Origin of the sequence: Lachnospira hominis (ex Liu et al. 2021), from assembly GCF_014287955.1 — a bacterium.
GTDB lineage: Bacteria > Bacillota > Clostridia > Lachnospirales > Lachnospiraceae > Lachnospira > Lachnospira hominis.
In genome coordinates, this window is the sequence record NZ_JACOPD010000004.1 from 57,672 (window position 1) to 173,014 (window position 115,343).

Annotated in this window: 106 protein-coding genes, 5 pseudogenes and 2 CRISPR repeat arrays (1 of these 113 only partly in view); of the genes and pseudogenes, 105 read left to right on the plus strand and 6 right to left on the minus strand. The window is 35.5% G+C overall.

What is annotated here, in order from left to right:
• The 49 genes and pseudogenes from H8S01_RS06350 to H8S01_RS06585 form a co-directional block, all read left to right on the plus strand.
• Positions 1-814 carry the 3' portion of an MFS transporter gene (locus H8S01_RS06350; RefSeq protein WP_186836584.1) on the plus strand. 557 nt of this gene lie to the left of the window's left edge, so only the last 814 of its 1,371 coding nucleotides appear in the window; its start codon lies beyond the left edge, outside the window; its stop codon occupies positions 812-814.
• 64 nt (positions 815-878) lie between these two features.
• On the plus strand, positions 879-2,780 hold the full coding sequence (locus H8S01_RS06355) for a glycoside hydrolase family 2 TIM barrel-domain containing protein (protein WP_186836585.1): 1,902 nt from the start codon (positions 879-881) through the stop codon (positions 2,778-2,780).
• The gene (locus H8S01_RS06360; RefSeq protein ID WP_186836586.1) at positions 2,764-3,717 is read left to right on the plus strand and encodes a beta-galactosidase small subunit; all 954 of its coding nucleotides are present in this window, start codon (positions 2,764-2,766) and stop codon (positions 3,715-3,717) included. The genes H8S01_RS06355 and H8S01_RS06360 overlap by 17 nt, the downstream gene beginning before the upstream one ends.
• A gap of 26 nt (positions 3,718-3,743) precedes the next feature.
• A complete protein-coding gene (locus H8S01_RS06365) occupies positions 3,744-5,021 on the plus strand; it encodes a galactokinase (protein ID WP_186836587.1) in 1,278 nt (425 codons plus the stop codon).
• Between the two features lie 190 nt (positions 5,022-5,211).
• Complete coding sequence (locus H8S01_RS06370; RefSeq protein ID WP_186836588.1) at positions 5,212-6,012, plus strand: AraC family transcriptional regulator; 801 nt, start codon at positions 5,212-5,214, stop codon at positions 6,010-6,012.
• A gap of 7 nt (positions 6,013-6,019) precedes the next feature.
• Positions 6,020-6,271: a hypothetical protein gene (locus tag H8S01_RS06375; protein WP_186836589.1), complete on the plus strand. Its 252-nt coding sequence runs from the start codon at positions 6,020-6,022 to the stop codon at positions 6,269-6,271.
• 288 nt (positions 6,272-6,559) lie between these two features.
• Positions 6,560-6,769: a helix-turn-helix domain-containing protein gene (locus H8S01_RS06380; RefSeq protein ID WP_022262498.1), complete on the plus strand. Its 210-nt coding sequence runs from the start codon at positions 6,560-6,562 to the stop codon at positions 6,767-6,769.
• 20 nt (positions 6,770-6,789) lie between these two features.
• Positions 6,790-6,933 carry a hypothetical protein gene (locus H8S01_RS06385; protein ID WP_186836590.1) on the plus strand — a complete coding sequence of 48 codons (144 nt, stop codon included), beginning with the start codon at positions 6,790-6,792 and terminating at the stop codon, positions 6,931-6,933.
• Positions 6,934-7,033: 100 nt separating this feature from the next.
• Positions 7,034-7,168 (plus strand): hypothetical protein, encoded by a 135-nt coding sequence (locus H8S01_RS14225; protein WP_279287868.1) that lies wholly within the window; start codon positions 7,034-7,036, stop codon positions 7,166-7,168.
• A 99-nt stretch (positions 7,169-7,267) separates the two neighbouring features.
• Positions 7,268-8,584 (plus strand): AAA family ATPase, encoded by a 1,317-nt coding sequence (locus tag H8S01_RS06390; RefSeq protein ID WP_186836591.1) that lies wholly within the window; start codon positions 7,268-7,270, stop codon positions 8,582-8,584.
• Between the two features lie 3 nt (positions 8,585-8,587).
• The gene (locus H8S01_RS06395; protein ID WP_186836592.1) at positions 8,588-9,265 is read left to right on the plus strand and encodes a hypothetical protein; all 678 of its coding nucleotides are present in this window, start codon (positions 8,588-8,590) and stop codon (positions 9,263-9,265) included.
• Positions 9,266-9,753: 488 nt separating this feature from the next.
• Entirely contained in the window at positions 9,754-10,125 is a 372-nt protein-coding gene (locus tag H8S01_RS06400; RefSeq protein ID WP_186836593.1) for a helix-turn-helix domain-containing protein, read from the plus strand.
• 31 nt (positions 10,126-10,156) lie between these two features.
• Positions 10,157-10,999 (plus strand): hypothetical protein, encoded by an 843-nt coding sequence (locus H8S01_RS06405; protein ID WP_186836594.1) that lies wholly within the window; start codon positions 10,157-10,159, stop codon positions 10,997-10,999.
• Between the two features lie 25 nt (positions 11,000-11,024).
• A complete protein-coding gene (locus H8S01_RS06410) occupies positions 11,025-13,337 on the plus strand; it encodes a hypothetical protein (protein ID WP_186836595.1) in 2,313 nt (770 codons plus the stop codon).
• A gap of 76 nt (positions 13,338-13,413) precedes the next feature.
• A complete protein-coding gene (locus H8S01_RS06415) occupies positions 13,414-14,670 on the plus strand; it encodes a hypothetical protein (RefSeq protein ID WP_186836596.1) in 1,257 nt (418 codons plus the stop codon).
• A 39-nt stretch (positions 14,671-14,709) separates the two neighbouring features.
• On the plus strand, positions 14,710-15,354 hold the full coding sequence (locus H8S01_RS06420; protein ID WP_186836597.1) for a hypothetical protein: 645 nt from the start codon (positions 14,710-14,712) through the stop codon (positions 15,352-15,354).
• A 132-nt stretch (positions 15,355-15,486) separates the two neighbouring features.
• Positions 15,487-15,987 carry a hypothetical protein gene (locus tag H8S01_RS06425; RefSeq protein ID WP_186836598.1) on the plus strand — a complete coding sequence of 167 codons (501 nt, stop codon included), beginning with the start codon at positions 15,487-15,489 and terminating at the stop codon, positions 15,985-15,987.
• 31 nt (positions 15,988-16,018) lie between these two features.
• Positions 16,019-16,576: a hypothetical protein gene (locus H8S01_RS06430; protein WP_186836599.1), complete on the plus strand. Its 558-nt coding sequence runs from the start codon at positions 16,019-16,021 to the stop codon at positions 16,574-16,576.
• Between the two features lie 21 nt (positions 16,577-16,597).
• The gene (locus H8S01_RS06435) at positions 16,598-16,972 is read left to right on the plus strand and encodes a hypothetical protein (protein ID WP_186836600.1); all 375 of its coding nucleotides are present in this window, start codon (positions 16,598-16,600) and stop codon (positions 16,970-16,972) included.
• 5 nt (positions 16,973-16,977) lie between these two features.
• On the plus strand, positions 16,978-17,151 hold the full coding sequence (locus H8S01_RS06440; protein WP_186836601.1) for a hypothetical protein: 174 nt from the start codon (positions 16,978-16,980) through the stop codon (positions 17,149-17,151).
• A 16-nt stretch (positions 17,152-17,167) separates the two neighbouring features.
• Positions 17,168-17,851 (plus strand): metallophosphoesterase, encoded by a 684-nt coding sequence (locus H8S01_RS06445; RefSeq protein WP_186836602.1) that lies wholly within the window; start codon positions 17,168-17,170, stop codon positions 17,849-17,851.
• An 86-nt stretch (positions 17,852-17,937) separates the two neighbouring features.
• Positions 17,938-19,143 carry a WYL domain-containing protein gene (locus tag H8S01_RS06450; protein ID WP_186836603.1) on the plus strand — a complete coding sequence of 402 codons (1,206 nt, stop codon included), beginning with the start codon at positions 17,938-17,940 and terminating at the stop codon, positions 19,141-19,143.
• A 35-nt stretch (positions 19,144-19,178) separates the two neighbouring features.
• Positions 19,179-20,087 carry an AAA family ATPase gene (locus tag H8S01_RS06455; RefSeq protein ID WP_186836604.1) on the plus strand — a complete coding sequence of 303 codons (909 nt, stop codon included), beginning with the start codon at positions 19,179-19,181 and terminating at the stop codon, positions 20,085-20,087.
• 36 nt (positions 20,088-20,123) lie between these two features.
• Positions 20,124-21,149, plus strand: coding sequence for a hypothetical protein (locus H8S01_RS06460; RefSeq protein WP_186836605.1), 1,026 nt, complete (start codon positions 20,124-20,126; stop codon positions 21,147-21,149).
• Positions 21,150-21,174: 25 nt separating this feature from the next.
• Entirely contained in the window at positions 21,175-22,026 is an 852-nt protein-coding gene (locus H8S01_RS06465) for a KOW motif-containing protein (protein WP_186836606.1), read from the plus strand.
• Between the two features lie 24 nt (positions 22,027-22,050).
• Positions 22,051-22,203: a hypothetical protein gene (locus H8S01_RS06470; protein WP_022098859.1), complete on the plus strand. Its 153-nt coding sequence runs from the start codon at positions 22,051-22,053 to the stop codon at positions 22,201-22,203.
• Positions 22,204-22,212: 9 nt separating this feature from the next.
• The gene (locus H8S01_RS06475; RefSeq protein ID WP_186836607.1) at positions 22,213-23,238 is read left to right on the plus strand and encodes a WYL domain-containing protein; all 1,026 of its coding nucleotides are present in this window, start codon (positions 22,213-22,215) and stop codon (positions 23,236-23,238) included.
• A gap of 17 nt (positions 23,239-23,255) precedes the next feature.
• Entirely contained in the window at positions 23,256-23,846 is a 591-nt protein-coding gene (locus H8S01_RS06480; RefSeq protein ID WP_186836608.1) for a metallophosphoesterase, read from the plus strand.
• Positions 23,847-23,878: 32 nt separating this feature from the next.
• Positions 23,879-24,616: a metallophosphoesterase gene (locus tag H8S01_RS06485; protein WP_186836609.1), complete on the plus strand. Its 738-nt coding sequence runs from the start codon at positions 23,879-23,881 to the stop codon at positions 24,614-24,616.
• Between the two features lie 230 nt (positions 24,617-24,846).
• Positions 24,847-25,839 carry a helix-turn-helix transcriptional regulator gene (locus tag H8S01_RS06490; RefSeq protein WP_186836610.1) on the plus strand — a complete coding sequence of 331 codons (993 nt, stop codon included), beginning with the start codon at positions 24,847-24,849 and terminating at the stop codon, positions 25,837-25,839.
• A 244-nt stretch (positions 25,840-26,083) separates the two neighbouring features.
• Positions 26,084-27,376, plus strand: coding sequence for a hypothetical protein (locus H8S01_RS14065; protein WP_243204250.1), 1,293 nt, complete (start codon positions 26,084-26,086; stop codon positions 27,374-27,376).
• 212 nt (positions 27,377-27,588) lie between these two features.
• Positions 27,589-27,858 carry a hypothetical protein gene (locus H8S01_RS06500; protein ID WP_186836771.1) on the plus strand — a complete coding sequence of 90 codons (270 nt, stop codon included), beginning with the start codon at positions 27,589-27,591 and terminating at the stop codon, positions 27,856-27,858.
• Between the two features lie 26 nt (positions 27,859-27,884).
• The gene (locus H8S01_RS06505) at positions 27,885-28,346 is read left to right on the plus strand and encodes a hypothetical protein (RefSeq protein WP_243204252.1); all 462 of its coding nucleotides are present in this window, start codon (positions 27,885-27,887) and stop codon (positions 28,344-28,346) included.
• 90 nt (positions 28,347-28,436) lie between these two features.
• Positions 28,437-28,637, plus strand: coding sequence for a hypothetical protein (locus H8S01_RS06510; protein ID WP_186836611.1), 201 nt, complete (start codon positions 28,437-28,439; stop codon positions 28,635-28,637).
• 331 nt (positions 28,638-28,968) lie between these two features.
• Positions 28,969-29,691 carry a CRISPR-associated endoribonuclease Cas6 gene (gene cas6, locus H8S01_RS06515; RefSeq protein ID WP_186836612.1) on the plus strand — a complete coding sequence of 241 codons (723 nt, stop codon included), beginning with the start codon at positions 28,969-28,971 and terminating at the stop codon, positions 29,689-29,691.
• Positions 29,692-29,779: 88 nt separating this feature from the next.
• On the plus strand, positions 29,780-31,558 hold the full coding sequence (locus tag H8S01_RS06520) for a Cas8a1 family CRISPR/Cas system-associated protein (RefSeq protein WP_186836613.1): 1,779 nt from the start codon (positions 29,780-29,782) through the stop codon (positions 31,556-31,558).
• Positions 31,559-32,437, plus strand: coding sequence for a type I-B CRISPR-associated protein Cas7/Cst2/DevR (cas7i, locus tag H8S01_RS06525; RefSeq protein ID WP_186836614.1), 879 nt, complete (start codon positions 31,559-31,561; stop codon positions 32,435-32,437).
• Positions 32,421-33,146 (plus strand): CRISPR-associated protein Cas5, encoded by a 726-nt coding sequence (gene cas5, locus H8S01_RS06530; protein WP_186836615.1) that lies wholly within the window; start codon positions 32,421-32,423, stop codon positions 33,144-33,146. The genes cas7i and cas5 overlap by 17 nt, the downstream gene beginning before the upstream one ends.
• Before the next feature lie 78 nt (positions 33,147-33,224).
• Positions 33,225-35,645: a CRISPR-associated helicase Cas3' gene (cas3, locus tag H8S01_RS06535; RefSeq protein WP_186836616.1), complete on the plus strand. Its 2,421-nt coding sequence runs from the start codon at positions 33,225-33,227 to the stop codon at positions 35,643-35,645.
• A 76-nt stretch (positions 35,646-35,721) separates the two neighbouring features.
• Positions 35,722-36,191, plus strand: a pseudogene (cas4, locus tag H8S01_RS14445) (CRISPR-associated protein Cas4).
• 26 nt (positions 36,192-36,217) lie between these two features.
• Positions 36,218-37,210 (plus strand): type I-B CRISPR-associated endonuclease Cas1b, encoded by a 993-nt coding sequence (gene cas1b / locus H8S01_RS06545; RefSeq protein ID WP_186836617.1) that lies wholly within the window; start codon positions 36,218-36,220, stop codon positions 37,208-37,210.
• An 83-nt stretch (positions 37,211-37,293) separates the two neighbouring features.
• Complete coding sequence (gene cas2, locus H8S01_RS06550; protein WP_186836618.1) at positions 37,294-37,572, plus strand: CRISPR-associated endonuclease Cas2; 279 nt, start codon at positions 37,294-37,296, stop codon at positions 37,570-37,572.
• A 193-nt stretch (positions 37,573-37,765) separates the two neighbouring features.
• A CRISPR array of direct repeats spans positions 37,766-39,107; the repeat unit is 30 nt; unit sequence GATTTAATAGAAACATAGTGGAATGTAAAT.
• A gap of 113 nt (positions 39,108-39,220) precedes the next feature.
• A complete protein-coding gene (locus H8S01_RS06555) occupies positions 39,221-39,421 on the plus strand; it encodes a hypothetical protein (RefSeq protein ID WP_186836619.1) in 201 nt (66 codons plus the stop codon).
• Positions 39,422-39,440: 19 nt separating this feature from the next.
• Positions 39,441-39,833 carry a pyridoxamine 5'-phosphate oxidase family protein gene (locus tag H8S01_RS06560; protein ID WP_186836620.1) on the plus strand — a complete coding sequence of 131 codons (393 nt, stop codon included), beginning with the start codon at positions 39,441-39,443 and terminating at the stop codon, positions 39,831-39,833.
• Positions 39,833-40,213 carry a DUF4186 domain-containing protein gene (locus tag H8S01_RS06565; protein WP_186836621.1) on the plus strand — a complete coding sequence of 127 codons (381 nt, stop codon included), beginning with the start codon at positions 39,833-39,835 and terminating at the stop codon, positions 40,211-40,213. The genes H8S01_RS06560 and H8S01_RS06565 overlap by 1 nt, the downstream gene beginning before the upstream one ends.
• Positions 40,210-40,581, plus strand: a complete 372-nt coding sequence (locus H8S01_RS06570) for a VOC family protein (protein ID WP_186836622.1) — start codon at positions 40,210-40,212, stop codon at positions 40,579-40,581. The genes H8S01_RS06565 and H8S01_RS06570 overlap by 4 nt, the downstream gene beginning before the upstream one ends.
• Before the next feature lie 23 nt (positions 40,582-40,604).
• Positions 40,605-41,078: a YaiI/YqxD family protein gene (locus H8S01_RS06575; protein WP_186836623.1), complete on the plus strand. Its 474-nt coding sequence runs from the start codon at positions 40,605-40,607 to the stop codon at positions 41,076-41,078.
• Positions 41,065-41,283, plus strand: a complete 219-nt coding sequence (locus H8S01_RS06580) for an aspartate dehydrogenase (RefSeq protein WP_186836624.1) — start codon at positions 41,065-41,067, stop codon at positions 41,281-41,283. Before H8S01_RS06575 ends, H8S01_RS06580 begins: the two co-directional genes overlap by 14 nt.
• Positions 41,284-41,286: 3 nt before the next feature.
• Positions 41,287-41,814 carry an O-acetyl-ADP-ribose deacetylase gene (locus H8S01_RS06585; protein WP_186836625.1) on the plus strand — a complete coding sequence of 176 codons (528 nt, stop codon included), beginning with the start codon at positions 41,287-41,289 and terminating at the stop codon, positions 41,812-41,814.
• A gap of 39 nt (positions 41,815-41,853) precedes the next feature.
• Here H8S01_RS06585 and H8S01_RS06590 read toward each other — a convergent pair.
• Positions 41,854-42,036: pseudogene (locus H8S01_RS06590) on the minus strand (IS4 family transposase); the annotation flags it as partial.
• Positions 42,037-42,231: 195 nt separating this feature from the next.
• Between H8S01_RS06590 and H8S01_RS06595 the strand changes: the two are divergent.
• The 3 genes and pseudogenes from H8S01_RS06595 to H8S01_RS06605 all read left to right on the plus strand — a co-directional run.
• Positions 42,232-42,495 (plus strand): annotated as a pseudogene (locus H8S01_RS06595) (GGDEF domain-containing protein); the annotation flags it as partial.
• Between the two features lie 234 nt (positions 42,496-42,729).
• Positions 42,730-44,448, plus strand: a complete 1,719-nt coding sequence (locus H8S01_RS06600) for a methyl-accepting chemotaxis protein (protein WP_186836627.1) — start codon at positions 42,730-42,732, stop codon at positions 44,446-44,448.
• Between the two features lie 46 nt (positions 44,449-44,494).
• Positions 44,495-46,186 (plus strand): EAL domain-containing protein, encoded by a 1,692-nt coding sequence (locus tag H8S01_RS06605; protein WP_186836628.1) that lies wholly within the window; start codon positions 44,495-44,497, stop codon positions 46,184-46,186.
• A gap of 163 nt (positions 46,187-46,349) precedes the next feature.
• Here the strand turns inward: H8S01_RS06605 and H8S01_RS06615 are convergent, their stop codons facing one another.
• On the minus strand, positions 46,350-46,652 hold the full coding sequence (locus H8S01_RS06615; RefSeq protein ID WP_186836629.1) for a hypothetical protein: 303 nt from the start codon (positions 46,650-46,652) through the stop codon (positions 46,350-46,352).
• A 141-nt stretch (positions 46,653-46,793) separates the two neighbouring features.
• On the opposite strand from H8S01_RS06615, the pseudogene H8S01_RS14530 reads away from it, so the two are divergent.
• The 23 genes and pseudogenes from H8S01_RS14530 to H8S01_RS06730 all read left to right on the plus strand — a co-directional run.
• Positions 46,794-46,853: pseudogene (locus tag H8S01_RS14530) on the plus strand (zinc ribbon domain-containing protein); the annotation flags it as partial.
• Positions 46,854-47,083: 230 nt separating this feature from the next.
• Positions 47,084-50,812 (plus strand): MucBP domain-containing protein, encoded by a 3,729-nt coding sequence (locus H8S01_RS06625; RefSeq protein ID WP_186836630.1) that lies wholly within the window; start codon positions 47,084-47,086, stop codon positions 50,810-50,812.
• A gap of 194 nt (positions 50,813-51,006) precedes the next feature.
• Positions 51,007-52,914, plus strand: a complete 1,908-nt coding sequence (locus H8S01_RS06630) for an OPT family oligopeptide transporter (RefSeq protein WP_186836631.1) — start codon at positions 51,007-51,009, stop codon at positions 52,912-52,914.
• 104 nt (positions 52,915-53,018) lie between these two features.
• Positions 53,019-53,375, plus strand: a complete 357-nt coding sequence (locus tag H8S01_RS06635) for a PqqD family protein (RefSeq protein ID WP_021866336.1) — start codon at positions 53,019-53,021, stop codon at positions 53,373-53,375.
• Positions 53,376-53,406: 31 nt separating this feature from the next.
• Positions 53,407-54,852 (plus strand): aminoacyl-histidine dipeptidase, encoded by a 1,446-nt coding sequence (locus H8S01_RS06640; RefSeq protein ID WP_186836632.1) that lies wholly within the window; start codon positions 53,407-53,409, stop codon positions 54,850-54,852.
• Between the two features lie 46 nt (positions 54,853-54,898).
• Positions 54,899-55,363 carry a YhcH/YjgK/YiaL family protein gene (locus tag H8S01_RS06645; protein ID WP_021866334.1) on the plus strand — a complete coding sequence of 155 codons (465 nt, stop codon included), beginning with the start codon at positions 54,899-54,901 and terminating at the stop codon, positions 55,361-55,363.
• 121 nt (positions 55,364-55,484) lie between these two features.
• Positions 55,485-56,042 (plus strand): NUDIX hydrolase, encoded by a 558-nt coding sequence (locus tag H8S01_RS06650; protein ID WP_021866333.1) that lies wholly within the window; start codon positions 55,485-55,487, stop codon positions 56,040-56,042.
• A complete protein-coding gene (locus tag H8S01_RS06655; RefSeq protein WP_186836758.1) occupies positions 56,032-57,048 on the plus strand; it encodes a DUF3878 family protein in 1,017 nt (338 codons plus the stop codon). Before H8S01_RS06650 ends, H8S01_RS06655 begins: the two co-directional genes overlap by 11 nt.
• Before the next feature lie 89 nt (positions 57,049-57,137).
• Positions 57,138-59,255: an ATP-dependent helicase gene (locus H8S01_RS06660; protein WP_186836633.1), complete on the plus strand. Its 2,118-nt coding sequence runs from the start codon at positions 57,138-57,140 to the stop codon at positions 59,253-59,255.
• 44 nt (positions 59,256-59,299) lie between these two features.
• Positions 59,300-59,866 carry a 2'-5' RNA ligase family protein gene (locus H8S01_RS06665; RefSeq protein ID WP_243204258.1) on the plus strand — a complete coding sequence of 189 codons (567 nt, stop codon included), beginning with the start codon at positions 59,300-59,302 and terminating at the stop codon, positions 59,864-59,866.
• Positions 59,867-59,944: 78 nt separating this feature from the next.
• Positions 59,945-60,664: a phosphatase gene (locus tag H8S01_RS06670; protein WP_186836634.1), complete on the plus strand. Its 720-nt coding sequence runs from the start codon at positions 59,945-59,947 to the stop codon at positions 60,662-60,664.
• Positions 60,665-60,716: 52 nt separating this feature from the next.
• The gene (locus H8S01_RS06675) at positions 60,717-61,127 is read left to right on the plus strand and encodes a peptide deformylase (protein WP_186836635.1); all 411 of its coding nucleotides are present in this window, start codon (positions 60,717-60,719) and stop codon (positions 61,125-61,127) included.
• Between the two features lie 337 nt (positions 61,128-61,464).
• Complete coding sequence (locus H8S01_RS06680; protein ID WP_021866312.1) at positions 61,465-62,004, plus strand: nitroreductase family protein; 540 nt, start codon at positions 61,465-61,467, stop codon at positions 62,002-62,004.
• 129 nt (positions 62,005-62,133) lie between these two features.
• Positions 62,134-62,766 carry a methylated-DNA--[protein]-cysteine S-methyltransferase gene (locus H8S01_RS06685; protein ID WP_186836636.1) on the plus strand — a complete coding sequence of 211 codons (633 nt, stop codon included), beginning with the start codon at positions 62,134-62,136 and terminating at the stop codon, positions 62,764-62,766.
• Positions 62,767-62,856: 90 nt separating this feature from the next.
• A complete protein-coding gene (locus H8S01_RS06690; RefSeq protein ID WP_186836637.1) occupies positions 62,857-66,474 on the plus strand; it encodes an HD domain-containing phosphohydrolase in 3,618 nt (1,205 codons plus the stop codon).
• Positions 66,461-67,702 (plus strand): BMP family ABC transporter substrate-binding protein, encoded by a 1,242-nt coding sequence (locus H8S01_RS06695; RefSeq protein ID WP_186836638.1) that lies wholly within the window; start codon positions 66,461-66,463, stop codon positions 67,700-67,702. The genes H8S01_RS06690 and H8S01_RS06695 overlap by 14 nt, the downstream gene beginning before the upstream one ends.
• Positions 67,703-67,993: 291 nt before the next feature.
• Positions 67,994-68,293 carry a type II toxin-antitoxin system RelB/DinJ family antitoxin gene (locus H8S01_RS06700; RefSeq protein WP_186836639.1) on the plus strand — a complete coding sequence of 100 codons (300 nt, stop codon included), beginning with the start codon at positions 67,994-67,996 and terminating at the stop codon, positions 68,291-68,293.
• 3 nt (positions 68,294-68,296) lie between these two features.
• Complete coding sequence (locus H8S01_RS06705; RefSeq protein WP_021866317.1) at positions 68,297-68,632, plus strand: type II toxin-antitoxin system RelE/ParE family toxin; 336 nt, start codon at positions 68,297-68,299, stop codon at positions 68,630-68,632.
• Between the two features lie 167 nt (positions 68,633-68,799).
• Positions 68,800-69,153 carry a class I SAM-dependent methyltransferase gene (locus tag H8S01_RS06710; RefSeq protein ID WP_243204260.1) on the plus strand — a complete coding sequence of 118 codons (354 nt, stop codon included), beginning with the start codon at positions 68,800-68,802 and terminating at the stop codon, positions 69,151-69,153.
• Between the two features lie 104 nt (positions 69,154-69,257).
• Positions 69,258-70,244: a diaminopimelate dehydrogenase gene (locus tag H8S01_RS06715; protein WP_186836760.1), complete on the plus strand. Its 987-nt coding sequence runs from the start codon at positions 69,258-69,260 to the stop codon at positions 70,242-70,244.
• 35 nt (positions 70,245-70,279) lie between these two features.
• The gene (locus tag H8S01_RS06720) at positions 70,280-70,879 is read left to right on the plus strand and encodes an HD domain-containing protein (protein WP_186836640.1); all 600 of its coding nucleotides are present in this window, start codon (positions 70,280-70,282) and stop codon (positions 70,877-70,879) included.
• Positions 70,866-71,495, plus strand: coding sequence for an MBL fold metallo-hydrolase (locus tag H8S01_RS06725; protein ID WP_243204262.1), 630 nt, complete (start codon positions 70,866-70,868; stop codon positions 71,493-71,495). Before H8S01_RS06720 ends, H8S01_RS06725 begins: the two co-directional genes overlap by 14 nt.
• Before the next feature lie 123 nt (positions 71,496-71,618).
• Positions 71,619-72,899, plus strand: coding sequence for an O-acetylhomoserine aminocarboxypropyltransferase/cysteine synthase family protein (locus H8S01_RS06730; protein WP_186836642.1), 1,281 nt, complete (start codon positions 71,619-71,621; stop codon positions 72,897-72,899).
• Positions 72,900-73,011: 112 nt separating this feature from the next.
• Here the strand turns inward: H8S01_RS06730 and H8S01_RS06735 are convergent, their stop codons facing one another.
• Positions 73,012-74,046: an FUSC family protein gene (locus tag H8S01_RS06735; RefSeq protein ID WP_186836643.1), complete on the minus strand. Its 1,035-nt coding sequence runs from the start codon at positions 74,044-74,046 to the stop codon at positions 73,012-73,014.
• Positions 74,047-74,429: 383 nt separating this feature from the next.
• Here H8S01_RS06735 and H8S01_RS06740 point away from each other — a divergent pair, with 383 nt between their 5' ends.
• On the plus strand, positions 74,430-75,578 hold the full coding sequence (locus H8S01_RS06740) for a Gfo/Idh/MocA family protein (RefSeq protein WP_186836644.1): 1,149 nt from the start codon (positions 74,430-74,432) through the stop codon (positions 75,576-75,578).
• Between the two features lie 22 nt (positions 75,579-75,600).
• Here the strand turns inward: H8S01_RS06740 and H8S01_RS06745 are convergent, their stop codons facing one another.
• Together H8S01_RS06745 and H8S01_RS06750 are read right to left on the minus strand one after the other, a co-directional pair.
• Entirely contained in the window at positions 75,601-76,995 is a 1,395-nt protein-coding gene (locus tag H8S01_RS06745) for an MATE family efflux transporter (RefSeq protein ID WP_021866325.1), read from the minus strand.
• Between the two features lie 31 nt (positions 76,996-77,026).
• On the minus strand, positions 77,027-78,436 hold the full coding sequence (locus tag H8S01_RS06750; RefSeq protein WP_186836645.1) for a methyl-accepting chemotaxis protein: 1,410 nt from the start codon (positions 78,434-78,436) through the stop codon (positions 77,027-77,029).
• A 248-nt stretch (positions 78,437-78,684) separates the two neighbouring features.
• On the opposite strand from H8S01_RS06750, the gene H8S01_RS06755 reads away from it, so the two are divergent.
• The 19 genes and pseudogenes from H8S01_RS06755 to H8S01_RS06845 all read left to right on the plus strand — a co-directional run bounded on the left by H8S01_RS06755 (position 78,685) and on the right by H8S01_RS06845 (position 98,017).
• Positions 78,685-79,446: a formate/nitrite transporter family protein gene (locus tag H8S01_RS06755; protein ID WP_186836646.1), complete on the plus strand. Its 762-nt coding sequence runs from the start codon at positions 78,685-78,687 to the stop codon at positions 79,444-79,446.
• A 397-nt stretch (positions 79,447-79,843) separates the two neighbouring features.
• Positions 79,844-81,211 carry an MATE family efflux transporter gene (locus tag H8S01_RS06760; protein WP_186836647.1) on the plus strand — a complete coding sequence of 456 codons (1,368 nt, stop codon included), beginning with the start codon at positions 79,844-79,846 and terminating at the stop codon, positions 81,209-81,211.
• A 13-nt stretch (positions 81,212-81,224) separates the two neighbouring features.
• Positions 81,225-81,809: an AAA family ATPase gene (locus H8S01_RS06765; protein ID WP_186836648.1), complete on the plus strand. Its 585-nt coding sequence runs from the start codon at positions 81,225-81,227 to the stop codon at positions 81,807-81,809.
• Between the two features lie 41 nt (positions 81,810-81,850).
• Positions 81,851-81,910, plus strand: a complete 60-nt coding sequence (locus H8S01_RS14455) for a glycosyl hydrolase (RefSeq protein ID WP_334299468.1) — start codon at positions 81,851-81,853, stop codon at positions 81,908-81,910.
• 145 nt (positions 81,911-82,055) lie between these two features.
• A complete protein-coding gene (locus H8S01_RS06775; RefSeq protein WP_055040513.1) occupies positions 82,056-82,769 on the plus strand; it encodes a LytR/AlgR family response regulator transcription factor in 714 nt (237 codons plus the stop codon).
• Entirely contained in the window at positions 82,766-84,136 is a 1,371-nt protein-coding gene (locus H8S01_RS06780) for a GHKL domain-containing protein (RefSeq protein WP_186836650.1), read from the plus strand. The genes H8S01_RS06775 and H8S01_RS06780 overlap by 4 nt, the downstream gene beginning before the upstream one ends.
• A gap of 251 nt (positions 84,137-84,387) precedes the next feature.
• Positions 84,388-85,188, plus strand: a complete 801-nt coding sequence (locus tag H8S01_RS06785; RefSeq protein WP_186836651.1) for a FlxA-like family protein — start codon at positions 84,388-84,390, stop codon at positions 85,186-85,188.
• A 21-nt stretch (positions 85,189-85,209) separates the two neighbouring features.
• The gene (locus H8S01_RS06790; RefSeq protein WP_243204267.1) at positions 85,210-85,965 is read left to right on the plus strand and encodes a flagellar filament capping protein FliD; all 756 of its coding nucleotides are present in this window, start codon (positions 85,210-85,212) and stop codon (positions 85,963-85,965) included.
• A gap of 59 nt (positions 85,966-86,024) precedes the next feature.
• Positions 86,025-86,252 carry a hypothetical protein gene (locus H8S01_RS06795; protein ID WP_186836653.1) on the plus strand — a complete coding sequence of 76 codons (228 nt, stop codon included), beginning with the start codon at positions 86,025-86,027 and terminating at the stop codon, positions 86,250-86,252.
• Between the two features lie 319 nt (positions 86,253-86,571).
• Positions 86,572-88,101, plus strand: coding sequence for a GH25 family lysozyme (locus tag H8S01_RS06800; protein WP_186836654.1), 1,530 nt, complete (start codon positions 86,572-86,574; stop codon positions 88,099-88,101).
• 83 nt (positions 88,102-88,184) lie between these two features.
• Positions 88,185-88,487, plus strand: coding sequence for a Dabb family protein (locus tag H8S01_RS06805; protein WP_021865140.1), 303 nt, complete (start codon positions 88,185-88,187; stop codon positions 88,485-88,487).
• 4 nt (positions 88,488-88,491) lie between these two features.
• Entirely contained in the window at positions 88,492-89,658 is a 1,167-nt protein-coding gene (locus H8S01_RS06810; protein WP_186836655.1) for a VanZ family protein, read from the plus strand.
• Between the two features lie 32 nt (positions 89,659-89,690).
• Positions 89,691-89,962 (plus strand): annotated as a pseudogene (locus H8S01_RS06815) (DNA cytosine methyltransferase).
• A gap of 26 nt (positions 89,963-89,988) precedes the next feature.
• Positions 89,989-91,245, plus strand: a complete 1,257-nt coding sequence (locus H8S01_RS06820) for an extracellular solute-binding protein (RefSeq protein ID WP_186836656.1) — start codon at positions 89,989-89,991, stop codon at positions 91,243-91,245.
• 54 nt (positions 91,246-91,299) lie between these two features.
• Entirely contained in the window at positions 91,300-93,033 is a 1,734-nt protein-coding gene (locus tag H8S01_RS06825; protein ID WP_186836657.1) for a methyl-accepting chemotaxis protein, read from the plus strand.
• Positions 93,034-93,123: 90 nt separating this feature from the next.
• Complete coding sequence (locus H8S01_RS06830) at positions 93,124-94,530, plus strand: uracil-xanthine permease family protein (RefSeq protein WP_186836658.1); 1,407 nt, start codon at positions 93,124-93,126, stop codon at positions 94,528-94,530.
• Positions 94,531-94,583: 53 nt separating this feature from the next.
• On the plus strand, positions 94,584-95,228 hold the full coding sequence (gene upp, locus H8S01_RS06835; protein ID WP_186836659.1) for a uracil phosphoribosyltransferase: 645 nt from the start codon (positions 94,584-94,586) through the stop codon (positions 95,226-95,228).
• A gap of 143 nt (positions 95,229-95,371) precedes the next feature.
• Positions 95,372-97,432, plus strand: coding sequence for a putative bifunctional diguanylate cyclase/phosphodiesterase (locus H8S01_RS06840; RefSeq protein ID WP_186836660.1), 2,061 nt, complete (start codon positions 95,372-95,374; stop codon positions 97,430-97,432).
• A 177-nt stretch (positions 97,433-97,609) separates the two neighbouring features.
• Positions 97,610-98,017, plus strand: a complete 408-nt coding sequence (locus H8S01_RS06845) for a YbaN family protein (RefSeq protein WP_207723031.1) — start codon at positions 97,610-97,612, stop codon at positions 98,015-98,017.
• Here the strand turns inward: H8S01_RS06845 and H8S01_RS06850 are convergent.
• Positions 97,968-98,555 (minus strand): iron-containing alcohol dehydrogenase, encoded by a 588-nt coding sequence (locus H8S01_RS06850; protein ID WP_243204268.1) that lies wholly within the window; start codon positions 98,553-98,555, stop codon positions 97,968-97,970. The two genes, H8S01_RS06845 and H8S01_RS06850, sit on opposite strands and share 50 nt — an antisense overlap.
• A 386-nt stretch (positions 98,556-98,941) precedes the next feature.
• Between H8S01_RS06850 and H8S01_RS06855 the strand changes: the two genes are divergently transcribed.
• From H8S01_RS06855 to H8S01_RS13915, 10 genes are all read left to right on the plus strand, one after another.
• Positions 98,942-100,117 carry a BMP family ABC transporter substrate-binding protein gene (locus H8S01_RS06855; RefSeq protein ID WP_186836661.1) on the plus strand — a complete coding sequence of 392 codons (1,176 nt, stop codon included), beginning with the start codon at positions 98,942-98,944 and terminating at the stop codon, positions 100,115-100,117.
• 23 nt (positions 100,118-100,140) lie between these two features.
• Positions 100,141-101,841, plus strand: coding sequence for a methyl-accepting chemotaxis protein (locus H8S01_RS06860; protein WP_186836662.1), 1,701 nt, complete (start codon positions 100,141-100,143; stop codon positions 101,839-101,841).
• A 222-nt stretch (positions 101,842-102,063) separates the two neighbouring features.
• Positions 102,064-103,434 (plus strand): MATE family efflux transporter, encoded by a 1,371-nt coding sequence (locus H8S01_RS06865; protein ID WP_243204269.1) that lies wholly within the window; start codon positions 102,064-102,066, stop codon positions 103,432-103,434.
• 251 nt (positions 103,435-103,685) lie between these two features.
• Positions 103,686-107,105, plus strand: a complete 3,420-nt coding sequence (locus H8S01_RS06870; protein ID WP_186836664.1) for a pectinesterase family protein — start codon at positions 103,686-103,688, stop codon at positions 107,103-107,105.
• Positions 107,106-107,585: 480 nt separating this feature from the next.
• Positions 107,586-111,902, plus strand: a complete 4,317-nt coding sequence (cas9, locus tag H8S01_RS06875; protein WP_186836665.1) for a type II CRISPR RNA-guided endonuclease Cas9 — start codon at positions 107,586-107,588, stop codon at positions 111,900-111,902.
• Positions 111,903-111,924: 22 nt separating this feature from the next.
• Entirely contained in the window at positions 111,925-112,734 is an 810-nt protein-coding gene (gene cas1, locus H8S01_RS06880; protein WP_243204280.1) for a type II CRISPR-associated endonuclease Cas1, read from the plus strand.
• A gap of 11 nt (positions 112,735-112,745) precedes the next feature.
• Positions 112,746-113,051, plus strand: a complete 306-nt coding sequence (gene cas2, locus H8S01_RS06885) for a CRISPR-associated endonuclease Cas2 (RefSeq protein WP_186836667.1) — start codon at positions 112,746-112,748, stop codon at positions 113,049-113,051.
• A complete protein-coding gene (gene csn2 / locus H8S01_RS06890; protein ID WP_186836668.1) occupies positions 113,048-113,755 on the plus strand; it encodes a type II-A CRISPR-associated protein Csn2 in 708 nt (235 codons plus the stop codon). Before cas2 (H8S01_RS06885) ends, csn2 begins: the two co-directional genes overlap by 4 nt.
• Positions 113,756-113,837: 82 nt before the next feature.
• A CRISPR array of direct repeats spans positions 113,838-114,467; the repeat unit is 36 nt; unit sequence ATTTTAGGAGTATGTTATTTTGAATGGTAACAAAAC.
• Between the two features lie 171 nt (positions 114,468-114,638).
• On the plus strand, positions 114,639-114,938 hold the full coding sequence (locus tag H8S01_RS13910) for a hypothetical protein (protein WP_207723032.1): 300 nt from the start codon (positions 114,639-114,641) through the stop codon (positions 114,936-114,938).
• 15 nt (positions 114,939-114,953) lie between these two features.
• Positions 114,954-115,334 carry a hypothetical protein gene (locus H8S01_RS13915; protein WP_207723033.1) on the plus strand — a complete coding sequence of 127 codons (381 nt, stop codon included), beginning with the start codon at positions 114,954-114,956 and terminating at the stop codon, positions 115,332-115,334.
• Positions 115,335-115,343 lie beyond the last annotated feature (9 nt).

Below are 115,343 nucleotides of genomic sequence, written 5' to 3' on the forward strand. Positions count from 1 at the left end.
CGCATTTATTTACTGTATTATAGGTATTATTACCAATACACTTGCTGTATTTTCAGTAAAAGAACTGTCAGATGAAGAATTAAAAGATGATAGTGTGGCAGGAGAGGAAGATGACAAACTTTCTTTTAAGCAGATAATAAAACTTCTCTTTAGTAATAAATATTTTTCAATGATTTGCGTGATTTACATTCTTCAGCAGCTTCGTGCTTCTATGGTGAATGTAGGAATCTTTTTTATGACATATGTATTACTGAATACGAATTTGTTTGGTGTATTTTCATGGGCGAATAATATTCCATTGATCATTGCACTTGCCATTACACCTACACTTGTTTCAAAAATGAAAGGAATGTATAAGTTAAACAAGTATAGTTATATGCTTGCTACAGTATGTCGTCTGATGGTTGCAGTGGCAGGTTATCTGGGAAGTGTTCCGTTGATGCTGTTATTTACAGTTCTTACATCCCTTGGAGAAGGACCTTGGCAGGGAGACATGAGTGCAGTAATTGCACAATGTTCAGAACATACTTATTTAAAGAGTGGAAAGCGAATTGACGGTTCCATGTTCTCTTGTACTTCATTAGGCGTAAAACTCGGTGGAGGTATTGGTGTTGCACTTTCAGGCTGGATGCTCGATATAAGTGGATATATTAACATTGACAACGCGGTTCAGCCAGATAGCTGTATTAATATGATGTATTTTATGTATTTGTGGCTTCCGTTCATATTTGACATAATTATTACAGTTATTCTTTCATTCCTTAATGTAGAGAGTGCAAATATGAAATTAAAAGAAAATATGCAGAATCAGTAATGAAAATAGCCCCTGAAGTTTGTCTTTAGGGGCTGTATAGAAAAAAGAAAAAAGGAGAATTATTATGAATGCTGATATGAAATGGTTAGACGATCCGGAAGTGTTCCGTGTAAACCAGTTGGACGCACACAGCGATCATTGCTACTATATAGATTATGCAGATATGGAAAAATCGGAGAATCCATTGATGCAGTCATTAAATGGACAATGGGAGTTTGCTTTTAGCAAAAATGTAATGGATAGACCGGAAAATTTTTATGAGGAAAATTTTGATGCATCTTCATTTGCTAAGATTATGGTTCCGGGGCATATCGAACTGGCAGGCTATGACAAAATACGCTATATCAATACGATGTATCCGTGGGAGGGAAAAGAATATCACAGGGGTGCGTATAGTATGGAGAGTACCGGGGACGAGGCAGGAATGTTTTCCGAGGCAGAGTATAATCCTGTCGGATCTTATATCAAACGATTTGATTTGAGTGAGCAAATGCGTGAAAAGAAAATCTGTATCTGTTTTGAAGGTGTGGAAGAAGCAATGTATCTGTGGCTGAATGGTCAATTTGTAGGATATGCGGAGGATAGTTTTACACCGTCAGAATTTGACCTGACACCATTTATCAGAGAAAAAGGAAATGTGCTGGCAGTTCAGGTCCACAAAATGAGTACGGCAGCATTTTTGGAGGATCAGGATTTTTTCCGCTTTTTTGGAATTTTCAGAAATGTAACTTTAAAAGCAGTGCCAGAGGTGCATTTGGAAGATGTATGGTTACAGCCGACACTAAACAAGGATAATGTAAGCGGCAGGGTATTGGTAAAGATGAAAGTAACTGCTCCAGAAGGAAAGAAAGTAGCTGCCCATTTTGTTTTAAAAGACCGAGAAAATAATCAGGTGGCAGAGGACAATATCACCTTAGAGGAAAAGGATGGAAGTCGTGTAGGAGTGATTGATACTGAGGTTGGAAGTGTTAAGGCATGGGATAATCACTGCCCATATTTGTATCACGCATATGTAGAGCTTAGAAGCGAAGATGGAGAAATATTAGAGATAATTCCATATGACATAGGTTTTAGAAGACTTGAAATGATTGACAAGGTGATCTATTTAAATGGTAAACGTCTTGTCATTACGGGAGTGAACCGTCATGAGTGGAGTGCAAAGACAGGAAGAAGCATTAGTATGGATGAAATGACAGCAGACATTGATTGTATGATTAGAAATAATATCAATGCAGTACGCACCTGTCATTATCCGGATCAGATACCGTGGTATTACCTGTGTGATAAAGCTGGCATTTATGTAATGGCAGAAACGAATATGGAAAGTCATGGAACATTCCAGAAACTTGGTGCGATTGAACCATCGTGCAGCGTACCTTGTTCTATTCCGCAATGGCGGGAGGCTGTTGTTGACAGGGCTAGGAGTAATTTTGAAACTTTTAAAAACCATACAGCAATTCTTTTCTGGTCTTTAGGAAATGAATCTTATGCGGGTGATGATATAGAAGCAATGAATACTTACTTCAAGGAAAAGCAGGATGGCAGATTTGTTCATTATGAAAGCTCTTTCTATGACCGTAATTATGAGGAAACCATATCAGATGTAGAGAGCAGAATGTATGCAAAGCCTTATGAAGTGGAGAAATATTTAAATAACAATCCAAAGAAACCTTATATTTTGTGTGAGTATATGCATGATATGGGTAATTCGATGGGAGGACTTGGTACTTATATGAAGTTAATAGATAAGTATGAGATGTACCACGGTGGATTTATCTGGGATTTCATTGATCAGGCACTTCTCGTGAAAGATGAAGTGACAGGAAAAGAAGTTTTGCGTTATGGCGGAGACTTTGATGATAAGCCTTCTGATTATGAGTTTTCAGGAAATGGAATCGTATTTGCAGACCGTAAGGAAAAACCAGCTATGCAGGAAGTGAGGTATTACTATGGCTTATACAGATAAGAATAAATTGAGAGTCGTATATGGAGATTATACACTTGGTGTACATGGAGAAGGGTTTGACTATATATTCTCTTATTCACAGGGTGGTCTGGAGTCTATAGTAAAAAAAGGTTATGAATGGCTGTATCGTTGTCCAAAGCCTACTTTTTGGAGAGCATTAACAGATAATGACAGAGGCAGCAGGTTTCATATTAAAAGTGGAAGCTGGCTCGCATCGGATATGTTCATTGACTGTAAAAAAACGGAAGTTATTATGGACGGTGAACTGCAAAAGCAGTATGCTCCGGACAATAACAGCTATGGCGGTGATGTGGCTGCCGGGGAAATAATTGTGAAATATACTTATGAGACTGTCGGCAATCCAATAACAACAGTCGTTGTATCTTATACAATTGATGTAATTGGAAATATCAAGGTGGATGTGGATTACACAGGAGTAAAGGGACTGCCAGAACTTCCGGTATTCGGAATGAGGTTTATTATGCCAACACTTGCAGATAAATATATGTACAAGGGATTATCGGGGGAAACCTATCCGGACAGAAAGGCAGGGGCAGAAAAAGGAGTTTATGAGGTATCAGATTTGAGACTGACACCATATCTGGTTCCACAGGAATGTGGTATGAGAATGGATACAGAGTGGCTGGAGATTACAAGACATACAAGTCTTGATAATAGCAGAACGGATAGTTCAGCACAGACATTAAGAATAGAGAAAAACGACAAGGCATTTGCTTTTTCATGCCTACCTTATACAGCATCAGAGATTGAAAACGCAACACACCATGAGGAACTGCCACCAGCAAGAAGAACAGTCCTTTGTGTCTATGGTGCAGTAAGAGGAGTTGGTGGAATTGATAGCTGGGGAAGTGATGTGGAAGATGATTATCGGATTAATGCAGAAAAAGACATTCACTATTCTTTCATTATCCGCTAAGTTTTGTTTGAAGTGAGGTGTTTGAGATGCAGATAGAGATATTGATTCGTAGTTTTCTGGATGGTGCATATGATGAAAGACTCTTAGACATTTATGCTGATGAGACAAAGATTTCTTACCAGAGGGAACGCTATATCAATGCAATAAAGAAATTTGAGCAGTGCTATAAGCCGGGAGATGTGGAATTGTTCAGTGCTCCGGGAAGAAGTGAGATTGGCGGCAACCATACGGATCATCAGAACGGAGAGGTTTTGGCAGCCTCAGTTAATCTTGATACTATTGGGATCGTAAAAAAGACGGATGATAATGTAATCAGATTAGTTTCTGATAACTATGATGAAATCATTATCCGGCTTGATGATGTATCTGTAAAGGAAAAAGAAAAGGAAACAACAAAGGCTTTGATAAAAGGTGTGGTTTCTGGATTCCTTGAGAGAAAATATGCAGTTGGAGGTTTTCAGGCATATATAACAAGTGATGTGCTGATTGGTGCGGGGCTTTCATCTTCGGCAGCATTTGAAACACTGATAGGAACGATTTTGTCTGGACTTTATAATTGTGGAAAAGTTTCAGCGACAGAGATAGCCATTATTGGACAGTATGCTGAAAATGTTTATTTCGGAAAGCCTTGTGGTCTGATGGATCAGATGGCAAGTTCTACGGGAAATCTTGTTCATATTGATTTTGCTAACCCGGAAAATCCACAGGTTGAAAAAATTGATTTTGATATGGAAAAGTATGGTTATAGACTATGTATTACGGATACAAAAGGCTCTCATGCTGATTTGACAGATGAATATGCGGCAGTTCCGAAGGAAATGAAACTTGTTGCAAAATATTTTGGAAAAGAAGTGCTGCGTGATGTATCTGCAAATGATGTACTGGAAAACATTCATAATTTAAGAGAAAGACTTGGGGATAGATGTGTCCTTCGTGCACTACACTTTATTTGTGAGAATGAAAGAGTACAGAAAGAAGTAAGAGCATTGAAGTCAGGAAAGATAGGAGCATTTTTGGAGAATGTGAAAGATTCTGGTAATTCTTCTTTTAAATATTTGCAGAATGTTTATTCAAATCAAGATATAAAAAATCAGAATGTATCCGTTGCACTGCTTGTAAGTGAAATGCTTTTAGGAGAAAACGGTGTATGCAGGGTGCATGGCGGTGGTTTTGCTGGAACAATACAGGCATTTGTGAAGAATGAATATGTAGAGTCTTATAAATCCGGAATGGATAATGTATTTGGTAACGGTTCCTGTAAAGATTTGAGAATAAGAAAATATGGCGGCATAAAAGTGTTATGAAATAGAAAGAAGGTTTTATTATGAGGATTTTGGTTTTAGGAGGGGCTGGCTATATTGGTTCACATACAGTATACAGATATTGAGACCATTATTTCAACAGCTTGGAATTGGCATATAAATCATCCTAAAGGTAACAAGTTAATGCCGGATTAGACAACTGACATTATAAATTAAAAGGAGTTGCTTGCGAGTGTTATTGGTATATGAGAACAAAACTGATGGAATAGCGGTTGAGTGGAAGAAAACAGTGCATTTTCCACCACATTTACACGAAGCAATAGAGGTAGTGTATGTAACTAATGGGAATATTGAGCTTGGAGTTGGACAAGAATTGTATCACATGGACGAGGGTGATTTTGCAATCGTGTTCCCAAATGTAATACATCATTATCAGGTGTTTGGGAAAAAAGAAAATAAGGTAATATACCTGTATCTTGATCCGACCCTGTTTCCTTCCTATTATAAAGAGTTGCAGATATACAGCCCGAGGAACCCGGTTGTAAAAAAAGAGCGAGTGCATCCTGATGTAGTAAATGCCATAAAATATCTGGCAGGAATAACAGAGGGGAATTCCATGCTGATACAGGCATATGTACAGATGATTCTTGCCCATGTTTTCGCAGAAATGCCAATGGTTGATAAAAGTACAGTAGGGAGTGATGACTTGATTTATAATGCGGTAGAATATGTAGCCCAAAATTTTAGAGAGAAAGTCAGTCTTGAAAAAATGGCATACGATTTGTGTGTAAGCAAATATGTGTTATCAAGAATGTTTGCAAAAACCTTTCACTGTAATTTTAGTAAATATGTGAATGGAGTCCGGTTAAATTATGCAGCTGCGGCACTAGAAAATACAATGGATTCCATTACAAATATATGTCTTGATTGTGGGTTTGAAAGTCAAAGAACTTTTAACCGTGTTTTTAAGGATAGATACAAGATTACACCAAGAGAGTACAGAAAAAGAATGGAACACAATAATAAATGCTAATCGTATTATGTCTGTGAGAATGACTATTGAAGATAATCAGGATACAGTCAATGCATTGATGAAAAAATTGAAAAATCCACCAGATGAATACAAGGATGCATACGATGCCGTATCAGATTTATATGATGCATACATATCGCTTACTAACTGTGCAACAGATCCGTCGGGCAGTTTGCAGACATATTCAAGTACTTTTAATGATGCGGATACGAATACATTAAATGCATATAAGACAATGGAACTGTATCTGGACGATTAAAGAATGGGCAGAGTGCAGGATAGGCACTCTGCCTTTTAACTATACATTTTGGCATTATGCAATGCCTAGATTAATGCAAAAATATTGACAGAAATACTCAAAAGCAAGGTTATGAATTTCTTTCTCACAAAAACCAATGACTTTTAAATGAAAATAATTAAAGCTCGCAAGAAAATGCGATTATTTTAATTGCAAGAATAAGCGTTTTGTACTATAATTTAAAAAGTGAGTTTTTACTCAATTGTGACAAATATAACATGTCTATAGAAGAAGCCACGAGGTGTGAGAATGAGAGTAAGTTACAATAAATTATGGAAGTTATTGGTAGACAAAAAGATGAGTAAAGCCGATTTGAGAAAGGCTGTAGATATTGCTCCGAATACTCTTACAAAGATGCGTAAGGATGGAGAAGTGTCTATGAGTGTATTACTCAAGATTGCTACATATCTGGATTGCGATATTAGCGATATCTGTGAGTTTGTGAAAGATGAAGAATAAACCTTGTTGGAGAGTGACAAATGGCAGAGTTAGTATATAGTGCAGGACTTACATCAAAATTATTTTGGCTACAGGAGTCCATAAAGACCGCAGGATATATCTTGGCTGGATGGACGGATAAACAGTTCTTTACTAGAAGTGGTATATATTCCGGGAGCTGCTGATATAAGGAACACGATGGAGAGTGGTGAGACAGAGATAATAACAACTATGTCGAAAGAGGACAAAGTACTTGCTTATATCCGGCAAAATGGAAGTATTTCTATGCAAAAAGTAATGGAAACCTGTAACTACAGATCTAGAACTGGGGCAAGAAAACTAATAGATAAAATGATAAATGCGGATTTGATAGAAAAAACTGGAAAAGGAAACAATACAATATATAAAATTAAAGAATAGCTTAGTGGTCACTTTAAATAACAGAGTGACCACCATTACCAATATCAAAAGTGATTTGTGCAGATTATCTGTACAAATGGATTAGAAGGTGAAATATAAATGAAATTGAAAAAAACAAGTATCACAAATTATAGATGCTTCAAAGAAGCAGAGATTGATTTTGATGAGCATACAACATTGATTGTCGGAAAGAATGGAGCTGGAAAGACTGCAATATTAGATGCAGTTGCTGTTGCAATCAGTACATTTTTACTAGGAATTGATGGTGGGGTAAGTAGAAGTATTTCAAAAGATGATGCCAGGTATGAGTTCTATGATCTTGATGGTACAGTTGATCCACAGCATCAGTTTCCTGTAAGTATTGAAAGTACAGGTGATTGCCTGGATAATCATGATGTAAAATGGGTGCGTTCTCTAAATTCTGAAAGTGGAAATACAACAGTCAAAGAAGCAAGAGAATTAACCAATATATCAAAGAACACACAGAAGCGAATTATGACAGGCGATAAGTCATTAATTCTTCCGTTAATATCTTATTATGGTACCGGGCGTTTGTATGCACAGAAGAAAGAAAAGAAAAACATAAAATCACTGACTGAATTTAAACGTCAGGTCGGTTATGTGGATTGTATGGCGGCTGAGTCAAATGAAAAGCTGATGCTTAATTGGTTTCAGATTCAGACTTTAAAAAGCCTTCAGGCACAGCAAAGGACAGGTAAGGTGGAAAAGCCTTTATTGTTAAAAACAGTAGAATCTGCTATTTGCAAGTGTTTTGAAAGAATTAGTGGTTCAAAAAATGCCGATATTGTATTTGAACTAGATACACATAGATTAGTTTTAAATTTTGAGAGTGCAGATGGAAGTTTACAGAAATTCGCAATGGATGAAATGAGTGATGGTTATAAAAATACACTTAGTATGATTGGTGATATTGCATATCGTATGGCTGTATTGAATCCGATGCTGGGTGACAAGGTTTTAGAAGATACATCTGGGGTTGTTGTGATTGATGAGATAGACTTGCATTTACATCCACAGTGGCAGCAGACTATTATAAGCGACTTAAATAATATTTTCCCTAAGATACAATTTATTGTCAGTTCACATGCACCGGCAGTAATTAATTCAGTAGCCAGAGAACAGATTCGCATTTTGGATAATGGAGAAATCTATATGCCGGCGGCACAAACTTATGGAAGAGATGCAAATTCTATATTAAGAGAAGTAATGAAGGTATCTGAACGCCCCACGGATATTAAGCAGCGTATGAATTTATTCTATTCATATATGGATGAAAATAATTACAAAGAAGCAAATAATGTATTGACAGAGATTGAAGCAATTGTTGGAACAACAGATCCTGATATTGCAGCAGCGAGAACATCACTGGACTTAGAAAAGATATTGGGAGAATAGCATATGATAGTTGTGAGAAGAGAAAAAGAACCAAATAGTCTATTACAATTTCGTAAGCAGTATCCTGATGCAGATTATGAGACTGACATACCTACAAATGTGCTTAAAGATATAAGAGAGCAGATGTGGGAGGAGCAAAGGCATCTGTGTGCATATTGTATGAGAAAAATTGACAGCCCAGTTATGGAAAGAATTGAGCATTGCAGACCAAGACATCCGCAAGATGAAGTGGAGCATGATAAGAAGGCAACTTTAGATTTTAAATGGATGCTTGGTGTATGTTATGGCAATAGTCTGACCAAAGGTGTAAATCCAGAGGATACAACTTGCGATGCTCATAGAGGAAACACAGAACTTGCAATAAACCCATTTGATGAATTGTCTGTCAGAAAGATAAAGTATAAAGCAAATGGAAGTATTTATTCAGATGATGAGAGTATTAACAAGGATGTCACAGAAACTTTGAATTTAAACTGTGAATCAGTTTCTCTTCCTGAAACACGTAAAAGAGTTTTGATGGAAGAGAAAAGTAGAATTATGAGAAAATGCAAAGGAAAATCTCAGGATGCATTTATACGTGAATTAGAGCGTACATATGAAAGTCTGGTACAGAAACGGAATTTGACGCCGTATTGTGGAATAATTATTTCATGGCTTGAGACTAAATTGAAGATATCATGATGGAATAATTACATTTTTGATTATCGAACACTTTATTGAACAAATTTTGTCTATCGGATACAAAGTGATCAATAAGCATCCGATAGTGTTCGATTAATATTCAGTAGTGACCGATAGTGTCCGATTAGTATCCATTAGCAACTACTTACCGGATACTATTATCATATTCTGGTTTGATGATAAAGGTGAATACGAGGGAGAAGTGTATTTTGAAGTTTAAAACATTTGCAATGAAGATGATAATGTAATAATTCAAGCGTGGAGAAAAAGAATTCCGAAAGGGATTCTTTTTTTTTAAGAAAAATTTAGAAATGTATTTTATTAACCTCTGAGGGAAATAGCAAATTGTATGATTATGACAAAAGAAACCAGAATACATCAGATACGAAAATCACACGGACAATGTTTGACTATGAGTATTTAAAAATGTTGGCAATTCTTAAATTATTATATAATAATTGGGTACATGATGATAGGGAAAAACAGGAATGAGGACAGATAAGATAGGTATTAATATTTCAAAGTTAAGAAATGAGCGTGGAATTACGCAGGAACAGCTTGGCAGGGATATTGGGCTGACAGCTTCTGCTATTTCAAATATAGAGTGTGGCAGGAGTGTGCCATCAGTGGATACTTTGTGCAGATTTTCTGAGTTGTTTGGAGTTAAGGTGGACGCTATATTATCTGATGAATCAGATTCAGACCTGAATAAGCTTGAAATGGAAGAAAAACTTGTTACTGTTGACAGATATTTATCGGAAATAAAAGAGATGTCGGCTAATTACAGTATAGGTCATAGAAATTATGAGATTAGCAGGAAAGGAGGAGAAATAGTTTATAAAGCGTCATCAAAGGAATAGATAAAATGTTTAATATGAGGAGGAAAACAGAATGCACAGATTTATTGAATGGATAACAGATTTAATTGATGATTATGGGGAGGCATTTATAGAAGCCCCATTAAAGACATTATCTAAAACAGTATCATGGATATTTAGTATAGTAATAGGTGTAATGTCAGTGGTTGCATATATTAAGTTCATAGCAGGTGGCGGATATCCGCATGCAATAGCAACAATCAAGAACTCAGAAGAGGGATTTTTTGCTGGTGTTGGAGATACATTTACAAATGGAACAGTACATATAGTAGCTAATAACGGAGTGTATAAGGCACTTGGGATAATATTTATAGTCCAGATAGTACTTGCACTGATAATGCTTTTCTTTGAAGGAAAGATATGGAAATGGGTACTTGCAATAATAGATTTTATATTAATAGCTGTTTCTGGAATATGGTTCCTTATTAAATACAATCAGTATAACAAATTGTACGCTTCACTTGAGAAATTATATGATAATGAAGAAATAGATGAAGTAGGTTTTTCAAATGCTATTGATAAATGGATTAACAGTATAAGAGATAACATCAAGATTTTTGCAATAATTGCTGCAGTTGCTGTGGTGCTATTTATTGTGGTCATGATGATAAGTGAGGGTAGATGTGCAATATTTTCATTTGCAAAGAGTGCCGCAGTTACATGTGCAGCCATGCCTCTTGCAATTCTGATATTGGAAAATATTATTGGATTGGCAATTGGACTTGTGACAATTATTGTAATAGGAATAATTCTTCTCATAATATGTTCATTTGCTGACGGCGGTTCAGATTCATCAGTAGCTACTGAAGCATTTGACAGAGCGGGAAACTTTATTGGCTGGTTTCATAGAAAATAATGCATAAAACATAAGGGGATACATTGTGAAGAAGAAAATTATAATTGGAGTATCAGCAGCGTTGATAGTTATTGCGGCAATAGCTGCAGGCGTTATAACGGGTGTTTCATCAAAGAAGAAAAGCAGTAATGATATAAATGTTTCGTGTAAGGCAGTGGTGACTAAAAATGATGATATAACATGCTATGACTGGCTTAAGAAGTTATGCAACAAGACGGGGGTTGAAGCAGAGAATTACAGAAAAGCGGCTAAGGAAAATGGTTATATTACAGATAGTGATGAATTTAGTGATGACGACATAGCGTCAGGCGGATTTATAGCACTTACTTCAATGCGTGCAATGGGCGAAGGCAAAATGCAGATCTATCTTGGAACTGATGATGAAATATCAGACAATACCAACATAGAACTTGCAATTGATAAAGACCTGATAGCAGAAGATTCACTTGACAAGGGATTTTCAGACGAAGAGGCTGATGGTATTCTTGATAAATTTGATGATTTGTATTATGGAGAATTCTGGCCTGATAATATTGAAAATGTTTCTTATAAGGAAAATGTATCACAGCTCGAATATTTCGACATTAAAGATTATAAGGAAGATGACAATATTATAACTTTAGATGACAGTGCAGCCAGAAATCTCAAAAAGGGTGACACATTTGTATTCGATTATAAGGGCGACAAGGTTTCAAAGAAAATCGGTGAGGATATGGGTAATGGCACATTTTCATTGGAAGACCCTGAGATTGAAGATGTCTTTGATACTCTGATAGTTTCAGATTCGGCAAGCATAGGCATTGACGATATTATTAGTTACTATGGACTTGATAATGTGGAGGTGTCAGCGGGAAATCCAGTAACTACGCTGGCAGCAAATGTGTCTGGCAATATTCATTCCAAGGGATTTGCAATAGAAGCAGCGGTAAATGATGATAATGAACTGGAAGTTACATTGACAGATAATGACACACATACAAAGTACAAGCTTCCTGTTAAGCAGAAGCTTAATAAAAAATGTGAGAAATTTTCTATAAAATGGGATGTTAATAATATAAATGTAGGTGCACAGGTTAAATACACACTTAAGAACGGATTAAAATATGCCTCTGTCGGTGTTGATATTGATTCAGAGATTTCAGGAAAAATCGGAGTTCAAGGGAATTTTTCAGACGGAATCTTTTTATGTCAGACACCTGCACCGATTGGTAATCATCTTGTTGCAGTAAATGTAGCATTATATATTGTTCCAACAATAAATGGCTCAATTACTCTTAAAGTTGAAGTACCATTTCATGCCGGAGTGTCATATGAAAAAGGCAAAGGCGTGAATGGAACAATGGGGCTTCGCTCGTCTATGCAGACATCAATTGAGGCAGAAGGAAAAATGGGCTTATATTTCAGGACAGCACCAATGCTTGTGACAATGAAATCCATACCGCTGTTAGATGCAGAACTTGATATGGGTGCAGAAGCGGATGCAAAACGAACAGGCAGACCAAATGGACAGATATGTTCTGATGTTAATATCAACGCCCCTGTTTTTAAGCTTGGAACTGGCAATGAGAGTGTCAAATATAAGAATAAGAAGTCACTTCTTTGCACAATGAATATAAGTAAGGATTGTGAATTTGAATCATTTGCAAAAAGTAAATCACTTCATTATGAAATACTTGCTGATGGCACGAAACAGTTTGTGGATGAATGTACATATAATGAGCAGTCAGAAAATGACAAGCCAAAGGAAAGTGAGGCAAGTACAGAAGCACCAACACAGGAGCAGATAATACAGGGAACTGATACAAAAGAATCAGGATCACTTCATACTTATAAGACAAGAATGGCGGAATATTTTCCAGAGCAGACAACGTTTTATTTTGACTATCCGGATAATTGGACTGTGGTATCAGAGAGGGTTAATGCGAATACAGAATTTGTTATAATTCAAAACGATAATGGAGTTCAGATTGAATATAGTGCAAAAGATAATAAATCAGGAATAGATTATGGTGGTAGTACTGTATTAGAAGCTAAAAATGATGTTGTATCAAAGCCAAGGTATAATTCTGGTGAAGAATTGGTAATAGTTAAGACAAAGGATTATAAAGAATATTCAAGAACTTCACCTGATGTAAGGGAATATGATGATGGTCCAGAAAGATATGCATTGATGCCAGCTTCTACATATTTTGCAGGGTGTAGCACGGGAATTTATAGAGGCTGTTATTTTGAAACACCTAAAGAAACAATGTTCTATTCAATACCAAGTAAAAAATTAACAGATAAAGACAGGGAAGAAATAATTGCAATATTAAAGTCATTTAGAGATACTCCTTAAAGACAGTTTGTGGTATAATCAACCTAAATTATCAGGTTGTGAAAACTAAAGAAAAAGACTTGAGGGAAAGGGGATTATGAACGAATTTAATGACAACAGACAGGTGTATTCTGATTCGATAAGGGGAACATATGTAATATTTCCTTTAAAGTATGAAAGCAGTCTTAACCTAACAGAGCTTACTATTGATGGGGCGGAAAATGCGGATTTTTCATCATATGATATGTCAGATATTCTTGCCAGAAGATGTAGGAAAGAAAATGGTTTTGTCAGAAGATACATTTTGAATTCATGCATTGATGATGTACATTTTTCAGATGGTAAAATATTGGCAGTTAATGAGAGCCAGTTATATGTATTTAATAACAAAATAGCATTTTTCACGGTGCTTGTTACATATGACAATGCTGACGCGGGTTACATCGATAAGCTTATTAATCCGGGATATGTACAGAATTACAACCGCAGTTTTGAAGAAAATGTAATTAAAGCTGTAAGTAATATTTCAATAGGCGGTGTCAGTAATATATTCAGATTGTATGTTGATGATATGAAACTGGCGGTGAAGGAGACATATCTTTTTAATGTGGCACTTGTAAGCAGGCGTTTTAATGAGTTGGAGACTATTGAAAGAATTACATTTAACGAACATAAATTAATAGACATTTCGCGTGATTTTTCAGATCCTTCAGAAAAGGATATAGCATATACATACGGAGCGAAGGATATTAATATGTGTTCATACAGATGGGGTGCATGCATTACATCACAGTCAATATCATATGTGTATGCAACAGATGATATGACAGCAGAAAATGTTGTAGGGCAGTCAAGAGATGATGTATTTCTTACAATGCTGGTTTTACACCAGAAAAGTACATGCATGCTGGTTAATGAAGGAATTCAGAATACTCTGATTGACAATAAACGTCAGAGTCTTAAGTATTTCAGAAAAGTGAAAATGCTTAAAAAAGAAGCGTTGGAATTTCGTGCTTCAGGTACGCTTGCACCATCGCAGGTATCACGCTGGAATAATGTCTGCGAAACGTACAGATGTCTGTTAGCCGTTAATGGAATTGATGAAGCACTTGAAGAAATCGAGCAGAAGGTTGAACTCATAAGAGACGAACAGGAGAGAAAATCTTCTGACATGCAGAATTATGTGGCAACTGTCATAGCAGTATTTGGCTTGATTTCGATTGTTGCGTCTGTATTATCAATAGTTGATCTGGTAAATAGCGGTTCGACAGACATAGTAGCAGCTCTTGGAGTTTCGTGCATAGGAGTTGTGTTGTTTGTGTTCTCGTGGTTGATTTTGATGTTGAAGAAATAGGATAAGAGATTTATTGGTTTTGAAAGGGGTTATATAAAAATGGATATTAGTCAAGAGGAATTTAAAGAAATAATAAAAGTAATATTTAATGAAACTGAAGGTAGTGAATGGTATAAAAAATTTGAAGAAAAATTTGATAAGATAACAAAAGAAGACGACAAAATAATAGGTGATTATGGTTGCAGCATAGGTGCAATGGAATTAATGCTCTTTATTAGGAAAAGAATGAGAGATGAGGGATTAGCACCAATCATAAGTTTAATAAGTGATATATCAATAAGAGGCAAGAAACATTATGATTATATAATTGATTGCATGCAGAATTGTTCACCTCAATTTATAGATAAATTTCCTGAAACATATAACATTGATATAAAAAAAAGCGTAAGTGTAAGAAACGGTAAAGAAATAGTAAACTATAATTTGAGTTATGATGTTGACGGGTGGAATTATACAAATATACAGTATAATTGTGAAGACTGGATGAAATATATGCCAGTTAAGCAAGAAGAAAAACCAGTACAAAACTATGTAACACATTTTTACTATAATGAATTAGACCACTATTTAAGTTATTATGTTTCATTAATAAAAAAGCATGTAGAAAAGGCGAAATGTCAAGACCCTGGACTTAAAGAGATAATAAGAGAAATAGCGTTATTAAAAAATATTAGAAAAAATTAAATAACACTCCCCAAAGGCGAAAAAATCCGACCTCTCCGACATTATAATAAATAATAGACGAGAGGTCATCTTGTCTGAACACAAAACACCATATAAAAGAGAGGAGAACAGCCAGACGAAAGGAGCTTATTAATGAAAAGAAGAAATCAATACATAAGCCAGCTTGGAGTATCGAGAAGAATTTATGGCGGTAATTTTGTCACAGAGAAAAAGCTGTACAGAATTCGTCAAAGATATCGATATGGATTTGATTATCGCGACATTTTTAATATGGATATGTCATTTGCAGAATGGTTATACTCACATATGCGAATGTATAAGGATAATGGTGTTCATGATGATACTATGACTACTGTAACATTTGATGGCAAAGAATACACCATACAAGAGGCGGTGGATTGGATTATTGAAAATACCGGGGGATTTATCAGGTATGGTTATTATTTGGATACACATTTTGATTACATAACAAGATATCCTCTTATTGGAAAAATGATGAGTAAATTTAATCCGGCTGTCAGAATGTATTTACAGGAGTATGAATGGCTTGAAGATAATGAAGGTCAAATAACGGATAATTTTATTAAGTCAGGCAGATTATTTATTGAGATAATGCAATATTGCTGGTTATAGGAAATAATGTCTATAGATAAGGAGAATCACAATGGCAATTAAATTTAAAGAGATAAGAAGATTTCTGGCAAGAAACATAAGATTATCAATCTGCTTTTTAGACGGGCATTATCATAATTATCTGTTGGTATCCGATATTCCGTCTTCGGAATATGATGAGTTCTATGTGTACGGAGTAGGTATGACTGATGTGGAATTTTCGCTGGATATTTATTCAGAACCAGATGAAATAAATGGGGAAGAAAATATATATGGTAGGGATTTTACAATACAGCCGGCGATAGAGATAGTATTATCTGATAAACCACGGGATATTGAAAGAAACATTTGTGGTAATCTGACATTTAAAGATCTAAAACCGTATTTACAGGTTATTGATGAGTTCAATATTGTTAATAAGCTGGACTGGTCAGATGAATCATATAAGTGCAGAGAAAACATTCCAGAAAAATATGACAACATGTATGTGTACGGTATAGGAATGGAAGATAACACTGATTTAGAAGAAACATATAGAGAATTAAAACATGACACTCACCTTAAGAAAAGAATGGTGCTGGTGCTTTCGGACAACCCGAGACAGAACTAAATGAAAAAAGAGGCAGATAAATTGAAGTGTAAAAATTGTAAATATAAAACCAATATAGTAAATACAAGTGAAACAGGTTCGGCAATATGCTCATATCCAAGCTCGTGGTTTCCTGTAAATATCGAAGATAACTGTCATTTTATTCCAGAAAAAAAGGAAATTACTTGTAGTGATTGTTCCAGATTGCATGAAGATATGGCGTGTTTTAGCTGTGCTGAAGATGACAGTGCAATATTTAATGGGCAGTTGTGCAGGGGATTTATAGATAAAAGAAAAGAAGAATTGAATCGTATTCTTATGTTTTGGAAAGTACAGGGATTTTATGACCGTAAAAAAATAAATGAATTAATCGACGAATTTGAACGGTTTTATGATAGTTTATTTAAGCAGGAGTAATACATTTGAAGATAGCAGATAAATGTGAAAAAGAGGCAGACATAACTTTATCAGACATAGAAAAGATGAATATGTATGATATAAAAGCTGCACATATCAAAGAAGACAAACAGAGAATTATTGAAATTGAAGGAAAGTTTAGCGGGATTGATACACTGAAGGATTTATTAAAAATGTAATGAGAGGCACATATTTATGGATATTACAATAGATGATAATAGAAATGTATATGTGGTTTCGGATATTCATAATTATGCAGATGGATTTAAAAGGCTGTTAAAGAAGATACAGTTTAATGAGAATGATTTGCTGATTATTGATGGAGATATATTTGACCGTGGAGATAAGCCAGTTGAGCTGTATTTTGAAATATTAAAATATCCCAATATACAGATGATACAGGGCAATCATGATGTCTGGGTTGCAAGGCAGATTATTGAACAATTCGGACATAGAAAAACTGGAGAATATATTTCTTATAATACAGTGGCTATTATGGAGAAGCGGCTGACACCTGTTGATATTCTAAGACTTGCTGAATGGATACAGGAAAAGCCATATTATATTAATCTCACCATTAATGGCAGGAAATATCAGATAGCACATGCACAGACATTTCTGACGCCTGAGCGTATGTTGGATAAAAGAAAGATATATATGGGAGACGGGTATTATGAGTATTTTATCAGAGGTGTGGAGGAACATGAGCAGTTTATATCGGTTGTGGGGCATACTGTAACTGATAACAGGAGAATATGGGTGTCTCCTTCAGGACGGACTATACGCATAGATTGTGGTGCTGGTTATAAATGTTATGGTAAAGAGGGAACACTGGGGGCAATAAGGTTAAATGACATGAAAGAATTTTATATTAATTAATAAATTTTGATAAATGGTGGAAAAAACCGACCAAACTGTTATTATAATAGAGAATACAATATATTATGATTAACACGAGGTGACATATGGCAAAGAGAAAGATTCAGAAACCAACACGTTTTGAGCGTATGTATAAGGTGTGGGATTATCTGAGAAAGAATACAGACAGAAGACACCCTACCAGTATTGCTAAGATGAGGAAAGACGAAAATATAAATGCGTATATTGGTGATAAGGAGACTATTAACAGGCTTTTAAAAGATATGGCAAATATTATGAATCTGGAAGATGGAGGAAGTGATTATAAGCCAGAGGCTGAGTGGCGGCTGTATTTTGATGATTTTAAGAAGTTTTACGGTGATAAGGAACGATATGAGCGGGATGATTCTGATGAAGATGATTCTTATATTGCAAATGTAATGCGAATAAAGAACCTTTACTATAACAGAACATTTTCTGAGAAGGAGGTTGATTCAATTATTGAGGGTATTATGGCAACAAGGACACTGGACTCCAAGTCGGCGCAGGAGCTTGTCAGGAAGGTTGAGGACAATATGACTACGGTATTTTATAAGAGAACGCCGAGACATATATGTAAGGTTCAGGAGCCGGAGCTTGCAGACAGGGAGCTGCTGAAGGACAATCTTGCCATTATACAGAAAGCAATTGATGATAATGTGAGAATACAATTCAGATTCAATGGCTATTCTTATGAGAAAAAGCTGGAGCCGGTCAGGGAAGAGTCAGACGAGCTTAGCCCATACTATATTGTTGCGAGTGGTGGAAAATACTATCTGCTGGCGGCTAAAGAGTATGAGGGTTACAAGCCCAATATGTCTATATGGCGGATTGACCTTATGACGGATATAGAGATTCCGGGAAGAAATGACAGGCTTCATATAAAGGGAATACCGCGTATTCCAAAGAAAAATGTTTCAAATCTTCCAGAAAAATGGTCAGAAGATTTTCAGTTGAAACATCTTAATATGTCGTTTGATAAGCCGGTTCCGGTAACACTAAGGATTAAGAGTGAAAAATGTGAAGACAATCCGAAAAAGAGAGTCCGTCCCGGATATACATTTTTGCATGACTGGTTCGGAGATTCATTTACATACATAAGAACAGAAAAAGAGCCACCATATGACGATATCGTCAGGGTGGAGTGTTCACCTTATGGTATGGCACACTGGGCATTGCAATACAGTGAACTTGTGGAAGTTCTTGAGCCGGAAAGTCTGCGGGAAGATATAAAAATTAAGATAAAGGCGTTGAATGAAAAGTATTCATTGTGAAAAGAAGTTAGATTAATAGGAGGAAAGTGGAGTTTATGTCAAAAGTATCTTTTGTGATTGGAGCGATGGCTTCTGGTAAAACACATTTCATAAAACATTTTTTTGCTTATAAGGATGTTGATGTTTTAAATATTTTTGACTATCAACAAAAGGCATATAAAGAATCTGGATTTGGAGAAATGATGCCTATAGGAGTTCAATTCAGATGTTTGATGAAAGCTAATGATATGCTTCTTAACGATATCATAGAAAAACTGAAATGTGGAAGAGATGTTGTCGTAGAACAGACATTTTTTAAAGCAAAGCGTCGAATTGTTTATGTTGATGCAATACGTGAATCTGTTGATGCAGAAATGGAAATATATGTTATGTGCCCAAGTGATGAGAGATGGCAGAAAAATATTAGAATAAGAAATTTGGAAGAGGGGTGTGGCTCTTTTAAGATGAATACTTCAGAGATAGAATTTCCGAATCCGATTGAAGGATTTGATTCCATTTATGAGGTGTCAGAAGACGGCATCAAATTAAGATTAGATCCGCTTTTGGATGAGCAGTTCCTGATAGATGCAAGAAAACAGATTACAGACGAAAAAGAGAGAATAGAAAAAGAAGATGATAAATCAAGGAAACGTAAAGCTTTATTGGAGAGTATGAAAACACGACCGTTTTGGCACTATTGTGAAGTGTGTGGAAAGAAGGAGTTTTTGACTGACGAAGATGCATTCAATAGAGGATGGGATTACCCGCCTAAAATGGGTTCCTTTGGGCTGCTTGGACCTCGGACATGTGGGGATTGCAAAATGAAGGATACTTTGTATTGGAAGATACAGACATCTGGGAAGCTTCCGATAGTCATAGAAGGAGATTTGAACGATAAAGATCTTATTACTTGGAGACGTATAAAAGGAGAACCGGAGAGCCTCCTTAACGAAGAAAATCAGTAATGGGAGAACTTTACATTAATCAATGGAGGAATGTAAATGATTGATATAACAATGTCAGATGATTATAGGAAGTTTTTAGAAGAACAAAATTATAAGTTTACAGATTCCCAGACAGCAACTCTTGTCTGGAATGACCCAATGAAAAACAGACAGCAGAAGCTGGAGGCATTGGCTTTATTAAGGGAGACTACGAAAGATATTGTACTTAAGAAGCAGCTCATCGAAAGAATAGAGTATGAAAATAAATTGTTTGATACATTTAAAGATAATTCTAAGGGCAGGTATGTATATTTTGTAGAAGACAACGAAGGGGACAGCAGAGGTTTTTTCGGTGATTATGAAAGAGCCGTACATTATATCACTAAATATATAGCGGAAAATGAAAAGTATAACAATAAGTATATGGAAGAAAATAAAAAAGAAATAATAAATAGTGAATTGTTATACGAAATACATAAGCAGATAATTGTGAAATCAGATGATGATGAGAAGAATCTGGTAAGGTGTACGGGAAGACCCGGTTCAAAATTTAATTATGAAAAATATGAGGATTATGATGGTCTGCCAGTGGGAACTTATACATTAAATAACAAAGGGAATATAGTTCATTGGTGGAGTGATGAACTGTCAAAAGAGGAAGCAGACATAGTAAATCCGTTCAGACCGGAAAGATTTGAAGGTGCATTTTTTGAAATCCCATTTTGTTATAAGTCAGCAGGTACTCCGGTGAAGGATATAGTAGATGGAACATATGGTATACTTTCATTTGGAGAAGATGACTGGAATGATTATCTTCAAGAGATTAAAGACAGAAAATGGGAAGTTGATTATTCAGATATTCAGGCTGTGGTTTTATATCCAATAAAGTCGGAGTACTGGGATCATATGCATTGTAATCCATTGCATCTTCAGATGGAACTGCCGCCACATATGGAGAACAAAGAGGAAGATGTAGCTTATAGGAGAGCCATGGAAGCACTTAGTGATTATTGCTTTTACAAAGGAGAGCGTAATACTGATGAAACAGCCAAACGGTGTATGAAGGAATATGCCAAGACTTGAGCAGGATAATATTTGGAGGTGCCTGATGATAGAAAATTTTATAGACAGATTTGTTCCATCTAAAGATGAAAGAGAGTTTCTTAAAGACAAGAGTGTTACATTTTCGGATGTGGAACAGGCAGAAATAATAATTAATCATGAGTGCTTAAAAAATTCAGAGAAAAAACAGGCAGTGCAAGAGTTGAAAGAAACCATATCAGATAAAGAATTGATAAAGAATTTAAATAAGGCAATTGATGAAATACCGGATTCGGAGAATTGCTGGCACGAATCGGGTATGAAATGCTTTTATAGAAAATTTGATATTCCACATAATTTCAGACATGGGGATATAGTAAGAGTTGTTGATGGGAAACATGAAGGGAATATCGGAGTAATACTTGGGCTTACAGATGAAGAGTATGAGAAACTTAAAGTCAAAAAGGGTGATTACAGTGATATACAAATATGTATTGATGTCATATTCAGAGGATATGATTATCTTGGAGAATTTTCACACTCGCATGTTAATCCAATATATATTGAGAGAATCCAGCTTCCAGAAAGTGATGCAAGGAAACATTACATCGACTATCTTGTGGAAACATGCGATAAACAGTATTTATCAGATTATAATACAGCTACAGACAAAGAAAAAATAAAACAACGAATCCACATTTTGTCTGCCGTTATGTGGGCGCAGGAACATCATAACCAAATTATGTATCTGGTGGATAGTGCAAAGGATAAAGCTTGTTTTCAGGAGATGCTGATGGAACATTATTATTTTGACAGAGAACAGGCATGTGCTATTTCGGATATGAGAATGAGTGTGTATACAGCATTAGAAAAAGATAGAACAAAAAAGGAAATACAGGAATTATTAATGAAAATGTAATTATAAGAAAATGGAGGGCGTCAGATGGAATTAAAACAATCAGATACGATAAACAGATATGATAAAGAAATGAAATCACAAGAGGAGTTAAAACATTTTCAGGAATCAGCGGCACTTTTTTATAAAGACGCACAGGAATTATACAAAGAAGATGTCAAAAGAAGAAAGAATAATTAAAGGTGAAGTATGAGTATTGAGTATAATGTGCTTAATATATTAAAGGAACACAGTTCCAAAGAGGCTGCAATAACGCTGAAGGTTACTGATATCGTTACTTATATGCATAGGGAATATGATAAAAGTATTACAGATAAGCAGGTCAGGAAAGCATTAAAGGATTTGACGGACTCAGAACTTAATCTGCCTGATGAACAGAAGGTAATCAGATACAGGACATATGACAATGAACGCCGCAAGACAGATTATTATTATAACAACATTATAACCGATGTAGAGTTTAAATTCCTAATTGATTCTGTGTTGTACAGTAACATTTTTAATAATGAAAGAGCATTGGATTTAGCTGGGCACATTCAGACTTTATCAGGGAAGAATCTGAAAGATATAACACCTTATGCAAATGCTTCTTTCGGGCGGACCAGATATGCACAGAATACAGATGTTCTGGCAAACTGCCAGCTTATAATTGAAGCCATTAAAAATAACAATTACATAGAATTTGACTGGAATGTATATGATGTTAAGAATAAAAATGTTTATCTGCATTTTCGGGGAAGAAGAACGGTGATTCCTATAAGACTTATGCTCAATAATGGAAGATATTTCTGTCTGGTAAGATACAGGGACAGCAGGAAAGTGTATACATACAGTGTTGACCTTATGACCGGATTAAGAGTAAAGGAACAGAGGAAAAGTGATGGAATAGGCTTTCATAACCTTAATATACCATTAGAGAGAGCAGTATATATTCTGAATCACCCTTACATGATGGGCGGTGAATTAAGGCCTTATATTGTCAGGATAGACAGGGAGTATTTTTCAAGACTGATAGATGATTTTTCATATGAGATAAATGTTTTGAAAGAAACGGATACAACAGTTGATATCCGTGTAAATGCGTCATGCAAGGGAATGGCATACTGGCTGTGTCATCATTATGATATAGCTTCAATTGTTGATAATAAGGATAAAGAGCTGAATAAAGAATTAAAGAAGGCAGCAGAGTCTATATTAAGACAGGTACATGATTGAAAAAAGGAGGAACACGAATGAACTACTATATTAGTGATATGCATTTCTTCCATAAAAATGTGACAAAGGAAGGCAATAATTTTGATAACCGTCCATTTAATTCATTAGCTGAAATGCACCAGTATATGAAAGAAAAATGGAACAGTAAGATTACAAATGGTGATACAGTTTATATTCTTGGAGATATTGCCATGCGGGGTACAAACGAGGAGCTGATAGCCTTAGTTGCACAGTTAAAGGGCAGGAAAGTTCTTATTAAAGGAAATCATGATGATGTTTCTGATATGAGGTATAAGAATATTTTTGAAGAGATATATGATTATAAGGAAATTACTGACTATGTAAACCAAGATGCATACAAGCTTGTATTAAGCCATTATCCTATACTTATGTGGAATGGACAGCACAGGGGGACAATACATTTGTATGGACATACTCATAATACTTATGAAAATGAATTCTATCAGGAATGTTTACGCAAGCTGAATATGGAAATGCTTATGCGGTCAGAGAAGTGTTATGATATAGCAAGGGCTTACAATGTAGGCTGTATGATGCCTTATATGAATTATGAGCCACGTACACTGAAGGAAATACTTAATAAATAACATACTTAATAAATAGCATACGGAGGGAATATATGGCGACATATGTGATATCGGATATTCATGGTGAATACGGGAAGTTTATGGAACTGCTGGATATAATACATTTTTCAGATGAAGATATATTGTATGTGCTGGGAGATGTTGTTGACAGAGGAAAGAATCCGGTGAAGACGCTTCTTAAGATGATGGAAATGCCAAATGTTATACCTATAGCAGGTAACCATGAACAGATGATGCTGGAATGTATGTCGGTTCTTATTAATGAAGTAAAAGATGAGAATTCCATCAAAGAATTTGCAGAAAAGTTTAGTGACGATATGTTCCAGAAGCTTTATGCATGGCAGAGAAATGGTGGGATTGCAACCACTGATGAGCTGAGTAAGCTGGATAATGAGACAAGAAAAGATGTGCTTGATTATGTGGCAGATTTTTCATGGTACGAGAAGGTAGCGGTTAATGGACAGAAGTATCTTCTTGTGCATGGAGGGCTTGGCAATTTCGATATTAAGAGGGATATTGATGATTATTCGCTTGATGAGCTTGTATGGTCAAGGGTGGATTATGATGTCAGATATTTTGATGATGTAATAACTGTTACAGGGCATACACCAACAAGATATATTGAGGACAATCCCAGACCAGGCTATGTGTACAGAAAGAATAATCACATTGATATTGACTGTGGTGCATATCTGCCGGGTGGAAGGCTTGCGGCAATATGTCTGGACACAGGTGAAGAATTTTATTCTGGTGGCAATGATAAAGACTGAGAATTTATGGAGGAATGTACATGAAAATATATTGCATGAGTGATATTCATCATCACATGATTGGATTTGGGTCGTGGCATACATGGTAATAGGACTTATATGTCCGCCGCTTGGAGCAATCATAATGTTTATTTGGTTATTTCATTAATGAATGAACTTCTTTTATATGATTATTTATGCTATCATATAAAAGAAGTTTTTTGTATTATCGTGGAGTTTGGAGGTGCAATATGCCTAAATCATCAAATCAGAAATTGAAGCTTATATATCTTATGAAGATTTTTCTGGAGAGAACAGATGAAACTCATAGTATTACTATGCCGGAGATTATTGATGCACTCGCTGCGTATGATATAAGTGCGGAACGCAAAAGTTTGTATAATGATATTGAAAATCTCAGGGTGTATGGTCTGGATGTTATAGGAACGCAGGAAGACAGGACATATTCCTATCATATTGGGAACAGACAGTTTGAACTTGCAGAATTAAAATTATTGGTTGATTCTGTGCAGTCTGCAAAGTTTATAACAGCTAAGAAGTCAAATGAGCTTATAAAAAAGATAGAAGGGCTTGCCAGTAAGTACGAAGCATCACAGTTACACAGGCAGGTATTTGTGGCTGGTCGTGTAAAGACGATGAATGAGAGCATTTATTACAATGTTGACAGGATACATACAGCAATAGCAGAGAATTCGAAAATAACATTCCAATATTTTCAGTGGAACGTAGATAAGAAGATGGAACTACGCCATGATGGAGCACTTTATGAGGTCAGTCCATGGTCATTATCCTGGGATGATGAAAATTATTACTTAATTGCGTATGACAGCAATGATGGAATAATAAAGCACTTTCGTGTAGATAAAATGCTTTATATCAAGTCAAATGGCAAGGGAAGAGAAGGGCGACAGGCATTTAAGTCTTTTGATATGGCTGCATATGCCAGAAAAATGTTTGGCATGTACGGTGGGAAAGAAGAATGGGTGCACATTGAGTGCGACAATTCTTTTGCAGGTGTAATGATAGACCGTTTTGGCAAAGATGTATCTATGATTAGGTTGGATGATAAACGCTTTGTAGTCAATGTGGAAGTTGCAGTCAGCAGACAGTTTCTGGCATGGATTATAGGTCTTGGTGAGGGAGTAACGCTTGCAGGACCACAAAATGTGGTTGAAATGATGAATGCTGAAATTGACAGACTGGTAAAACAATATAAAAAATAAGAACAAAAATTCGACATGCAAGGTGTGTTTATGGGACACCTTAGTATTTATAATAAGAATCAGATAAGAGATAAACTCTTACTGGTTCTTATTTTTTTTGCACAGGTGAGGTGGCAGAGTGGCAAGGTTATGGTATTGGATTAGAAAAACAGTATTACATGCTAAGGAATGCAGAGGATGCTGCATTATGTGTGAATATTACGATGTATGCAGAAATGATGGGATATTAGAATAGGAGGTGCCTATGGGAACGGATTCTTTATATTACATAATGGATTATAGTGGTCATTATTATAGAACTGATAAATCAGATCAGTTGGTAGCAGTGGCAGGAGAACAGGATGCAACAGTATTTACATTTGCACAGGCTAACAGCCGTATATGTGTAGGAAAGAAGGCATCATTTTATTGTATGGTTCCGATTGAAGAAACAGAGGAAGATATGAGCACAGAAGTATCAGGCAGTAATGAAATAGACGATAATTCCGGTGCATTACCCGCTGAAGAACAGAAAGAAAATAATGATGATGAATACATTTCACCTATAAAAGAACTAACATATGATGAGGTAACAGAACCAATAGAGAAAAATGTTGCATCATATGACCTGTCGGAAATGGACTGGGCAGAATATCTTACCCATTTTACATATCTTGTAGAGGGGTTGAAAGATTATAGGGAGGAGTTGTCGAAAAAGCATTCAGATATAGACCAGAAGATATGCGATATTCTTCACTATATTGAATTATGTGAGACTGATGATAATGAAGCCGCTGATCTGGTTGAACTGCTGAGAGTGTGTAGGGAAAACAGAAGGGATATCAAGGATGAACTGCAAAAAATTGAATATTTTCAAACCGGTTTTGGGACGAATGCCAATGTCACCAGAGCGAAGCAGGCATTAAAAAGTATTAAAGGTTTGGAAACAAGAAAGTATAAACCTAGAAAATACGAAGAGTTGTTTGAAAATTGCGTGCTCAAAGACAGGCGGTTGCAAAGAGACGATATACATACAACAGCTCCTGTTGGTTCAAATGCAAAGCAAAGATACAGCGTTGAACCAACATTTGATGAAAAGGATGGTGAAGAAACAATGGCAGAAGAAAGAAATTACACTCTGTTTGACGGAAAAGAGAATGACTGGGTTTCATTTGCAAGGCAGCAGGCGGAGTTTTATAGAAATGCCGGGCAGTATATAACAAATCTACAGATAGACATCAAAGAGATAGATGCGGATATTGAAAACATCCTTATGGAAACAGAAGATGCTAATTGCAACGTAGCTCAGGGATATAAGATATTTAAGAGACTTAAAGAACTGAGACTTGAAAAGAAAGCAAAAATGAAAGAACTTAACTGTCTGTATGCATTAACAGATTACATTGACTGTGAATCCCTGGCTGATACCTGTGAAGATAATCTGGCGGAAATTGAAGATATAATGGAAGTTCCAGAACATAGTGAAGTGACCAAAATGCAGCCTGTAGATAACGGGCAGGAAGAAAATATGCATATAGTAGAAGATATGGTTGGTTGAAAATAAGGAGGATAATTCCCATGACAAATAAGACAATATTAAGAGAAATTCATAGAGAAAATAGAACAGTAACTTGAAGAATATGATGAATAATCAGGTAAAAGAACAAAGATTCGATATACAAGGGATGATTATAGGACAGCTTAAGTAGTACTATATAATCAGAAAGAAACAAATAACCTTGATAATTCTTGATTACAGGAGGTATGGCAATGAAAAATTGGATGGATTTAAATGGCGATGGCAAAATAGATGGTGCGGAAATGATGTTTGCAGGAGAAATGCTTTGCACCAGCAGGGAAGAACATGAAGCATTATTTGGAGATGCCGGAGACTTTGAGGATGACACAAAGGATGATTTTGAGATTGATGCAATGGCAGCAGGACTTGATGTTGATGAATTAGAACTTATGGATCCTGATGACAGGGCAGAGGCATTGGAAGAAGCAGGGTTAGACCCGGATGATTATGACTTTGACTGAGTTTTTTGAAAAGGAGGCTGATTTGTATGAAAAGAGATTCATTTGGACTTGGATTGGCAGTAGCGTTTGTAATGGTATGTGTTGTGCTTGTGATTGGTTCAATAGGTGTGGCAAGTGAACCTAAGTGCATTAAGGCTGGATGTGATAATAAACAGGCAAGCGGAAGCAGTTATTGTTATCTGCACAAACCATATACGGGCAGTCGTACATCTAATAGCAGTTCGACACATAGCAATAAATCATCCAGCAGTAATTCTAAAAGTAGTGCAAGCAGTTCTGGTTCAAGCAGTAGTTACAATAGTAAATCAAATTCAACAAATAAGTCATCATATAGCAGCGGCACAAAAAAGAGTACATATGATTCTTATGATGATGGCTATGATGATATCTATATGGATGGCGATTATGACTATGACAGATATGACAGAGATAGAGATTATGCCGATGGTGTAGATGATGCAATGGATGAGTTGGGTGAAGATTGGTAAAGATGATTAGAAGTGCAGTATAATTGAAATATAGATAAAATATAGATATGATAATTTTTGACTTCTTATAGAATAATGGAGGCAATTAAAATGAGATTTGGAATGAGAACACCGAGTTTAAAGAAATCAATTAAAGCAAGAACAACAGGAAAAGCCAAGCGAGCTGTTAAGAAAGCTTTAATTCCAGGTTATGGAAAGAAAGGCATAGGGTGGATAAAAAATCCAAAGAAAGCAGCTTACAATAAGGTTTATAAAAAGACAAGTTTTGGTATTATGGATTTATTTAAGTAAAACATTAGAGAAATATATTAATGAAAATATTTATGAGATTTTAAAACAATCATAAATATATTTTTGCGAGAGCTAAATTAATATTAGATAATAATTCCAATATGTTGATATTAATATAAATTATATAATAATTATCTAATATTTACATTCCAATATGGTAAGTACTTGCAAGTTAAAAGTATACAATAATAAGTAAAAAAAATCAATCCCAAATAAAAGTTACAGGCTGATACATAAAATTACACCTATTAGATAATTTTTATATTGACATATATAATAATTAGTGATATATAAAACATGAATAGATAATTAAAGAAAGGAGGTGTGAACAATGATTCAGTTAACATTGGAATTTCAATTAGAAAAGCCTGAGCTACCAGTTGAATATGAAAGAGTGGTTGTAAGTTTTTTAAAAGCAGCAAGTAGCAATTACTCAAAGGAAATGTTTGAAAGATTATACGATAAGAGCAAGTCGATAATAAAAACATTTACGTACAGTGTTTATTTGCCGGGAGCATTTTTTGATAAGAATGTTATAAGACTTGGAGAAAAAAGATTTAAAATATTTTTTTCAGATGCAGATATGAGACAGACTATCGAGTGGTTTAATTCATTTCAGTTGATGCGGATGAAAAAATATCCGTTAAATAATAACTCAATGCAACTTATTTCGGTGAAATCACAGAATAGAAAAGATATAGTTGATAGTGAGCTTGTTATTAAAATGCAAAGTCCGCTTATCGTAAGACAGCATAATTCAGATACTAACAGAGATGAATACTATACATATGATAGTAAGGAGTTTGCTGATAAGGTAAAGGAGAATGTTTCAGTATTTTTACAAAGGGTTAATATAGATGTATCTATGGATGGATTTTCTTTACTACCTGTAAAAGGTAAAAAGGTTGTGGTTAACTGCTTTGGGAGAAAGATAGATGCTAATATAGGCATCTACAAAATAACAGGAAATCCTGAATTGCTTAATATACTTTATCAGTCAGGAATTGGTAGCAGGCGCAGCGAAGGACATGGAAAGTGGGAAGTATTGATGTAGGATAGTATATGTATTATGTATATTTTTATGAAATGTATCAGAACAAAAGATATAGAAATGATATCATAAAAGCGAGAGGAGGTAAAAAATGGGCAAATATCTTATAACGACAGGAGATTTTCTTAAAAATGCCGGTATTGTTGGCTTGTATTATATACTTAAAGAATATAAATTTAATGTTATTGAAGGCAGGGAGTACGGTATAAAAGAGCAAGGGGGCAAAGAATATGACTTTGAAGCATATGAGAGTGGATTGTGGTTGGATGAAGATTTTATAGAAAATGCCGATTGGACAGATATGTTTTTTAAAGCATGTGTTTCCTGTTACAGAGATAGTACGGTGTATGCAAGAGTTTTAGATAATATTGATGTTATCATTGATAAAATTAATAATGGCACATGGCAAAAAAATACAGAAGATAAAGAAATGCTTGATTTTATAAGTGATAAGCTTTTGTCAAATAGTTATAAATCGGGTTTTGATAATATAAAGAATGAGGTAGAGAATGTTTCTGTATATGAGAATTTACAGAAAGAAAAATTAAGCTTTAAGTTAAATCCACAAGAGCTAAAAAAGCGTTTAGAAGAATTAAATGAATTTTTAAAACAACCTTTATGTGAAGAAACTTTTGTTATGAAGAGTGTTATATATAATTATATTAATCGCTTTTGGGATGGAAAATGTTTCTTATTAAGAGCTAATGCAAGGAAAAATATGCGAGAATTGTTTGAACAGGATTTTATTGAGCCTTTCAAAGCGTATGTAAAGAAATCACATATTAAGGATAAAGATATGTGCATTGACTGTGGAAAAATGATGGGAAGCAAGGATAAGGTTTCAATAGCATTTATGAAGGATATGGCGGATGACCTTTCAAGAAAAAAATCAGCTTTCTGGAACTGTAAAGTAGATGCTTTTTTGTGTCCTGTGTGTGCATTTGTTTATGCATTATGTCCGTTGGGATTTAATCTTTTGGGCAATAGATTTGTGTTTCTTAACACGAATGTTTCTATTGACGGATTAATACAGGCTAATAAAAAGAATAATTATGTTTACAAAAAAAATAATATACATTCAGATAATACGGAAAAACAGGATAAAGGGAGTTATTCACAATGGTTATCAAAGATGTTAAATAAGTTGATGGAGCATGAGCTTAAAGGATTATCAAGTGTTCAGGTAATCATCAGAGGTACGAGACAGAATGACAAGTATATTTTTTCGGTTGTAAGTAATGATGCATTGAAAATTATCAAAGAAAGAACGGTTCAGAACGCTTTAAAGTATATGGAGATGTCACCGTATATTATGTTAGAAAGTGAATATGTTAATATTCATGAACAGGTTATTTTTAATATACTGAACTTTAAATGTCAGGAAATGATTCTTAACAAGGTGTTAAGGGAATCAATAGAGTCGTCAGCTTATAATGCATCTGCTTATTGGATTTATAATGTGCTTTTGTGGACAAATATAGTGAAGAGTGGTAAAGAAAATGGAGGTAAGATAGCTATGAATAGGTTGGCAGTAATGAATAGTGGTTATTCACTTCGTATAGCTTTATTGGCATCGAAGGGGGCTGCAGACGATGAATGTATCAGAGGAACATTGTATCAGCTTATGAATGCTCTTTCTACAAAGAATACAGGAAAATATCTTGAAATAGTTATGAGATTATATAGTTCATGCAAAGTTCCTGCAAATGAGGAACAGGCAAGTAAGCTGATAGTTCCATGTGAATTAATAAATATGTTTAATAATCAAGGACTATTTGAAGAGTATGGATATGCATTTTACATGGGATTAAAGGGATGCAATTCAAATTTCCAAAAAGAAGATAATAAAATAGTTAAGGAGGGTATATAGATGAAAAAGAATGGATTAACATTAACAATGGTATTTTTGGCGGAGAGTGCTAATTATGGTGAGGGTGTAGGTAATATAACAGCTTTAAAAAAAATGACAAGAGGAGATTTTCAGCAGTATTCATATATATCAAGACAAGCTATAAGATATAATATTATTCAGCAACTTAATTGGGATAATACTCCTGTAGACGGGAAGAGTGGAGTGGTTCAGTTTGCACCTTCTGCTACAATAGAAGATTATCCTGAGATAGATTTATTTGGTTATATGAAGACAACTTCAAAAGATGATAGTATTAAGGGAGGAGCAACAACAAGAAGTGCTGTTGCAAGACTTAGTAATGCAATATCTCTTGAACCATATCAAGGAGAATTAGAATTTCTTACTAATATGGGACTTGCAAAACGACAGAATCTTGGTAATGCTATTGCACAAAGCGAGATACACAGGGCTTATTATACATATACATTGTCTATAGATCTTGACAGGGTCGGTGAAGATGGTGATATTAGCATATCATCAGAACAAAAAAAAGAAAGAGTAGATGCATTATTAGATGTTGTACAGTATTTATACAGAGATATCAAAGGAAGAAGAGAGAATCTTTCACCGTTGTTTGTCATTGGTGGTAACTATGCAAGAAAAAATCCATTCTTTGAAAATTGTGTGCGTATAAAGAATAACAGTATAAATACAGGTGCATTTCTTGATGTGCTGCAGGGTGATGACAGTATAAAGGATAATACTGTTGTTGGTGTTGTATCAGATATATTTGATAATGACGCTGAACTGAAAGAAAAGATGCATGCAGTAACAGTTGCAAAGGCATTTAGTCAGTTAAAGGAGAAAGTGAGCGAGTATTATGATGAAAGCAATTAAGTTGCACTGTTTTCAGAATCTTGTTAATTATAAGAAGCCAAGCAGCTTTATTATAAAAGAAACATATCCGCTTCCACCATATTCAACAGTTATAGGAATGATACATGCAGCATGTGGGTTTAAGAGATATCATAGAATGAAATTAAGTATACAGGGAAATAATCAGGGAATGGTTTCTGAATTGTATGCAAGATATTCTTTTTCATCGGGTGCAAAATATGAAGAAGGAAGACATAATATATGCATTGAAGATGGTGAAAAATATGGAATATTTAAAGGTGTGGCTAATGTAGAATTAGTTTGCGAAAATGACATAATTATTCATATTTTGCCTGAAGAAGATGAAGATATGCAGATTATATATGAAGCACTTAAAAATCCACCAATGTATTTGTCACTTGGCAGATATGAGGATTTGATAGATATAAAAAGTGTTGATATAGTGAATCTGAGAATGGAAGATGAGGCCGCAACAAAGCATAATATATATATTCCGGTGTCTTATATTATGGAAAGAGGATACGAAAATATTAATTCTACTGTATATACCATAAATAAAGAATATGAAATAACCAAACAGGGAATTCGAAGATGGAAGTCAGAGAAAGAAGGCGGACGTATCAAGGCTTTTTATTATCCAAGTGGGATAGTGATAGAGAATATTTTAGTAGATGACTCAAAAGCAGAAGATGTTGTTGTTTTTGCATAAATAAAATTAATAGATACATATTGGAATGTAATTTGTTGATAATGGCACTAAGGGTTTGTAGAAATAGAAGGAGAAAATATGGAATGTTATGCAAAGTCAGCAACAAAAAGTTTGTCTGATAATGAAAAAAATGAAATTATAGAAAAGATTAATTCTGTAATAGAAGAAGTACAGGATAAGCTTACATTAAGCGAAAAAACAGCTATAGATAATTCTATTAACGAATTTATTAATACGACAGAAAAGGGGCAGGTTACATTAAAACAGCATCTTGAAGAAATAGTAATATGTGCAGAGAATTTTTTTGAGATTTATGGCAGATATTTTACTGAAAAAGAAAAAAGTCTTGTTATTGAAGCATGTCGTATACATGATATTGGTAAAGTTAACAGAGTGTTTCAGGCTAAAATAGGTAATAGGAATTCAAATTCAGATGAAAAGTTTAATTATGAAATTCCTCACGGATATTTAAGTGCGGTAAGTATATCAAAAGATGAACTAAGTAGTTTAGTGCCGGATTGTACATTAGAGGATTTTAAGATATTTATAACGGCTGTTTATCATCACCATGATAGGGAAGATAAGTGGGAAAGTGCGGAAATAAAGCAATATTGTAATAAATATTATCTTGATAATCTAAAAGATTATTACAAAAATGAAAATAAAAAAATAATGTCAGCTAACGTTAATAAACTTTTATTTAGAAATAATAAAACATCTGTAAATTTGAGGATAAAGAATGAAATATGGGAGAAATATGCTTTAATTAAGGGGCTTTTAAATAAGTTTGATTATACAGTAAGCTCAGGTTATGAAGAGGCAGAGGTGGCTTCGGATATTGATGATAAAATATTAGTGAAAAATATTTATGAATATTTTAAATTACATAATATGAAATTTAATTCTATTCAAATATATATGAAAAATAATATCAATAAGAATCTTGTAGTAGTAGCACCAACCGGAATGGGAAAAACAGAAGCAGCTTTAATATGGGCTGATGGTGAAAAATGTTTTTATACATTACCGTATATGGTTTCATCCAATGCTATATATGACAGAATAAAGAGGACGTATAATTATGGCAATGTAACATTATTACATTCAGGAAGTATGCAGTATTTTATAGATGAGAGCAAAAGAGGAGATGAAAGTGCTTATAATGCGTATCAAAGGTCAAAGTTGCTTTCATTCCCATTGACTGTGTGTACTGTTGATCAGATATTTAAGTTTGTATATAAAGCGTTGGGAACGGAAATATTTGCTGCAACACTTAAATATTCTAAGGTCATAATAGATGAAATACAGTCGTATAATTCAGAGATTATTGCTGCAATTATATATGGGTTAAAAATTATATCAGATATGGGAGGCCATTTTGCCATTATAACAGCAACATTTCCACCGGTATTAAAAAGCCTAATGGAAAAATATGGCCTTATAGAGAATGTAGACTATGAATATAAAGATTTTTCAACATCAGCAGGAATTGTAAGACATTGGCTTGATGAAGATTATGGAGATATTGATGTGGATAAGGTTATTAAATCAGCTAAAAATAAAAAGGTATTGGTTATATGTAATACTATTGGCAGTGCACAGAAGTTATATGAAAAAATATATGATATATACGATTCAGGTTTGGTTGAAGAAACAGAAATACATCTTTTACATTCACATTTTATAAAATGTCATAGAAGAATATTGGAAGAAAATATAATGAGATTTTCAAAAGATGAATTATCTGCCGGTATATGGATAACAACACAAATTGTAGAAGCCAGCCTTGATATAGATTTTGATGTATTGTATACAGAAATGAGTACTGTTGATAGTTTATTGCAGCGTTTGGGAAGGTGTAACAGACATGCACGTTATATTCCTACAGAGGCTAATGTTCATATATATGTTACGAAAAATATTGATTATATATACGATAAAGATATATATAAACGGTCAGTTGATATATTGAAGGATTATACAGGAAGACCTTTGGTTGAAAGAGAAAAAAACGAATATATAAACAGAGTGTATTGTACAGAAGATTTGATTGATACAGCCTATTACAAAAATATTGAGAGTGCCTTGGAGAATTTCAAAAAAATTAATCAGGCAGAATATAGTAAAGCAGAAGTTGATAAGCAGTTTAGAGATATAAATAGTGTTACAGTGATACCTGATAATATATATAATCAAAATATTGACTTTATAGATAATTGTTTAAATATTATTAATAATAGATATATAAAAAAAGATATTAGGAGCATTATTATGTCTAAAATATCTGACATGACGTTATCGTTACCAATATACAATAGATACAAATTACCGGAATTGGTTGACGAATGTGTTATTAAAACAAGAGGTAAAGATATAGATTATATAAAACAGGTGGAGATGAATATTCATAGAACAAGAAGAATGTACGAATTTGATATGGAAAAATGTATGGGAAGAGGGTTAATGAAAAAGGAAGCACAGAATTCTATATTTATATAGTAGTTGTGAAGAACATTGGGCATCATATATTGTATTTATTGGAGCTGTAATTATGGAAGATAAAGTAGCGGGTGTAATGGTATATTATTATTTTATATGCAAAAGAAAACTATGGTATTTTTGTCATCAGATTACAATGGAAGAGAGTAATGAAAATGTACAGATGGGTAAGTTGCTTGATGAGAATAGTTATGCACGGGATGATAAGCATATTAATATTGATGATGTTATAAATATTGATTTTATACGTGAAAAGAGAGAATTGCACGAAGTAAAAAAAGTAAGGCAATAGATGAAGCCGGAATATGGCAATTAAAATATTATCTTTATTATTTAAATAAAAAAGGAGTGGAGGGGATTAGTGGTAAAATTGATTATCCTTTGACTAAAAGAAATATAGATGTGGAACTGACAGATAAAGATTGTAGGGAACTTGATAAGATTATTGATGATATTAATAAAATAAAAGAACATGAATTGCCTCTAGAGTTAAGTGAAACTAAAATATGTAAAAAATGTGCTTATTTTGATATGTGTTTTATATAATTTTAGATGATAGTTGGAGAAATAAAATGAAACAGAGTTTTTATATATACAATAATGGGGATTTAAAGAGAAAAGATAATACATTGAGATTTACATCATATGAAGGCGAGAAAAGAGATATACCTATAGAACGTATATCAGATATATATGTTATGTCAGAAATGTCTTTTAATACAACATTTTTAAATTATATATCCAAGTATGGAATACCAATACATTTTTTCAACTATTATAATTTTTATACAGGGAGTTTTTATCCTAAGGAGAGTAATCTTGCGGGGCAATTATTGGTTAGTCAAGTACAGCATTATACAGAATATGATAAGAGACTTTTATTAGCTAGAAAGTTTATTCAAGCGGCGGCAGATAATATATATAGAAATTTGAGGTATTATAATGGACGTGATAAAGATGTATCAGAATATATGAAGGATATAGATTCTTTGTGTGCGGGATTATCAGATGTAAAATCAGTACAGGAAATCATGGGAATAGAGGGGAATATACGAAAAAGGTACTATTCAGCGTGGAGTATAATTATTAATCAGGAAATAGAATTTGATAAACGTGTAATGCACCCACCTGATAATATGATTAATTCGTTAATTTCATTTGTTAATTCTCTTATATATACAAGAACATTAAGCGAAATATACCATACACAATTGAATCCTACTATAAGTTATTTGCATGAGCCGGGCGTGCGAAGATATTCTTTTTGTCTTGATATATCTGAGGTGTTTAAACCCTTGATTGGAGATAGATTAATATTTTCATTACTTAATAGGAAACAGATAACAGAAAATAGCTTTACTAAAGAATTGAATTATTTGCACTTAAAAAAGGAAGCTTCACAATTAATTGTTTCGGAATTTGAAAACAGAATGAAACAGACAATAATGCATAGGGAATTAGGTCGACAGGTGTCATATCAATATTTAATAAGATTAGAGGTATATAAGCTTATTAAGCATCTAATAGGTGAAAAGGAATATGAGGGATTCAGAATATGGTGGTAAATCGTAGATCGTGTGAGCTTACTATGTAATATAAGTTATTATGATAATGATATAAAGTGTATTAACTTGAAAGCGGGGAAAATATGTATGTTGTTTTAGTATATGATGTAAGTAAAGATGAAAATGGAAGAAAAAGGTGGTCACATATTTTTAAAATATGCAAGAAATATATGTCACACATACAAAACTCTGTTTTTGAAGGTGAACTATCAAAGGTACAGTTAATAAAAATGCAGAATGAATTAAAACCTTATATTAATAGTGAATTGGATTCTGTCATTTTATTTAAAAGCAGACAACAGAAGTGGCTTGATAAGGAATGGTGGGGAAAGCAGGCAGATGTAACAAGTTTTATAATTTAATGTGATTGTATATTGTGTATAATTTGTCTGTCGACCGATGATAATGTAAAAATGCGGGGAGATCGACAATGCTGAAATTATTATATATTTGATGTTATTGTAAAAAAATTTACAAGATGATAATATATAAATATTGAGAGTCGACAGAAAATAGATTGGTAGTACCTGAAAATAGGCGACTTTTGTGTTACGGGATTTAATAGAAACATAGTGGAATGTAAATATGAATACTTACGTTGTTTACAATGAAAGCACAGAGATTTAATAGAAACATAGTGGAATGTAAATCAAAGTCAGTAAACAAGCGGATTGTAGCGTTTTTGATTTAATAGAAACATAGTGGAATGTAAATAAGTAACAACATCTTCATTATATTCAGAACCATCTTGATTTAATAGAAACATAGTGGAATGTAAATATTACATTACTTAATTTTGTATACAGTGCAAGTGTGATTTAATAGAAACATAGTGGAATGTAAATAGGTATACATTTATTTTAGAATCTGCTCCCGCTGGGATTTAATAGAAACATAGTGGAATGTAAATTTAACTTTAAGTGAAGCAAGTGCTGAACTGAACGCTGATTTAATAGAAACATAGTGGAATGTAAATATCATAGACCTGATTCCACTTACAAGTCCTTCTACGGATTTAATAGAAACATAGTGGAATGTAAATTATTTTCCTCTTTCAAATTTTCTTTAAAAGGGGCTTGATTTAATAGAAACATAGTGGAATGTAAATACAGTATACATTCATTTACTGTCAGCAGTAGAACAGATTTAATAGAAACATAGTGGAATGTAAATTAATCACACACAATATAGTTATATCCACCTGAAACAGATTTAATAGAAACATAGTGGAATGTAAATATAGTTGAGCCGCTTGCAATTAATTACGATTACACAGATTTAATAGAAACATAGTGGAATGTAAATGAGATTACAGCTAAGATGCTTCAGAGATTTTTCAAGATTTAATAGAAACATAGTGGAATGTAAATTAAGTTCAGATATGAATTTATGTGTCTGCAGTGCTCGATTTAATAGAAACATAGTGGAATGTAAATCTGTTTAAAAGGAATACTGTTCCTGTGTGCTACATGGATTTAATAGAAACATAGTGGAATGTAAATTAAAAAACCAATAAAAGCTCCTGCTATTGCAAGAGCGATTTAATAGAAACATAGTGGAATGTAAATGTTATTAAGTATCTGTGGAATTACTACAAGGGCGACGATTTAATAGAAACATAGTGGAATGTAAATATAGTAAACGGAGTAACTATTGCAATCAAAAGATTAGATTTAATAGAAACATAGTGGAATGTAAATATGCACAGGCTTAAAAGACAAGAACGGTAATCTGAGATTTAATAGAAACATAGTGGAATGTAAATGATATTGCTGCCACATTGCTCATTGCACTTTCATAGGATTTAATAGAAACATAGTGGAATGTAAATATATATTGCAAATCCGAAATATTGCTTAAAACAACTGATTTAATAGAAACATAGTGGAATGTAAATGTCTTTCAATTTATTTAATATATCAAGTTGAAGAGGGGTAAATGGTGGTATAATCCTATTATTGATAGATAGTAATAATAGGTGATTTTTATGGAACAACGGAGGCAATTAAAATGAGATTTGGAATGAGAACACCCAGTATAAAGAAATCAATAAAGGCAAGAACAACAGGGAAAGCTAAGCGTGCTATTAAGAAAGCTGTAATTCCAGGTTATGGAAAGAATGGCATAGGGTGGATAAAAAATCCAAAGAAAGCAGCTTACAATAAGGTTTATAAGAAGACGAGCTTTGGCATTATGGATTTATTTAAGTAACTATCAGGAGGATTAAATAATGGAACGAGTAGCTAAATTTTTAAAAGAAGCAGAGACATATTATCTGGCAACAGTGGAAGGCGACCAGCCAAGAGTTAGACCTTTTGGAACAGTACACATTTTTGAAGGAAAGCTGTATATTCAAACTGGCAAGGTAAAGGATGTTTCAAAGCAGATTCACGCAAACCCGAAGGTAGAAATCTGTGCGTTTAAAAATGGTGAGTGGCTTCGTGTAGCCGGAGAACTTGTAGAAGATGACAGAAGAGAAGCAAGACAGTCTATGCTTGATGCTTATCCATCTTTACAGAATATGTACTCAGCAGATGATGGAAATACCGAGGTGTTCTATTTTACAAATGCGACAGCTACATTTTCATCATTTACACATGAGCCGGAAGTAGTGAAGTTTTAATGACTAAGGATGAATGGTACAAGCAGTTATTTGAGCGACTGGATAAGTCCAAGTTCCGAAGCAGTTTTCATTTGAAACAGAAAGATATTGATTATATAAATGAAAAGGGACTTGCTGTTATCAGACAACATGCAAAGGATTTTATTGCAAAGAGAGAAGCTCCGGCATATATAGCAAATGATGGCAAACAGACACCAATGCGTGGACATCCAGTATTTATTGCCCAGCACGCAACAGCAACATGCTGCAGGGAGTGCATCCGAAAGTGGCATAAAATGCAGCCGGGCAAGGAACTAAGTCAGGTGCAGCAGGATTATCTTGTAGATGTAATTATGACATGGATTCAAAAAGAAATGGAGAGGCAGGAACATAAAATATGAGTTTGAAAAATGTATTGATTATTGTTGATAACATTGACGAATCAATTGATTTTTATGAAGAACTGTTTGGACTGCGTGTGATTACAAGGCAGGAAGGTAATGTGATAATGTCAGAGGGGCTTGTATTGCAGGATGTAGATGTATGGTATGATAGTACAAAAATACATACAACTCCACATAACAATATGACCGAACTTTATTTTGAAGATAATGATATAGAAGGTATTATTGAAAAACTGGAGTCTGGCAAGTATGTTGTAAGTTATGTTACGGATTTAATGGAACTTGAATGTGGACAGAAGCTTGTAAGATTTTATGATCCATCAGGAAATCTTATAGAAGTACGAACACCAATTAACTATAACTGATATGAAATGGATTTAAGGAGAAAATGCAGATATTTGTAGATGCAGATGCGTGTCCGGTAGTGGACATTGTCGAGACAATAGCAGAGAAATATAATATTCCAACCACCTTGTTGTGTGATACGAATCATATTTTGTATTCTGATTACAGCGAGGTAATTATAGTAGGTGCAGGAGCAGATGCAGTAGATTATAAGCTGATTAGCATATGTCATAAAGGGGATGTTGTAGTATCGCAGGATTATGGTGTCGCTGCTATGGCTTTAGGTAAGGGTGCGTATGCTATTCATCAATCCGGTAAGTGGTATACGAATGAAAATATAGATCAGATGCTTATGGAGAGGCATCTTAATAAAAAGGCAAGACGCAGCTCTCATAAGAATCATATGAAAGGACCGAGAAAGCGTACAGAAGAAGATGATGTACGCTTTGCACAGTCCTTTGAAAAACTAATACTTATAGCAAAGTCAAAAGAAGGTGCTCAGAGTGGGACTATTTAAGAAAAAGACAGTTACAAAGACATATGATAAAGAAAATAAGAAACCAGTTATCAAGGCGAGCATATGTAATGGCGAGCAGGTTGCAGGCTTTAAGGACAATCATACAGGTAAGATAGAAGAGGTTATGCTGATTAAGAACCAGGCAGACCTTGATGCATTCAAGAAAATGTATGGAATAGATGATGAGATAGACAAGGAATATTAAACAATGTATTTGATTAAGACGATAAAAGGTGACATAACAAAAGTAACAGATGTGCAGGCAATCGTAAATGCAGCAAACAACTCCCTTCTTGGCGGAGGTGGTGTAGATGGTGCGATTCACAGAGCAGCAGGACCGGAACTTCTGACAGAGTGCATGACACTTCACGGATGTGAGACTGGAGAAGCAAAGATAACAAAAGCCTATAATCTGCCATGCGATTATGTTATTCATACTGTGGGACCGATATGGAATGGTGGAAGAAATAAAGAAGAGGAACTTCTTGCAAACTGTTATTTTTATTCTATGAAGCTGGCAATGGATAATGGAATCAGGTCCATTGCATTTCCTTCCATATCAACGGGAGTATATAGTTTCCCGGTTGAGTTGGCAGCAAAGATTGCAGTACATACAGTAAACAGGTTCTTGCAAGATAATCCGGACAGCTTCGATTTGGTGGAGTGGGTGCTGTTTGATACTCATACTGAATCAGTATATGAAGCTGAGGTTGATCAACTGTATAAAATGATATAATAAGATTCTGGATGCAAGGATTGTAGTAAAACGCATCTAGTTAATTTGAACCATCTTCATGAAACGATACACGGTATCTTTTGCAAAATTAGGAGTGCCTTTCCTTTTATAGGCATTGGCAGCTTTCAAGGCTGAGTAAATATGAAACCTTGTAAGAAATCGTTTGATAGATTTAGGAATCTGCTTATCATTTTGAGTCGCTTGTGTTATACGTTTATTCATAACATGAGCCTCCGGTTTGTAATTGTTTTTTGACAACTCAATTATACCAAAACCATTGATTTCATACTATTTTTATGTCAGTTATTATTGAATTTTCAAGGTGCATAGGCACATTTTAATGTGCGAAGTTTGAGTTATTATGCAGACGCTGACAGCTATGAAGATGGCAATGAAAAATAAGCTGTTAGAACAGAGGGAAGATATGGCGGCGATGAGTTCATGGCTGTGATTTATCATACAGGCAAAACAGAGATTGAGGAACTGCTACAAAGCTTATGCAGAGAAAAAGACAGATTAAATAGTAATGAAGCTCAAATCCCGATCGACTATGCATGCGGATGGGCAATTTCAACTGATGAAGGAACCTACACGCTGCAGATGTTACTGGATAAGGCAGATTCCGATATGTATGAAAATAAACAACTATGCAAGAAGCGTAATTTAGGTTCACGTCAATAAACTAAAAATAGAATAAAAATCAGCATTGTGAAAAGTGTTCATCCAGGAGACAGAATTTAGGTTGATTTTCACCAGTTTCTAGCAATAGAACCACTAATATTTAGTAGAAAATAATTTAATAATTTAATAATTTTTTTAATAGATTTTCCCAATAGAGTATGCTATATTATAATTGTTTATGGATAAACAAATTTGATAAAAGATCAATAATTTACAAAGGAAGGGAAAACTTTCATGGAAAAGATCAAAAAGCGTATAGCTAACTTAAAAGTTGCAGGAAAATTAAAAGTATATCGAATGACAGTGCTTGTTATGACATTATTTTTAGTGTTGGTGGCACTGATCTCGACATTAGTGATCCGTTTAAATATAGAGAAGATCACTGAGGTCTGGTCTCCGTCATTGGAATATCTGCAGGATTTAGAGACAATGACTGCGAAATACAGAATCAAACAGTATCAGCATCTGGTAGAATCAGATGCAGCAATCATGAACTCTTGCGAAGAAGAAATTCAGAAGCTGGAGAGTCAGATCCAGGATACCGATGCGAATCTGGATGCAATCATGTCTGCAGACAGTGATGCTCGAAAAGGACAGGACCATTACGAAGTAGCAAAAGCTGCATGGGAAGAATACAGGGCTGCTTCAGATGAAATCCTGAAGTTGAGCCGTGCGGGTAAACAGCAGGAAGCATCAAAGCTGATGACCGGAAAGGTGTATGAAGAATATAAAGCTTTGGCTGAAAAATTAACGATATTAAGTGACGAGTTCCAGGCAGAATTAGACCGGGCAAAGACCATGGCTAATGTATGCACTATAATCATATTTATTGTGATCGTGGCAGCGGGTCTTGCGATTGCTGTAGTGACGACACAGATCGGAAAGATCATTACCAATTCCATTACCGAGCCGGTAGAACAGATAGATGCAGCAGTTGCCAGCCTGCGTAAGGGCGAACTGTCTAATGTAGAAATGCTTACCTATGAGTCTGAGGATGAGTTTGGCGATACCATCAGGAATCTGAAAGAAGCCATGGGTATTCTGTCAGATTATGTCAGTGAGATCTCTGTGGAGGTAAAGGCAATAGCACAGGGTGACCTGACCAGAAATGGTAATGATATTACAGATTTCCTAGGCGATTTCTCGGAGTTGAAGGCATCACTGGTGTATATTCTGAAACGGTATAACAGTACCCTGACCGAGATCAGCAATCTGGCAGAACAGGTATCATCGAATGCATCCGAGGTGGAAAATGCATCAAGATCCTTGGCGGACGGTGCAACAGAGCAGGCAGGAGTCATCGAGGAATTGAATGCCACCGTTGATACGGTCGTGGATTTGGCGGCAGATACAGCGAAGGAAACACAGAGTGCATCGGCACGTGTAAAAGCCTCTGCAAATAAAGCGAACGAAGAAAAAGAAAAAATGAACGATTTACTGATGGAAATGGGGCACATTACAGAAATCTCCAAGGAGATCGGTAATATTATCACAGATATCGAGGATATTGCATCCCAGACCAACCTGTTATCCCTGAATGCTTCTATTGAAGCTGCCAGAGCAGGAGAAGCAGGAAAAGGCTTTGCAGTAGTGGCAGATCAGATCGGCAAGCTGGCAGCGGATAGTGCGAAGTCGGCTGTGAATACGAGAGATTTGATCGATAAGACCTTAGTGGAAATCGAAAAGGGCAATACGATCACAAGAACAACAGCAGACGCATTTAATCAGATCATTGCAGATATGGAGTCCTTTGCAGAGATTGCACAGAACACCATGGAGAAAGCGAACTCCCAGGCAGAGTCCTTGGGACAGATCGGTCAGGGAATTGAACAGCTGTCCAGTGTGGTACAGGGCAATGCAGCATCCTCAGAAGAGAATACTGCGATCAGTATTAATCTGGCAGAGGGAGCAGCCAAGATGCGTGACCGCGTGAATATCTTTAAGCTATTCTAGAAAATGGCAGGAATAGAGTGAAGTTGTCGGAAGGAAGGTTCTTGTTGTGATTAATGATATATTTAGTGTGTTTGGAGAGCAGACAGCAGAAATATTATTTGAGATCATTACAGAATGTATGGATGATTACCTGTATATATTTGATCTGCAGAATAATATCTTTGAGATTTCACAGTCAGCTGTGAAACGCTTTAATATGTCGAAAAATGTTCTGACAGATGCTGCAAATGAAGTTATGAAGGTAGTATATGAGGAAGACCGCAGGATGCTTGCAAAGCATCTTGCGGATATATGCGAAGGAAGAGAAAAGGTACATAATCTTCATTACAGGTGGCTTGATAAAGAAGGTATGCCGGTCTGGATTAACTGCCGTGGTATCGTGATCAATGATCAGCAGGGAAAGGCAGAGTATCTGGTCGGGTGTCTGAATGAGACCGGCAACAGGAGAAGAGCCGATAATGTCACAGGACTGCTTGGCGGTCCGGAATTCCTTGCTTACCTGCATGCACAAAAAGAACCCATTACCAAGGGATTTTTTATGCATATAGGAATTGATGATTTTGGAGCAATCAATAGCTCCAGGGGAGCTGATTATGGTAATTATATCCTGAAAAGCGTAGCCGGCTGTATGAAGGAATGCCTTTCAGACAAGCAGAGAATTTACCATCTGGTAGCGGATCAGTATGTGATCGTGGATCTGGAAGTTTCCTCCGCAGAAGACGCTGTGGCACTTAAAGAAAAGATTACAGATAAACTTCGTAATTTCATAATAGCCGAAAATTATGAAGCTATATTTTCTATTTCTATTGGTGTTATAAATGCAGCAACATTTTGCGAGGGAACCGAAGAATGCCGCAAAAAGTTTGAATTTGCCTTGAAACAGGCAAAAAGCATGGGTAAAAATGGATTCTATATTTTTGACCAGGATGACTATGAGGTCTTTTTACGAAAAGGAAGAATCATAGCAAAACTTCGTAATGCTATTGTGAACCATTATGATGGCTTTGAAGTATACTACCAGCCGATTGTGGACTGTCAGTCCGAACAGATCATTGGAGCAGAGGCACTGATGCGTTTTTCCATGATAACGGAAGAAGGGCGGGAGTTTGTTTCACCGATGGAGTTTATCCCATTATTGGAAGAGACCGGATTGATCATTCCAGCTGGAAGATATATTTTGAACGAAGCTGCAGCAATGTGCTGTGAAATGCAGAAATATATTCCTGACTTCCGGATGAATGTAAATGTATCCTATGTTCAGATTCTGCAAGGCAATGTGGAGCGGGATATTCTGGGTGCAATTCAAAAATATTCATTACAGCCGGAATGCTTATGTGTTGAAATGACAGAAAGTGGATTTATGGATATGACCCCTTCGTTCTGTAAATTCCGTAAAACTCTGGACAAGAACGGGATTCCCTTTGTGATCGATGATTTTGGAACAGGATATTCGAATCTTCATTGTATCCGTGATATGAATCCAAGTTACGTGAAAATGGATAGGGATTTTACTGCCAAGGCGATGAACAGTGACAGGGATTATGAATTATATAAAAATATCATCCCCATGGTACATAGTATTAACGTCAGGATATGTGCAGAAGGCATCGAGGAAAAAGAATGGCTTCTGAAAATGAAAGAAATGAAGGTTGATTATCTGCAGGGATATTATTTTGGGAGACCATGTGGAAAGAAACAGTTTCTGCAGCAATATGCCAGTGGCATCAACGTTAAATAAAGAGAGTAAGGCAGACTCATCTATGTGGGGCTGCCTTATTTTATTGTCTTATCAGAAGGATTGATCCATAACGGCTTATTTCAGTTTTTCCAGGTCATTAGCATCAGGGTGAGACAATGCACAGTCAAAATTCTGGATCAATACATCAAGATTTGCCGGATGATCAGGAGTTTCCTTCATTTTCTATTTCTTGCATCATTGCTTCAAACATTTTTTCCGGGGTGTCATAGTCTAATATCGAAAATTGGTCTCCATCATCTGCTAAATTTCTGCTTCTTTCACTTGAGTTTTCGGCATATTCAATCACCAGCGAATTATAGCCACTTAAAAGTTCAACTATATGAATTGCTTGATTGTCTGGCAAGATGAACCATTGTTCATCTTCCAAAATTACATTGTCAAATATCTCCATCAACTTCTCGGAAATATGAAGTCTATATTCTCTTAATAATTTTTCTGGGTTCATTAATTCCATCTCCATTCACATTATATAATTTATTTCATATATTATTTTCTTCAGCTGATTTAGTATATACCACCAAATTATACTATTTTCAGATATTTTGCAAATTCTCTTTTTAACAGCATGATAATCTAAGCCTTAGACGGCAGATTAGGTCGTGAAAAGGATGGCACATTGAATGAGGAGTATTGTAAATGGTGTTAAGCAGATATTTAAATTGAAAATGAGCCGGAACTTTTTAAATAAATTGTGATTAAAAAGTGAAAAATAAACATTCATTTTAATATCGTTCGTGTCGAAAAAATGTCATTTCGTGTAAATGGCATTTTTTTTGATGCCTTTTATTGTATAATACCGCTAAGAAAGAATGTATTTTTGTAATGTTTTAGGATGTTGCATAGACACATTGAGCACAATAAAAGGAGGGAGAGTTTATGAAGTATTTAAACTTAAAAAAGATTACTGCGGTGGTATTGTCAATCGGAATGGTATTTTCAAGCAGTGCCGTTACCGGGGTTGCGGCAGATAACAGTAAAAAGATAGCTACGATTCCTAGCAGCTATATTAATAAAGTGGCAGAAGATATTGATAATAAATATTTTTATGATGGAACATATGTTGATAATTGGGGGCATACATGTAAGGGCAGGCAGCTTGGAGCGACATATACAAAGGAGTCAACTGAATTTTTGTTATGGGCACCTGCGGCAACATATGTAAAAGTTAATATTTATGCAACAGGTGATGATAATGACAGCAATGCACGTGATATAGGAACTTATGCATTAGAGAAAATGCTTGTAAATGGGGAATGGAATGGCCTCTGGATTATAACACTTCTTGGTGATTGGGGCGGATTGTATTATGACTATACGATTACCACAACAGATATTACCCATATTGGCAGCGACAGAACAACAAAATATAAAATTCAGGACCCATATTCGGTTGCGGTAAGCAAAGACGGAAAGCGTTCGTATATAACAGATACATCTTCAGTATCTCCTGAGGGTTGGGACAGCGACAGACATGTGTATGTTGATTCGACAAAAGCAAATACTGTTTATAAAATAAGTGTTAAGGATTTCTCATCAGATACCGCATCGGGCATGACTGCAGGCGGAAAGTACAGTGCTTTTACGGAAAAGGGTGCAAAAGTAAACAGTGCGGGAGAGCTTGTATCTGGTATTGATTATCTGAAGGAACTCGGTGTTACGACAGTACAGCTTGCACCGTTTGCGGATTTTGATGGCGACAGTGAGTATGAGATTTTAAATTATAATGTACCTGAGGCAAGCTATGCTTCCAATCCGTCAGACAGCAAGACTGTTATAAAAGAATGTAAAGAGATGATTCAGGCACTTCACAGTGCGGGATTTTCTGTTGTGATGGAGATGCCGTATACGCATGCCTCAGAGGAAAATCCTCTTGAAAAGTCGGTTCCGCGGTTTTATTACAGATTGAATACTGACGGTACAAGGTATACAACAAATACGGGATATGACAATGAGCTTGCCACAGAGCGGAAGATGTATCGTAGTTATATGGTTAATTCCATGAAATATTGGGCAGAGGAATATCATGTTGATGGATTTTCACTGGATTTGATTGACTGTGTCAATGTGAAGTACAAAGGTTCTTCGCATGTATATAAATGGCTGGATGAGATAAAGACATCATTGGCAAAGGAAGATGCCAATCTGGTTATCTGGGGAGATAATTATACAAAGGAAGAAAGACAGAATAAAACTTCCTCTTATGATGAAATAATCGGCAGCACAGGTGGCACTTATGGCGAAAGAAACGAAAAAGCCGTAAAAATATACAAGCAGAAAGCAGCAATGAAATATGCTAAGCCGGGAACATTGTTTATGGATGGCGGAGAAGAAATGTGTAACAGCGTTGAGGGAAGAACTCTTGCAGACAGCAGTTACGTTGAATGGAAGGATTCAGCAGAGTATGCAGATGTAGTCTCATATTACAGAGGACTTATGGAGATACGAAAAGCATTTTCACCACTTGCGAAAAGCCAGACAATAAAAAATTCTGAAGCTTATGTGCTTACAGGTACAAAAGACGACGAGTGGAATACTATGGCAGTATTAAATAATGAGTCAGATGTGTCAAAAGAAATTACAATTCCTGTTCAAGGAAGAGCTGCTACGGACTGGGTTGTTATTGCAAATGGCGAAAGTGCGGGAGTTGTATCACTTGGTGAAGTCGCAGGCTCCGTTATAACTGTACCTGCGTATACTACAATGATTCTTGTAGATAAGGAAAGCTTTGATGATGTGGCTGTAACATCAGGCAAAGGAAAAGTAATTGTTAATTATGTGATAAAAGACAGTGAGCAGAAGTTACGTGAATCGATTACACTTCAGGGTACATCGGGAACGAATTATGCGGTACCTGAAAATATTAAGATTCCATCAGGATATACTTTTTTAAGCAAGACAGGCGATGAAAAGGGTGTGTATACATCAGAAACACAGACAGTTACATATTATTATAATGCGATTAATCCGGATACAGTGGTAGACGGTATTAAAAATAATGGAGTATACTGCGAGAAGGCACAGTTTAAAGTAACTTCTTCCGATTATACACAGGTAATGGCAGGAAATAAAACGCTTACACCTGATGCGGACGGTATTTATACTGTATCTGCAGCAGATGGCACACAGACAATAACATTGACGGATAATGAAGGATACAGCATTTATCTGTCTGTTACCGTAAATGCGAATCATACAATGGATAACAGCGACTGTACGAAAGAATCAATATGCTCTGTCTGCGGGAAAATATTTCTGGCACAGGCAAATCATAAGTTCAGCGACACATGGACAAAAGACGATACTTATCATTGGAAAGTGTGTGAGAATGACGGCTGTACGGTAACAACAACGAAGACAAAACATAGTGGTACAGATGATGGTGATTGTACAACACCTGTAATTTGTGAATGTGGTGAGATTGTTACAGCAGCAAAGTCAGAACATATATATGGTGAATGGAAGTCAAATGGTAACGGCACACATACCCACAAATGTACAACGGCAGGCTGTACTATAGAAGAAACAGAAAGCTGTGTAGGCGGAGCGGCAACATGTAAAAAGAGAGCCGTCTGCACGGATTGTAATGCTGAATATGGTACTTTAAATCCTGCAAACCACAGTGGAAATCAGGTATGGGTACAGACAGAAAAAACTCATCAGAAAAAATATGACTGTTGTGGTGCTGAGGTAACTAATATAGAAGATCATATCTGGGAGAATGGACACTGCACGGTATGCGGATATGATTGTATTCATAAAGGCGGAGAAGCAACCTGTACGCAGAAAGCGGTTTGCGATACCTGCCATAGTGAATATGGAGAAATAAATGCAGACAATCATACAGGAACAGAAAAGTGGACACAGACAGCAACAACACATGAAAAGAAATATGATTGCTGTGGTAAAGTGACGATAGCACAAGAAAATCATAACTGGAAAGACGGTGCTTGTGAAACATGTGGTTATGTATGCGTACACAGCGGCGGAGAAGCAACATGTACAAAGGGTGCGGTTTGCGAAACCTGCGGCAAGGAGTATACAGATAAAGATATGGCAAATCACAGTGGAAAGGTAGTATGGGTACAGACAGAAAAAACTCATAAACAGGCATATGATTGCTGTGATAAGGAAGTATCGACAAGTGAAGCACATAGTTGGAAAAACGGTGTATGCACGGTTTGTGATTATCAGTGTAAACATGCAGGCGGAAGTGCAACATGTGTGAAGAAAGCGGTGTGTACAATCTGCAGTGAAGAATATGGCACTTACAATATGAGTATACATGAAGGCTTGAAGTCAGTAGCGGCAAAGGCGGCTACCAGGACAGATGAAGGAAATATTGAATACTGGTATTGTAAAGATTGTGACAGATATTACATCAAGCAGGATGGGCTTGTTGAAATTGAAAAATCACAGACTGTGGTTGCAAAGATTACAGATACAACATCATCGGACGATACGGGTAAAGGCGGTAAGACAGAGACAGTAAAAGAACAGACGCCTGATACAGGAGATAATAAACGTGTATTTGCATGGCTTCTTATGTTTATAATAGGAGGGGCGGCAGCAGGATTAACGATTAAAGGTAAAAAGACAGAAAATTAATATTTAAAAATGCCGGAATTTTGCTCCCTGTGCGGGGCGAGATTCCGGTTTTTACATGTTTTGGTTTTATTTATTGGATTTTTATATTTTTTTATATATTGATAGTTAAATGTTTGACATAATAACAGTTTCTTAATATAATATTAAGAATATGATGCTTTTTGCATTAAATATTTAAGAAAGAGAGAAAAATTATGAACGAAAAACAAGAGTTCAAGCCGTATATTCCGGCTGATAAGGTGATGCCTGAACTTACAGTTACATCTGTAATTATCGGTATCTTATTAGCCGTATTATTTGGCGGTGCCAACGCATACTTAGGTCTGCGTGTTGGTATGACCGTTTCGGCTTCTATTCCTGCGGCCGTTATCTCTATGGGAATTATCCGCTTTATTTTAAGAAGAGATTCTATTTTAGAGAACAATATGGTTCAGACAATCGGTTCTGCAGGTGAATCTGTTGCGGCAGGTGCAATCTTTACACTTCCTGCATTATTTATGTGGGCTCAGGAGGGCGGCACATCTATGCCTTCTTTGATAGAGATAGCACTTATTGCATTAATTGGTGGTTTCCTCGGAGTATTATTCATGATTCCACTTCGTAGTGCATTAATTGTTCAGGAGCATGGGGTGTTACCTTATCCTGAAGGACAGGCATGTGCTGAGGTATTAGTTGCCGGAGAAGAAGGCGGTGCTAAGGCAAGTACAGTATTTGCGGGTCTTGGTATTGCAGCTGTTTATAAGTTTATCGCTGATGGACTTAAAGTATTCCCTAGCGAGGTTGATTTTACTATCAAACCATACAAGGGTTCGGCTGTTGGTGCAGATGTACTGCCAGCACTCCTCGGTGTCGGTTATATCTGTGGACCTAAGGTATCTTCATACCTCTTGGCAGGTGGTTCCGTAGCGTGGTTTATGATTATGCCGTTAATCGCTTTGTTCGGTGGAGACAACATTATCGGACCTGCTACAATTCCAATATCACAGATGGGTCCATCACAGATATGGTCTAATTATGTGCGTTATATCGGTGCAGGTGCGGTTGCTGCCGGCGGTATTATAAGCTTAATCAAGTCATTACCGCTTATTGTAAAAACATTTAAGCAGGCAATGAAAGGCTATGGCAAGAAAGCAGACGGTGAGGAGACAAGATCAACTAAGGATCTTCCTATGACTTTGGTTGTATTGGGTATTGGCGTGCTTGCAATTATCATGTGGTTAATCCCGGCGATTCCTGTTAATCTTCTCAGTGCGATTATTATTATTATTTTTGGTTTCTTCTTTGCAACTGTATCATCACGTATGGTTGGTTTAGTAGGAAGCTCAAATAACCCTGTATCAGGTATGGCTATTGCGACACTTCTTATTTCGTCAGCAATTCTTAAAGCTACAGGTACAATAGGTATGAATGGCATGGTAGCCGCTATAAGTATCGGCTCTGTAATTTGTATTATCGCAGCTATTGCAGGTGATACATCACAGGATTTGAAGACAGGCTATATAGTAGGTGCAACACCTTATAAGCAGCAGATTGGTGAGCTTATCGGTGTGGCTGTATCTGCTGTTACAGTAGGCGGAGTTCTTTATTTGCTTAATGCAGCATGGGGATACGGTTCTACAGAATTACCTGCACCACAGGCTACTCTTATGAAAATGGTAGTTGAAGGTGTTATGGGAAACAGCCTTCCGTGGGCACTTGTATTTGCAGGTGTAGCCATTGCTATAGTTGTTGAAATTCTTCAGATTCCTGTACTTCCTTTTGCAGTAGGTCTTTACCTTCCGATTTATTTAAGTACACCGATTATGGCAGGTGGACTTGTAAGACTTTACTTCGATAAGAAGAAAGGTCTTTCAGAGGAAGAACGTAAAGCTAAGGTTAATCAGGGAATCCTTTACTCATCAGGTCTTATTGCAGGTGAAGGTCTCGTTGGTATTCTTTTAGCTGTATTTGCTATTATTCCTGTAGGAACAGCAACTCTCGGAGATGCTATCAATTTATCAAAGGTTATTAATCTTGGTAACATTGGAGGCCTTGTATTCTTCGCGGCACTTATTGCAACATTAATAGCATTTATTAATAAAAAAGAAAAAAAGACAAATTAAAAAAAATGTGTTATAATAAATCTGTTGGTTTTTATGCCGACAGATTTATTATTTTTACGAAAAATTCTGCTTTTTTGATCAAGAGTTTTATTTAAGGAGGTTTCATGGCTAAGCAAAAGGAGAATTACTTAGACTATGTTCCAAAACATAATTCATTATTTGAATTTAGGGATAACAAGAAAGGGCATGTTGAAATTAAAGTTCATAATAAAGGTCTTTTTAATAGAATAGCACAGCTTATTGCGAAAAAGCCCAAGTACAGTTACATTGAATTAGATGAATTTGGTACATATATATGGCGTCAGATAGACGGAGTACGAAGTATTTATGACATCGGACAGCTTGTAAAACAACATTTTGGAGAAAAGGCAGAACCTTTGTATGAGCGTTTATGCCAGTTTACAAAGATACTTCATAAAAATCAGTTTATTGTATACACTAATAAGATTAAACAAAAATAATATTAATAAAATGTTTTAAAGGAGTTAAGACATGAGAGTATTATCTGAATTAGAACCTAAGAATGTATTTTCATTTTTTGAGGATATTTGCAATATTCCGCATCCTTCTTATAAAGAAGAGAAGATTAGCAATTATCTCGTTGAATTTGCCAAGGCAAGAAATCTTGAATATTATCAGGATTCACTTTACAACGTGATTATAATAAAGGAAGCATCAAAAGGATATGAAGATGTTGCACCTATTATTCTTCAGGGACACATGGATATGGTATGTGAAAAGACACCTGACTGTGATAAGAACATGGACGAAGAAGGACTTGATCTTGAAGTTAATGGTGATTTTGTTTCTGCCAATGGAACAACACTTGGCGGTGATGACGGAATTGCGGTTGCCTATGCACTTGCGATATTAGATGATGACAGCATTGCACACCCGCGTCTTGAATTTGTGTGTACCGTATCAGAAGAAGTAGGCATGGAAGGTGCTGCAGGCATTGATGTGTCAATGTTAAAAGGAAAGAAGCTTCTCAATATGGACAGCGAAGATGAGGGAATCATGCTTGCAAGTTGTGCGGGAGGATGTAGTGCACAGGTTAAACTTAGATTAAACAGAACAGAAGTGACAGGAACAAAACTTCGTATTTCTATATCGGGACTTACGGGAGGACATTCAGGTGTTGAGATTGACAAGGGAAGAGGAAATGCAAATGTTCTCATGTCAAGAATTCTTCGTGATGCCGCTGAGAAAGCACCGATATTTATTGTATCTGTTGAGGGAGGCAAAAAAGACAATGCCATTCCGAGAGAATGTTTATCCGAAATTATTATTGAAGAAGATAAAGCTGAGGCAGTTAAAGCTGCTGTTGAAGAAGCTGTAAATGAGATAAGAGAAGAATTTGCGTCATCTGATGCAGATTTTAATGTTACAACAGAATTATCAGATGGATGCAGCGTTAAAGCTGTTACAAAGGAAGACAGTGCCAAAGCGGTTGCTCTTATACAGTCACTTCCTAACGGAATAATGAGAATGAGTCAGGATATTGATAATCTTGTTGAAACTTCACTTAATCTTGGTATAATTTCATTAGATGAATCAGGTATCTGTCTCAGATTTGCCCTTAGAAGTTCAGTCGGAGTTGCATTGAAAAATCTTAAAAACCAGATTGCATGTGTAAGTAAAACATACGGTGGAAGTGTTGAATTTACAGGAGAATACCCAGCTTGGGAATATAAGAAAGATTCAAAACTCCGTGATGATATGGTTAATATATTTGAACAGATGTATGGCAAAAAACCTACTATTGAGGCAATTCATGCAGGCGTCGAATGTGGTATACTTGCAGGAAAGATAGAAGACCTTGACTGCATATCTATGGGACCGGATATTTTTAATATTCATACAACGGAAGAGCATTTAAGCATTTCTTCTGCAAAGAGAATGTATGAGTATATACTCAATGTAATAGCATGCAAATAATATGCAATAGATAAAAAAATTTTTTAAAACGAAAGGATGAATTATTATGATTTACGCTTCACTTAATGCAAAAAAAGGTAACTATGAGTATCCGGCAGCAATTGCCACAGCTTTGGAATTTCTTGCAAAGCCTGAAACAAAGGAACTTCCTGTAGGAAGATATGAACTTGACGGAGATAACATTTATGTTCTCATTCAGGATCAGACAACTGCACCTGTAGAAAAGAAGCGTGCAGAAAGCCACAGAAACTATATTGACATTCAGTATCTTTTTACAGGAAAGGAAGTACAGGGATACGCACCTCTTCTTCCGGGCGTAAAAGGTGAAGAGCCTGCCGGAAAGGACAATATTTATTATGATGAAGTAGCTGACGAACAGTTCGTTACATTACATCCGGGTGAATTTACAGTATATTTTACTAACGATATTCATCGCCCTAACTGCACAATGGACGAACCTGTTAATATTCATAAAGCAGTTGTAAAGATTAAGGAAAGCCTTATTAAGTAATAAATTTATATAAGGTTTGTAATATAAGTTGCTTTTTTAAAAGGAGACGTGATGATTGTTTTATGTCTCCTTTTTGCTATATGATTTTTTATACGCTGTTTATAATGGAGTCAGATTAAACATGGAATTATTGGATATAGTTGATGAAAATGGGATACCAACAGGAAAAACCATTGAGAGAAAGATTGCACATAGTGAGGGAATAAGGCACAGGACTGCACATGTGTGGATTATAAGAAAGACGGATAATGGAGCAGAAGTTCTTCTTCAGAAGCGTGCGATGGGTAAGGATTCATTTCCGGGAAGATATGATACTTCTTCGGCAGGTCATATACAGGCTGGTGATGAACCTGAAGAATCTGCAATAAGAGAGATGAAAGAAGAACTTGGAATAGATGCATCCGTCAGTGATTTGCATTTTGTTGATAAATTTGTAATTAATTATAAAAAAGAATTCTATGGAAAGATGTTTAAGGACAGCGAGATAGCTTTTGTTTATGTATATACCGGATCTGTGGATATCGACAAGCTTACATTACAAAAAGAAGAGCTGGACAGAGTGGACTGGTTTAACTTAGAATATGTTTATGAGGAATGTAAGAAGCATAATCAGAAGTTTTGTGCACCGATTGATGGTTTAGAGATTGCGAGAAAATATGTCTGTGAATATGGAATCTGAGATGGATTTTGATGATAAGAAGTTTTATATGAATTATCTTGACGGATTAACGGATGATATGCCGGATGAATTTTTCAGGCTGGCACAGGTATTTGAACTGAATTTGTTTGAACCTGTGAGGATTGATGGCAGCAGTGACATTTATGCGGCATATATTATGAATGATGCAGTTGAAAGCTTTTTTGTGTTTGAACAGCCGGTAATCACAGGTACATACAAAGATATTGAATCTGAGCAGATTGCAGGTGTGGAAAAGCTTGATGATGGTTATATGCTTATAGTAAATCAGGGTGGAGAGAATGTATTTACAATAAAGTTTGTAAAGCTTAGTATTACATCGACATATTTTAATTATGGCTGTATGGGACATTTCTGGGTAAAAGGATATGAATATTTAAGGCAGCTTGAATACCAGTTTGCAGTTATACGCGATAAATACCGTTTTCTTGGAAGTTCATCCTGCAATGAAAAAGAACTTGTGTTTATGAGGCTGGCAGATTTTCCACCGGTTAAAAAGTACAGGTCAGTCCCCAAAGCATATTATGTGCCTTATCCCGATTCAATATATCCTGAAGCGGTCAGTTATCTCATGGAAACCGCAAGAAGTGTCGGAGATAGAAATATGGAACGGATGCTTAAAATTTATCAAAAAAAGCCGGACAGATTAAAATGTAACATTATTGCATCTATGTTTCATAAAAAATCGCATGGACGATTTATAGATAAGATTATCAACGATATGAGGGATGCTGCATCTTCATATGACAGAAGAAAGTTTGACAAAGAAGAGGAAATACAGAACCGGAAAATACATGAAAAAGCTTTAAAAATTATGAATAGTTTTAAGCAAAAAGGGTATGAATGTTTTCTTTACAGAGAAGAGCCGTTTGTATATTTGAAAGATACGATTACATACAAAGAGCATGTGCTTGTATTTAAAAACCATGGACTTAATAGAAAGTGTGATATATATACCATAACCAATGATGAAATGTTTTATAAATGAGAAAAATAATAAAATAAAAAGTATACTTAAAGGCGTGGGAGAGATTCCGCGTCTTTTTTCTGAAAATATGTTGGAAAGGGTTTATATAAATGAACATACCAGAAAGAGCGACGAAAGAACAGATAGGTACAATGACAGATACAGAAGGCAATATACGGGTTTCATCAGTTCCAGGTTCGGGAAAAACGTTTGTGCTTACATACAGAATAGCTTATCTTATAACAGAGATGTTTGTTGAGCCGTCGTCAATTGTTGCACTTACTTTTACCAATAAAGCGGCAGCCCAGATGAAACACAGATTAAGAGATATAGTTGGAGATAATGCTAATTGTTTCACAGGTACATTTCACGGATATTGCAATATGTTTCTTAAAGAAGAGATTCACAGAATGTCATTTCCTAAGACTTTTACGATTCTTGATAAAAAAGCAGAACTTGATATGATTAAGAATGTAGCTGAGGATATGGGTATTTCACTTAAAGATAATACTGCAAAAAAGATAATGAGTGATATAGATATGTCAAAGCAGGATATGTCATATGTTGAGCTTATGTCTGGAATTGATAAGACTGAATTAAAGAGAAAAGCATCTAATGAAAAAAATGTTGACAGGAAGGTGTTCTATAATTACCTGAAGAGGCAGTGTGATAATTATGCTCTCGATTTTGAAGATCTTATTAATTTTACTTTATATATTTTGGAAAAAAATGAAGATGTACGCATACGTTGGCAGGAAAAATGCCAGTATGTATTATGTGATGAGTATCAGGATGTCAATATGAAACAGGATATGCTGCTTGGAATTCTTAGTGGTCTGTATCAGAATTTATTTGTGGTAGGTGATGATGATCAGAATATATATACATGGAGAGGTTCCGACCCTGCATATATGATTAATTTTGATAAGACACATGAAGATGTTAAGGATTATTATCTTACTGAGAATTTCAGAAGTATACCACAGATAGTAAATGTAGCAAAATCGCTTATATCTGCCAACCAGAACAGATTGCAAAAGGAGATGATTTCCAAAAGACCTGATGGTAATAAGCCTGTATTTAATGCACCGGAGACAGAAGAGAAAGAATCTGTGTGGATAGCTGATACTATACTTGATAATATCGCCCGGAATATGAAGTACCGTGACCATACTGTGTTGGTAAGAGCCGCATCGCAGACAAGATCACTGGAGGAAGCATTTGTAAAAAGAAAGATTCCATATAAGATACTCAGTGGTGCAAAGTTCTATGAAAGTGAAGAGATAAGGACAGTTCTTTCATATATGAGAATGGTGTACAGCCTTACAGATATGGATTTATTGTATACAATTTCAAGACCGAGAAGAGGTTTTGGTAAGAAATCGGTGGAAAAACTTAAAAATATGGCAGCTGAAAATGAATGCAGCCTTTTTCAGGCACTTGGAAAAATGATAGAGGAAGGTGAGATTATACAAAAAAATGTAATTGCATATTATGATGCATTAATGGAACTGCATGCTGCATATGAAGAGTACAGCTGTACGGATATTGTAAATAAATGCCTTGATATGGGATACAGGGAAGCATTGGAACAAGATATAGACCAGACAAGGCTTGATAATGTTTCGGAACTTATAAGAACTATAACTGCGATAGAAGATGATAATCAGGAAAAGGTAGAACTGGCAGATTTGCTAAGCCATTTTGCACTGTTTTCGGCACAGGATGAAGATGGTGAATATAACGTTGTTAAGGTTATGACTATTCACACGTCAAAAGGACTTGAATTCGATACTGTATTTGTACCGGGGCTGGTCGAAGGGCAGTTTCCAAGTAGCAGACTCCGCAACGAAGATGAGTATGAAGAAGAGAGAAGATTATTATATGTGGCGATAACGAGGGCTAAGAATATGCTTTATCTTAGCACATACAGAAAAAAAGATGGAAGATTCGGTGCAAGACCATCATCATTTTTAAGTGATATAGACATTAATCTTCTTGATTGTATTAATAACAGCAGAATATTAATTAAAGGGGAAACTGAGCAGATGCTGCCTAAGTTAAAGTTTGATGTTGGAGATATTGTCAGACACAAAGTATTTGGTGTCGGTGAGATTATTAAAATTGATAATATAACGCAGACATATGAAATTCAGTTCAGGAATATAAGAGGAACAAGAAGAATAATGTTTCGTGCAGAGCTTGAAAAAGTCAGTCAGCCGGATTAATTCGTATAATTGATATGAATTTTTGTTTTGACGGATAAAAACATATGGAATTTTGTAACATTGTGGAGACAAAGAGTAAAGGAGAAAAAATGTATCTGATTTCGGCTTATTTTGATGAACATACAACAAGGCAGTTACAGAGGTTTATTGATGCAGTTGCACAAAATACGGGAAATACTTATATGATTGACAATAATGTGCCACCGCATCTTACAATATCAAGTTTTGAGACAAGAAATCCACAAAATCTCTGCGATGATTTTGTGAAACTGTCAGAATTGGAATCCCATGATATAAATATATTTTCTGTAGGCGAATTTTTGCCATATGTTATTTATGTGACGCCCGTATTGGATTTGCATTTGCAGCAAACAGCAGAAAAGGTTTATAATATTTTAGCAGTGCGTGAGGATGTGACAATTAACCGTTGTTATAAACCGTATAGTTGGTTTCCGCATATTACGTTGGGAAAGAAACTTGAAAAAGAGCAAATGATTGCGGCTGTAAGAGCAATGCAGACACATTTTACACCGCTTAAAGGTAAAATTGTGAGATTGGGGCTTGCACAGACGAATCCGCACAGAGATATTTGCACGGTTGATTTGAAGTGATTGATTGTTGAGAGATATGATGATATATGAAGTGATTGATTGCTGAAATATATAAAAATATTTAATGGAGACAATATTATGAAATTTACGATAGATACCCACACACATACGTTAGTCAGTGGACATGCGTATAACACAATAGATGAGATGGCGGCATTTGCTGCCGAAAAAGGCGTTACACATCTTGCTATAACAGATCATGCACCAAAGATGCCAGGAAGTACAGGTGTTTTTTATTTTTCAAATATGGGAATAATCCCAAGGATGAAAAACGGCGTGAAAATGTATATGGGGTGTGAGGCTAATATTATGGATTATGAAGGAAATATTGACCTTAGCGAATATGGGCTTAAAGGCTGTGAGGTTGTTATTGCAAGTCTTCACATTCCTTGCATCAAACCCGGAAACATAGAGGAAAATACAAATGCTTTAATAAAAGTAATGAATAATCCATACATCAATATAATAGGTCACCCTGACGATTCAAGATACCCTGTGGATTATGAGCGTCTTGTAAAAGCGGCAAAGGAAAAGCATGTTCTTCTCGAGTTAAATAATACATCATTAAATCCCGACGGTCCGAGACAGGGAGCATATGATAATGATGTAAAAATGCTTAATCTTTGCAAGGAAAAGGGTGTCTGTATTTCAATTGGAAGTGATGCTCACATAAAAGAAAGCATATGCGGATTTGACAGGGCATATCAGGTTATTAAAGATACAGAATTCCCGGAAAAACTGATAGTGAACAGCGATTACAGACTATATGAGTCGTATATTGGAAAAAGAGAATTATAGGCTATATGAATATATATATTGGGAAAACGAGATTAAAGAAGGTTAAAAAGTTATGGTAAAAAATATCGTAAAAGGAAAGCATATATTTGCAAGAAAAGCAAAACCTGCAACGGAAGCGGACAAGCAGGTTGTAACAGATTTGATTGACACATTGCGTGCCAACCGTGAAATTTGCGTCGGCATGGCTGCAAATATGATAGGTGTAAACAAATCAATAATAGTTGTTGCGGCGAGACCGTTTCAATTTGCAATGGTTAATCCTGTGATAACAAAAAAGTCAGGTGAATATAAGACAGAAGAGGGATGCCTGTCACTGGACGGAGTAAGACCATGCATAAGATATGAAGAGATAGAAGTTGATTATCTTGACAGTAATTTTAAGCCGCAGCATGGAAAATACAGCGGATTGACGGCACAGATAATACAGCATGAGGTGGACCATTGTAATGGGGTGGTGATATAATATTGTGAACAAAATAGGTCTGAATTTAGAAGTATAATGTTATTACTAAAATTTGTACAATGTACAGAAATAAGGAGTGACAATATGGAGATTAAAAGAAACGCATAAATTCAGCTATGCACAATGAAAATGGTGCTTGGCAGATGATTTTCGGAGTGAATACACTGCCGGAGTATCGCAAACACGGATACGCCGCACAATTGATTTGTCGTGCGGTTGACGATGCAAAGCAGCAAGGCCGCAAAGGGCATCAAATGCGGCTGACTTTCTGATGACATTTTTATGAATGAAGATTATATAATAAACAAATATAAAAATACAAAAAGAGGTACATATCATGGAATTACAGGATGTATTAAATGAAAGACGAAGTATCAGAAGTTATGATGCTGATAAAAAAGTTACAAAAGAGCAGCTTGAAATTATTATAAATGCAGCTATATTGGCTCCTTCATGGAAAAATTTACAGACGTCAAGATATTACTGCATTTTATCGGATGAAATGATTAAAGAATTCTCTGATAAATGTTTGCCGGAATTCAATCAGAAAAATTCAGAAGGAGCAGCACTTGTTGTAACTACATTTGTAAAAAATTGCGTGGGATTTGACAGATTATCAGGAGAGCCAGTCAATGAATGTGCCAACGGCTGGGGATATTATGATTTGGGGCTGCAAAATGAAAATTTTGTTCTTAAAGCCAAAGAATCGGGACTTGACACATTGATTATGGGAATTCGTGATGGTGAGGCAATAAGAGAATTTCTTAACGTACCCGAAACCGAACAGGTTGTTTCTGTAATTGCGGTTGGATATGCCGCTAAGGATTCCCATATGCCAAAACGAAAAAATGTTTCGGACATAACAAAGTTTTATTAAATAATATGGTAACAAAGTGCTATAATAGATTAAATACAGGTAGTGACATTAAATGAATTTGTCAATAAATTTGAATTAAAATAAAGTTTTAATATTAAATAGGTATTATTAAGGCAATGGAATGGTATTATGAAAACAAGAGAAGAAGCATTGGCATATGGCTTATCATTTAAGGATACATATATAGAGGCTCCGTTTCATGATGAAAACTGGCAGCTTGTGAGAGTAAAAAGCAATAAAAAAGCATTTTTGTGGACTTATGAACGGAATGGTTATATTAATCTTAATGTAAAAGTTTCACCTGAGTGGAGAGATTTCTGGCGAAGTGCCTATGCATCTGTAGTTGCGGGATATCATCAGAATAAGGAACATTGGAACACTATTATCCTTGACGGTTCAATACCGGATAAAGATATTAAAAGAATGATAGCGGAAAGCTATGACCTTGTATCTGACAGCCCGACAAAAAGAATATACAGTGCGGTTAAAAAGATTCCGAGAGGATGCGTAGCCACATATGGACAGATTGCCGAACTTGCAGGTGACAGAAAAATGGCACGTGCGGTTGGCAATGCATTGCATAAAAATCCTGATCCTGAAAATATTCCGTGCTACAGGGTTGTGAATTCCAAGGGAGAACTTTCGGGGGAGTTTGCGTTCGGAGGAGCTGGAAAACAGGCAGAACTGCTTGAAGCTGACGGAGTAGAAGTTATAAATGGAAAAGTTGATTTAAAGAAGTATGGCATGAATATTTATTTATAAAATTAAATCGACAATTTATATTTTATATGATAGACTTAAAAAGTAGTTTATATTAATGATTTATACGTTTTTTTGGATAAGGGACAGAATATGGAGAAGAACAAGAGATATAGTACGAGTTTATTTGTTATATTATGCCTGCTGCTCAATCTTTCGGGCAAGTGTCTGGCACAATGGCTTAAGCTTCCTATATGGATGGATTCTTTCGGAACTATAGCCGCCACATATGTGCTTGGTCCTGTATGCGGTGTTATTGTCGGAGTTACCCTTAATACATTATATTCTATAATTTATTCCTGGACATATATTTGTTATGCTGTTGTAAGTGCTTTAATTGCAGTAATTGCAGGAGTGTGTATCAAAAAAGATTACATGAAAACACTTCTAGGAGCACTGACGGCAAGCTTCTATATTGCATTTGTATCTTGTGTAGTGTCTGTAATTTTCAATTATATTTTTTTCAATGGTTATACAAATAATATTTGGGGAGACGGAGTTATTGATTCCCTTATAAGCATAGGTTTTAATAATATTATAAGTTACGCTGCGGGAGAATTTTATGTTGATTTTCTTGATAAGGTTATAGCGGTATTAATTCTGTTTGTTTTTGTGAAATTTGACAAAGGATGGAAAAGATTCGATAAAAGAGTAATATCGGTGTGTCTGATGTTTGCGTTGGCATCATCGGTTATAGCCCGGATTGGGCAGAATATGAATCTGTCAATAGAAGCACAGGCAAAAACCCAGAATGAACAACAAAAAGATTCTGATGTAATGGTACAATCAGATAACGATAAAATACAGGATTACAGTTCTTATCTTCAGACGGTGTACGGAAGAGAAAACGGAATACCGGGCGGCTGTGCCAATGATATTGTGCAGACAAATGACGGAATATTGTGGATAGGTACATACGGAGGACTTTACAGATATAACGGAAAAGAATTCGTATGGATTGATGAGTATGATTCGATAAAAAGCGTTAATTGTATGTATCTTGATGAAGAGGGCAGATTATGGATAGGAACCAATGATAATGGCTTGTCTATTATGATAAACGAACAGGTTGCCAATGTTGTATCGGAAAAAGATGGTTTATCTGATGATGCTGTAAAATGTATAACACAGGGAACAGATGGCTGTTATTACGTCGGAACAACAGGCAAGATGTCGGTATTATCCATGGCGGGCGGACTTTCCGTAAAAAAGGTAATAGATGACGTCACATATGCTGTAAGCATTGATGCCGACAAGAGTGGAAATGTTGCAGCGGTAAGTGATAGCGGAAAATTAAGCATAATAAGGGATACGGATGTAATATCGCAATATGTTCCGGCTGACGGAAGTACATATACAACCTGTACATTTGATGAAGATGGTATATTGTATGCAGGAACATCTGCAGATAGTATTGATGTATACAGAGTTGACGAAGGTATTCTTACGTTAATTGATAATCACAAATGTAATGAATTAAAAAATATAAAAAGCCTGAAATTTGTTGATAATATATCGTCAAGAGAAGAGATTTTATTCGTTTGTGCGGATAACGGAATAGGATATTATAACAACATCGGTGATTTTGTAAAACTTAATACGGGAAATTTTAACAGCTCAATAGATAACATGACTTATGATTATCAGGGAAATCTTTGGTTTGTATCATCGCGACAGGGGATTTTAAGGCTCAGTAAATCAGCATTTACACAGCTCTACAATACATATAATACAGACAGCTCGGTAGTTAATACCGTTACCTGGTGGAATGATGGATTTTACATAGGAACCGACAACGGATTATATGTTTCCAAAGATGAGAACACAAATATAAAAGGAAGAAGTATCACACCTGTTATTGATGTGTTAAACGGAGTTAGAATTCGCTGCTTAAAAGAGGACAGCAAAGGAAATCTGTGGATATGTACATCGCGAGCTGGCGTATATAAGCTGACAACTGACGGTGGTGTAAAAAAATATGATAAAAGCAACGGACTTAACGGCGAACTCTACAGAACGGTAACGGAATTGTCCGATAATACAATACTTGTTGCCGGGGATTCGGGAATGAGTTTTATAAAAGATGATGATTCAGTCTATAACATAGGAACACAGATGATAAACAGCAAGGTGCTGTGTACTTTGCAGGCAGATGATAAGACAATATTTGCGGGTACGGATGGAAATGGAATAGAAGTCATACGTGATGGTGTTATTGTGGGTAATTTCGGCAAAAATGAAGGACTTAGTTCGGGAGTTATTTTAAGAATGGTTGAGGACAGTTCCGGTGATGGCATATTTATTGTTACAAGCAACAGTATATGCTATATGGATAAGACACAAAATATACGTGTGCTTAAAAATTTTCCGTACTATAACAATTACGATATTGTCAATGGAAAAGATGGCATGCTGTTTGTTTTGAGTTCTGCGGGGATTTTTGTGGTAGATGAGAAAAAGCTGCTGTCAGGCGATGATGTGGAATATCGTTTGCTTAATAATCAGTCGGGACTTCAAAATGCAATTACGCCTAATTCATGGAATTACCTGGATAAAAATAACAATCTTTATATTTCAACGGAAGATGGCGTAATAGTTATAAACCTGGAAAATTACAGCTCTAATATCAGGTCATACCGAATACAGATGAAATCGATTCAGGTAGATGATGAACTTATCAGAGTAAGAAGAGGGGAAGATATATATATTAACAGCGGGGCACATGTTCTGGAAATGTTTCCGGAGATAGTTAATTATTCGGTAAATGTTCCGTATGTCAGTATATATTTGGAAGGTTATGACAGCGAGCCGAGGGTTATGCTTCAAAGTGAACTGAATAATATAGTATACAGAAATATACCTGTCGGAACATACAGATTTCATCTTGCAGTGCTTGATGATAAGGGAAAAGTGACGGTAACAGAAAATATATATACTATTATTAAAAAAGCCGAAATGTATGACAACTGGTGGTTTAAAATATATATGGTTGCTGTATTTGCAATTATAGTAGCATATATTACTTGGATAATATTTCATACACAGGTTAAAAGAACTCTTGATTTTCAGAAAAAAGAGCTTGAATTTGTCAAGAAGCAGCTTGAAATGGGTAACGAAACCGTTATGACAATAGCGAGGACCGTAGATGCAAAAGATATAAATACAAGTCAGCATTCATTAAGAGTTTCCGAATATTCCGTGCTTATAGCGAAAGCATTGGGCTACAACGAGGACGAATGTGAAAACCTGAAAAAAGCGGCACTTTTGCATGATATAGGAAAGATAGGTATTCCTGACAGAATTCTTAATAAGCCCGACAGACTTACTGATGAGGAATATGCACTTATGAAATCGCATGTTGAAAAAGGTGCACAGATACTTAAAAATTTCACGCTTATAAATCATGTTGAGGAAGGTGCGTTATATCACCATGAAAGATATGACGGAAGCGGTTATATGTATGGTCTTAAAGGTGAAGAAATACCGCTTAATGCAAGAATTATCGGAATTGCAGACGCTTTTGACGCGATGACGGCAAACAGAGTGTACAGGAAAAAACTTGATAAGGATTATGTTATCAGAGAAATTAAACGTGGAAGCGGTACACAGTTTGACCCTAAACTTGTAGAAATAATGCTTGGTCTTATTGAAAAAGGCCTTATTGATATAGACAATCTGTATAAGGATGGTGAAAATCATGTGGAACAATGATATTAAAGAAAAGATAAAAAAAACACTGTCATATACAGCGAAAAGAGACTGCATAATAACATTGATAACATGTATAGTGGTAAGTATAGTTATAGGTGCATTTATTGTTTATTTAAGGCGTGATGAAGATAAAACCATAAAAGTAGGAGTTGTCTACGTCGGAGATGCAAGTACAATGTATACAAATAATTTTATAGAGGCATTGTCTGATATAGAACAGGAATATAATGGTAAAGTTGAAATTGTTTCTATGTATAATGTTGCCGAGGGAACCGAGAGGGACTATCTTGAGAGGCTGGTCAGTGATGGTTGTAATATGATTTTTTCGACAAGTTATAATTACGGTGTGACTACAAAAGAATTGGCACAGAAATACCCCGAGGTGCAATTTTGCATGGCGACATGTTCCAATGCCAATGAAGAACCGTATCTGAAAAATTATCATACATTTATGGGAGCAATATATCAGGGTAGATATGCCGCAGGTGTGTCCGCAGGAATGAAGCTTAAAGAACTTATAGATGACGGCATAATTTCGGAGTCCGAGGCAAAAATAGGATATGTCGGTGCGTATCCTTACGCCGAGGTTATATCGGGATATACGGCATTTCTTCTCGGTGCAAGGTCTGTTGTGCCGCAGGCGGTTATGACCGTTAAGTATACAAATTCATGGAATGATTACCGTACCGAAAAGAAGTACGCTAGGGAATTAATAGACGAGCATTGTATAATTATATCGCAACATTCCGATACGACAGGTCCGGCTACCGCATGCGAAGAAACATCTTCAGATGTACCAGTATACAATGTGAGTTATAATCAGAGCATGCTCGACATTGCACCTACAACTTATCTGACAGGCTGCAAAATTAACTGGAAACCGTATATGAAATCAGCTATAGATGCAGTTCTTAATGATAAAGTGATAGAGAAGCAAGTTAAAGGCAATGTAAACGGAAATGATGTCGGCGCGGGATTTGACGAGGAATGGGTATCAATGCTGGAATTCAATGATATAGCTGTTGCAAACGGCACCAAAGAGAGGGTGAAAAAGGTTATTGAACAGTTTAAAAAGGGCAATATAAATGTATTTCAGGGTGACTATATCGGAGTAAATCCTGATAATCCGTCAGAAAAGATAGATTTAAAAGAAGGATATATTGAAAATGAGTACAGTTCAGCCCCGACATTTAAGTATATATTAAAGGATATAATTACTGTTGAGTAATCGCTTTTTATATTGGCTGGGGGTAAAAATCCAATATTGTTAAAAATTATCATCTGCTTATAATTGTGCCTACAAGATGTGGAACAGGCAGAGAGGTGACTAATATTCAAGTTATTAACTGAGTAAGCAAAGGCTGGAAATCATCTGTTGAAGCGGGCGACGTGATAAAAACTCAGCAGAGACTGTTAAGTTTTAGCGGTTTTTTGATATAATTCAGTATATACTTTTGATGAAACGTATTGTAAAAAGCAATACACTGTGGTACATTAAAACAAACAGGAGGTGTATATTATGGCAGCAAAAACAGCAAATGTTACAGCACGTATTCAACCAAATATAAAAGAACAGGCAGAAGCGATTCTGGAAAGGCTAGGGATTCCTGTATCTGTATTTATTGACATGACATACAGGCAGGTTATTATGAGGGATGGAATACCTTTTTCTCTGGATATTCCGGATAAGCTTATTACAAGAGATACATTAACAAAAACGGAATTTGATACTATGATGCAAAATGGTTTATCACAAGCTAAGCGAGATGATTCTGTTTCTGTTGAGGAGGCTTTCAGTCAGTTGAAAAAGGGAATTTAATGTATGGATAATGAATATGAAGTAAAAGTTACCAGACAGGCATTAGAACATATGAGGGGAATTGTACATTATATTTCATATGACCTTATGAATCCGAAAGCTGCTGATAACTTATTGGATGATTTGAAATCGTCAATACTGAAATTGTCAGTTTTACCAAAGAAACACCCATTGATAGAAGAAGAACCGTGGAGAAGCGAAGGTGTACGTAAAATTATAGTGAAAAATTTTTTGGTGTATTACTGGATAGACGATGAAGGTAATAAAGTTTATGTAACAGCAGTGATTTATAATAAGAGAGACCAGATAAAACAACTGAAAAATATGGATATGCAATAAAAACTGCCTAGATGAAAAACCGCTGAGACCGTGGAGTTTCAGCGGTTTTTTGTTTGGTACTGTCTCTGAACCTTGTATTTGACGAGCTGGTTGGGGATTTTATTTCCAAAAATACCGACTGAACGGTTGTAAATATTGCCTGTGGGCTTGATACGAGGGCATACCGCATGGATAATGCATTGTTGACCTGGTACAATCTCGATTTGCCTGAGACCATAGAGGTGCGAAATTCCGTATACAACGAATCGGGCAGAATATCTACGATTGCTTGTTCCGTACTTGATAAAGCATGGGTGAATCAGGTTAAAGTGAGAGGAAAAATCCTTTTTATTATTGAGGGACTTACAATGTATATGTCCGCCGATGAGGTGAAGACAATGCTTGGAATTATAAGGGATAATTTTGATAATGCATATGTGTGCATGGAAACATTATGCCCTTTATTTGTAAAAAAAAGAAGGCATCGAGAAATCAATAAAAGCCACAGGTGCAACATTTACTTGGGGCACCGACAAATTTGAAGATTTAAAAGATATTGCTGTGTGATTTAAAAAAGTAGGACAGTTTTTATATGGAAATCTGCCGCTTTTTCTGATAAAATAATAGAAAAATTTATACGAGGAGAATTTTAATGAAAATAGGTATTTTAGGATATGGAAATCTTGGAAGAGGTGTAGAATGTGCAATTAAGCAGAATCCTGATATGGAACTTGCGGCCGTTTTTACGAGACGTGCACCGGAAACAGTTTCAATTCTTACAGAGAGTGCAGCAGTTTGTTCTGTTGATGACATTGCACAGTGGAAAGATAAAATTGATGTTATGATTCTTTGTGGTGGAAGTGCAACAGATTTGCCGGTTCAGACACCTGAGTATGCAAAGATGTTTAATGTTGTTGACAGTTTTGATACACATGCAAGAATTCCTGAACATTTTGCGAATGTTGACGCATCTGCAAAGGAAAGCGGACATGTCGGAATTATTTCCGTTGGCTGGGACCCGGGAATGTTTTCTTTAAACCGTATGTATGCAAATGCAATTTTGCCTGAGGGACGTGATTATACATTCTGGGGAAAAGGTGTAAGTCAGGGCCATTCAGATGCAATCCGCCGAGTTGAAGGTGTTAAGGACGGAAAGCAGTATACAATTCCTGTAGAATCAGCTCTTGAGGCTGTAAGAAATGGTGAGAATCCTGAACTTACTACAAGGCAGAAACATACAAGAGAGTGTTTTGTTGTTCTTGAAGAGGGGGCTGATGCAAAAAAGGTTGAAGAAGAAATTAAGAATATGCCAAACTATTTCGCAGAATACGATACCACAGTGCATTTTATCAGCGAAGAGGAATTAAAGAAGAACCACAGCGGAATCCCACACGGTGGATTTGTTATCCGTTCAGGTAAGACGGGCTGGAATCAGGAAAATAATCATGTTATTGAGTATAGCTTAAAGCTTGATTCAAATCCTGAATTTACATCATGTGTCATTGTGGCATATGCAAGAGCTGCATACCGTCTTTACAAAGAAGGTCAGAGCGGCTGTAAGACTGTATTTGATATTGCACCTGCATATCTGAGTGCAAAAGACGGAGCAGAGCTTAGGAAGACACTCCTGTAATTATAATCATAGCAATTTAAGGAGAGAACTTTAAGATGGAACATATATCAAGAAATGCTGCATTTGAATTACTAAAAAAATATAACAAAGATCCTTTTCACATTCAGCATGCACTTACTGTTGAGGCAGTGATGAAATGGTATGCCAATGAATTAGGCTATGGTGATGATGCACAATATTGGGGAATTGTAGGACTTCTACATGATATTGATTTTGAACTTTATCCTGACCAGCATTGTATAAAGGCACCTGAATTGTTAAGAGAGGGCGGTGTGTCAGAAGATATTATTCATGGAGTTGTTTCCCATGGTTATGGGATAACAGTTGATGTTGCACCGGAACATGAAATGGAAAAAGTGCTTTTTGCGGCAGACGAGCTAACAGGTCTTATATGGGCAGCAGCTCTTATGCGTCCGTCAAAGAGCACAAAAGACATGGAACTTAAATCATTAAAAAAGAAATATAAGAGCAAAGGTTTTGCAGCAGGCTGTTCAAGAGAGGTTATTGAACGCGGTGCACAACAGCTCGGCTGGGAACTTGAAAAACTTCTTACAATGACACTTGCAGCAATGGCTGCATCAGAGGATACAATTAATGAAGAAATTGAGAGCATGAATGCAAATGGCAGTAATTGAACTGGAAAAAAATATTTCATATATAGAGCCGACGCAAAATCCATTGTCGGCAAATGTCGTGCTGATTGAAGGAGAAAATAATCTGTGGCTGTACGATGTCGGAAATAATCCGTGTGTGCCACAGATTATATCTGCTTTTAACACTTCAAATAAGAAGATAAATGTGATTTTGTCTCATTTTCATGCCGACCATATAGGTAATCTTGATAAAATCAACTATTCAAATGTGTATCAGGGCAGATTGACTTATAAATATACGAAAACAGGTGAAATACTGGAAAATGATTTGTATTTTCGTGATGGTAATATGAATCTTCATATTTTTCCACTCCCGTCAAGTCATGCCAAAGGTTCTCTGGCATTAGAAATAAATGAAAAATACTGTTTTTTGGGGGATGGTGTTTATGCAATGCAAAAAGGTGAAAAAAGGCTTTATAATGCAGGAATTCTTAAAGAAGAAATTGAAATTCTAAAAAATATAAAAGCACAACATTTTATGCTTAGCCACAGAAATCCTTTTGATAATTCAAAGGATTCGGTTATAAGGCTGCTTGATGGGATATATGCCAAAAGAAAAAGCGGAGAGCCGTATATTTCCGGCATTGACGGGGAATGAGAGGTATTAAGTTAGTCGTATCAGAAAGTATGCAGAGTATATTTATGTAATCTGCACACTTTACATTTACACAAAATAGGTATACTATATAATTAAAATTCCACTATATACAGGAGGAGAATTATGAATTATTCTATTAATACAAAATGCGTACAGGCAGGTTATACACCGGGCAATGGCGAACCAAGACAGATTCCTATTATCCAGTCAACAACATTTAAGTATGATACAAGCGAAGATATGGGAAAGCTTTTTGACCTTGAGGCATCAGGATATTTTTATACAAGATTGCAGAATCCGACCAATGATTATGTAGCTTCAAAGATTGCAGCACTTGAGGGTGGTACAGCGGCAATGCTTACTTCATCAGGTCAGGCAGCCAATTTTTTTGCGTTGTTTAATATATGCGAAGCAGGAAGCCATATTGTTTCTTCATCATCTATTTATGGTGGAACATTTAATCTTATTGAAGTAACTATGAAAAAAATGGGCATAGATGTGACATTTGTAGACCCTGATTGCACAGATGAGGAACTTAATGCTGCATTTAAGGATAATACAAGAGCTGTTTTTGGAGAGTCAATAGCCAATCCGGCACTTACAGTTCTTGATATAGAGAAATTTGCAAAAGCAGCACATGAACATGGTGTACCGCTTATTGTAGATAATACATTCCCTACTCCAGTTAATTTAAGACCTATAGAATGGGGAGCTGATATTGTTACACATTCTACAACAAAATATATGGACGGACATGGTGCAGCTGTAGGCGGTGCGATTGTAGACAGTGGTAAGTTTGACTGGATGGCACATGCTGACAAATTTCCGGGACTTTGTACTCCTGATGAGTCATATCATGGAATTACATATGCAGAAAAGTTTGGTAAAGAGGGTGCGTTTATAACTAAGTGTACTTCACAGCTTATGAGGGATTTGGGCTGCATTCAGTCACCTCAGAATGCTTTTATTTTAAATCTCGGTCTGGAGTCACTTCATGTGCGTATGCCAAGACATGTTGAGAACGGACAGGCTGTTGCAGAATTTCTTGAGAAGCAGGATAAGGTTGAATTTGTCAATTATCCGGGACTTCCATCGAATAAATATTATGAAATAGCAAAGAAATATATGCCAAACGGAGGTTGTGGTGTAGTTTCCTTTGAATTAAAAGGTGGAAGAGAAGCAGCAGAAAAGTTCATGAAGAATCTTAAACTTGCAGCAATTGAGACTCATGTAGCTGATGCGAGAACATGCTGCCTCAATCCTGCAACATCAACACACAGACAGATGAATGATGAACAGCTTGCAGCGGCGGGAATTCCGGCTGGACTTATACGTATATCATGTGGTCTTGAAGATAAGAATGATTTGATTGCCGATATCAAGCAGGCACTTGATGCTATTTAATAAAAATTTAATAAACATCTTCAAATAAGCTTGAAGAGCATTTTAATTAAGTAATATTTCAAAAGGAGAAGCTCACGGGCTTCTCCTTTTTGGACTCAGGTTATTCATTATATTAAAATCTTGCAAGCATACGGTTTAGGATTTTATCGCATATAAATGTATAAGCAGAACTAAAGATATTTGCACTTATTCTTAAAATAACAGCGTATTGGGCACCGAAAAGCCCTGCTGCAATAGATAGTGCACCAAATGTATTAAAAGCTGTCTGCCATGCATATCCTGCTGAATATCCAACACCGATACCACCGATTATTCCTATATAAGGGTACATTGATGAAGGCAGTACATAGTAAAGGACAAGGAAAAGAAGGCATCCGACTATATTAAAAAGTCCTCTTTTCACAGCTCTTGGCTTTATGTCATTTGAAAATGGAAGGCAGACTGACATACAGGCGATACCTGCCCACATGGCACGAGGGAGGTTGAGCAGTGACATTGCAAGTATTGAACTTGATACAATAAAAGTTAGTTTAATATACCATTTTGTGCGTGATGAAGTAATATTAAATTCTGAAAATAAATTTTTAAAAGTACGATGGTAAGGTCTGTTTTTCTGATTTTTGTAAAAAACAATCATGCATATAAGCATGCCTGCTGACAAACCTGCAATTCGCATAAGATAATCGTGTCCGCTTACATCATATCCCAGAAGCAGGAGATAACTGAGAACAAATGTTGAATGGTTATACATAATGACATTATGGCAGCTGAAAATCATAAGGAGCATTATACATAAGAAATTAATAAAAAATGCCGGTATGGCAGGCACCATATTTGCAAGACGTGGACCGGCAGCTAATATTACAAATATACCTGCAATTGAAATAAGTCCGTGATTTGTCTGAATACCAAAATCAGCCTGTCTGAGTACAAGTACAGAAAGCAGAACGCATACACCAACGACGCTGTTACTGTTTCCTGTCAACATACTGAAAATAGTTACAATTGCAACGCAGAATATCATTACAAGATAAACCTTGAAATTATATATTAAAATATGTCTGAATTTTTCTTTTTTGTCATGTGTATTTTTGATTAACTGCTTAGAACCTGCAGAACTAAGCTGTAATTCCTGATAAAATGTCATAGAAACCTCCTTGTGATGATGTAAAAATAATCCCCACAATAGACAGGGTTGAATAATATAACATTAATGACGGATTATGTCAAATAATTTTAATTTTACATGTAAAATTTTAGATGCAAATTTAAATAATAAGTACCAATGCAAAAATAAAAGTTATATAATAAAATTATAGGGAAGAGGGGGAATGACAGCTGCCTGACAAAAAAGGGAGAGAGTATCAGGACAGCTATCGGAGTTTATGAAAAGGTTTTATCTAATGTCTTTCGACATTGTTTATATTACAGGTAAAATGTGATTAATAATTGTTGATTTTATGAAAAAATTGTGAAAAACATGAAGTGTCTCGAAGAAAACAAAAAACAGGATACAGAAAGGCGGTTAATATGAAAGTTGGAATTATAGGAATGGGAAATATGGGTGCAAAATATGCCCTGATGATAGCAAAAGGTGATGTCAAAGGCATGGAACTTTCTGCGATAACAAGAGTTACTGATGAAAGATGGGATATGATTAGACAATATGTTTCACCTGAACTTATGAAGTTTAATTCGGGCGACGATATGTATGCTGCCATAGATGACAACAGTCTGTCAGTGGATGCAGTAATAATAGTAACACCACATTATTCACATGAAGAACTTGTTAAGAAAGCGTTTGAACGTGGAATAAGTGTACTTTGTGATAAACCTGCAGGAGTTTATTCAAGACAGGCAAGAAGTATGTGGGAGGCATATAAGAGTGCAAAAAAAAGCTGTCCGAAACTTCAATACGGATTCATTTTCCATCAGAGAACATTTCCTGTTTATAGAAAAATAAAAGAAATAATCGATAATAAAACGTATGGTAATATTAAAAGGGTAAACTGGGTTATTACAGACTGGTACAGACCTGATGCATATTATGAATCTGGTAAATGGAGAGCAACGTGGAAATATGACGGAGGAGGAACTCTGCTTAACCAGTGTCCTCATAATCTTGATTTATTGTCATGGATATGTGGAAATCCTTCAGATGTTGCCGGATTTTGCAGCGAAGGCAAGTATCATCCGATAGAGGTAGAAGATGATGTCACAGCATATATGGAATGGGAGAATGGTGCAAGCGGAGTGTTCATTGCATCAACAGGCGAGGCACCCGGTGTCAACAGGCTGGAGATAAGTCTTGATAATGCTCTTCTTGTATGTGACAAAGGCCAGCTTCGTGTATGTGAACTTGACAAGCCGGAAATAGAATACAGAAGAGGAAATGGTGATTTATTTGCTAAGCCAAAGTATGAGTGGAAAGATATAAAGACAGAGCCAAATGATGGTGCATATGAAAAACTACTGACAGAATATGCAGCGGGAAGGTGTGTTGCAAATGGAGACGAAGCTATTAACAGTCTTTATTTATCCAATGCAATATATCTTTCATCATGGAAAAACAGAAAAGTTGCATTGCCTGTAAGTGGCAGCAGATATGAACTTATGTTTGAAAAACAGTTTGAAAAAGAACTTGAAAAAAAGATTAATAAAGCTATAAGACGTAAGTGATAGAATAGCAGAAGCCGCGGTTTTATATAACTGCGGCTTCTAAAGATTTTTCGAGATTTTTCAATTCTTTTAATTCTCTTATTGTAAAATATCCACATACAATGGCGGCGGCTGCATCGGCGATAGGACCTGCATACATTACGCCATCAATTCCCATAAAAATAGGGAAAATAATTATAAGCGGAAGCAGGAACAATATCTGTCTTGTAAGTGACATAAATACACCAAGTCTTGATTTACCTATAGAATTAAAGAAATTTGATGTTACAGGCTGTATTCCGTTGATGATTGTCAAAAACATATATATTCTGAAATACCTTTCAGAAAACTTAAAATATAATTCACTTCCGTTACCGAATATACTGATAATCTGGCGTGGAAATACCTGAAAACATACAAATGCAATAAGCGATAAACCGGAAGCTGCAGCAAGTGCCAGCAGATATGTTTTACGTACACGTTTATATTTTTTTGCTCCGTAATTAAAGCCGATAACAGGCTGTGTTCCCTGAGATATTCCGATTACAAATGACATAAATATCATATTTACTTTTGTGATAATTCCGGCACATGCGAGAGGAATATCACCGCCATATACAGACATTGCACCATAATGTGCAAGTGTGTTATTCATTACAATCTGAACGACTGTCATTGCAATCTGGTTGAAACATGCACTTGCTCCGAGGATAAAAATATTTTTCCAATGATGCAATGAAACTGTAAAGCTGCTTTTGCTTAATTTTATATTTTTAAAATGAAACATATAGCGTAAACTTATGCAAAATGAAATTATCTGTCCAATAATAGTTGCAAGTGCGGCACCTGTCATTCCCATCTTAAATACAAATATGAAGACAGGATCAAGAATTGTATTTACAATTGCACCGATAAGCATTGATGTCATTGAATAGTTTGGACTACCATCTGCGAGAATCAGCTTGCTCATTCCTGTATTGGCTATCAGAAATGGAAAGCCTATAGCAGTAATACGCGTATATGCCTCTGCATATGGAAGTACATCAGGTGTTGCACCGAAAAATTTAAGCATTGGCGTAAGGAATATGGTGGTTATAAGAAATAAAAATATTCCCATTATAGCCATAAGAATTATTCCATTGCCGGCATATTTTTCTGATTCTTTCTTCTCACCTGCACCAAGATGCAGTGAGTAATTGGTTGCACAACCAATTCCGAGCAGGAGTGATATAGCCGTGCATGTTGTTGATAGTGGAAATGCAATATTTGTTGCTGCATTTCCAAGCATACCGATACCCTGACCGATAAAAATCTGATCGACGATGTTGTATAACGCAGTAACAAGCATTGATATAATACATGGAATTGCAAATCCTACAAGAAGTTTTCCCTCGTTTTTGTACCCGAGTGGATTTTCATTTTCATTATTGATGCTCATTGTGTGTTATCCTTTCTGATAAAATAATCAATTATTCTTCAAATGAAACAATCTGTGTTGCATTATTATAACCAAGCTGCTGCATTTTTTTCTGGAGATTATTAAGAGCTTTATCATATTTTAAGAAAGCATCATATGTATCGTTAAAATATGAGAGAGCTTTTTTGTCATCCCCATCTTCTTTTGCCTGCCATGATAGAGTGGCAAAGTGATGAAGAACTTCATGCGTTTTGACAAGCTGACCAAATTCAGGACTTTCAGTAAGACGGCTGTCAGTCTGGCTGTTCAGCCATTTTCCAAGCTTGCATCCCAAAGGGTTATCAACCTGTTTTTTCTTTAAGTGTTCAAATCCGACAATATTGTTGTATACACGCCATGTAAGAACATAGTGATCTACTTCAAATACACGCATCCAGTCCTGCTGTGTGATATTAGAACATCCACGAACCAGGTCACTTCTGGTCTTGTCAAGATAACGTCCTAATTTAAATACACGTTGTCCTGATTGTATACATTCATCAGATAAAATGTTATAACTTTGAGAAATATTTTCAATTTGTTTTGCTAATGATTTTGTTACACCGGTCTGCGTGTCAATGTCGTTAAATATACTGTCAACGCTTACGCTTATGTTGTCCATCTGGCCATTCATCTGCTGTATGGCGGCAAGCGACTGCTCAACTTTCTTATTTCCTTCTCCAAGTGTGAGAGTTGTCTCATCCATTGCAGAGGCAAGTGAGTCAATGCTTTCTCTTAATTCAGCAACATATTTTACAATATCTTCGGCTGATTGTGAAGTGTTTGAAGATAAAATTCTTACCTGTTCGGCAACGACAGAAAAGCCTTTTCCGGCTTCACCTGCTCTTGCAGCTTCAATAGAAGCATTTAAAGCAAGAAGATTACTCTGGCTTGCGACATTTTGGACAATGTCAACAATTTCTTCTATTTTATTGATTTTTCCTTTGAAATCCTGGACATTCTGATTGATAGTGCTGATTTTTTCAGATGATTTATTGACAGCTTTAATACTGTCATTCATGTCTGTAGTTATATTTTGTGAAACTGATAGAATTTTGTGAGTGTTTGTGCGGATATCTCCCATTGCATCAGAAATGTTTTCAATAGAACTTTCGAGATGCTGGCTGGAATTTTCCATGTGCTGTATTGATTTTGTCTGTGATTCGACCTGTTCCAGAGTATTCTTTATAAGAGTGTTGTCACCGATAACACCCATTGTTTCATTGAGACGCATTACAACAGGGTTATTTACTTCTGTAAAAACATGCAGCATTTTATTGAGTTTTTCACCATATTCGGGGTTGTTAAAGTCAACAGGATTAACACCGCTGAAGTTACCTGCAATAATTTTATCAATAGTATCAAGTATCTGTACCGCATCATGGTCAGACAAAATCTCATCCTTTTTTTTCCTTTTAAACATGCAAAATCTCCCTATATATTATATTAAATTGTTCACTGAGTTACTTTGTAAACTATTATAACATGTAATTGGTAATAAAGTATTATTTTTTTTAAAATTTGATAAAAGTGTCAATATTTTCTGTAATAATTACGTATTTTTTTGTTTTATTGGTTGACTTTAAAGAATCATAGGATTAAAATATCTCCGTTTGGCCTGTGTCTTGATGCAGGTGTTTAATATACAAAAAGGATGAAAGAGGAAAAAATATGCTTGACAGTGATTTGGAAATTATGAAAAAAGCGGCTTTTAACAAGGCTGATATTTGTAATAATCATTTGGGAAAATATTTTATAAGGGCGATTGTAGCAGGATTTTTCATAGTTGTTGCAACTATGCTTTCTAATGTGACAGCAGCAGTTTTGTTAAAAACATATCCGCAGTTTGGAAAACTTATAAGTTCAATATTTTTCTCAATTGCAATAATTCTCGTTGTTTTTATCGGCGGAGAACTTTTTACCGGAAATAATATGGTAATGGCGATGGGTGTGTATACAAAGACATGTAAAGTGTCAGATATGATAAAGACTTGGGTTATAAGTTATATAGGTAATTTTGTGGGTTCATTTATATTAGGCGGACTTTTTGTATGGAGTAATGCCTCACATCAGATTCTTGTTGATTATTACAGAAGTTTTATATATACAAAACTTGATGCGACACCGATGGAATTGTTTATACGTGGCGTTTTGTGTAATTTTCTTGTATGTCTTGCTGTCTATACAGGTATGAAATTAAAGAGTGAGAGCGGTAAGATGATAATGATGTTTTGTATTATTACGGCGTTTGTTCTGTCAGGGTTTGAGCACTGCGTTGCCAATATGGGAACATTTACAATAGGGTATATGCTTCTTGGTGATATTGGAACGGCAGCAGTAATAAAAAGCCAGTTTTTTGTTACACTTGGAAATATAGTTGGTGGTGCAGTTCTTTTGGCATTTCCGTTAAAGCAGATGAGTGCAGAGCACTAGAAAAAGCAAGTGTAAGCAAGAAAATTTTTGTTTGACTTTTCAACAAAATAGAAATATAATGACTTCTAAACGAGTAGCAGACTAGCGTAAATCCAGTTTTGCTACTCTTTTTTTGTGCACATGCTGTCGCACATTATGAAAATATATAATGCATTTTAAAGTGTGTAGCTTATCAGCGTAAGTCCAGCTTATGAGGTAAGTACACACTTTTTTTATGCAGAAAAAGGAGGCTGAATCCTCTCCTCACCAAGGGGTTCGGATTTTGCTTCGCAAAACAAGGAGGCTAAATCCTCTCCTCACCAAGGGGTTCGGATTTTGCTTCGCAAAACAAGGAGGCTAAATCCTCTCCTCACCAAAGGGTTCGGATTTTGCTTCGCAAAACAAGGAGGATTGTAAAATGGCAGAAAGTAACAAGATGAAGAAGATGCCGGTAAATAAGCTCATGGTTCAGATGGGAATACCGATGATATTATCTATGGCATTGCAGGCGGTTTACAACATTGTGGACAGTGCCTTTGTTGGAAACATGAGAACAGGAAGTGAGGCGGCACTAAATGCACTGACACTTGTGTTTCCGGTTCAGATGCTCATGGTAGCAGTTGGAATCGGAACAGGTGTTGGAACAAATGCACTTCTAGCAAGAACACTTGGACAGGGAAATGGTAAAAAAGCAGCAAAAGTTGCGGGAAATAGTTTGTTTCTTGGAGTGATTATTTATGCGGTGTGCCTGTTGTTTGGAATTTTTGGGGTAAGAGCATATATTTCATCACAGACAATTGACACTGAGGTTATTTCAATGGGAATAGACTACTTAAGAATATGCTGCGTAATTTCATTTGGAATTATATTCTTTTCATTATTTGAAAAACTCTTACAGGCAACAGGACGTTCACTATATTCTACAATCGGTCAGATTGTGGGGGCAGTGGTGAATATTATTCTTGATCCAATTATGATTTATGGTATTGGACCGGTTCCTGAAATGGGAGTGAAGGGAGCAGCATATGCAACTGTTATTGGACAGGTTGCGTCTGCAATATTATTGTTAGTATTTCATATGAAACTAAATAAGGAAATTGAACATGATGTAAAGTATATGAAGCCGGATAGCGGAATAATCAAGGAAATATATGCAATTGGACTTCCTGCAATTATTGCACAGGCACTTATGTCTATTATGGTATATGTGATGAATCTGATTTTGAAATTCAGTCCTTCCGCACAGACAGCATATGGATTGTTCTATAAAGTACAGCAGTTTGTATTGTTTCTTGCATTTGGGCTTAGAGATGCAATCACGCCGATTATTGCATTTGCTTATGGTATGAGAAGTAAAAAGAGAATTCAGGATGGCATCAGGTATGGACTGTTCTATACAGTTGTACTAATGATTCTAGGAATTGCAATTACAGAAATTTTCTCTGGGGCTTTTGCAACTTTGTTCAATGCAGGACAGTCAAGGGAATATTTTATCGGGGCAATGAGGATAATCTCAATAAGCTTTCTGTTCGCCGGAATAAATGTTGCTTATCAGGGAATTTATCAGGCACTGGATGGCGGTATTGAATCATTGGTTATCTCTCTTTTGAGACAACTTATTATTATTCTGCCACTGGCTGGAATTTTTTCTGTGTTTGTCAGAAACGGTCAGATGGGAGTTTCCCTGATCTGGTGGGCATTCCCAATAACTGAGGTTATTTCATGTCTGGCAGGATATGCATTTTTAAAGAGAATCAGAAAGAATAAAGTAGATGTTTTAAATTAAGGAGGAATAAGAAATGGCAAAAAGAATTATTACAATCAGCAGGGAATTTGGAAGCGGTGGACGTTTTATCGGTGAAGAAGTGGCAAAGAAACTTGGCATTGCATATTATGACAAGGATATTATTGGACAGATTGCAGAACAGTCAGGATTGTCACCGGAGTATATTAAGGAAAATGCTGAGTTATCCCCAAAGAAAGGTTTATTTGCATATGCCTTTGCCGGACGTGACATTACAGGAAAGTCCATAGAAGATATGGTATATGAGGCACAGAGAAAAGTTATTTTGGAGTTGGCTGGAAAGGAGCCTTGTGTAATTGTTGGAAGAAATGCTGATTACATTTTGAAAGACAGGGATGATGTGTTAAATGTGTTTATTCATGGGGATATGCCGGAAAAAGTACAGCGTATCATGGGCTTATATAATGTTGAAGAGAAGGAAGCCGTCAAAATGATGGCAGACACAGATAAAAGACGTATGACAAATTATAACTTTTACACGGAGCAGAAATGGGGAAAAGCCAGTAATTATACATTGTGCCTGAACAGTTCACAGCTTGGATATGACAGGTGTGAGAAGATAATTCTGGATTGTATGTGATTGTGCATGAATTGGAAAAATTCCAGCAGGCTGATATACCAGTGTTATGGCGGCCATTTCATGAGGCGGATGGTAACTGGTTCTGGTGGGGAGCAAAATAACCTGTTGTTGCTTTACAAATTTGTTAGCATAAATTGATGACTTTTTCACAACAAAAAAAGGTCAATTCACAACATTCCAGATAGATATTGCATGAACTTATCCGATATAATAGCTATAAATATATGTAAGCAAGGAAGTGACAATATGCGAATTGCTATCTGCGATGATGAAGTATCTATGGTTCAGATACTGGAAGAAAAAATAAAAAAGTTATTGCCGGATGCGGTTATAGATAAATATTTATCGGGTGATGAACTGATCGCAAGTGGCAGTAAGCCGGATATTCTTTTTCTGGATATTCAGATGCCGGGAATGGATGGGATGGAAACGGCAAAGGTGCTTCGTCAGGACAATGAGAATATGATACTCATTTTTGTGACAGCAGCAGAGGAATATGTTTTTCAGGCATTTGATGTCGGAGCATTTCATTATCTGGTTAAGCCATTTTCCGATGAGAAATTTAAAGAGGTTGTGACAAAGGCAGTCCATAACATAAAAAGGAGTTCCAGACTTGAAAAAGACGAAAAATATATCATGGTACAGACCGCCGGAAGTCATATAAAAATTTTTCTGCGTGATATTGTGTATGCCGAGGTGTATAACCGGAAAGTTATTATCCATACACGAAGTACGGATATTGAATACTATGGTAAATTACAGGAATTAAGTGATATGGCAGGAACAGATTTTTTCCGAACACACAGAGCCTATCTTGTACATTTTAAATATGTAGAAAAATATGATGCAACTTGTGTAACTATGAAAAATGGAACTGCATTGATTGCAAAAAAGAATTATCCGGAGTTTGTGAAGCAATATCTGAAGTATAACCAGAGGAAAGGAAATGAAGTCAGATGAGTTTAGTGGAAAGATGTTGGATGATCACATCGAAGTTTTCTGTTATTGCAATTTTGATTATTACAGGAATCTGTTTTGGTGTTTTTGTATATCCATATATGAAAAAGAAAAGGGAAGCTGCTCTGGTCAGTATTGTTTATATTGGAATTATGTCTGTGCTGTATCTGATACCGCAGCAGATTGGCAATTTTTCTGCATATATGCTGGGAGTTGTGGCTGCATTTCTTGTGATGTATGTACAGGACAGAAGAAACATTTATCAGAAAATATTTCTTGCAGTGACATTTTTTTCTATCCGTTGGCTTGCGGTTGCAATGGCAGGCAGAATGGATGATTTTATAACAAAAGCTCTGGTTTTTGGGAATACGATTGCAGGAAGACAATGGCTACAATATATACTTTATGCTGGAACGAGAATTCTGGATATTGTGCTTTGTATCATTTTCCTTGCAGTCGCAATCGGTCTGATCAATAAAGCATATGTATACAAAAATGATGAAATGAGCGTTAAAGAGCTGGTAATGCTTATCATACCTTCTCTTGTGGGAGTTACAGGGTATGGTATTCTGCAATATTATCTGAATATTTATGAAAAAGATACAGGAAAGAGCCTGGCAGATACCTATGGATTTTATGGAACTTTAAGCTTCGTGCATTATTTTATCTCTATCATAGCAATTCTTGTTATGACTACGATGTTTCAAAACTGGAAGGTGGCACAGGAAGAACAGACAGGGCAGGAGCTGGTATTAAATCAGGTCAGTGATATGAAAAAGCATATCGGGGAAGTGGAAAAGCTGTATCAGGATATCCGCAGCCTGCGTCATGACATGGGGAATCATATACAGATGCTGGAACATCTTGTGGCAGAGAATCATATGGATGATGCAGCAGAATATATGGAGCATTTGAAAAAGGAGTGGAATGAAATATCTCCTGAGATAAAAACGGGGAGTCCTGTCATTGATGTGATTCTGATGGAAAAGTTAAGAGAAGCAAAGGAAAAGCAGATTCGTTTTATATCAGATTTTCATTATCCAAAGGATACGAAATTAAATGCATTTGATTTAAGCGTGATCTTAAACAATGCACTGGATAATTGCATGGAAAATGTAAGTGGAGAAAATCCTTATATCAGTCTCTCTTCTTTTCGGAAAAACAGTATTTTTATGATAACCATAAAGAACAGATATGAGGGAGAGTTAAATTATAAGGACAGTGATCTGCCGGAAACAACGAAATCTGGTAAGGAGCATGGAATTGGACTGCATAATATCCGGAGGGTTGCAAGGATGTATATGGGAGATATATTTTTAGAGCAGGAGAATCAGGAAGTGGTTCTAAGTATTATGTTACAGGTAGAATAAGGACAAAAAGCACTAAGTAATCTGTGAAACATCAGAATATTTAGTGTTTTTTATTTGCTTCACAACAAAAAAAGGGCGGTTCACAACATCACTGTTTATTGTAAAGAAAGATATGCCGAAAGAATCAGTAAAGAGAAATCATGTTGTACATATTTTTAAGGAAACGGATTTCAGAATTTAAGCTCAAGGAGGTCAAATCCTCTCCTCACCAAAGGGTTCGGATTTTGCCTCGCAAAACAAGGAGGATTAAAATGAGGATCAATGGATTTAGTGGGACAAATACGCAGACAGGAACAATGGGAATGACACAGGGGAATGATTCTGTAAGTAAAAATATTCAGAATCAGATTGCAAATGCACAGCAGAAACTACAGGATTTATCATCGAATGAAGAAATGTCATTAGAGGATAAGATGAAAAAGCGTCAGGAGATACAGCAGGAGATTAACAATCTCAATCAGCAGTTAAGACAGCACCAGATTGAGCAGAGAAAGGAACAGCAGAGTAAAAATTCGTCATCTATGGATGATATGGTGGCTGGAACAAGTAACACTTCTAAAAAGAAAGACGCCGGATTGTCACAGGCAAGTATGCAGGCGATGCTCTGTGCAGATTCTTCCATGAAACAGGCAAAGGTGCAGGGAAGTATGGCAACACAGATACAGGGACGTGCCAGTGTGCTTGAATCTGAAATCAAACAGGATGCCGGAAAAGGAAATACTGAGAAGAAGGAAGAAGAACTGGCAGAGCTGCAGGCAAAGGCACAGTCTGCGACAGCAGCACAGATGTCTACACTTGCAGATGCAAATAAATCAGTAGAAGAAGCTGCAAAAGCGGAGAACAGCAATACAGAAGACACTGCAACAAAGAACAATACTGATAAATCCGAAAAAACACAGGAATCTGTGGGGGCTGCGGCAGAGGAGACAGACAGCGTAAAGAATACGGATATCAAAGGGGAAACACAGGTGACAGTAGAAACACCGACTCTGGAAAATGCACAGAATGCAACACAGCAGGCAGCGTATACACCGATTGATATTCGTTTATAGTTGGTAAAGGAGAATGGTATTATGTCAGAGATTAAGAGTTTTAGTGATTACACAAGTAAATATAACAGCAATGTAGATTATTCCGCATTATTTGGAGGAACTTCCGACAGTTCATCCGTAGGAAACACCAATATGCTTTCTGATTATGCTGCGATTAAAAACGGAAGCTATGGAAAACTTATGAAAGCATATTATGCAAAGCAGGATGCAGAAAAATTATCGGGGAAAGGCGATACTTCACAGAAGCTTACACTGATGAAAACAAGTGCGGATTCCCTGAAAAAATCAGCAGATGCACTAAATGATGCGTCACTTTGGGAAAAAAAGAAAATAAAAAAGAAGGATGAAAAGACCGGGGAAGAAACAGAGGTAGTGGATTATGACTGGGATGCAATTACCAAAAAAGTGAAATCTTTTATTGATGATTATAATGATGTTGTTAAGGAGGCAGGAGAATCCAATACAAAAGATGTCCTTAGAAATGCTTCATGGATGACAGGCATGACAGACAAAACCAGTCATTTACTTTCTAAAATAGGTATTACCATAGGAAAGGGGAATAAGTTGGAGCTGGATGAAGATGAATTGAAGAAAGCAGATATCAGTTCATTGAAAACGGTTTTTACAGGTTACAATTCCTTTGCAGGCAAAACAGCCCAGAAAGCAGCTGGTATATCAAATGCTGCGAATCGTGCAAGTGCGACTTATACAAACAATGGTACATATTCGAAAAAAGATTCCTCTCTAACGTCAAGTAAGATAGATAAGGAAGTATAGGAATATTGTATGAGTGACTAATTTAAGTAAATGTATATCACTAATTAGTAAACATGAAAGTGAATAGGCGATTAGCAAATCTGGCGGGATATGTTGTATGTCAGCAGACAAACGACGGTTCTAAATTCTTTCAAACAACTAATATGAAGAAGAATACAGCAGAACAAAAAGAATATATAGATACTGCGGTATCTATGATTGAGAAAGCACAAAAAATATTTGGACGCATGCGTGGATTTGTATGCATGATTCAGACAATGAAATTGTTAATTCGCAAGCAAATATGAAAAAGGCGAACCAATATTCTTTATGGCATGAAGTGTATGAGACAACAGGGTATGAATTTTATTCTAATAGATGGTTGGAATATGCTAAGAATGCTGCATACATGATGCAGTTAAGAAATGTATTGCCCAAATACAGAAAGGGAACTATAATGATGCTGTGAATAATAATCTAAATGACAGACAGAGAACAGGTACAATATCAAGAAAAGATTACAGGGATATATTTCTGTATCTTTGTGGATTTATGATTAGGAGATATTTATCCGATTTTAGCAGATAACTGGTTAATCACAAAATATGAATATTGGGAGCTTATGTTATGAATAAATTTATAAAATTATTTAAGAAAGACAAAGACGAGTTCGGATATCTTACAGACGAGCCGTTTGACATAAGAAAAATCATTCCTGTTGCGGCATTGCTTGCAGTGGCAATAATTGCAGTTGTTATAGTTGTTGTGATAAATTCCGGCAAAAAGAATAAGACAGCCGGAACGGTTGATGTTGTAACAGAGACTACAACTGCACAGAGTGTGACGCAGACAGGCAGTGCTTCTGATACGGCAACACTTTCTTCTGATGAAGAAAAGCAGGAAGACCCTCAGTATGAGGCCGACATGGGAATGTCAGATGAAGGAAGCGGTGCTTCGGTCACTCTTTCGGCGGGAGGCAATGAAACGGCAGATACGACAATCGGCATAGATGTTTCTAAATATCAGGGAACTATAGACTGGGCGGAAGTAGCATCATCCGGCGTTGATTTTGCAATGATACGAGTCGGTTACAGAACACAGAAAACCGGTGTAATATATGCTGATACTAACGCAAAATATAACATGCAGCAGGCAGCAGCCAACGGAATAAAAGTCGGAGTATATTTTTTCTCATCAGCGGTAAATGAGAGTGAAGCAATTGAAGAAGCTGGCTGGGTTGCAGATTATATTGCAAATTATAATATAACTTATCCTGTGGCATTTGATTGTGAGGGTTTTGATTCGGCGGACAGCAGGCAGAATGGTATGTCTAATGATGACAGGACTAATGTTGCAGATGCATTTTTACAGGAAATATATTCAAGAGGTTACACTCCGATGTTTTATGCTTCAGCATCGCATCTTACAGGAAACAGCAGATGGAATACATCAACACTTGAAAATAATTATAAAATGTGGGTTGCACAATATCCGTCAGTTCCTTATCCGGATACATCCTCAACATCTTATTCGGGAGCATGTGCAATGTGGCAGTATACAAGTAATGGAAATGTAAGCGGAATAAGCACAAATGTTGATATAAATGTTGCATATTTCGGATACAGCCAGAGTGCGGGAACGATGAGCGGTGAGACGGCTGCGGCTGCAAGTGCAGATGTTGAAGCAAATATGAATTTTACATCGGTAAATGATACTGTTACAGCAAAAGAATATGTAAGATTAAGAAATAAACCTAGTCAGGACACTGATTCAACAATAATTGCGACATTAAATAACGGTGAGACGGTGACAAGAACAGGAATCAGTGACAGCGGCTGGTCAAGGCTTAACTATAACGGTCAGAATGTTTATGCTGTATCAAGCTATCTTACAACCGATTTGTCCGCACCGACGCAGGCAGAAACACAGCAGTTTATGACTCAGTTTATAAGCTGCAATGATGAGGTAACTCCGAAAGATGAAGTTAATCTGAGGTCGAAGCCAAGTTATACGGATTCGGATTCGGTTGTTGTTGCGTCGGTTAAAAATGGAACGATTCTTACAAGGACAGGTTATAACAATGAAGTTGGCTGGTCGCGTGTTGTATACAATGGACAGACGCTTTATTGCATTACAAGTTATCTGATTGTGAAATAAAAATATTGATATTTCTGCCAAAACAGCTCGAAATATAGTATAATATTAGAATATTAGTAAAAAACAGATTGGAGATAAAAGGTATGATTAAACACGTAATTTTATGGAAATTAAAAGATGAACTTGGCAAAGAAGAAAAAGAAAGTGTAAAAAAAGGTATAAAGGAAGGACTTGAGGGACTTGCAGGCCAGATTCCGGGACTTATTGATGTCCATGTAAATATTAACGGGCTTGAGTCATCGACAGCTGATGTAATGCTTGATACAACATTTGAGAGTGTTGATGCATTAAAAGCATATGCTGTTAATCCTAAGCATGTTGCGGTTGCAGACGGTAAAGTAAGACCATATACAGCAATAAGATCATGCCTTGATTACGAAGTTTAAAAAAATGCAGATATATTTAAAACCTATAATATCAGCGTGTTATGTTTTTCCGGTTCTTGCATTGCTTTTTACAATACCATATATTTTGTATGAATATCACAAATATGGTTCTATACTTGTGTTGAGAACCGGAATTATATATACGTTTATATTTTATATGCTGACGTCATATTTTATGACAATACTGCCGCTCCCACCGCTTGATTCTGTATCATCTGACTCAGCGTGCATGCTGCTTGTGCCGTTTGATGCGGTTAAAAGAGTGATTGTAAATTCACATATTAATTTTAAAAGTCCGGCAACATATATTAATATATTCAGCTGTGCTGATTTCTGGCAGATAATATTTAATATACTTTTATTACTGCCATTTGGAGTGTATCTGAGATATTATTTCAGAAGAAAATGGTGGCAGGTGCTTATAATGTCATTTGCTTACAGCCTCTTTTTTGAGCTTACACAGTTATCTGGTCTGTATGGAATATATAGATATCCATACAGATTTTTTGAGATTGATGACCTTATATGTAATACTCTTGGTGGAATGACTGGATATTTAATCACGCCGCTTTTTGTATTTTTTATACCCAAAAGAGAAAGATTGGATGAGATGGCATACAGTCGTGGTGAGATTGTATCAGAATTCAGAAGAATTGTTGCGTGGATTATTGATATTGCATTGATAATTGCACCTGTTGTGGGCTTTTTTGTATTTAACAAAGAAATAATTATTAATATAATATATGATTCACGTTATATCATGTGCATTTCGGCGTATGTAACAATTGTGTTTACTGTTGTTACAGCTGCATCAAAAGGCCGGACTGTTGGAAAAGCACTTGTTAATATAAGGCTTGTGAATGGCACAAATGAAAATATTATGGCTGACCGCACCAATTTTAAAGAAGTTGGAATTTTCAGGTTGTTTTTCAGATACATCATATTATATATGATAGAGCTTCCTTCACTTATATATGCATATGGCTTATATAAACTGACAGAAACAGCCACTGGCTGGGAATATGTGTTTTATGGCATCGGATGCGGGATATTTATAATAATAGCGGCATATTTTGTCGTTGATCTGGTATTATGCCTTTTCAGCGATACCAGAAATATGATTTACGACAGAATCACGGGAATAACGCACATGAATATGGTAAAAAAATAAAAACAGGAGGTGCTAAGTGATTACAATAAAAAATAAATGAAAAAACAATTCCTGAACATGATATATTATGTGCAGGTTTTCCCTGTCAGGCATTTTCAATAAGTGGAAAACAACGCGGATTTGAAGACAGCAGGGGAACATTGTTTTTTGATGTCGCACGTATAGTAAAAGAAAAAAACCCAAAATTGTTTTTATGGAAAATGTTAAAAATTTTGAGACACATGATTACGGAAAGACATTAAGTGTTGTGAGTACAACTATGAAACAGCTCGGGTACAGGTTTTATAAAAAAGTATATGGGTAAATAATTGGCAAAGGAGAAATTTTGTTATGCAAAAAAAAATAAGGAAAGTTATGTCAGTTTTTATGGTATCTGCACTTCTGTTTTCAGGGTGTGGTATACATGGAACAGATAACGTTAAAAAAGAAGAGGACAACGAAAATAATAATATTGTAAAGCTTACTGTATGGAGCGAGAAAGATAATGTTGATACAACATCAAAAATGGTGGAGAGTTTTAAAGAACATTATAAAGATGAGGCACAATTTGATATTACAATTGGTGTTCAGGCAGATGCTAAAGTAAGAGATGTAATGCTTACAGATGTACATAATGGTGCAGATGTTTTTTCATTTCCTGATGATCAGCTTACATCACTTGTTGCAGGTGGTGTTCTGGTTGAGATACCTGATGCTGAAAAAGTAAAATCTGCTAATATTGAAGAATCGGTGAAAGCTGCTACGTTAGATGATAAAATATATGCATATCCTATGACAGCTGATAACGGTTATTTTATGTACTATGATAAAAATTATTTTTCGGCTGATGATGTAAAGTCATTGGATAAAATGATGTCGGTAGCGGCATCATCAGGAAAGAAGTTTGCCATGGAATTTAATTCGGGGTGGTACATGTATACATTTTTTGGTAATACAGGACTTAATTTATCAATTAATCCTGATGGCGTAACTAATAAATGTAATTGGAATTCTGAATCTGGTGATATTAAAGGAACGGATATTAAATCAGCACTTTCAGCTATAGCATCAAATCCTGGTTTTGTAAGCATGCCTAATGGAGATATTGCGGCTGCAATGAAGTCAGGGGATGTTATAGCAGGTATAAGCGGTGTATGGGATGTTATGAATGTAAAAGCAATATATGGCGATAATTATGGTGCATGTAAACTTCCGACATATACTGTTGCAGGCAAGGAAGTACAGATGTCTTCTTTTACCGGATATAAGATGATGGGGGTTAATGCATATTCAGAGAATAGGGACTGGGCATGCAGACTTGCGGACTGGATGACTAATGAAGATAATCAAAAACTGAGATTTAAAGAGCGTAATCAGGGACCGTCAAACATAAATGTGGCAGCTTCAGATGAAGTGAAAAAAGTTCCAGCAATACAAGCTGTAATTGAACAGTCTAAATATGGAACATTGCAGCGAGTTGGCAACAGTTTCTGGGATGCATGCAAAGATTTTGGCGATACGATATTGAGTGGAACTAATAATGGAATGACAGACCAGGAGCTTATGGATAAACTTGTTAATGGTATTACAGCATCAACTATTAAGTGATGGCTTTTATGATATTACATTGCTGATATTAAGATAAGCAGAATGGAGACTTTTATGGTAAATAAAAAAAGAACAAGCTTAAAGGTACTGATACTTATTCCCGTATTTATTCTTGGAATATTATCTGTGGTATCCAATATAATGGCTATTAATAATATAAGAATGGTTAATTCAAATGCATCTGATATTACGGATGATTGTATGAATAGTATATCAGAACTAGGTGAAATCCAGAATGCAACACAGTCAATACATAAGCTGGGGTTGTCTCATATTATTGCAACTGACCTTAATACAATGATTTCTGTAGTGGAAAATATAAGGAAGGAACAGTCAGAACTTGAAAATAATCTTGAAGATTATAAGAAGTATGTCAGTGATTCTGATCAGGAAGTTTATAATTCACTTGTACAGAATTATGAAATTATGAAAAAAGAGCTTGGAAGTATTATGGCATATAGTGCACTTGGTAAGAAAGAAGAGGCATATGCATTGGCAAACGGAGTAGTAAGCGATAGCAGCAGTGCAATACAGGAAAATATAAATGTATTAAAAGAACATGCTAATTCTACAGCTTCAACTGCAAGAGAAAGACTTTCGGCAGTATATACCGGTTCTCTTATATGTAGTATTGTTATTATTGCAATAAGTATATTGTTACTGCTTACAGCATTGTATTGTGTTATGAAATATATTATAAAACCGATACTTGCAACGAATAAAGATATTAGGGAAATTATAAGTGGAATAGATAATGGAGAAGGTGATCTTACTAAGAGAGTTACAATACTGTCTAATGATGAGATTGCTGATCTCGGTAATGGAATTAATATTTTTATGGAAAAACTTCAGGGAATACTTAAACTGATTATTGAGAATACAAACCTGATGGAAGGCGTTGTAGAGGCCGTAGATAAAAGTGTGGCTGCCTCTAATGATAGTGCTTCTGATTTATCAGCAATGACAGAAGAATTATCTGCAACTATGCAGGATGTAGGACAATCAGTTAATGTTATTAATGACAGTGCGAATAATGTACGTGAAGACGTTGATATAATAGCATCAAAGTCAAATGAAATTAATACATTTTCTAAGCAGATGAAAGAAGATGCTGATAATATGGAAAGTAATGCCAGAAACAATATGGAACAGACAAGTGAAAAGGTTGGTGAGATACTGGAAGTACTAAATAATGCGATTGAAGACAGCAAAAGTGTTGACCAGGTTAATAATCTGACTAATGATATTTTAAGTATATCAAGCCAGACCAATCTTCTTGCATTGAATGCATCGATTGAGGCAGCGAGGGCTGGAGAAGCAGGAAAAGGATTTGCGGTTGTTGCAGAAGAGATACGCCAGCTTGCAGATTCAAGCAGAGAAACAGCAAACAGAATACAGCAGATAAATTCGGTTGTAGTTAAAGCAGTATCTAATTTATCAGATAACGCTAACAATCTTGTTAAATATATGCAGCAGACGATACTCCCTGAATTTGAAAGGTTTGTAGATAGTGGTGCTTCATATAAAAATAATGCATCATATATTGAGGATGCTATGAATGAGTTTGTATTAAAAACTGACGCTTTAAAGAAAAACATTAATGAGATAGCAGGTTCTATTAACACTATTACGGCTGCGGTTGATGAAGGTGCGGAGGGTGTCAACAGCACGGCAGAAAATACACAGAACCTTGTTGAAGATATAGTTAATATCAGTAGCAAAATGAAAGAAAATAAGGCTATAGCAAAGACACTTCAAGAAAGTACAGATATATTTGCTATTTTTTAAATTGCTGTTTTTTAAATGAAAAAGCATGTTTAAAAACTGGGTAAAATATGTTATCATTATGTAAATTATTTTTAATAGGGAGAAAAACTAATGAACGAGAAAAATCAAGAAGTTGTTCGTGATGCACGACAGCTCGGAATTCCGAAAATGCTGATTCTTGGAATACAGCATATGTTTGCCATGTTCGGAGCTACTATTCTGGTACCTATTCTTGTAGCAGGATATTTTCAGAATGCATGTGGCGAACCAATAACAAGAGGCCTTACAGTATCTGTTACACTGTTTTGTGCCGGTATTGGAACATTAATTTTCCATGTCTGCTCAAAATTTAAAGTTCCTGCATTTCTTGGCTCATCATTCGCATTTCTTGGTGGATTTTATACAGTAGCCAATCTCAATACAGGAATTTATGCCGATATGGGTGCTAACGAGAAAGCTGCATATGCATGTGGCGGTATCGTTGTAGCAGGTCTGTTATATCTTGTTGTAGCTTTAATTTTTAAGCTTGTCGGTGTGAACAGAGTTATGAGATTCCTTCCACCGGTAGTTACAGGACCAATTATTATTTGTATTGGTCTTTCACTTGCTTCATCAGCAATATCTAATGCTTCAACTAACTGGCTTCTTGCCGTAGTTGCACTTGCTGTAATAATAATATTTAATATCTGGGGCAAGGGGATGTTTAAGATTATTCCTATCCTTATGGGTGTAATCATTTCATATGCTTTTGCATTGATTCTTAATGCATTTGGAGTTACAAATCCTGATGGTTCAGCAATACTTAATTTTGCATCTGTTTCATCAGCAAGCTGGATTGGTTTTCCAAAATTCCAGATTTGCAAGTTTGATATTACAGCAATTCTTGTAATGGCACCTATCGCTATTGCAACAATGATGGAACATGTTGGAGATATGTCAGCTATATCAGCTACTGTTGATGAGAATTTTATAGCAGATCCGGGTCTTCACAGAACAATAATGGGTGATGGACTTGCTACAGCGTTTGCAGGTCTTATTGGTGGACCGGCTAATACTACATATGGAGAAAACACAGGTGTCCTTGAACTTTCAAAGGTATATGACCCAAGAGTAATAAGAATTGCTGCAGGTCTTGCAGTGATACTTTCATTTATACCTAAGTTTTCAGAGATTATTTCTACAATGCCGGCAGCCATAATCGGTGGTGTATCATTTATGCTTTATGGTATGATTTCAGCTATTGGTGTAAGAAATGTTGTTGAAAATAAGGTAGACCTTACAAAGTCACGTAACCTTATAATTGCCGGTGTAATCTTTGTATGCGGTCTTGGTTTTTCAAATGGACTTACATTCACAATAGGTGAAACGCATATTACACTCACAGCACTTGCTATCGCAGCTATTGCAGGTATTATCCTCAATGCTGTTTTACCGGGTAATGATTACAGGTTTGGTGTAAATCCAAGCGGAGACCAAAGCCGTGGTGTATATGTAAGCAACACAGATGATGAAAAATAATTAAAAAGCAAATAATACATCTATATAGATGGAAAAACAGAGGTTAGGTTATAATGAATTTTAAAGAAGAAAAAAATATTACAATTTTTGAACATCCGTTAATTCAGCACAAAATTTCAATTTTGAGAGATAAGAGAACAGGAACTAATGAATTCAGAAAGCTTGTAGAAGAGATTGCCATGCTTGAAGGTTTTGAGGCAATGGGAGATCTTGAACTTGAAGATGTAGAGATTGAAACTCCAATTGAAAAATGCATGACTCCTATGATTTCCGGACGTAAACTTGCAGTTGTTCCGATTCTTAGAGCTGGTCTTGGTATGGTTTCAGGTATTCTTGCCCTTGTACCGACTGCAAAAGTAGGTCATATCGGTATGTATAGAGATGAGGAAACTCATGAACCACATGAATATTATTGCAAACTTCCAAGCCCTATTGAAGAAAGGCTTATTATTGTAACAGACCCAATGCTTGCAACAGGCGGCTCAGCAGTAGATGCAATTGATCAGATTAAAAAGCATGGTGGTAAAAAGATTAAGTTTATGTGTATTATAGCTGCACCGGAAGGTCTTGAGAAGCTTCATAAGGCTCATCCGGATGTTCAGATTTATGTAGGACATCTTGACAGACAGCTCAATGAAAATGCATATATATGTCCGGGTCTTGGTGATGCCGGCGACAGAATTTTTGGTACAAAATAATAATAGACTTGTTTTCTAAATAAATAAAAAATGGTTTTATGCCGGAAATCTTTATTGAAAATTAATATTGATTTCCGGCTTTTTTGTGTTATCATTATTAATGTGAAATATATTAGACGTGTAAAATATGGTAGGTAATGCGTATGGATAAATCATTGAGTATTGATACAGGGCATCATGAAAAGCTATATCAGGAAAGAATGAACTTTTTGCTGACGGGAGAAAAGGATAGGGTTTGTTCTATATATATAGATGTTACGGATAATAAGATGCTTGCTATTATAACACGTAAGCATAAGTATAATTACAATGAATTAAACAATATTTCTGTGAGATGCTGGCTTGATAAATATATATATCCTAATATTTCTGATGGATATAATCTGGAAGAGTTTAAGAAAGGTTTCACCAGAAAAGCTCTGTTGGAAGAATTTGAAAAAGGTGAACGTAATATACAATTTTATCATAGTTATTATGATGAAAATGGCAATTTGAAATTATACAAAGTGCGTGTCAGCCTTATAGAAAATCCGTACAACGGTCATATAGAAGCATATGCGGTCTGGAAAGACAGAACATTAAAATATATTGACAAAGAGATAAGTAAAATTCTGTATAACAATGATTATATAGGAATCGGAATTATAGACAGCTGTAAAGGAAATCTGTATATGCGTGCTGCTCATTTTGAGGGCATGGAAGTTGATGAACAGAAGTCATATGTATATGATGATATAGTAAAGCAGATGAGTGAGATAAGAATTGCCAATGAAAGTAAAGAGCAGTTCTTAAAATGTACGGCACTTGATTACCTTAATGATAACATGAATATAGCTGGAGTGTATTCATTTAATGTTTATAATATAAAAAATAAAGTTGAAAGATACAGCTATCACTGGTTTGATAAGAAAAAAGGTATTATTCTTGTTGTTATTGAAGATATGACAAAAGAACTTGAGACTGATAGTGTTACGGGTGCATTAAACCGTGAAGGATTTGTTCATAAAGCAGAAAATATAATTAAAAATAATCCTGACAAAGATTTTGCACTTTTATATTTTAATATCCAGAAGTTTAAGGCGATTAATGATTTATATGGTTATGCAGCAGGAGATACGGTATTACATCAGGCTGTTAATATTTTACAGATTTCTTTTTTGAAACCGCTTGCAATATCAAGGATAGAAGCAGACCGATTTGTTGTGCTGGTTGATAAGAACAATCTGGATTTTGAAAAGCTCACATCAATACTTCATCGTGTTTATGATAAAGATGGGATGAAAGTAGATATATATGTAAGATGTGGCATTTATTATATACCGAAAGACACGGATTTGAGTGTTTCTGATATGTGTGACAGGGCAAAGCTTGCAAAATTATATATACCTAATCAGTATGTACAGCCGTATGCTATATTTAATGAAGACATGAAATATGATTATGAGCAAAGAAGTCTTGCTCTGATTCAGCTGGATGATGCTATAAAAAATAGTGAGATAAAAGTGTTTTATCAGCCTATATATGATGCAAAAACGAAGCAGATAGCATCGGCGGAAGCTCTTGTACGCTGGGTTTCACCCAAAGGCGTAATACTACCGGGTAAATTTATTCCTGCACTTGAAGAAAGCGGACACATAACAAAGCTTGATACATATGTACATAAAAGCGTCCGTAGATTTATGGAAAATAGATATAAAAACGGAAAAAAGATTGTTCGTGTCGCAGTCAATTTATCAAGAATGGACCTGATGGATGGTGAAATCATGGATTTGATTATTGATGATGTAAAAGATGAACACTATTCAAAACAGATGGTTAATTATGAAGTAACTGAGTCGGCATATGCAAATGTTTCCGGTAAAGGTACCAATTTTCTTAAGCAGCTTCACGATAACGGTGTAAAGCTTCTTATTGATGATTTCGGAAGTGGTATGTCATCATTCAGCACATTAAGAGATTACAATTTTGATGTTATAAAGCTTGATATGGGGTTTGTGCAAAAACTTGGTGAAAATAAAAAATATAATAATATAGTAATGTCAATTATTGAACTCGCACACAGACTTGATATGAAAGTGGTCGCAGAAGGAGTGGAGACAAAAGAGCAGGCAGACTATCTTAAAGAATATGGATGCGATTATCTTCAGGGATTTTATTTTTCAAAACCGCTGCCTGAAGAAGAATTCGCAAAGCTTCTTGATTAATAATAATTATATTTGATGTGATAATTTTAATGAGTAAAATACATATGTCAGATGAGTAATATAATTTACCATTTGACATATGTATATTTTTTTGTTTATAATGCCAATAGTTAGCTGCAACTAATATAACTTAGATATGCATAACAATATTATAAATGAAAGGTATTATAATTATAAATGAAAAATATTATAAAAAATCCAATTAAAATTCTTTGGCTTGCAGCGGCATTTATCTCAATGGCACTTGGTGCGATTGGTGTTATTCTGCCGGTATTGCCAACTACGCCGTTTCTTTTACTTGCTTCCTTTTGTTTTGCAAAAGGGTCAGAGCGTTTTCATAAGTGGTTTACAAAAACAAAGCTTTATAAAAAGCATTTGGATAGTTTTGTGAAAAACCGTGCAATGACGCTTAAAACAAAGCTTTGTATATTGATACCTGCATCATGTATGCTTGTTCTTGCAATGATTGCAATGTCGAACATATATGGAAGAGTGTTTATTGTATTTCTTATAATATTCAAATATGTATATTTCTTTACAAAGATACAGACAATACCATCTTCAGCAAAAATAGAAACCGAATAGTTACCTGTTCAACTTCATATGTACATAATCCTTTTTTGTGGTCTTCGTATGCTTTTGCAATGATTTCGGTATCAATAAAAGCGTGCATTGCAGGGCGGACAAAAAAGTTAGGCTTTAAAAAAGTTCCGTCACTATTATACATAATTGAGACAGATGTACAAGCAGCACAATTTGATGCAATTGTAGGAAATGTAAATACAGGTTTGTCATCCGTTATGCACAGGCATTTTACTGTATCAAGTGCTTTGCCGCCGCCTACACCGAATACCATGTCAGCTTCGCTATATAGAGGTAATGCACGAAGTTTATCAACAGTTTCGTATGTACAGTCATTTCCATAAAGTTCGACGCCGATAATTTCAAGTGCTGTGTGAGATACTGCTTCTTTAATTTTGTCAAGTGCAGCTGCAAGAGCCTTTTTTCCACCGATTACAAGAACCGTTCTGCCGTATGATTCACAGACGGGACCAATCTTATCATAAATTGCATTACCGATAGAGTAACTCGGCAGATGTACTTCATAATTTTCAAGCTTCATAATAATTCCTCCATTAATTAAATAAATATTTTGTTAAATAACAAAATATAAAAAGGCATATCAACTCATTGTTATGTGAGTCAATACGCCTTTGTATTTTTACTTTATTGAATTAAAGTAAGTATATCATAAACCGGCGTTGATTTAAACCTGTTAAAATAAAAAACTGCACAGACGGAAAATATATATTAAAATTCAAATCTGTATAATTGGTGATTTTTTAAAATTGTGTATTTTTGTGTGAATTTAGATGTATTTTCAGAAAATGTAATATATTACAAAAATTTTATTGTTTTCTATTGTAAAAATAAACATGTGTATGATATTATAAAATTAATTTATATATTGTTTTGGTAAATGATAATTGAATATGAGAGGTGATGCGAATGAAAAGAATTAAATCATTTTTTAAAATATTGGGTATGCTTGTTTTATGTGCTTCGTTTACAGGCTGCGGTGTGAACGGCAATATCGATGATTACGCGGTTAATACGGGCTATGGTGATTCTGATACGGTAAAAAGTTCTTCAGGAGTATCAAGGGACAGCATAAAGGTTGGAGTAATTCATCTGTCTGATCCAGCCGAGGGCAGCGGATATACATATACGCATGATATTGGAATTATGGGTATGCAGCAAAATCTCGGATTGTCGGACAGTCAGATTATAAGAAAGATTAATGTTAATGATTCGGACAAAGAGGCTACGAGAAAAGCGATAAAAGAATGTATCGACGAGGGCTGTAACATAATATTTTCAACAAGCTGGGGCTATATGGAGACAACGGCACAGATGGCAGAAGAATATCCTGATGTTTATTTTTCTCACGGCACGGGTTACATGAGCAATGGAAAGAATTTTAACAATTATTTCGGAAGAATATATCAGCCGAGATATCTTAGCGGAATAGTTGCAGGAATGAATACAAAGACGAATAAAATAGGTTATGTTGCCGCAATGGGTTCGGAAAATTCAGAGGTTACGGGTGGAATTGATGCTTTTGCATTGGGCGTTTATTCTGTGAATCCTTCGGCTCAGATATATGTAAAGGTGACAAACAGTTGGTATGACCCTGAAGCTGAGAAAGCTGCGGCCTCTACGCTTCTTGACATGAACTGCGATGTTATAACACAGCATTGTGATACTACATATCCGCAGCTTCTTGCACAGCAGAAAAATGTATACAGTATAGGATACAATTCTGATATGAGTAAAGATGCACCCAATGCCTGCCTTTGCAGCGTTATATGGAACTGGAGTGCATATTATACGGCGGCTGTACAGAGTGTTATTGACGGAACATGGGACGGAAGCAATTATTACGGCGGTATGAATGAAAATCTTGTCGGCATAACACAGCTCGCTGATTTCTGCAAATCGGGAACACAGCAAAAAGTTGATGAGGCAAAGAAGGATATTATATCGGGAAAACTCGGAATATTTGACGGAGTTATAGAGACCAATACGGGAACGACAGTCGGAGAGAATGGAAAAACACTCAAAGATTCGGATATTACGGGAAATATTAACTGGTATTTCAAAACCGTGACAGTAGTACAGTAAGAGAATAATGGGAGGAATACAGCATGAATCTTAAAAAGAAAATATTGGCGGTTACAATCATTCCTGTACTTGTTTTGGGCATGGTTTCCATAATCCTTACTGTAACTATGGTAAAAAGTTCTGTTATGGAACAGGTTGAGGAATCTTTAAAAGGAACGGCATCGTCTACTTTGGCGGCATATGACCAAAATGCGGGAGATTACATTGTGACAACAAACGGAGATATATGGAAAGGAAGTTACAATGTATCCAAGTCGGAAAATCTCGTTGACAGAATAAAAGAAAATACAGGTATGGACGTTACATTTTTCTACGGAACAAAAAGAGTGATGACATCGGCACTTGACGCAAACGGTGAAAGAATTCTCGGTTCGCCTGCTGGAGATGTCATAACGCAGAAAGTGTTAAATGATGGAGAAGAATATTTTACAAGCCGTGTTTCGCTGGATGGAGTTATGAATTACGGCTATTATATGCCTGTATATCAGAACGGAAGCAATGATGAGATAATCGGAATGGTGTTTGTCGGAACAAACAAGGCGGACAAGGACGCTGTTTTAAACAGAATTATTGCAATGATATGCACTGCTGTTGTCATTGTTATGGCTATATGTATCGGCATAAGTATGAAGATTGCATATTCTATAAGTTCAGATATAAAGAGAAGTGTAGGAATCGTGGAACAGGTTGCGGGAGGCAGTCTTAATATAGACGTTGACAAAAAGATGTTAAACCGCAAAGATGAAATAGGTGATTTGGCACGAGGCACAGTATCGCTTAGCAATGCAATGAACTTGGTAATTAACGAAATATCGAGTAATTCAAAGCTTTTGCTTGAAACTTCGGGTGTTCTCGGCGAGGCGGCGGACAATACCGACAAGACAATGAATGAAGTCAGTGCAACCGTTAGTCAGATGGTTGAAAATTCAACAATACAGTCAGCCAATTCTAAAGCTGCGTTTGACCATATGAAGATCATGGAAAATAATATCAGCGAAACTACATCAGAGGCGTCTCTTCTTAGCGAATCAGCCGTGTCTATGCAGAAGTCAGGAACAAAGGTTTCTGAGACGCTTTTTAAGTTGTGTAATATCAATGACAATGTAAAAAATATAATTGAAGAAGTGAACGAGCAGACAAATCGCACAAATGAATCCGTAAACAAAATTAATTCGGCAATCTCATTTATTTCGGCTGTTGCTGAAGAGACTAATCTTTTGAGCCTTAATGCGTCTATAGAGGCGGCAAGAGCAGGTGAAGCCGGAAAAGGCTTTGCGGTTGTTGCACAGCAGATAAAGAAGCTTGCGGAGCAGTCTAATGATTCAAGTAAGCAGATTGACGATATAACAAAGGTTCTTATGCAGGATTCGTATAAATCTGTCGAGATTATGCAGAAAATGCAGGATATAGTTATAAGTCAGAGCGAAAGCATGGAAGAGACCCGTATTATTGTGGGACAGGTTCTTAATGATATACGCAGTTCAAAGGACAGCATAGAATTAATAATGAACAGTACGGTTAAACTTGAAGGTTCAAGAAATAAGGTGTCTGGTGCCGTTGAAGAACTTGCAGAAATTGCGGGACAAAATATGGAAAGCACTCAGAGAACATTTGAGGAGACGCAGAAGGTTACAGATACGTTCAAGGAAGTGTATTCAGGAGCCGTCAAGCTTAGGGAGATTGCTGACAAGCTAGCTGAGAGTGTGTCATATTTTAAGATGTAATAAAAACTGCTTACAGTTCATAAGGCAGATTATTATAGTGATACGTTATTATATTGGAATTAAAACTTTAAATTAATAATATTAAAAATTAATATAAGATATGTTGCATTTTCTCATATCAGGTGTTAGTATAATTAACTGCTGCGTAGATTTGGCGTGATTTAAAGGCCGTATTACGTGCAAAAACTAAAGTTAATTATACCTGATATGAGGAAATTTTTTATGAGTGGAATAAAAACAGAAAATACGTCCTGTGGAATGGATATGACAAGCGGTTCTTTGTGGAAAAAGATAGTTCTTTTCAGTATACCGCTTATGATGTCGCAGGTTCTTGAGGTTCTTTTTAATATGTCCGATGTGGCAGTTGTCGGTAAATTTGCAAGCTATGAGGCACTTGGGGCGGTTGGTTCGACTACAATTTTAGTGACGCTTTTTACAGGATTTCTTATAGGAATGGGTTGTGGTGTCAATGTAATAGTGGCAAGGCAGCTTGGTGCAAGACAGCACAAAGATTTGAAAGATACAATTCAAACAGCATTTATTCTGTGCCTGATTGTTGGAATTATTGTAAGCATTATATGTATTTCATGTGCACATTTATTGCTGAATCTATTAAATACAAAAGAAGAACTTATAGACGGTGCGATGCTTTATTTCAGAATATATGCACTTGGTATGCCTGCCATGGCAGTATACAACTTTGGTAATGCTGTTATGAGTGCCGGAGGAGATACAAAGCGTCCGTTACTCTATCTTTTTATAGCAGGAATAGTAAATGTATGCCTTAATCTTATATTTGTTATTGGATTTCGTCTGGCAGAACAGGGTGTAGCAATGGCAAGTATTATTTCACAGTATATTTCAGCAACACTTATTATGACTAATCTTTTGCGAAGAAATGATGTGTGCAAGCTTCATCTTTCACAGGTAAGAATAAACAAGAATGCAGCGAAAGCGATTCTTATGCTTGGAATCCCGGCAGGAATCCAGAACGCAATATTTGCGATTGCAAACCTTTTTATCCAGACAGGTGTGAATTCATTTGATTCTGTTATGGTTTCAGGCAATTCCGCAGCTGCCAATTTTGATGCACTTATATATAATGTAATGTCAGCGTTTTATACAGCGTGTTCAAGTTTTATGGGGCAGAACATGGGTGCCGGAAATAAAAAGAGAATGCTTCACAGCTATTTTATAAGCATTGCATATTCATTTTGTGCGGCAGGAATTCTTGGAACTGTACTTTTTGTGTTTGGACGCCAGTTGTTGTCGTTGTTTACTAGTGAGCCGGCTGTTATAGACGCCGGGATGGCAAGAATAAAGATTATGGCTTTTTCGTATGCGGTATCTGCATTTATGGATGCATCAATTGCTGCATCGAGGGGTATAGGAAAGAGTGTTGGGCCTACAATTATTGTTATAAGCGGTTCGTGTGTATTCAGGGTTGCATGGGTATATACAATATTTGCATATTTTCACTCTATACCATCATTGTATCTTGTCTATGTATTTTCGTGGACAATTACAGCTATAGCAGAAATAGCATATTTTGCATACAGCTTCAAACATTTGAATGTAAGGGGAAGATATTAGTAAAGATTTAATGAGAGTTTTTGTAAAAAACTAACAAAAAAATATAATAATCAGTAAAATCCATTGACACATTTATAATATAAGTGTATTATTTATACATACTTTAATAAAACACATACGCAAAAGCCTTTTCTTTTTCTTATGGGTATTTTTAGTTATTAGTTCACTGCGTGTTTTATTAATGGTAAGCGTGATAATGAAAGGAAGTGTGTGGTTAAAAATATAATTTAGTAAAATGTTCGGAGGGTTTTATGCGATTTAACAAATTATTTAGAAAGGTATTTGCGGCAGTTTCTGCGGTTACTTTGATTGTATCGGGGATGCCTGTAGGATTAGGCGTTACGGCAAAGGCCGCAGATACACAGACACGAAAAATTACGTATTCGTTTTCAGCGAATTCAAGTAAGAAAGCACCTGCAGCAGGTGAAATTCTTGATGGAACCGCCGGAGAGTCCGGCGGCATTTTGTATGTGTCACAGTATGCTGGAAATAGTGGTGTTACATATGACAGTGACAAACTTCGTTTCAGACAGGGAAGCGTATTATATCTTCCGGTAAAAGATGACACAACAAAAGTAAAATATGAGCAGTTATGTTCAAATGCTGCAACTGACAGACCTGTATATATCGGCAGTGCTGACAGCGGATATTCTGTTCAGATGAAGACAACAACACAGTCTGTAACAGTGGATGATATTACAGGTTATATTGTTGAAAAAGAAGGACAGAAGTATCTTCCTGTTATATCAGGCGGAGATGTTAAGGTCAGAACAATGGCTTTGACAGAATATAATCCGATTATAAATGTCACAGTTACAGGTACAGTGGCAAATGCAGCAGAAAATGGAATTACAGAGATTAAGTTTGACAGTCTTACAGACAGTTCTGCAAAGACGGTTACTGCACAGGTTGACAGCAACGGCAAGTATTCCGTTGTATTAAAGAGAGTAAACGGCAGTGCCAGGTACGAAGTATCAATAAGTGCTGTAGGATTTAAGATTAATGATACCGACAACGGTAATATTCTTGAACTTACAGGTGAAGATGCTACGGCTGTTAAAGACTTTGAAGCAGTTGCCGATGCAGTTGCAACAGTTTCAGGAAGTATTATGGGAATTCCGGCAGATGCTGTAAAAGGAACAGTTTCAGTTAAATTTGTACCTGATAATTCAAAGCTTTCAACGATTGATGTTGATGTAAAAGCACAGACAGACGGTTCTTACAGTTTTTCAAATGTAAGTATTAATTCAAGCTCAAACTATTCAGTAGTATTAGGCGGTGTTGACGATTATGAAGTTACAGAAAAGTTAAACAAGGCAGCAGGAGATTATACAGATGTAAAAATCGCTGCAACACAGAGAGCAAAGGTTAATGTTTCAGGTAAGTTCGTAACATCAGATGACAAAGCTTCAGATGTTACAAAGATTACATTTACAAACAAATCAGACAGTAGCTATTCTTATTCATTCGATGTAACAGGTGACGGATACAAAGCACAGTTAAGGGCAGGCGAGTACGATACATCAGTTGTATCTGAAAAGTATACCGCATATGACCATGTAAGTGTCGGCAGTGCAGATGTTTTGAATGATGTTTATCTTGAAACAGAAGCAGATACATCACCTGTTGAATATCAGGCTGAGGTAAAAGTGGGTAAGGGCCAGCAGTTTGAGACTATAACAGATGCAGTTAAGTATATAGGCAGAATGACAAGAACAACAGAGAGAGTAACAATTACTCTTACAGATGCTTTATACAGAGAGCAGGTTATGGTTGATACTCCTTATGTTACTATTTCAAGTGAAGCAGGCTCAACAATAACATGGTATTATGGTTCAGGTTATACTTATTACAGTGCCGATATGAACGGTTATTACAGTGAAGCAAGAGCAGTTGATAAGTATGAAAAAGGAGTTGAAATCGGAATGGGTACAGGCCACTGGGGAGCAACAGTTAATGTACTTCCTACAGCTACAGCGTTCCGTTCAGAAGGTGTTATATATGAAAGTTCATTCAACAGATATATGACAACAGAAGAAGTTGCAGATGGCGTAGGCAAAGGTGGAGATAACTCTAAGGTTGACCGTTCTAAAGCAACAGATGCCGATATCAAACTTTATAAAAATAAGGAAAGAGCATGTGTTATTTTCATTGAAGCAGACCAGAGCGAATTCAAGGACTGCCAGTTCTTAAGTTCACAGGATACAATGTTTACAGGAAATAATACAGAGCATACATATTTTAAGAATTGTGTCATTGAAGGTACAACAGATTATATCTGCGGTGATGGTAGTGCGGTATTCGACGGCTGTACATTAAGCATGTATGGATACGGTGACAAAGCAGCTTCAGGAAGTATCATTGTTGCGTCAAAGGCACTTTCACAGTTAGGTTATCTTTTCAACAATTGTAAAGTTGTAAAGACTTCTTATGCGGGAATTAACAAAGGTATAACAAAGACATATTTTGCAAGACCATGGAGAGCAGATTCAAAGGTTGTATTCTTAAATACAGAAGTTGAAGATGCTAATACTATCGCTCCTGCAGGATTTACTTCAATGAGTAATGTAACACCTGCAAAGGCTAAGTATTATGAATATAATACACATCTTGCAGACGGAACAAAGGTAAGCACTTCAAGCAGAGCTGCAGGCGTTAATAAGATGACTGATGAAGAAGCATCAGCAGTAAAACTTGAAGATTACTTTGAGGGTTGGACACCTGCATACTATAAATCAGGAGATGTTAAGCCGGAACCGGTTGCAGCAGACTACACAGCAGTAGATGAGGCTATTAAGGCAGCAGAAGCCCTCAACAAAGATGATTATGAGGATTTCTCAGCAGTAACAAAGGCAATCGAAGCGGTAGACAGAACACTTACATCAGAAGACCAGGCAAAGGTAGATGCAATGGCAAAGGCAATAACAGATGCAATTAATGGTCTTGTTAAAAAGCAGCCTGTTGTTAAACCTGACGATCCAGGTAAGACAGACATCAAAGTTGACCTTGATGGAAATGAAGATGCTGCTGATTTCAAGGATGTTGCATCAGTAGGTGACGTAAAGGTTAAAGATGAAGAAGGTAAAGACCTTACAGTAAGTGAAATTAAGTTAAATGTTGAGAAAGCAGCAGCTTCAATATCTGAAAAGATTGATGCGGCTATTGCTGACAAGAATATCAAGGGATTCGATTCAAAGAATGCGGATTATTATGATATTTCACTTAAAACAACAGACGGAAAAGTTGTTAAGCTTTCAAGCGGTAAGATTAAGATTACTATGTCATACAAAAAAGGAATCAATGCAGCAGATTACAATCTGTATGTATTCCATATGAATAACAACGGAGTTCTTGAAAGTGTAGCAGTTACAGCAGATGAAAATGGTTTTTCATTCGAGGCAGAGTCATTCAGCCCATATGCTGTAGTATACGCAGCAAAGGATTCAGGAAGCGATATAACACCGTCAACACCTGAAAATCCAGGAAATAATGAGACACCGGGTACAGCAGAGACACCAGGTACAACAGAGACACCGGACTCAACTGTAACACCGGATTCATCAGTTTCAACAGGTGACAGCTTAGGTATGTTCATGTATATGATAATTCTTGCTGCTGCATTGGCAGGAATGGCAGGAGTAGTCGTATACGACAGAAAAAGAGCAAAATAAAAACTGTTTGTAAAAACAGATAATAAAATTATAATCCCATAACAGGGTAAACACCCCCTCCCGATATTGGATCTGCGAAAGTAGACAGATGTAGGGAGAGGGTGTTTTTGTATTTCTTGGGGACAAATTGGTATAAAAAAAGGGCTGCCATACGCAGCCGCTGTCATTTGGTTTAAAAATTTATTTTAACCTGCTATGTTATTTTGAATGGTAATAACAATAGTATAATAATATTTATTATTATAAATGTCAATAGTAAATAACATAATTCCTAAAATTATTAAATGACAAATGTCAGACAATAACTTAAAAGAGAATATACATGATTCAAACTGAAATGTCAAATCGATATAAAAAATAATGTCATTTAATATGGACAAAAATATTGACAATATATATTAAATGGGTTACTCTTTTACCAGATAGTAACAGCTAATAAACATAAAATTATTTTAAAGTAAGAATGTGGAGGTAAAATTAATGGATTTTAACAGAAAGTGCAGTGAAAATTATTGTTTAGGGCTTGACGTTGGAACAGCAAGCGTGGGGTATTGCGTTATAGATGAAAATGGAAAGTTGTTTAAAATTAACCGAAAAGGTGATAACGGAAATAATAAAAGGAACAGTTTATGGGGAGTACGGACATTCAAGTCAGGAGAGCCTGCAAAAGGCTGCCGTATAAACAGAAGTACGAGACGAAGATATTCAAGAACACATACACGAATTTTAGAGTTAAGAAAAATAATGTCGGATATGGTATGCAAAGTTGATGAAAATTTCTTTGCAAGATTGGATGAATCATTTTTGTGGAAAGAGGATAAAAGTGATAAGGCAAAATCTGATTACATATTATTTGCAGACAAGGATTGTACAGACAAAGATTATTACGAGAAATATCAAACTATATATCATTTAAGAAAACACTTATTAGGGACGACAGAAAAAGCTGATGCAAGATTTATATATCTTGCATTGCATCACATGCTCAAGTATAGAGGAAATTTTTTATATGAAGGTCAAAAATTTACGGAACTTGATGATTTTAAAATCATTTATGAACAGTTTTTAACTTCATTAAAGGAATATTTAGAGATAGAGTGTAATTATGATCAAATTTCTTGTGAGGAAATTGAAAAAAAATTAAAAGAAAAAAAATCCAAAAAAGAAAAATATAATGAAGTATCGGAAATATTGAAAAAACTTGGATTAGATAAAAAGTATGCAGAAGCAGTAGCAAATGCGATTATAGGATATAAATTCAATGTTGCAACAATTATGAATGATAAGAATCTGTGTGATGAAAATGGTAAAGAAATGAGTGTTAGTTTTGCATCAGCAGATTATGAAGAGGAAGAACAAAAATTATCAGATGAACTTGGTGAAAAATTTTCTGTTATAGAAAACTTGAAAAGATTGTATAGCTGGTATGTGATAAAACAGATTATGCAGGGAAGTGACAAAAATCGTGTAAATTATTTATCAGAAGCAATGGTCGCAAAATACGAAAAACACCATGCGGAATTGAAAGAACTAAAAGAATTATTCAGAGATTATAAAACACAGAAAGAATATAGTGAATTTTTTCATAAAGAATTAAAAGCAGAACAAAAAGACGGTAAAATGAGTCCGGCATTTTTAAAAAGTTTCGGAAAGATTAAAAAAGGAGAGTATGTGCCTAATTATGCCAATTATATTAAGGGAATGAAACGATGCGGTGATACGCAATCAAAGGCAAGAGAAAATTTGTATAAATGTATTAAGGCATTATTAGGTGATGTTGCAAAAGATGATGAAAGATATATAAGAATATGTGCTGAAATGGAAAATGATTCATATCTAGAAAAGATAAATGATGTAAGCAATTCAGTTATACCATACCAGTTGAACGAAATGGAAATGGAAAAAATATTGGATATTCAGGGGGAATTTTATCCTGAATTAAAGAAGAACAAAGAGTTAATTTTGAAAATGCTAACTTCAAAGATACCGTATTTTGTGGGACCGTTAAATCCTGGCAGCAGGTTTGCATGGATGAGCAAAAAAGCCGGAATGGAAAATAAATCAGTATACCCGTGGAATGTAGAAGAGGTTGTTGATGTTGATAAAACGGCAGAAAAATTTATAACAAGAATGACTAATTATTGTACCTATTTGCCGGATGAAAAGGTACTTCCGAAACATTCGATAATTTATCAGTGGTATGAGGTTTTGACGGAACTTTCTCAAATAAGTATTGATAAGATAAAGTTAGGAAAAGAAATTAGAGATGATATAATACAGAACCTTTTTTTGAAGAAAGTTTATGTATCGGGGAATAATTTAAAAGAACATTTAAAAAAATCTGGTACATATAATGATATTGATAACAGGGTTATAAAGGGCTATCAGGGGGGAGACAATTTTGCAAGCTCTATGAGCAGTTATATAACATTTAAAAAGATATTCGGTGAAATAAATATGTCTAATATAGATATGATTGAACAGATTATCTACTGGCTTACAATATTTGATGACAAAAAAATCATAAAAAGAAAGATTGAACAGAATTACAAAGATAAAATAAATGATTCTCAGTTAAAGAGAATATTGAAAATTAAGTATACAGGCTGGGGACAGTTGTCTAAAAAATTCCTTACAGGAATTAAAGGTGATACAGGACATACAATTATAGAAATGCTTGAAGAGGGCGATTTAAGATGGAAAGAAATTCCTAATCTGATTCAGATTATTAATAGAGATGAAAACATAAAAACTGTTATTGAGGAAAACAGGTTAAGGTATAACGGTGAAGATGATTTGCCGGATATTATTGATAAATTGCATACGTCGCCCGCAAACAAACGCGGAATAAAGCAATGTATGAAAGTTATTGAAGAAATAATAGAGTATATGGGCAGAAAACCTGAACAGATATTTATTGAATTTGCAAGGGAAGAGGGGGAAAAAGTAGAGACAAAAAAGGTAAAGGATAAGCTGGATAAAGCTATAGGCAAGTTAAAACAAGAATTTAAAGACTATTATAATGATGATATTAAACAAGAATTAAAAGATAATGAGAAAAGGCTTGATGAGGAAAAAGTAAGGTTATATTTTTCGCAGAACGGCAAGAGTTTGTATTCTGCTCCAAGTGCAAGTAATCAATTAAGCCTTGATAATCTCAATCAGTATGATGTAGACCATATTATACCTTATTCAATCAGTCAAGATGACAGTATGGATAACAAAGTTCTTGTTAAAAAGATTGAAAATCAGAACAAAGGAAATAGGATTGTTTCAGACGCATTTGGAAATAAAGCTGATTATAAGGAAATGCAAAATTATTGGGAGATGTTATATAAAGCAGGACTAATATCTGAGAAAAAATATAATAATCTTAATAAATCACTTGATGAAGTATTTTCTAAAGGATTTATTAACAGACAGCTTGTAGAGACAAGACAGATTGTAAAAAATGTGGCAAATTTAATAAGTGATTATTATGATGATAAGATTGAAGTAATAGAGGTAAAAGCACAATTAAGTTCATATATACGCAATAAATTTACGCAAGAAAAAAAGGATGATGATGGATTTTGGATTGAGAATACAGAAAATGCAATGTTTTTTAAGAATCGTGGATTAAATGATTATCATCATGCACATGATGCGTACCTTGCGTGCATAATAGGTCTTTATATACAGAAAGTATATCCGGGATGGAAAAATGAATTGAATTTCAAAAAGTACAGACGAGAATTTGAAAAGTATTATGAAGAACAAAAGAAATATAATACCAAATCAAAAAAGGAAATATATATTTCAATGCTTAGCAGATTTACAAAGAATTATGAAAAAGCAGGGTGGAACGGTGAAGAAATTATTGAGTATATGAGAAAAATCTTTTGTTACAGAGATGTAATGATTTCTAAAAAAACAGAAGAAAATACCGGTAGTTTTTATAATCAGACAAGATACCCAAAAGAGAAATTGGATGGAAATAAGAAAGAAACTAAACTTATTCCATTAAAGAGTGGAAATAATCTAAGAGGAAAAGAGGGACTTAAAGAACTTTCGGTAGAAAAATATGGCGGATACCAGGGTGGCGAATGTGCATATTTTGTTCTTGTAAAATATTATACTGTTAAAAAGAAAAAGAAAACAGAAGAAAAGCAGTGGAAAATGGAGTTTGTGGGTATTCCTACATATATTTCGTATGAGATTAATAAAGGAAATATCAATTTAAAACAATATATCTGTGATAAGTTAAAAAATAATACTGTGGAAATATTAAGAAATAAAATTTGCAAATATCAAGAACTTATAGATGAAGAAGGTAATAGATATTTTCTTGTTGGACCTACAGAAGTTGCTAATGCAAAACAATTTGTTCTTGGAAGCAGGTATCAGAAATTTAACAGATTATATTCATATATTAATAGTGAAAACTGGCACTATATAAGAACGGATGAACTTGAAAAAGAAATAGATGAGTTCTTTAAGCTGCTTCAGAATAAGATACATAATGAGTTTAAAGGCTATATCAAGGATATAGATAAAGTTATAGGAGCAAATACATCAAAGCTGGATATAGATAAAAAAATAGATTACTTTAATGAAATATATAAAATAGTACAGGCTAACAGTAGCCGTCCAGCTGTATCAAAATTCAATATTGCCGGCATAAGCGATGGGCTCGGAAGGAAAAGAAGTCTTCCTTTTAAGGATAAAATAATAATAGTTGACAAGTCAGTGACAGGAATTTACGAAAGGAGAACATGCTTTGAGTTGGAGAACGGTGGTAATACAAAGTCATGTTAAGTTGAGCTATAAAAATGATTTTATGATTGTTCGGGGTGATGAGGTTAAAATGATACATCTGAGTGAAATTAATACGGTGATTATTGATTCCACTCAGGTGTCATTGACATCATATTTGTTGTGTGAATTTGTAAAAAGAAAAATTAAGGTGATTTTTTGCGATGAAAAGAGAAATCCAAATAGCGAATTAGTTCCATATTATGGTGCTTATAATTCAAGTAAAAAAATTAAAAAACAGATTGCATGGAATGAAGAATATGCACAGGGAGTATGGACACAGATTGTTTGTCAAAAGATATTAAATCAGGCAAATCTTTTGAAAAAATATGAATTCGATTCTTACGAAAAGTTATCAGGATATATAAGAGAAATGGAATTTTTTGATTCGACAAACCGTGAAGGACATGCTGCAAAAGTATATTTTAACAGTCTGTTCGGAAAGGGATTTTCAAGAGATGATATGAGCTCCGTAAATGCGGCATTAAATTATGGGTATGGGATTTTACTTTCCAATTTTAATAAAGAAATAGTTGCGGATGGTTATCTTACGCAGCTTGGAATAAAGCATATTAATGAATACAATCCTTTTAATCTGACGTGCGATTTAATGGAGCCTTTTCGTGTTCTTGTTGATGAAATTGTATACAATAATATAGAAAAAACATTTGATAAAGATTTTAAACTGTTGTTGGTTGATGTTCTTAATAGGAAAGTTATGTATTGTGGGCGTGAATACTATCTTACAAATGCAATTCAGATTTATCTTGATAAGATATTTGATGCTATTGAACATGAAAGTTTTGATACATCAATATTATATGAATTTGCATGAGTTTAAGATTTATGAGAGTTATGGTACTTTTTGATTTGCCCACAATTACAGAAAAGAATCGTGCCGAGTATAGAAAATTTCACAAGTTTCTGATACAGGAAGGATTTATTATGATGCAGGAATCTGTGTATACAAAACTTGCACTTAATGGAACAGTAGCCGAACTGATAAGAAAGAAAGTTAGAAAGAACAAACCGCCTGAAGGCTTAATTGAAATGCTTATTATAACTGAAAAGCAATTTAGCGGAATAGAATACATATCTGGTGAAGAACAGAACTGTGTTATAGATGGAGAGGAGCGACTGATTGTAATATGATAATGAGAATACCTTCATTTGAAAATGATATTGTTTTTTCTGAAAATTATATAAGTGTGCTTCATATACAAAACGGTACATTGTTTGCAAGAATAATAGGAAGCATTAACAGTCTTATAAACGGAGTTGAGGAGCTAAACGAAAAAATTATTTTTATCGATGAGGATGAAAAAATAATGAAGGCTTCCAAAGATATTATGCTTATTACTGATATATGGAATTTTGATTTTAATCAAAAGAAAATACAAAGTGCTTTGTTTCAGAAAATAGAAAAAATATATCAGCAAGAGTATGAAAGGTTGAGTGATTTTCAGACACATTTTCAAAGTTTGCAGATAAATGCTATGGATGTATGGGAAGATTTACCGTTTGAATTTGAATACAAAGACAGTATCGGAGTGCAGGAATATCTTAAACTTCTAGGTTTAAAAATTGCAATGGGTGACAGAGATTCTAAAATCATAGATATTGTATTGATGATAATTGATGTTGTTGAATATTTTGGAATAGCAAAATTAGTTGTTTTTACTAATTTAAAACTTTATTTGTCTCAAAAAGAATTGGAAGAGGTTTATAAATACATCATGTATAAAAAAGTAATGGTTCTTTTGTTAGAAACAGGAGATGAGAAAGAATGTGTTAAAAATGAAAAAATTTTATTTGTAGATAGTGATTATGATGAAATTATGATGTATAATAATTAAATAGTAGTTGACATTCAGAGTATAGATTAGTTGCTATAGTCCCAAAAACTCCTTGTATAATGTTATAATATACGAATTTGACATTTTAGGAGTATGTTATTTTGAATGGTAACAAAACCTAAAAAAATTGATGATGCAACACAGAAATATTTTAGGAGTATGTTATTTTGAATGGTAACAAAACACTCGCACCGCAGGACAGACAGATTCTTTTATTTTAGGAGTATGTTATTTTGAATGGTAACAAAACTATCTGTAGCACAAGTTAGGTGTTGTCTACATTTTAGGAGTATGTTATTTTGAATGGTAACAAAACTAATGCCGAAACAAGATAGCATAAAATTATATTTTAGGAGTATGTTATTTTGAATGGTAACAAAACCACAGGAAAAAGCTAGAGAGTTGGCGGATAATTTTAGGAGTATGTTATTTTGAATGGTAACAAAACTGAAAATACGATGTATCAGGAAGTTTATGGATTTTAGGAGTATGTTATTTTGAATGGTAACAAAACAAGCATGTCAAAGGCAACAATTGCAATTGGATTTTAGGAGTATGTTATTTTGAATGGTAACAAAACAGTGAGTTCCTTTGCTTCGTCCATAGTTACATTTTAGGAGTATGTTATTTTGAATGGTAACAAAACAATGTATGACTACATATGCAGTAAATGCGGATTTTAGGAGTATGTTATTTTGAATGGTAACAAAACATACATTCATTTATTGCCAGCAGTTGAACAATTTTAGGAGTATGTTATTTTGAATGGATTTTATTATCCACTTCTTTGCCAAAAGAAAATTAAAGAAGCCGAAAATTAGGAAACAGATGAAAAGCCGTGTTGGAATATGTCGCAAATATAAAATGTTTGAGGTGAAACTATATGATTTTACATGATAAATATGATATAGCGGTTGACGAAAACATATGTATAGCAAAAAGGCTTTTTGTTGATGCTGTCTACAGTTCAGCAAATCTTGAGGAAATAGCGGTTACGTTTGCACAGACTCAGGATATTCTTAATAATGTAAATGTGTCAAAACTTACACCGATTGAGATAAATAAGGTATGCTGTTTGAGAGATGCATGGGAGTATATGATTGAGCATATTAATGACAGCCTTGATTTAGGATATTTAATGAATGTCCACGAAATTATTGTAAGATTTGATGTAACATATTAGTATTTAGGCAGAATAATGACTGATGATGTTATTATAAGCGGAACAAACTGGAGACCTGAAGTACATGGTGCTGAATACTATCATAAAGAAATTATGAAACTGCTTGACAATCCAAATGTTACAGACAGGGCAGTAAAAACAGGTTTATGGCTTATGAGGAGCCAGATATTTAAAGACGGAAACAAGAGAATCGGAAGTTTTGCAATTAATAAAATATTAATAGAAAACGGAAAAGGAATATTTAAAGTTCCGGTTGAAATAGATGGTACATTTAAACAGATGCTTGTTTCGTATTATGAAAGTAATAATGCAGATGAACTGGCAGAGTGGATATATGATAACTGCCTTGATGGAGTAAATCCGGTAAAAGTTAAGGAAAAAGCGGAAAATTATTAGAAGTAAATC

What these genes read in the sequence shown, in the direction of transcription:
- H8S01_RS06485 (WP_186836609.1), top strand. Translation starts at nt 23,879, where the DNA reads ATGGCGACATATGTGATATCGGATATTCATGGTGAATACGGGAAGTTT.
- H8S01_RS06760 (WP_186836647.1), top strand. Translation starts at nt 79,844, where the DNA reads ATGGCAGAAAGTAACAAGATGAAGAAGATGCCGGTAAATAAGCTCATG.
- H8S01_RS06780 (WP_186836650.1), top strand. Translation starts at nt 82,766, where the DNA reads ATGAGTTTAGTGGAAAGATGTTGGATGATCACATCGAAGTTTTCTGTT.
- csn2 (WP_186836668.1), top strand. Translation starts at nt 113,048, where the DNA reads ATGATAATGAGAATACCTTCATTTGAAAATGATATTGTTTTTTCTGAA.
- H8S01_RS06860 (WP_186836662.1), top strand. Translation starts at nt 100,141, where the DNA reads ATGAATCTTAAAAAGAAAATATTGGCGGTTACAATCATTCCTGTACTT.
- H8S01_RS06700 (WP_186836639.1), top strand. Translation starts at nt 67,994, where the DNA reads ATGGCAGCAAAAACAGCAAATGTTACAGCACGTATTCAACCAAATATA.
- H8S01_RS06745 (WP_021866325.1), bottom strand. Translation starts at nt 76,995, where the DNA reads ATGAGCATCAATAATGAAAATGAAAATCCACTCGGGTACAAAAACGAG.
- H8S01_RS06725 (WP_243204262.1), top strand. Translation starts at nt 70,866, where the DNA reads ATGGCAGTAATTGAACTGGAAAAAAATATTTCATATATAGAGCCGACG.
- H8S01_RS06850 (WP_243204268.1), bottom strand. Translation starts at nt 98,555, where the DNA reads ATGAAGCTTGAAAATTATGAAGTACATCTGCCGAGTTACTCTATCGGT.
- H8S01_RS06685 (WP_186836636.1), top strand. Translation starts at nt 62,134, where the DNA reads ATGAAAACAAGAGAAGAAGCATTGGCATATGGCTTATCATTTAAGGAT.
- H8S01_RS06630 (WP_186836631.1), top strand. Translation starts at nt 51,007, where the DNA reads ATGAACGAAAAACAAGAGTTCAAGCCGTATATTCCGGCTGATAAGGTG.
- H8S01_RS06365 (WP_186836587.1), top strand. Translation starts at nt 3,744, where the DNA reads ATGCAGATAGAGATATTGATTCGTAGTTTTCTGGATGGTGCATATGAT.
- H8S01_RS06520 (WP_186836613.1), top strand. Translation starts at nt 29,780, where the DNA reads ATGGGCAAATATCTTATAACGACAGGAGATTTTCTTAAAAATGCCGGT.
- H8S01_RS06765 (WP_186836648.1), top strand. Translation starts at nt 81,225, where the DNA reads ATGGCAAAAAGAATTATTACAATCAGCAGGGAATTTGGAAGCGGTGGA.
- H8S01_RS06615 (WP_186836629.1), bottom strand. Translation starts at nt 46,652, where the DNA reads ATGAACCCAGAAAAATTATTAAGAGAATATAGACTTCATATTTCCGAG.
- H8S01_RS06460 (WP_186836605.1), top strand. Translation starts at nt 20,124, where the DNA reads ATGATTGATATAACAATGTCAGATGATTATAGGAAGTTTTTAGAAGAA.
- cas2 (WP_186836667.1), top strand. Translation starts at nt 112,746, where the DNA reads ATGAGAGTTATGGTACTTTTTGATTTGCCCACAATTACAGAAAAGAAT.
- H8S01_RS06755 (WP_186836646.1), top strand. Translation starts at nt 78,685, where the DNA reads ATGCTTGACAGTGATTTGGAAATTATGAAAAAAGCGGCTTTTAACAAG.
- H8S01_RS06830 (WP_186836658.1), top strand. Translation starts at nt 93,124, where the DNA reads ATGAACGAGAAAAATCAAGAAGTTGTTCGTGATGCACGACAGCTCGGA.
- H8S01_RS06355 (WP_186836585.1), top strand. Translation starts at nt 879, where the DNA reads ATGAATGCTGATATGAAATGGTTAGACGATCCGGAAGTGTTCCGTGTA.
- H8S01_RS06385 (WP_186836590.1), top strand. Translation starts at nt 6,790, where the DNA reads ATGGCAGAGTTAGTATATAGTGCAGGACTTACATCAAAATTATTTTGG.
- H8S01_RS06450 (WP_186836603.1), top strand. Translation starts at nt 17,938, where the DNA reads ATGGCAAAGAGAAAGATTCAGAAACCAACACGTTTTGAGCGTATGTAT.
- H8S01_RS06785 (WP_186836651.1), top strand. Translation starts at nt 84,388, where the DNA reads ATGAGGATCAATGGATTTAGTGGGACAAATACGCAGACAGGAACAATG.
- H8S01_RS06640 (WP_186836632.1), top strand. Translation starts at nt 53,407, where the DNA reads ATGAGAGTATTATCTGAATTAGAACCTAAGAATGTATTTTCATTTTTT.
- H8S01_RS06360 (WP_186836586.1), top strand. Translation starts at nt 2,764, where the DNA reads ATGGCTTATACAGATAAGAATAAATTGAGAGTCGTATATGGAGATTAT.
- H8S01_RS06430 (WP_186836599.1), top strand. Translation starts at nt 16,019, where the DNA reads ATGGCAATTAAATTTAAAGAGATAAGAAGATTTCTGGCAAGAAACATA.
- H8S01_RS06680 (WP_021866312.1), top strand. Translation starts at nt 61,465, where the DNA reads ATGGAATTACAGGATGTATTAAATGAAAGACGAAGTATCAGAAGTTAT.
- H8S01_RS06625 (WP_186836630.1), top strand. Translation starts at nt 47,084, where the DNA reads ATGAAGTATTTAAACTTAAAAAAGATTACTGCGGTGGTATTGTCAATC.
- H8S01_RS06560 (WP_186836620.1), top strand. Translation starts at nt 39,441, where the DNA reads ATGGAACGAGTAGCTAAATTTTTAAAAGAAGCAGAGACATATTATCTG.
- H8S01_RS06655 (WP_186836758.1), top strand. Translation starts at nt 56,032, where the DNA reads ATGGAATCTGAGATGGATTTTGATGATAAGAAGTTTTATATGAATTAT.
- cas5 (WP_186836615.1), top strand. Translation starts at nt 32,421, where the DNA reads ATGATGAAAGCAATTAAGTTGCACTGTTTTCAGAATCTTGTTAATTAT.
- H8S01_RS06565 (WP_186836621.1), top strand. Translation starts at nt 39,833, where the DNA reads ATGACTAAGGATGAATGGTACAAGCAGTTATTTGAGCGACTGGATAAG.
- cas3 (WP_186836616.1), top strand. Translation starts at nt 33,225, where the DNA reads ATGGAATGTTATGCAAAGTCAGCAACAAAAAGTTTGTCTGATAATGAA.
- H8S01_RS06750 (WP_186836645.1), bottom strand. Translation starts at nt 78,436, where the DNA reads ATGTTTAAAAGGAAAAAAAAGGATGAGATTTTGTCTGACCATGATGCG.
- H8S01_RS06825 (WP_186836657.1), top strand. Translation starts at nt 91,300, where the DNA reads ATGGTAAATAAAAAAAGAACAAGCTTAAAGGTACTGATACTTATTCCC.
- H8S01_RS06855 (WP_186836661.1), top strand. Translation starts at nt 98,942, where the DNA reads ATGAAAAGAATTAAATCATTTTTTAAAATATTGGGTATGCTTGTTTTA.
- H8S01_RS06585 (WP_186836625.1), top strand. Translation starts at nt 41,287, where the DNA reads ATGTATTTGATTAAGACGATAAAAGGTGACATAACAAAAGTAACAGAT.
- H8S01_RS06845 (WP_207723031.1), top strand. Translation starts at nt 97,610, where the DNA reads ATGAAAAATATTATAAAAAATCCAATTAAAATTCTTTGGCTTGCAGCG.
- cas1b (WP_186836617.1), top strand. Translation starts at nt 36,218, where the DNA reads ATGAAACAGAGTTTTTATATATACAATAATGGGGATTTAAAGAGAAAA.
- H8S01_RS06805 (WP_021865140.1), top strand. Translation starts at nt 88,185, where the DNA reads ATGATTAAACACGTAATTTTATGGAAATTAAAAGATGAACTTGGCAAA.
- cas7i (WP_186836614.1), top strand. Translation starts at nt 31,559, where the DNA reads ATGAAAAAGAATGGATTAACATTAACAATGGTATTTTTGGCGGAGAGT.
- cas9 (WP_186836665.1), top strand. Translation starts at nt 107,586, where the DNA reads ATGGATTTTAACAGAAAGTGCAGTGAAAATTATTGTTTAGGGCTTGAC.
- H8S01_RS06690 (WP_186836637.1), top strand. Translation starts at nt 62,857, where the DNA reads ATGGAGAAGAACAAGAGATATAGTACGAGTTTATTTGTTATATTATGC.
- H8S01_RS06375 (WP_186836589.1), top strand. Translation starts at nt 6,020, where the DNA reads ATGTCTGTGAGAATGACTATTGAAGATAATCAGGATACAGTCAATGCA.
- H8S01_RS06500 (WP_186836771.1), top strand. Translation starts at nt 27,589, where the DNA reads ATGAAAAATTGGATGGATTTAAATGGCGATGGCAAAATAGATGGTGCG.
- H8S01_RS06675 (WP_186836635.1), top strand. Translation starts at nt 60,717, where the DNA reads ATGGTAAAAAATATCGTAAAAGGAAAGCATATATTTGCAAGAAAAGCA.
- H8S01_RS06650 (WP_021866333.1), top strand. Translation starts at nt 55,485, where the DNA reads ATGGAATTATTGGATATAGTTGATGAAAATGGGATACCAACAGGAAAA.
- H8S01_RS06445 (WP_186836602.1), top strand. Translation starts at nt 17,168, where the DNA reads ATGGATATTACAATAGATGATAATAGAAATGTATATGTGGTTTCGGAT.
- H8S01_RS06705 (WP_021866317.1), top strand. Translation starts at nt 68,297, where the DNA reads ATGGATAATGAATATGAAGTAAAAGTTACCAGACAGGCATTAGAACAT.
- cas1 (WP_243204280.1), top strand. Translation starts at nt 111,925, where the DNA reads ATGATTGTTCGGGGTGATGAGGTTAAAATGATACATCTGAGTGAAATT.
- H8S01_RS13910 (WP_207723032.1), top strand. Translation starts at nt 114,639, where the DNA reads ATGATTTTACATGATAAATATGATATAGCGGTTGACGAAAACATATGT.
- H8S01_RS06415 (WP_186836596.1), top strand. Translation starts at nt 13,414, where the DNA reads ATGAACGAATTTAATGACAACAGACAGGTGTATTCTGATTCGATAAGG.
- H8S01_RS06570 (WP_186836622.1), top strand. Translation starts at nt 40,210, where the DNA reads ATGAGTTTGAAAAATGTATTGATTATTGTTGATAACATTGACGAATCA.
- H8S01_RS06870 (WP_186836664.1), top strand. Translation starts at nt 103,686, where the DNA reads ATGCGATTTAACAAATTATTTAGAAAGGTATTTGCGGCAGTTTCTGCG.
- H8S01_RS14225 (WP_279287868.1), top strand. Translation starts at nt 7,034, where the DNA reads ATGCAAAAAGTAATGGAAACCTGTAACTACAGATCTAGAACTGGGGCA.
- H8S01_RS06465 (WP_186836606.1), top strand. Translation starts at nt 21,175, where the DNA reads ATGATAGAAAATTTTATAGACAGATTTGTTCCATCTAAAGATGAAAGA.
- H8S01_RS06420 (WP_186836597.1), top strand. Translation starts at nt 14,710, where the DNA reads ATGGATATTAGTCAAGAGGAATTTAAAGAAATAATAAAAGTAATATTT.
- cas6 (WP_186836612.1), top strand. Translation starts at nt 28,969, where the DNA reads ATGATTCAGTTAACATTGGAATTTCAATTAGAAAAGCCTGAGCTACCA.
- H8S01_RS06730 (WP_186836642.1), top strand. Translation starts at nt 71,619, where the DNA reads ATGAATTATTCTATTAATACAAAATGCGTACAGGCAGGTTATACACCG.
- H8S01_RS06455 (WP_186836604.1), top strand. Translation starts at nt 19,179, where the DNA reads ATGTCAAAAGTATCTTTTGTGATTGGAGCGATGGCTTCTGGTAAAACA.
- H8S01_RS06405 (WP_186836594.1), top strand. Translation starts at nt 10,157, where the DNA reads ATGCACAGATTTATTGAATGGATAACAGATTTAATTGATGATTATGGG.
- H8S01_RS06480 (WP_186836608.1), top strand. Translation starts at nt 23,256, where the DNA reads ATGAACTACTATATTAGTGATATGCATTTCTTCCATAAAAATGTGACA.
- H8S01_RS06575 (WP_186836623.1), top strand. Translation starts at nt 40,605, where the DNA reads ATGCAGATATTTGTAGATGCAGATGCGTGTCCGGTAGTGGACATTGTC.
- H8S01_RS06395 (WP_186836592.1), top strand. Translation starts at nt 8,588, where the DNA reads ATGATAGTTGTGAGAAGAGAAAAAGAACCAAATAGTCTATTACAATTT.
- H8S01_RS06740 (WP_186836644.1), top strand. Translation starts at nt 74,430, where the DNA reads ATGAAAGTTGGAATTATAGGAATGGGAAATATGGGTGCAAAATATGCC.
- H8S01_RS06490 (WP_186836610.1), top strand. Translation starts at nt 24,847, where the DNA reads ATGCCTAAATCATCAAATCAGAAATTGAAGCTTATATATCTTATGAAG.
- H8S01_RS06720 (WP_186836640.1), top strand. Translation starts at nt 70,280, where the DNA reads ATGGAACATATATCAAGAAATGCTGCATTTGAATTACTAAAAAAATAT.
- H8S01_RS06390 (WP_186836591.1), top strand. Translation starts at nt 7,268, where the DNA reads ATGAAATTGAAAAAAACAAGTATCACAAATTATAGATGCTTCAAAGAA.
- H8S01_RS06735 (WP_186836643.1), bottom strand. Translation starts at nt 74,046, where the DNA reads ATGACATTTTATCAGGAATTACAGCTTAGTTCTGCAGGTTCTAAGCAG.
- H8S01_RS13915 (WP_207723033.1), top strand. Translation starts at nt 114,954, where the DNA reads ATGACTGATGATGTTATTATAAGCGGAACAAACTGGAGACCTGAAGTA.
- H8S01_RS06475 (WP_186836607.1), top strand. Translation starts at nt 22,213, where the DNA reads ATGAGTATTGAGTATAATGTGCTTAATATATTAAAGGAACACAGTTCC.
- cas2 (WP_186836618.1), top strand. Translation starts at nt 37,294, where the DNA reads ATGTATGTTGTTTTAGTATATGATGTAAGTAAAGATGAAAATGGAAGA.
- H8S01_RS06510 (WP_186836611.1), top strand. Translation starts at nt 28,437, where the DNA reads ATGAGATTTGGAATGAGAACACCGAGTTTAAAGAAATCAATTAAAGCA.
- H8S01_RS06800 (WP_186836654.1), top strand. Translation starts at nt 86,572, where the DNA reads ATGAATAAATTTATAAAATTATTTAAGAAAGACAAAGACGAGTTCGGA.
- H8S01_RS06820 (WP_186836656.1), top strand. Translation starts at nt 89,989, where the DNA reads ATGCAAAAAAAAATAAGGAAAGTTATGTCAGTTTTTATGGTATCTGCA.
- H8S01_RS06775 (WP_055040513.1), top strand. Translation starts at nt 82,056, where the DNA reads ATGCGAATTGCTATCTGCGATGATGAAGTATCTATGGTTCAGATACTG.
- H8S01_RS14065 (WP_243204250.1), top strand. Translation starts at nt 26,084, where the DNA reads ATGGGAACGGATTCTTTATATTACATAATGGATTATAGTGGTCATTAT.
- H8S01_RS06865 (WP_243204269.1), top strand. Translation starts at nt 102,064, where the DNA reads ATGAGTGGAATAAAAACAGAAAATACGTCCTGTGGAATGGATATGACA.
- H8S01_RS06810 (WP_186836655.1), top strand. Translation starts at nt 88,492, where the DNA reads ATGCAGATATATTTAAAACCTATAATATCAGCGTGTTATGTTTTTCCG.
- H8S01_RS06840 (WP_186836660.1), top strand. Translation starts at nt 95,372, where the DNA reads ATGGATAAATCATTGAGTATTGATACAGGGCATCATGAAAAGCTATAT.
- H8S01_RS06505 (WP_243204252.1), top strand. Translation starts at nt 27,885, where the DNA reads ATGAAAAGAGATTCATTTGGACTTGGATTGGCAGTAGCGTTTGTAATG.
- H8S01_RS06660 (WP_186836633.1), top strand. Translation starts at nt 57,138, where the DNA reads ATGAACATACCAGAAAGAGCGACGAAAGAACAGATAGGTACAATGACA.
- H8S01_RS06470 (WP_022098859.1), top strand. Translation starts at nt 22,051, where the DNA reads ATGGAATTAAAACAATCAGATACGATAAACAGATATGATAAAGAAATG.
- H8S01_RS06600 (WP_186836627.1), top strand. Translation starts at nt 42,730, where the DNA reads ATGGAAAAGATCAAAAAGCGTATAGCTAACTTAAAAGTTGCAGGAAAA.
- H8S01_RS06790 (WP_243204267.1), top strand. Translation starts at nt 85,210, where the DNA reads ATGTCAGAGATTAAGAGTTTTAGTGATTACACAAGTAAATATAACAGC.
- H8S01_RS06635 (WP_021866336.1), top strand. Translation starts at nt 53,019, where the DNA reads ATGGCTAAGCAAAAGGAGAATTACTTAGACTATGTTCCAAAACATAAT.
- H8S01_RS06710 (WP_243204260.1), top strand. Translation starts at nt 68,800, where the DNA reads ATGGATAATGCATTGTTGACCTGGTACAATCTCGATTTGCCTGAGACC.
- H8S01_RS06670 (WP_186836634.1), top strand. Translation starts at nt 59,945, where the DNA reads ATGAAATTTACGATAGATACCCACACACATACGTTAGTCAGTGGACAT.
- upp (WP_186836659.1), top strand. Translation starts at nt 94,584, where the DNA reads ATGAATTTTAAAGAAGAAAAAAATATTACAATTTTTGAACATCCGTTA.
- H8S01_RS06645 (WP_021866334.1), top strand. Translation starts at nt 54,899, where the DNA reads ATGATTTACGCTTCACTTAATGCAAAAAAAGGTAACTATGAGTATCCG.
- H8S01_RS06695 (WP_186836638.1), top strand. Translation starts at nt 66,461, where the DNA reads ATGTGGAACAATGATATTAAAGAAAAGATAAAAAAAACACTGTCATAT.
- H8S01_RS06555 (WP_186836619.1), top strand. Translation starts at nt 39,221, where the DNA reads ATGAGATTTGGAATGAGAACACCCAGTATAAAGAAATCAATAAAGGCA.
- H8S01_RS06380 (WP_022262498.1), top strand. Translation starts at nt 6,560, where the DNA reads ATGAGAGTAAGTTACAATAAATTATGGAAGTTATTGGTAGACAAAAAG.
- H8S01_RS06665 (WP_243204258.1), top strand. Translation starts at nt 59,300, where the DNA reads ATGGAATTTTGTAACATTGTGGAGACAAAGAGTAAAGGAGAAAAAATG.
- H8S01_RS06425 (WP_186836598.1), top strand. Translation starts at nt 15,487, where the DNA reads ATGAAAAGAAGAAATCAATACATAAGCCAGCTTGGAGTATCGAGAAGA.
- H8S01_RS06400 (WP_186836593.1), top strand. Translation starts at nt 9,754, where the DNA reads ATGAGGACAGATAAGATAGGTATTAATATTTCAAAGTTAAGAAATGAG.